Consider the following 84,670-nt stretch of genomic DNA (forward strand, 5'->3'; position numbering starts at 1 on the left):
TGATGGCCGGCTCCGCGGCGCCGACGCGGGCGACGAGGAGGAGCGAGCCGACTCCGGCGAGGACGGCGGCGATGATGTACACCGCGATGCGCACGCGTCCGGCCTTGATGCCGTTGGCGACCGCGCTCTCCTCGTTGCCGCCGACCGCCTGCACGTGCAGGCCGAAGCGGGTGCGGAACATGACGACCCAGGCGACGACTCCGATGACCGCGGCCAGGATGATCGGGTAGCCGATGATCCCGATCGAGCCGGTGGTGAGGCGGAGCAGCTCGGGGCTGCCGACCGTGATCGGCTTGCCGTCGGAGACGATCAGCGCGAGACCGGTCGCCACCGAGAGCGTGCCCAGTGTCGCGATGAAGTCGGTGACCTTGCCCTTCGCGATCAGGAAGCCGTTGATCACTCCGATCAGCCCCGCGAAGAGCAGGGCCGCGAGCGCCGAGAGCCAGAAGCCCCAGCCGGCGCTCCAGCCGATGCCGAAGCCGACCGCTCCGACAGTCATCGTCGCCGAGATCGAGAGGTCGATGCCGCCGGTGGTGATGACGAAGGACTGGCCGATCGAGAGGATGACCAGGATCGCGGCGGCGACGAGCATCGCCTTGATGTTGCCGAGGCTGAGGAACGTCGGCGTCGCGATCGAGAACACGATCACCAGGGCGACGAGCCCGATCGGTGCGGCGTTCTCGGCCCAGAAGCTGAGCTGACGGAGGTTCGCCAGCAGCGGGGAGGCGCTGGCCGGGGGTCGGGCGGTGACTGAGGTCATGGTCGCTTCCTGGGTTGCCATGGGCGGGAGGTCCTACTTGCTGGGGACGAGCGCGGCGAGCGGGTTGTCGAACTCCTCGAACGGCTGGGGGAAGGCACCGAGGGCCTGCTCCGCGGTCTCGGAGGTCACGAGCGCGGTGGGCGACTCGATCTCGGCGGGGATCTCCTCGCCGGCGCCGACGGCCTCGCACGCCTGCACGCCGAGCCGGCCGATCGCGTAGGGGTACTGGGCGACGGTGGCGGTGAGGCCGCCGTCCTTCACCGACTGCAGCGCGTCCTCGTTGCCGTCGACGCTGACCACCTGGACGGAGCCGGTGAGGCCCGCGTTCTCGACGGCCTTGACGATGCCGAGGCCCATGTCGTCGTTCGCGGCGAAGAACGCTTTCACGTCGGGGTTCGCGGCGAGGATGTCGGTCGCCTTGGTCAGCGCGACCTCGCGCTTCCAGTCGGCCGCGGCCTCCTGGACGACGGTGAGGTCGGAGCCGATCGCGGCGGTGAAGCCGTCGACGCGGGCGGCGCTGGTGACGTCTCCCGAGACTCCGCCGATGACGGCGACCTCGGAGCCGGCGGGCAGCTGCTGCAGGAGGAAGTCGCCGGCCTTGCCGCCCGCGGCCTCGTTGTCGGTGCCGATGTAGGTGGTGACGTCGAGGTTCGCGGCCTCGACCGCGTCGGGGTCGAGCGGGCTGTCGATGTTGACGATCGTCTTGCCGGTGGCGGAGGCGAGGGCCTGCACCAGGTTCGTGCCGCTGATCGGGTTGACGATCAGGCAGCCGAAGTCCTGGCCGGCGACCGTGGTGAGCTTGTCGGCCTGCCCGGTGGTGTCGCCGATGTCGGCGGCGGCCTGCACCGAGACGTCCACGGAGTCGTCCTTCGCGGTGTCCTCGATGCCGTTCTCCATCGCCTGGAAGAAGGGGTTGTCGAGGCCCTTGATGACCGCGGCGACCTTGGTCGATCCGGAGCCGCCGGCGGCCGTGTCGCCACCCGAGGCGCAGCCGGTGAGGAGGAGTGCGAGGGCGCCGACCGGTGCGAGAACCGGGAGGAGGCGGCGTGCTGTGCGGTTCATCGTCATCCTTGAGGATCAGTGGCACCACTGCGTGCCGGTGTGTGAAAACTACCGGGGCTTTCGCGTTACCGCAATACGAAAGTCGGGGAACTTCAGGTTTCCCGTCGGCAGGCATGTACGCTGACCGTGACAAGAGGGGGAGCGATGACGGGGTACTCCACCGGCGAGGCCGGTTCGCACGTGGCCGACGTCCTCGCGCTGTTCCGCGAGCAGGGCGAGGTCTCGCGCAACGCGGTGATGGAGCAGACGGGGCTCTCCCGCTCCACCGTCAACCAGCGCCTCGCGACCCTCGTGGAGCTCGGCCTGATCGCCCCCACCACCGGAGGCGAGTCGACCGGCGGGCGCCCCTCGAGCATGTTCGCGATGAACCTGGTCGGCACGGTGTTCCTCACCGCCGACGTCGGGGCGAGCGGATTCGTCGCCGCCGCCTGCGACCTGCGCGGCACCCCCCTCCGACACGAGAGCGGCGTCGTCGACGTCTGGGAGGGACCGGACGCCGTGCTCTCGCTGGTGCTCGCCGCGTTCGAGCGGCTGCAGCAGGGCGACGCGGTCGCCGGCATCGGCGTCGGAGTCCCGGGGCCGGTCGAGTTCGCCGCCGGGCGCGTGCGCAATCCGCCGATCATGACCGGCTGGGACGACTTCGACATCGCCGGCTACTTCGCCCAGCCCTACGAGGGCGTGCAGGTCGTCATCGAGAACGACGCGAACGCCCGCGCCCTCGCCGAGTCGCGCCACCACGGCTCCGACAACCTGATCAGCCTGAAGCTCGGCACCGGCATCGGCTCGGGCCTCGTCTTCAACGGAGCGACGATCCGCGGAGCCGTCGGCGCGGCCGGCGACATCGGCCACACCCGCGCGGTCACGGGCACGGTCGACGCGGATCCGCTGCCCTGCCGCTGCGGCAACGCCGGCTGCGTGGAGGCATACGCGAGCGGCTGGGCCCTCGTCCGCGACCTCTCGGCCGACGACCCCTCGATCAAGCACGTCGCCGACGTCACGGCCCGCGTGCTCCGCGGCGACATGCGCGCCACCCAGGCGGTGCGCCAGGCCGGCCGCGTCCTCGGCGAGGCGGTCGCCGACCTCGTCAACATCCTCAACCCGCGGACCATCGTGATCTCGGGCCAGCTCGGCGACTGCGGCGAGGTGCTGATGTCGGGCCTGCGCGAGCGCGTCTACCTGCGCACCCACCCGCTCGCCACGCGGCACCTGACCATCCACACATCGGACCTGGGCGAGCTGGCCGGCGTGATCGGCCTCGCACTGACGACCGCCGACCAGGTCTTCAGCCGTGAGCGCTTCGACCGCGAGGCGAGCGCCGAGAGCCCCCGCGCGGCAGCCGCCGCGAGCTGAACGGGAGCGCCCTGCCGCGCCCGGCAGCGGCGGGACCGGCGTGAGCGACCCCCTCCGCCCCGCGCACTGTTACGCCCGGCGACGAAGGGTTACGCCGGGCGACGCGGGCCGGGACGGGCGGGCCCGCGGTGCTCCATCATCGTGTCCGGGACGACGCGGAGAGGCCGCGGCCGCCCGACCCGTCCGAAGGAACGCGATGATCCGGCTCGAGCAGCTCAGCAAGTCTTACGGTCCGGCGACCGTGCTCGACCGCCTCGACTTCTCGGTCGCGACCGGCGAGATCTTCGCCGTCGTCGGCCCGAGCGGTGCGGGCAAGAGCACGCTCGCCGCCTGCGTGAACCTCCTCGAGCGGCCCACCTCGGGCACGGTCGTCGTCAACGGGGAGGCGCTCTCGCAGCTCTCGGAGGAGCGGCTGCGCGTCGCCCGCCGCCGCATCGGCACCGTCTTCCAGTCCGACGGACTCTTCAGCCGCCGCACGGCCGAGCAGAACGTGGCCCTGCCGCTGGAGTACCTCGGCGTCACCGCCGCCGAGACGAAGCGGCGCGTCGCGGAGCTGCTCGAGCGCGTCGGCCTCTCGGACCGCGCGCGCTACTACCCGCACCAGCTCTCCGGCGGTCAGCGCCAGCGCGTCGGCATCGCCCGCGCTCTCGCCCTCCGCCCCTCGGTGCTGCTCTCGGACGAGGCCACCTCGGGCCTCGACCCCGCCTCGACCACCGCGATCACCACGCTCCTGAAGGAGCTGCGCGACGACCTGGGCCTCTCGATCCTCTTCATCACCCACGAGATGGAGACGGTGCGCCAGGTGGCCGACTCCGTCGCCCGCCTCGACCACGGCCGCATCGTGGAGTCGGGCCGTCTCGTCGACCTGCTGCGCGACCCCGCGTCCCCGCTCGGCCTCGCCCTCAACCCGGTGCGCCCCTCCGTCGCGCCCGGCCCGGGTCTGGGCGAATGGGTGGTGGGCTACTCCCGCTCCGGAGTGCCGACCGACTGGGTCACCCGGCTCGCGGAGGCGGTCGGCCCGGTCGCGCTGCTCGGCGCGGCGATCGAGACGGTGGACGGGCAGGCGGTCGGCCACGCGACGATCGGGCTCGGCCCGGTCGACGAGGCGCGGCTCACCCGTGCGGCGGCCGAGCTCGGCCTGTCGGTCCGGCCCGCCGGCGTGCGCGTCCTCGCCGAGGAGGTGGCGGCGTGATCCTCCACCTCGACAACAAGGTCCCGCTCGAGCAGATCCCCGCGCTGGTGCTGCCGGCGCTCGGCGAGACGCTGATCATGGTCGGCATCGTCATGGCGATCGTGGTGCTGGTCGGCGTGCCGCTGGGCGCTCTCGTGCACAACCTCGCTCCGGGCGGGCTGGCCGAGAACCGGGCCGCCCACCAGGTGCTCAGCGCCGTCATCAGCGTCGGCCGCTCGCTGCCGTTCCTCATCCTGATGGCGTCGATCATGCCGTTCACGCGCCTGATCACCGGCACCAACATCGGGATCGCGGCCGCCGTCGTGCCGATGTCGATCGCGGGGATCGCCTTCTTCACCCGGATCGTCGAGAACGCGCTGCGCAGCGTGCCGCTCTCGCTCACCCGCGTCGCCCGCGCCTCCGGAGCGTCGCGGCTGCAGGTGGTGCGGACCGCCCAGCTGAGCGAGGCGGTGCCGCAGATCATCGGCGGCCTGACGATCAACACGATCGCGATGATCGAGTACTCGGCGATCGCCGGCACGATCGGCGCCGGCGGCATCGGCTACGTCGCGGTGACCTACGGCTACCAGCGCTTCGACACCACCGTCATGCTCGCCACCATCGTGATCCTGGTCGCCACCGTCGCGACCGTGCAGCTCACCGGCGACGCCCTCGTCCGCGCGACCACGCCCGGCGCCTCCCGCTCGCGGCGAGCGCCGCGGGTCGCGGCCGCCGTCTAGAACCACCACTCCTCCTCCTGCGCCCTCGGGCGCCCCTCCCGCGCGCCCGCGCACCCCCTCTTCGAAAGGCACCGCCATGTCCACTCCCGACGACCTCGGATTCGATCTCAAGAAGAAGCGCCACTGGCCCTGGATCGCCGGAGCGGCCGTCGTCGTGGTCGGCGTCGCCTCCGCGATCGCCGTCCCGCTCCTCTCCCCCGCCGTCTCGGCCAACGAGCAGGAGGGAGCGACGCTCTACGTCGCGACCGCCGAGGGCAACGCCTCCGAGCAGGCCCTGGTCGACTTCGTCGCGAAGGAGGTGGCGCCGCGCTACGGCATCACCGTCGCCTTCAAGGGGCTCTCGGACAGCAACACCATCAACCGCGCGGTGAGCGAGGGCGAGGTCGCGGCCACGGTCTACCAGCACAAGCTCTGGCTGGGACAGGTGCTCGAGGCCAACCCCGACTTCGAGGAGGAGGCGGCCACCCCCGTCTTCCGCTGGGGCTTCGGGCTCTGGAGCGACAAGTACTCCGACGTCTCCCAGATCCCTGACGGCGGCACGGTCTCGCTCTACTCCGACCCCGCCAACGAGGCGCAGGGCCTCTGGCTGCTGCAGAACGCCGGCCTGATCACGCTGAAGCCGGGCACGGAGCCGGGCACCGCGACCCAGGACGACATCGCCGAGAACCCGAAGAACCTGCAGTTCACCCTGCTCGACTTCGCCGCCCAGTCGCGCGCGCTGCCGGACCTCGACGCGGCCGTCGGCTACACCGAGTACTACCTCGCCGCCGGCATCCCGATCGAGCAGCAGATCTTCGCCCCGCAGGCCCCCGACGACTTCGCCGGGCAGCTCACCATCGGCTCGAAGTACCGCGACACCGAGAACGTGAAGAAGCTCGTCCAGGCCTTCCAGGACCCGGCCGTGCAGGAGTTCCTCGCCACGGACGAGACGGTGAAGGGGATCCTGCTGCCGATCGACGGCTGAACAGGGCCGGAGCGACGGGGTCGCCTGAGGAGTCGCGCGCGGCTTCTCGGGCGACTCGGCGTCTGCGGACGTAGCGTGGGCTCATGAACACGTTCACTCTCCACAACGGTGTCGAGATCCCCGCCCTCGGACTCGGCGTCTTCCAGACTCCGCCCGACGAGACCCGCGCCGCCGTCGCCGCCGCGCTCGACGCGGGGTACCGGCACATCGACACGGCGGCGGCCTACGGCAACGAGCGCGAGGTGGGCGAGGCGATCGCCGGCCGCGACGACGTCTTCCTCGAGACGAAGGTGTGGATCAGCGACTACGGCTACGACGAGACGCTGCACGCCTTCGACAAGAGCGCGGGCAAGCTCGGCGTCGAGCGGATCGACCTGCTGATCCTGCACCAGGCCCTGCCCGAGGCCTTCGACCGCACCCTCGACGCCTACCGGGCGCTCGAGCGGCTGCTCGCCGACGGGAGGGTGCGGGCGATCGGCGTGAGCAACTTCATGGTCGAGCACCTCACCCGCCTGCTCGCCGAGACCGACGTCGTCCCCGCGGTGAACCAGCTCGAGGTTCACCCGTACTTCCAGCAGCGGCGGGTCGAGCGCTTCGGCTGCGAGAACGACATCCTCACCCAGGCCTGGTCGCCGATCGGCGGCATCACCGCCTACCGCGACTCCCCGCGCCGCAGCTTCGACGACCCGGTGCTCCTCGAGCTCGGCGCCAAGTACGGGAAGACGGCCGCGCAGGTGATGCTGCGCTGGCACCTGCAGGAGGGCCGCCAGGTCATCCCGAAGTCGACCCGCCCCGAGCGCATCGCCGAGAACATCGACGTGTTCGACTTCGCGCTCTCCGGCTCGGAGCTCGCCCGGATCGACGCCCTCGAGGCCGGCGTGCGCGGCGGACCGGAGCCCGAGGCCGTGACGCTGGAGGCGTACGGCCGCGACATCCCCGAGGCGTGAGGAAGGCGCCCGCGACGGGAACACCGGAGCCGTCGCGGGCGTTGCCCTCACCATGAGCGTTCCCCTCTCCATCCTCGACCTCGCCCCCATCGCCCCCGGTGAGACCGCTCGCGACAGCTTCGCCGCCTCCGTCGCCCTGGCCCAGGAGGCCGAGCGGAACGGCTACCGCCGCGTCTGGTACGCCGAGCACCACAACATGGCGAGCATCGCCTCCAGCGCGACCTCGGTGCTCATCGCGCACGTCGCCTCGCAGACCTCCACGATCCGCCTCGGCTCCGGCGGCGTCATGCTGCCGAACCACTCCCCGCTCACCATCGCCGAGCAGTTCGGCACCCTCGAGACGCTGCACCCGGGACGGATCGACCTCGGACTCGGCCGCGCCCCCGGCAGCGACCAGGCGACCTTCCGCGCGCTCCGCCGCGACCCCGACTCCTCCGAGCGCTTCCCGCAGGACGTGCTGGAGCTGCAGGCGTTCCTCGCCGGCGAGTCCCGCATCCCCGGAGTGAGCGCGACGCCCGGTGCCGGCACCCGCGTCCCCCTCTACATCCTCGGCTCCTCGCTCTTCGGCGCGCAGCTCGCGGCCGCGCTGGGCCTGCCGTACGCGTTCGCCTCGCACTTCGCTCCGGACGCGCTGCACCAGGCCGTCGCGGAGTACCGCCGCGGCTTCCGCCCCTCCGAGCAGCTCGACGCGCCCTACGTGATCGCCGGGATGAACGCCATCGCCTCCGACACCGAGGAGGACGCGCAGGAGCAGTTCGCGCAGATGAAGCGCGCCCGCCTGATGATGCTGCTGCGCCAGAGCGGGCAGATCCCCGTCGGCCAGACCTTCGACGACGAGGAGCTCGACGCCCTGCTCAGCGCGCCGATCGGCGCCCACGTCGCGAGCATGACCACCTACACCGGTGTCGGCACCGGCGACCAGGTGGCCGACTACACCGCCGACTTCGCCCGCTCCGCCGACGCCGACGAGGTCATCGTCGCCCACGCGTCGCTGCAGACGGAGGCGCGCCTGCGCTCGGTCGCGCTCCTCGCGCAGTCGAACGCGCGCGTCGCCGTCTGACGGGCGGCCCAGTCCGTCGACGCCGCCGCACGGGCCCCGTGCGCGACCGGGGCCGCGCATCGGCGGGCGTGCGGCGCGCATCGGCGGACTCCTGTGAAAGTGAGCCTCTAACGGGGGCCACCTCACAGGGAGTAACCCCGGGAGGAGCGCGTCCGCGGTGCCAGGCTGAGGCCTGTGTCGACGATGACAGGCAAGCGGCGTGAGCCCGGGGACGGCCCTGCGCGGTCGGCGGCCCTGCTGCTGCGGGTCTGCGCGGGCGACCGGACCGCCTTCCGGCAGCTCTACTCGCTCACCGCGGGCCGGGTCGTCTCCGTCGCGGACGCCGTGCTCGACGACCGCGCCGCCGCCGAGGAGGTCGCGCAGGAGGTCTACCTCGAGCTCTGGCGCACCGCGCGCTCGCTCGACCCGGGCCGTCCCGTGCTCGCCTTCCTGGCCCAGGTCGCGCACCGCCGTGCCGTGGACCGCGCCCGGGCGGACCGGTCGGCGCGGCGCCGGGAGCTGCAGTACACGGTCCTCGACCGGCCGCGCGATCACGAGTGGGAGCGCTCGGACGTCCGGTTGGCCCTGGCGCCCGCGGCCGGCGCGATCCGGCAGCTCGCCGCCATCCACCACGACGTCCTCTACCTCGCCTACGTCCGCGGGTACAGCCACTCCGAGATCGCGGAGGAGCTGTCGATCCCGCTCGGCACCGTCAAGACCCGGCTGCGCGACACCCTCATCCGCCTGCACACCCACCTGCAGTCCGCCGGGCCGACGGACCCGGACGGCGGACCGGGACGGCGCATCCGGCACTGACCGGTGGCGCGGACGCCTCTGCGCCACCGGGGTCGCACGCTTCAGGACCGTGTCCGGCCCGCTCAGCCCGCCTGCGTCGCGCCCGAGACCGCGAGCCCGACGATCACCGTCAGCACCGTCGTCCACAGCGCGATCGCGACGCCCTGCCAGAGCAGGATCCGCCCGCGGCCGACTCCGGCGCCCGCCAGCATCACCGCGGTGAAGTGGGTCGGGAGCAGCAGCGGCCCCAGCAGGCTCACGCCCGGGACGCCGTAACGGGTGAAGGCCCGCTGGAACTTCTCGCGCCGCGGAGTCGTCCGCTTCGCCTCCGAGCGGCCCGTGATCGCCGAGCGGACGCCGGTGCCCAGCAGCACGAGCAGCGCCACGCAGACGAAGTTGCCGATCGCCCCCGCAAGCCCGGCGACGACCGGGTGGATGCCGCCGATGATCCCGATGCTCGCCGCTCCCTCGCCCTCGATGAAGGGGACGGCCCCGGCCGCGGCGACGACGAGGGGCTGCACGAGCTCGGGAACGCGGCCGATCAGGTCCTGGAATCCGAGGATCGCGTCGCTGATGATCGTCATGGTCGTGCCTTCCGGTACGTGGCCCCGGCTCTCGGGACTCCTCCATCCGACCGTGTCCGCGCCCGCTTCGGCAGTGCCGCCGGGTCACCGCGTCCCGGGAGGATCGACGGCCCGAGGGGTGACAAGTGTCATGGTCGTAGCCTGGGCCGCATGGTGAACTCGACCGAGGCGGATCCGCCCGTGCGCGCGGGCCGCGGCGTCGCCGTGACCTGGTGGTACACGCTCGCGTCGGCCGCCTCCTTCGTGGTGATCGTCCTGGCCGTCTGGTCCGTGGCGGTGCTGAGCGCCGAGGCCGAGGAGTGGCGGAAGGGCGCCTACTTCCTGGGTGCGGCCGCCTGGGTCGCGGTGTTCTCGTCGACCGCGCTCGCGTACCGGCGCGCCGACCGCGAGGGCCCGGTGCGCCTCCGGGCCGCGCCGACCCTGGTCTTCTGCCTCGGAGTGGCGGCCGCGGCACTCACCGGCACGGCCGCCGGGAGCCTCGCGCTCGGGCTCTCGCTCGCCGCGACCCTGGTCGCCGTGCTGCCCTGGCAGAGCGGGGTGCGGCTCCGGGTGATGGTGCTCTGCACGATCGTCCTCGCGGTCGCGGCGGTGCTCGAGCAGACGCGAGCGGCGCCGGACGCGTCGGCCGCGCTCTCGACCCTCCTGCTGTTCGCGACGCTGCTGCCCCTGACGGTCGTCAGCGCGCTGTGGTGGTGGGACATCGTCCGCGAGCTCGACCGGGCGCGCGCCGCCGAGGGCCGGCTCGCCGCCGCGCAGGAGCGCCTGCTGCTCGCCGGCGACGTGCACGACCTCCAGGGCCACCACCTCCAGGTGATCGCGCTGCAGCTCGAGCTCGCCGAGCGCCTCCTCGGCAGCGACCCGGAGGCCGCTCTCGAGCAGCTGCGCGCCGCCCAGCGCTCGGTCGACGGCGCCCGCACCGGCACCCGCGAGCTGGCGACGCGCTTCCGCAGCGTCCCGCTCGTCGACGAGCTGGCCAACGCCGCCGACCTGCTCCGCTCGGCCGGGCTCCGCGTCGAGCTCGAGGTCGACCCGGCGGCGGCTCACGCGCCGGCCGAGACGCTCGGGCCGGTGGTCCGCGAGACGACGACGAACATCCTCAAGCACGGCGGCGGCTCCAGCGCGCGGCTGCGGCTCGCGCGGGAGCAGGACGAGTGGCGGTTCGAGGCGGTGAACGACCTGGCACCGGACGCGGAGGAGGCGGACGGGACCGGCTCGGGCGTCCTCGGCATGGCGGAGCGGGTCGAGCGGGCAGGGGGGACGCTGCGCGCCGGGGCGGTCCGCCGCTCCTTCGAGCTGGACGCGCGCCTGCCGGTGGGGAGCGACTCGTGATCCGGGTGCTGATCGCCGACGACGAGGACATGATCCGCACGGCTCTGGCCGCGCTCCTCCGCCTCGAGGAGGACCTCGAGATCGTGGGCGAGTGCCGCGACGGCGAGCAGGCGGTCGCGGAGGCGCTGCGCCTGCAGCCCGACGTGTGCCTGTTCGACGTCGAGATGCCCGGGCTCGACGGGATCGAGGCGGCGGAGCGGCTGCGCCGGGTCTCCGCGACGCGGGTCGTGGTCGTCACCCGGCACGCGCGGCCGGGGGTCCTGCGGCGAGCGCTCGGAGCGGGCGTCAGCGGCTTCCTGCCGAAGTCGCGCCGGGTCGAGGACGTCGCCGAGGTGATCCGCCAGGTCGCGAGCGGACGCCGCTACGTCGATCCGGAGATCGCCGCCGACGCCCTGGCGAGCACGCGCAGCCCGCTGACCGACCGCGAGCTCGACGTGCTCAGCGCCGGCTCCCGCGGCGAGACGATCGGCGAGATCGGCGCGGCGCTGCACCTCTCCTCCGGCACCGTGCGCAACCACGTCTCGTCGATCCTCCGCAAGCTCGACGTCGACACCCGCCAGCGCGCGGTGATCGAGGCCCGCGAGCGCGGCTGGATCTGAGCGCACGGCGCCGCAACGGCAGCCACTACGCAGGCGTCGTCGCACTCGCGCTCGAGTGCGACGACTTCCGCGTTCTCGCGAGCGGTGCCCGTCAGGCCGTCGGCGTCCAGATCCGCATCGTCGACGGCCCGCGGTTCGCCCAGCGGTGGTACGGCCGGAACTCCGCCTCGAAGCGGCGCCCCTCCTCCACCGGCACGGAGCCGTAGGGCCAGCCGGGAGCCGCCTCCCGCGCCACGAGGGACACGCGCGCTCCCTCCGCCGTCACGACCGGCGGCACCGAGGCGTCGACCGCGATGTGCTCGGTGTCCAGGCCCTCGGGCAGGTCGAGCGACTCGATCGCCAGCACGAACGGCCCGCGCTCGAGGGCGACCTGGCCGCGCACCGCGTCGATCCGGGTGTGCGGGGCGACGAAGCGGGCCGTCATCGGCAGCGAGAGCCGCACGGTGTCGCCGGCGGAGAACGCCCGGCGGACGGTGACGGTCGGCGTCGAGACCGGCTCGCCGTCGAGAAGCGCCGAGCCCCGCGCGAACGGCGGGACCCGCAGCGTCAGCGCGAACTCCGCGTCCTCGAGGATCCGCACGACGATCTCGCCGTCTGCCGGGTACTCCGTCTCGACGCGCAGCGCGACGCCTCCGGTGCGCACCTCGTACGCGCCGTACTGGTGGAGCTGCACCCCGTCGTCGGTGGCGGTCGCGAAGCCGAGCTCGACGCTCGCGAGGGTGCGGGCGGTGTTGGTCGGGCAGCACGAGACCCAGAACCAGGGCGCGCGGAGGCTGGACTGCGCGCGGTCGGTCTCGCGCGACTCGTCCGGAGCCACTCCGTCGACGCGCTGCTGCAGCGTGTTCGTGTAGAAGAAGGCGCGGCCGTCCTCGCGGGTCGCGGGGAGCACCGCGTTCAGCAGCGTCCGCTCCATCAGGTCCGCGTAGCGGGGCTCGTTCGAGCCGAGCAGCAGCCGCCAGCTGAGCATCGTGGAGCCGATCGCCGCGCAGGTCTCCGCGTAGGCGCGGTCCGGCGGCAGCTCGTAGTCGGCGCCGAACGCCTCGTCCTGGTGGTGCGAGCCCATCCCGCCCGTGACGTAGGTGCGTCGCTCGACGGTCGCCTCCCACTGGCGGCGGACCGCCTCCTCCAGCTCGGCGTCGCCGGTCTCGACCGCGACATCGAGAGCCCCGGAGGCGAGGTAGAGGGCCCGCACCGCGTGGCCGCGCAGCACCTCCGCGTCGCGCACGGGCACGTCGTCCTGGAAGTACTCGGCGCCGAACGCGATCGGCTTCAGCGTCCCCGTCCCGCGCCGCTCCACGAAGAGGCGGGCCAGCTCGAGGTAGCGCTCCTCCCCCGTCGCCCGCGCCAGCTCGGCGAGCGCCGGCTCGATCTCGGGGTGGCCGCACACGGCGACCCTCCCCTCGGGCCCGAACTCGCGGTGCACGTGGTCGGCGAGGCGCCGGGCGACCTGCGGCAGGAGGTCGTCGTGCCCGGTGCGGAGCCGCGCCACGGCGGCCTGGATCAGGTGCCCGAAGCTGTACAGCTCGTGGCCCCACTCCAGGTCGGAGTAGCGCGCGCGCTGGCCGGGCCGGCCGAAGCTCGTGTGCAGGTACCCGTCCGGGTCCTGGGCGGAGGCGACCCGCGCGACGAGGTCGTCGTACCGCTCCTGCAGCCCGGCGTCGTCGCTCCGGCCGAGCTCCCACGCCATGGCCTCGAGGAGCTTGTAGACCTCGGAGTCCACGAACTCGATGCCCGCGTGCGCGTCGCCGCTCTCGGCGGACGAGATCGAGCCGTCGGCAGCGCGGTCGAAGTTGCCGGCCCAGCCGACGCGCTCGATCCACGAGCGGCAGTGCTCGATGACGGCGGAGGAGTTGAGGTCCTGGTAGTGCTTCCAGAAGCCGCCGGTGAGGCGGATCTCGTCCTGGCGGAGCGGCCGGAGCGCGCTCCGCGAGGGGGCGACCGGGCCGCCGAGGGCGGTGGCGGTGGGGGCGGTGAGGGTCACGGTGTCTCCTTGGAGGGACGGGTCAGTCCTTGACGGCGCCGGCGGTGACTCCCGCCGAGACGTACCGCTGGGCGACGACGAGGAGGACGGCGGCCGGGAGCGAGGCGACCACGGCGGTCGCCATGATCGAGTTCCACTCCTGGTTGTTGTTGCCGATGTACTTGTAGATGCCGAGGGTGATCGGCTGGAGCTTCCCGCCGCTGTCGAGCGTCGAGGCGAAGATGAAGTCCGACCAGGCCCAGAGGAACGCGAACAGCGAGACGGTGACGACGGAGTTGCGGCTGATCGGCATGATCACCGAGGTGAAGGTGCGCCAGGCGCTCGCTCCGTCCATCCGGGCCGCCTGGGTGAGCTCGTCGGGGATCCCCGACATGAAGGCCGTGAAGATCAGCACGCCGAACGGCACCGCGATGGTGGAGTCGGCCACGATCAGGCCCGGGATCGAGTTGAGCAGTCCCAGGTTGAGGTAGATGGCGTAGAAGCCCATCGCCATGATGATCGCCGGGATCATCTGCGCGATCAGCAGCACGAACGAGAGGGCCTGCCCGCCGCGGGGCCGCAGCTTCGCCAGCGAGTAGGCGGCGGGAGCGGCGATCGCCACGGTCAGCAGCACCGTGCCGAGGCCGACGACGAGGCTGGTGCCCAGGTAGGGCAGCTGCTCGCTCAGCACCGCCTGGTAGCCGGTGAACGTGGGAGAGAACGGGAACCAGTCCGGCGGATCCTTCCGCATCGAGCCGGTCGGAGTGAGGGAGACGTTGATCATCCAGTAGACGGGGAACAGCATGACCGCCGTGAGGGCGATCCCGACCACCGTCAGGTACCAGGGGCGGCGCGCGGTCACGAGTCGGCCTGCTTCCGCTGGACGCGGATGTACACGAGACCGAAGACGAGGGCCAGGATGATCAGCAGGTTGCCGACGGCCGCGGCCGGTCCGAAGTCGGGCAGCATCGAGCCGAAGCCGAGCTGGTAGGTCCAGGTGGCGAGCGTGGTCGAGGAGTCGGCGGGGCCGCCCTTCGTCATGATCCAGATGATGTCGAACACCTTCAGCGTGTAGACGAGGCCGAGCAGGATCGTGATCGCCGACACCGGCCGCAGCAGCGGCAGCGTGATCCGCCAGAACTGCTGGGCGCCGGTCGCGCCGTCGAGCGAGGCCGCCTCGTAGAGGTCCTGCGAGATGTTCTGCAGGCCGGAGTAGAGGATCACCAGGTTGAACGGGATGCCGATCCAGATGTTCGCGATCAGGACCGCGATCAGCGAGGTGGTCGGCGAGGTGAGCCAGTTGATCTGGCCGATCCCGAACGACTCCAGGAACGCGTTCACGATGCCGGAGTCGCTGTTGAGCATCCACGACCAGGTCGAGGCCGAGACGATCAGCGGCAGGAGCCACGGCACCAGGAACAGTGCCCGGAGCGTGCTCGCGAGCGGGAAGCGGCGGTAGAAGAACACGGCGAGCGCCAGCCCCAGCGTGAACTGGAAGAGGAGCGAGACGCCAGTGAAGACCGCCGTGTGCAGCAGCGCCGGGCCGAAGGTCGCGTCCTGGAACACCTGGACGTAGTTGTCGAACCAGACGAAGGGCGCGTTCCCCTGCACGAACGAGCGGACCGTGTAGTCCTTCAGGCTCAGCTCGAGGTTGCGGTAGAGCGGGAACGCGTAGAAGACGAGCAGGTAGGCGACGAGCGGGGCGAGGAACGCCCACGCGACCAGGCGGCCGCCTTCGGGGCGCCGGCGGCGCCGACGGCTCTCGGCGGCCGGGGCGGGCGGGGCCGGCGGCTCGGTGCCGCGCCGCAGGAGGCGGGCGGTCTCGGTGGCAGTGGTCATGGTCTCTCCCGTCCCTCCGGCCGGTGCGCGGAGCACCGGCCGGGGGGACCTCGTTCGGGGAGCGGGAGCCCCCGGTCGTCCTACTTCGTGGCGGATTCGGCGGCCGACTGGGCGGCCTTCAGGGCGTCCTCGGGAGACTGCGAGCCGCTGAGCACGGTCTGCACCGCGCCCCACAGCTGCTCCGAGATCTTCGGGTACTTCGTGCCGAGGTCGTCCGAGGTGCGGCCCTTCGCGGCCTGCACGGCGGTGACCCACGGCTCGAGGTCGGCGTTGCCGGCGACCTGCTCCTGCTGCGCCTCGGCCGTCGGCGCGATGTACGAGAGCGTGTTGTCGGTCGTGACCAGGCTGCTCGTCGAGGTCAGGCACTCGGCGATCTTCTTCGAGGTCTCGTAGCGCGCCGTGTCCGACTGCACCGGGAGGGTGAGGAACTCGCCTCCGGTCGGTGCGGGGGCCGCTCCGCCGTCCTTCGACGGGATGGTCAGGACGCCGTAGTCGATGCCCGAGGCCTTCGCGTTGGCCAGCTGCCAGGTGCCGTTCTCGCCGAACGCGTACTCGCCGGTCTCGAACTCCTGCCAGCTCGTGGTCTGCGTGTTGCCGATCACGGAGTTGGGCGCGTAGCCCTTCTCGAGCCAGTCGCTCCAGAGCGAGACGGCGTCGACCGCGGCGGGCGAGTCGAGGTCGGTCAGCTCGGCGCCGGAGCCCCAGAACCACGGCAGGAACTGGAAGGTCCCCTCCTCCGTGCCGATGCCGGAGAACGTGATGCCCTTGCCGCCGGAGGCGGTGACCTTCTCGAGCGCGTCGGTCAGCCCGGCCCAGTCGGTGATGGAGGCGGCGTCCACGCCGGCCTTCTCGAGCACGGCCTTGTTGTAGTACAGCGCGAGCGTGTTGGCGCCGATCGGCACGCCGAAGGTGTCGCTGCCGGTCTGGCCGGCCGCGAGGATGTTCGCGTCGATCCCCTCGGTGGAGAGCCCGGACTCGGCGGTCGTGGTCAGGATGCCCGACTCCGCGAGCGTCGAGACGACGGGGTTGTCGACGAGCAGGAGGTCGGGCGAGTTGCCCTGCTGACCGGCGAGCAGCGCCTTGTTGGTCAGGTCGGTGGTGTCGTAGCCGGTGCGCTCGACGGTGACGCCGGCCTCGGTCCCGCAGGAGTCGATGAGCTTCGCCCAGTCGGACGACTCGTCGAACTGGGGGTACGGGTCCCAGAACGTGTAGCTGCCTCCCGCGGCGGAGCCGGAGTCTCCCCCGGAGCCGCTCGCGCAGCCGGTCAGTGCGGCGGCGGCCGTTCCCAGCAGGACGGCGGCGGCGAGGCCCCGAGCGTGCTTCCTCGTCTTCACGGATGATCCCTTCGTCGTTGACGGATTCCTCGGCAGTCGTCCCGATCGTCTGCGCCGGGCCGAAACTACTTTCTGTCGGGTAAACCTAGGCAGGGGCGGTCAGCGCGTCAAGAGATGCGACCTTTTCGGTCTTTTCGGTTTTTCACCGGAGTCGTGCGAGGATCGACGCGGCGGCCCGCCGGGCCCGGAACGGAGGCGCGGTGCCACCACGCAAGCCCACCGGCACCATCACGCTCACCGACGTGGCGGCCGCCGCCGGCGTCTCGATCGCCACCGCCTCCAAGGCGCTCAACGGCCGCGACCAGGTGCGCGCCGAGACCCGCCAGCGCGTGCTGGACGCCGCCGAGGCCCTCTCCTTCACCCCGAACCCGTTCGCGCAGGCCCTCAACTCCCGGCGCACGGGCACCATCGGGATGCTCACCAACGATCTCGACAACCGCTTCGTGCTCCCCGTGCTGCTCGGCGCCGAGGACGCGTTCGGCGCCGGATCGACGTCGGTGCTCCTCTGCGACGCCCGCGGCGACTCGATCCGCGAGCAGCACCACATCAAGAACCTGCTCGCCAAGCGCGTCGACGGGATCGTGGTGCTCGGCCGGACGACGAACCCGCGCCCCTCGATCACCCGCACCATCCCGGTGCCGGTCGTCTACGCCTACGCGCCCTCGGAGGATCCGCGCGACTCCTCCTTCACGCCCGACAACGTGCAGGCCGGCGTCCTCGCCGCCCGCCACCTGATCGAGCGCGGACGGACCAGGATCGCCCTCGTCAACGGCGAGCCGAGCTACACCGCCGCGCACGACCGCGCCCGGGGCGTCGAGCAGGCGCTGACGGAGGCGGGGCTGCCGCTGGTCGGCGGCGGCGTCCTCTTCGGGCAGTGGTCCGAGAGCTGGGGCCGCCAGTGCGCCGAGACGCTGCTGCGCGCGCATCCGGACCTCGACGCGATCATCTGCGCGAGCGACCAGATCGCCCGCGGCACCCTCGACCACCTGCGCGAGACCGGCCGGCGGGTGCCGCAGGACGTGGCCGTCGTCGGCTTCGACAACTGGGACCTCCTCGTCGAGGCCGCCCGCCCGCCGCTCTCGAGCATCGACATGATGCTCGACACGCTCGGCCGCGCCGCCGCGGAGGAGCTCTCGAACGCGATCCACGGACGTCCGACCGCGGGGGTGCAGGCCATGCCCGTCCGCCTCGTGCCGCGGGAGTCCTCCGGCTGACGCCCCCGCCCTCCGCGAGAACGCGGATGTCGTCGCACTCGAGCTCCGGAACGACGACTCCTGCGTTCTCGCGACCTGCCGATCGGGGCTCGCGGAATCGGATGTTGACGCCGCGCTCTCGGATGTGTACTTTCCAGTTATACGAATAACCGAGACCACGAGGAGGTGGGTCATGGCCGGACGGACGGCGACGATGAGGCAGGTCGCGGAGCGTGCCGGTGTCTCCCAGGCCACCGTGTCCCTCGTGCTCAACAACGCTCCCGGCAACCGCGTCACCGAGGCCACCCGAGCCCGCGTGATGGAGGCGGTCGAGGATCTCGGCTACCGCACCAACGCCTTCGCGAAGTCGCTCCGCAGCGGGCAGTCGGGCATGATCGGCTTCGTCTCGGACGAGGTCGCCAGCTCCCCCTTCGCCGGCCGCCTGCTGAAGGGCGCGCAGATGCGGGCCTGGGAGAGCGGCCACATCATCCTCAGCGTCGACACTTTCGGCGAGCGCGCCCTCGAGGAGTCGGCGATCGACATGATGCTGTCGTACCGCGTGCTCGGCGTCATCTACGCCTCGATGTACCACCGCGTCGTCGAGGTGCCGGAGGCGCTGGGCGACGTGCCCACCGTGGTCGTGAACGCGCAGTCCGCCGGCGGGCGCTTCTCGAGCGTCTTCCCGGACGAGGAGGAGGGCGGGTACACCGCCACCCGCCAGCTGACCGGCGCCGGCCACCGCCGCATCGCCTACATCGACATCCAGCCCGCCGACAGCGACCTCCCCGCGGGTGTCGGACGGCGGGCGGGCTACCGCCGCGCCCTCGAGGAGGCGGGCCTCACCGTGGACCCCCGCCTCGTCCGGCACGGCTCCGGCGGCACCGTCGAGGACGGCCTCGCCCTCACCGCGGAGCTCCTCGACGAGGCCGATCCCCCCACCGCGATCTTCTGCGGCAACGACCGCACCGCCTGGGGCGCCTACCGGGCTCTCGAGGCGCGCGGCCTCCGCGTGCCCGAGGACTGCTCCATCGTCGGCTTCGACGACCAGGAGACCCTCGCCTCCTACCTCGACCCCGGCCTCACGACCGTCGCGCTCCCCCACGAGCGCATGGCCCGCGACGCCGTCTCCCTCCTCCTCGCGGAACCGCGCGAGGAGCCCCGACCCCATCCCATCCATTGCTCACCGGTCCTCCGCGGATCGGTGACGAGTGCAGAGGTGCGCGCATGACGACGATGAAGTCCGCCCCCGGGATCCCCCGGCCACGGCGCCTCCTGAGCCCGAGGCAGCGCCTCGGCTCCGCTGCGAGACGCGCCCTGCGCTCCTGGCAGTTATACGTACTACTGACCCCGGCGCTCGTCTTCGTGGCGCTGTTCAAGTACTGGCCGATGTACGGCGCCCAGATCGCCTTCCGCGACTACAACCCGTCGCTCGGCTTCTCGGGCAGCCCGTGGGTGGGCCTGGACAACTTCACCCGCTTCGTCTCGTCGTTCCAGTTCGGGCGCCTGATCGAGAACACCCTGACGGTGAACGCCCTGGGGCTGCTCATCGCCTTCCCGGTGCCGATCGTGCTCGCGCTGATCGTCAACCAGCTGCAGAGCGAGCGGTTCAAGAAGTTCACGCAGACGGTGCTCTACTCGCCGTCCTTCATCTCGGTCGTCGTGGTCGTGGGCATGATCCACCTGCTCTTCTCGCCGCGGTCCGGGATCGTGAACAGCGCGATCGTCGCCCTCGGGGGAGAGCCGGTGTTCTTCATGGGCTCGCCGGACTGGTTCCGGCCCCTCTACATCGGCTCCGACATCTGGCAGAACGCCGGATTCTCGATGATCGTCTACCTCGCCGCCCTCACCGCGATCGACCCGGCTCTGCACGAGGCCGCCCGCGTCGACGGAGCGAGCAAGTGGCAGCGGATCCGCCACATCGACATCCCGGGCATCCTGCCGGTGATCACGATCCTGTTCATCCTGGCGATCGGCAATCTCTTCAACCTCGGATTCGAGAAGGTCCTGCTCATGCAGACCGACCTCAACCTCCCGACCTCCGAGGTGATCCAGACCTACGTCTACAAGGCGGGGCTGCAGCAGGCGCAGTTCAGCTACTCGGCCGCCATCGGCCTCTTCAACTCCCTGATCAACCTCGTCCTGCTGGCGACCTTCAACCAGGTCGCCCGCCGTGCGGGCCAATCGAGCCTCTGGTGACGACGCCATGACACAGACCATCAACCCCGACCGCGCCCTCCGCGAGCCGTCGGCACCGACTCCCCCTCGCCGCACCGCCCCGGCGAAGCGCACCGGACGGTACGCGGACCCCGTGTTCAACACGATCGCGATCGCCGTCCTGCTCCTGGCGATCGTCGCGATCGTCTACCCGATGTACTTCATCGTGATCGCCTCGTTCAGCGAGCCGTCGCAGATCCTCAACGGGAACGTCTGGCTGTGGCCGGCCGGCTTCACCCTCGAGGGCTACGGGCGGATCTTCTCGGACGGCGCGATCTGGCAGGGCTTCGGCAACTCGGTCCTGTACACGGTCGTCGGCACCGCGATCAGCGTCAGCACGATCCTCTGCGCGGCCTACGCCCTGTCGAGGAAGGACCTCTACGGGCGGACCGTCTTCCTCCTGATCTTCATCCTCACGATGTTCATCGACGGAGGCCTGATCGCCCGCTACCTGGTGGTGCGCGACCTCGGGATGCTGGACACGATCTGGGCCGTGGTCCTGCCCGGCGCGGTCGGCGTCTGGAACCTGATCATCGCCCGCGCCTTCTTCGAGAACAACGTGCCGGGCGAGCTGCGCGACGCCGCTCAGATGGACGGCGCGAGCGACTTCCGCTTCTTCTTCAGCATCGTCCTGCCGCTGTCGAAGCCGCTGATCTTCCTCATGATCATGATCCACCTCGTGGCCAACTGGAACGCCTTCTTCGACGCCCTGATCTACCTCGACGACGAGAGCAAGTACCCGCTCCAGCTGGTGCTGCGCAACGTCCTGATCCAGTCCGAGGTCACCTCCGCAGGCGGCTCCGGAGCGATGGACTCCTACGCCGCCGCCCAGCGCCTGGGCGAGCTGATCAAGTACGGAATGATCGTCGTCTCGACGATCCCCCTCTTGATCGTCCTGCCCTTCATGCAGAAGCACTTCACCAAGGGCGCCCTTCTCGGCGCCGTGAAGAGCTGACCCTCCACCCCTCCCGCACCACCCTTTCGACAAGAGGAACACGAACGATGAGACACCGCAGTTTCTTCACCACCACCGCACTCGCCCTCTCCGGCGGACTGCTCCTGGCCGGCTGCACGACCGGCGGCGGGAACGACCCCGTCCAGGACCGCTCGAGCGAGGTCGGCTTCAACGAGACCGGCCTGCCGATCGTCGACGACACGCTGTCGCTGACCTTCGGCGGCACCAAGTCCGCCCTGTCCCCCGACTACTCCTCGATGCAGCTCGTGCAGCAGTGGGAGGAGGACACCAACATCTCGATCGACTGGAAGAACCTCCCCGAGCAGGTCTACGCCGAGAAGAAGAACCTCCTCCTCGCCAGCGACGACGTGCCGAACGTGCTGTTCAACTCGGGCCTCACCGACGCCGAGATCGTGCAGTACGGCGAGAACGGCACGCTCCTGCCCCTCGAGGACCTGATCGAGGAGCACGCGCCGACCCTCTCCGCGATCCTCGAGGACCGGCCCGACATCCGCGCCGCGCTCACCGCCTCGGACGGCCACATCTACACGCTGCCGTCGGTCGAGGAGCTCGGGATCCTCCAGTACCCGAACTTCCTCTTCATCAACACCGCCTGGCTCGACGCGCTCGGCCTCCCGATGCCGACGACGATCGAGGAGTACCGGGCCGCGCTCGAGGCCTTCAGGACCGGCGACCCCAACGGCAACGGCAAGGCCGACGAGATCCCGCTGTCCTTCCGCACCGACTCCTTCTGCGGCAACCCGCACGACCTGATCGCGGCGCTCGGCGGGCAGCCGGAGAACAACGACCACCGCATCGTGGTCGACGGGAAGGTGCAGTTCACGGCCGACACCGACGGCTACAAGCAGGGCGTCGAGGCGCTCTCCGACTGGTACGCCGACGGGCTCATCGACCCCGAGTCGTTCTCGCAGGACGACGTCGCCTTCCTCTCCAAGGGCAAGGCCGACACCCCGGTCCTCGGCTCCTTCTTCTGGTGGGAGGCGAAGGAGATGGTCGGCGAGGACCGCCTCGGCGACTACGCGATCCTCGGCGTGCTCGAGGGCGTCGACGGCGAGAAGCGCGCCAGCGTCACCAGCAACCAGGAGATCAACCGCGGCGCGATGGCGATCACCCGCTCCAACGAGTACCCCGCCGCCACGATGCGCTGGGCCGACCGCCTCTTCGACCCCGAGATGAGCGCCCAGAGCAGCTGGGGACCCCTCGGCGTGACCCTCCAGAAGGACGAGGCCACCGGCCTCCTCGTGCAGATCCCCGCCGCCGCCGGCGAGGCCGAGGGCGAGCGCCGCCAGAAGGTCGCCCCGGGCGGCCCGAAGATCACCACCGAGAAGGACTTCGAGACCGTCGTGGCCCCCGAGCCGCGCGCGAAGGAGCGCCAGGACCTGGTGAACGAGTACTACCTCCCCTACAAGGCGAACGACGCCTACCCGCCGGTGATGCTCTCGAACGACGAGCTCGACCGCGTCTCGTACGCGCTGACCGACATCAACACCCTGGTGAAGGAGAAGTTCGCCGCCTGGATCGTCAACGGCACCGTCGACAGCGAGTGGGACTCCTACGTCTCGCAGCTGGAGTCGATGGGCGCCTCCGACGTGACCGCGACGTACCAGCAGGCCTACGACCGCTTCCAGAACGGCGGCGAGTAGTCCCCGGGGCGCGGGCGGCAGCCGCCCGCGCCCCTCGTCCGGCCGCACCGAACCCCTCTCCTCAGGAGCCCTTGTGACCATCACCACGACGACCGACGCCTGGCGTCCGTCCGCCCACTTCACCGCCCGATCCACCTGGCTGAACGACCCGAACGGGCTCCTCTTCCACAACGGCACCTACCACCTGTTCTTCCAGAACAACCCGACCGGCAGCACCTGGGGCAACATGTCCTGGGGCCACGCGACCTCGACCGATCTGGTGTCGTGGAGCGAGCAGCCCGTCGCGATCCCCGTCCTCGACGGCGAGATGGCCTTCTCCGGCAGCGCCGTCGCCGACGTCCGCAACACGGCGGGCTTCGCCGGCCCCGGCGAGACGGCCCTCGTCGCGGTCTACACGGCCGCCCGCGACGCCCTCCCGGACGGCACCGGAGCCTCGCAGGCCCAGGCGCTCGCCTACAGCGTCGACGACGGCGCCACCTGGACCCGGTACGCGGGCAACCCCGTCCTCGACATCGGCTCCGCGGAGTTCCGCGATCCGAAGGTCTTCTGGTTCGGCGGGGACGACGGCCACTGGGTGATGGTCGCCGTCGAGGCGGTCGACCGCCGCGTCGCGGTCTACACCTCGCCCGACCTGATCGCGTGGACCCGGCGCTCCCACTTCGGCCCCGCCCATGCCACGGGCGGCGTCTGGGAGTGCCCGGACCTCTTCCCGCTGCGCGTGCGCGGCACCGACGAGGTCCGCTGGATGATGATCGTGAGCCTCAACCCGGGCGGCATCGCCGGCGGCTCCGGCAGCCAGTACTTCCTCGGCGACTTCGACGGAGCCGAGTTCACCGCCGACCGGATCAGCGCGTCCGAGGACCCCGCCGACTACGACTGGCTCGACTACGGCCGGGACTACTACGCGGCCGTCTCCTTCAACGACGCTCCCGAGGGCCGCCGCCTCACCATCGCGTGGGCCAGCAACTGGGACTACGCGAACGAGACGCCCACCGGCCCGTGGCGCTCGTCCATGTCGCTCGTGCGCGAGCTCGACCTCGTCCGCGGGGCCGACGGCCGTCTCCGCCTCGCGCAGCGGGCGGTCCTGCCGACCGGGCCGGCGTCCCGCGACGTCCGCGTCTTCGACGTCGACGTGTCCCGCCTCCCGGGCGACCGCACCGAGCTGCGCCTGCTCACCGGCACGACCGACGACGAAGTGGTGCTCACGGTCGACGGCGACGAGGGAGTGCTGACCTGCGACCGCACGCGCAGCGGCGCGGTGGACTTCGCGGCGTCCTTCCCCTCGGTCGACTGGGCTCCGCTGCCCGCGCCGGACGAGTCGGGGCGGATCCCGGTCCGCATCGTCGTCGACGCCTCGGTGGTCGAGGTGTTCCTCGGCGGGGGTCTCAGCACCCTCACCCAGCTCGTCTTCCCGTCGGCGCCGTTCACGACGCTGCAGGTCCGCGCGGCGGCGGAGTGAGCGGGCCCGGCGCGGGCTCCGGCAGCGGCGCCGGCTCGGACTCCGGCTCTCTCGTCCTCGTCGTCGGCGAGACCGTCGTCGACGTCGTCGAGCGGGACGGGAGCCGGTCGGAGCACGTCGGCGGCTCGCCCGCGACCGTCGCCGTCGCCCTCTCCCGGCTCGGCCGCTCCGTCCGCTTCGCCACCGCCCTGGGCGACGACGAGCGCGGACGCCGGGCCCGGGCGCACCTGGAGGAGTCCGGAGTCGCGGTGTCGGCGCCCGCGCGCGGCACCACGTCGACCGCGGCGGCGGTCATCGGCGCCGACGGGTCGGCCCGGTACGAGTTCGACCTCAGCTGGGACCCGGACCGCATCGATCCCGACGGAGCCGCGCACCTCCACACCGGGTCGATCGCCGCCTTCCTGCATCCCGGCGCGGACGCGGTCGCGGACCTGCTCGACCGTCTGCCGCCCACGACCTCCGTCAGCCTCGACCCCAACATCCGGCCCGAGGTGCTCCCTGCGCGCGCTGAGGTCCACCGCGTCCTCGAGCGGCTCCTCCGGCGCTGCGATCTGGTGAAGCTGAGCGACGAGGACGCCGAGTGGCTCCACCCCGGCGACTCCGTCGACGCCGTCCTCGACCGCCTCCTGGCCGCCGGCCCCGCGTTGGCGGTCGTCACGCGCGGCGGCGAGGGCATGGTCCTCGCGTCCCGCCGGGCCCGGGTCGTCGTCCCCGCCTGCCGCATCGCTGTCGCGGACACCATCGGCGCCGGCGACACGGCGATGGCCGGGCTGATCGACGCCCTCCTCGACAGCGGGACCACCGCTCTCGACGAGGACGCCCTCCTCGCGGCGGGCCGGTGGGCGGCCCGGGCGGCGGGAGTCACCGCCTCCCGCATCGGCGCGGACCCGCCCCTCCGAGCCGAGCTGGCCGGGGTCTGACGGCCGGGCGGAGCGGACCCCGGCACCGAGCGGACGCCCGCGTTCCGAGCAGAGCGGTCGCGCACTCCTCGCATGCCGCCTTCCGCCCCGAGGCACTGCCCCTACCGCGATGTCCCGGCGATCGGAGCGGCGTCTCGACGCACGAGCGGGCCCGACGGCACCGGGATGCTCCCGTGTCAGGAGCAGTGCGTGCTCACCCGGACGCGCACCCGCCTCCCTCCCAGACACCGCCCCGCATCCGGGACGCCGCCTGCTCAGCGGTGTCCCGACGCTCGGAGCGGCGTCTCGACGCACGAGCGGGCCTGCGCGCATCGGCGAGGACACCCGAGAGACGGGCGGAGCGCGATCGTGGGCGCAGACGTGCGCCGGACCCCTCGGGAGTCCGGCGCACGGCCTGGCGGTGATCAGCTGCCGGTGATCAGCCGAGATCAGCTGCCGGTGCGCTCACCGCGGCGTCGGAGGGTGAGGAGCATCAGACCGCCGCCGACCAGGGCGAGCAGGCCCAGCACTCCGGCGGTCGCCGTCGCTGCGGCGTCCACTCCGGTCGAGGCGAGAGCCGGACCGCGGGGACCGTTCGACCCGGACACGGGAAGGACCGCGGCGTGGGAGGGCGCCGGTCGCGGCGCTGTGATCGCGGTCGGAGTGGGCGAGGCCGTGGGCGTCGCGGTCGGCGGGGTGGTGGGGGTCCCCGTCGGCGTGGTGGTGGGAGTCGCCGTCGGCGTGGTCGTCGGCGTGACCGTCGGAGCCACGGTGGGCGCGATCGTCGGGGTCACCGTCGGAGTGATGGTGGGGGTCACCGTCGGAGTGACGGTGGGAGTCACGGTCGGCGTGACAGTGGGCGTGACCGTCGGAGCCACGGTGGGCACGACGGTCGGCGTGACGGTCGGAGTCACGGTCGGCGTCACGGTCGGAGTCACGGTCGGAGTCACGGTCGGAGTCACGGTCGGCGTGACGGTGGGGGTCACCGTCGGAGTCACGGTCGGCGTGATGGTCGGGGTCACCGTCGGAGTGACCGTGGGCGTCACCGTCGGAGTGACCGTGGGCGTCACGGTCGGAGTGACCGTCGGGGTCACGGTGGGCGTGACCGTCGGGGTCACGGTCGGCGTGACCGTCGGAGTCACGGTCGGCGTCACGGTGGGCGTGACCGTCGGCGTCACGGTCGGCGTCACGGTCGGCGTGACCGTCGGGGTCACGGTCGGCGTCATGGTCGGCGTGACCGTCGGCGTCACGGTCGGCGTGACCGTCGGCGTCACGGTCGGCGTGACCGTCGGCGTCACGGTCGGCGTGACCGTCGGCGTCACGGTCGGCGTGATGGTCGGCGTAGCCGTCGGCGACGGTCCGCCGTCGGAGGGCTCGCAGCCCGGCTCGGTGAAGTCGTTGGAGTCGAGCGTCACCGCTCCCGAGCGGGCCAGTGCGCGGCCCTCGACGGAGACGCCCGTCGTCACCGTGATCGAGGCCGACGCGAGCACGGAGCCCACGAAGTCCGAGTCGGTGCCGAGCGTCGCGGAGCTGCCGATCTGCCAGTAGACGTTGCAGGCCTGCGCTCCGTTGATCAGGGCCACCGTGCTCGACGAGGCCGTCGTCAGCGTCGACGCGGCGCGGATCACGAAGACCGCCTCGTTGACGCCCTCGGCGTCGAGCGTGAGCGTCCCCGTCACTCCGACCGGTCCGGCCGCGGTGTAGACCCCGGGCTTCAGCGTGCTGCCGCCGATCTCGGCGTCGATCTGCGCGGTCGTCGCCTGCGAGGCGAGCTGTCCGTAGGCGGTGCCCACGTCGGCCTGGGCCTGAGCCGCCTCCGCGTCTCCGCGGTGGATCACTCCGTCCGTCCGCCCGGGCGGGAACCCGGTGACGGCGGTCAGCGGGCTGACCCCGACGTTCTGGTCGAGGACGCTCGACCCCGTGTTCGTCACGGTCGACGCGGCCAGGACCGAGTAGTCCTCCGCCGTGCCGAGGTCGGGAGCAGTGGCCGCCTGCGCCGAAACGCCGGCGAAGAGCGCGGCGCCGACGACGGCGAGGACGACACCCGTCCCGATCGCCCCTCTTCTGCGGTTCTGCCGATGACGGCGGAGCGAGGTGCGAGAGGACACGTGCGGCATGAGGCCAGCGATCTGCCCACGTCAGCGTGAGCTCAATAACCCGAGGTGGGAGGCTCGAACCGTAGGTCGCGCTCCTCGCCCGCGTCTACGCCGCGACCCTGGCGGGGGGCAGGATCCGCCGACGGCGTCCCCCGACCCGGGACATGCCCGCCACCGGAGTCCTCGCGCCGGTGACGGCGGACCCGGCCGGCGGAGCGAATCAGCGGTGACGCCCGCGGCACCCGAACCGGTCGGAGTGCTGTGCGTCCCGGGAGCCCTCAGCCGAGAGCCGCCACCCGCTCGATCACGCCCTCGCCCAGCCGGGCGACGTACCCCTCCGGATCCGGCCCGGCCGGCGCCAGCTGCACGTGGTCGATCCCCAGCGCCGCGTACTCCTCCATCGCGCGGACGAAGCCGTCGGGGTCGCCGATCGGATCGCCGCCCCCGGTGATGGTCTTCGTGATCGTCGCGTAGTCGCGCCCGAGGTCGTCGCAGTGCCGCTTCAGCACGTCGAGCTTGTGCGCCACGTCGTCCGCGCCGGTGCCGAACAGGTTGCAGGCGTCGCCGTACTGCGCGACCAGCCGCAGCGTCTTCCTCTCTCCGCCGCCGCCGATGAGGATGGGCGGGCCGGGCTGCTGGATCGGCGCCGGGTGGTTCAGCGTCTCGGCGAGCCGGTAGTGCGTCCCCTCGAACGGCCCGTCGTCGTCGCTCCACATCTGACGGCAGATCCGCAGCGTCTCCTCCAACCGCTCGAACCGCTCCTTCAGCGGCGGGTACGGCACGCCGAGCCCGAGGTGCTCGCGCTCGTACCAGGCGGCGCCGATGCCGAGCATCGCGCGCCCGCCGGAGAGCACGTCGAGGGTGGTGACGATCTTCGCGAGCAGTCCCGGATGGCGGTAGGTCACGCCGGTGACGAGGAGCCCCAGCCGCATCCGCTCCGTCCGGCCGGCGACGAAGCCGAGCGAGGTGTATCCCTCGAGCATCGGATCCTCGCTCGTCGCGAAGTGCTCCATCTGGAAGTAGTGGTCCATCAGCGTGAACCAGGCGCAGCCGACGTCCTCGGCCGTCCGCGCGGTCGCTCCGAGGATCGGCGCGATCTGCGCACTCCCCCCGGGCAGAGTGAAGTTCATGAAGTGAATGCCGAGCTGCACGCGCGTCTCCTGTCGTCCCGGGATGTCCAGGAGCCAGTGTGCGCCGAGCCACCGCTCAACACGCCGACGCGCCCGCCTCTGAGCGGCGTCTCATCCGTTCCGCGGCGTCTCGGCCGATCGCACCCGCCGAGGCGCGGCCGCGCTCACTCGCAGACGCGGAAGCGGTTCCGGTCGAACCCGACGACGTCGCCGACGGCGAGCTGGCGCCCGCGGCGCAGATCCACCTCGCCGTTGACGGTCACCATCCCCTCGGCGACCGCCTCCTTGGCCTCGCCGCCCGAGAGGATCCCCGCGAACTTGAGGAACTGGCCCAGGCGGATCGACCCGCCGCCCAGCGGGACGTCGACGGGCTCGGGGACGGCAGCGGCACCTGTCACGTCAGACCGCCGGGATGTCGGCGAAGCGCGAGAAGTGGCCGTGGAAGCCCACGGTCACCGTGCGGGTCGGGCCGTTGCGGTGCTTGGCGACGATGAGGTCGGCCTCGCCCGCGCGCGGGTTGTCCTTCTCGTAGGCACTCTCGCGGTGCAGGAGGATCACCATGTCGGCGTCCTGCTCGATCGAGCCGGACTCGCGGAGGTCCGAGATGGCGGGGAGCTTGTCGGCGCGCTGCTCGGGGCCTCGGTTCAGCTGCGAGAGCGCGATGACCGGCACCTGCAACTCCTTCGCGAGGAGCTTGAGGGCACGCGAGAACTCCGAGACCTCCTGCTGGCGGCTCTCGACCTTCTTGCCGGAGGTCATCAGCTGCAGGTAGTCGATGACGACCATCTTGAGCCCGACCCGCTGCTTGAGCCGGCGGCACTTCGCCCGGATCTCGACGAGGGTCATGTTGGGCGAGTCGTCGATGTAGAGCGGCGCGTCATTGATCCGGCCGCGGGTGGAGGCGATGGTCGTCCAGTCGCGCTGGTCGACCGTGCCCTTGCGCATGTGCTGCAGCGGCACGGACGCCTCGGCCGAGAGGAGGCGCATCGCGATCTCGCTGCGCCCCATCTCGAGGGAGAAGAAGATCGTGGCCATGTTGTGCTTGATCGCGGCGGCGCGGGCGAAGTCGAGCGCCAGCGTCGACTTTCCGAGCGCGGGGCGCGCGGCGACGATGATCATCTGCCCGGCGTGGAAGCCGTTGGTCAGGTCGTCGAGGTCGGCGAAGCCGGTGGGGACGCCGGTGAAGCTGCCGTCCTTGTGAGCGGCCGCCTCGATCTCGTCGATCGCGACGGTCACCGCGTCGGTCAGCGGGACGTAGTCCTCCGCCGTCTCGGAGCCGGTGACGTTGTAGATCTCGGCCTGCGCCGTGTTGACCAGGTCGAGCACCTCGCCCTCGCCCTGGTAGCCCATCTGCGCGATGCGGGTGCCCGCCTCGACGAGGCGGCGCAGCAGAGCGCGCTCGGCGACGATGGAGGCGTAGTACCCGGCGTTGGCCGCGGTGGGGACCATCGAGGTGAGCGTGTGCAGGTAGTCGGCGCCGCCGGCCCGCTGCAGCTCCCCCTGCTTCGTGAGCTCGTCGGTGACCGCGATGACGTCGGTCGGCTCGCCGTGCGAGTAGAGGGCGAGGATCGCGTCGAAGACGATCTCGTGCTTGGGGATGTAGAAGTCGGTGCCCTTGACGCTCTCGACGACGTCGGCGACCGCGTCCTTCGAGAGCAGCATGCCGCCCAGCGCCGACTGCTCGGCGAGGAGGTCGTGCGGAGGGGTCCGCTCGTTCCCGCGCGACTCGCCACGGTCTCCGCGACCGTCCCGTCCGTCCGAGCCGGGTACCGCCAGGTGCGCGATCGTCATGCCTTCGCCTCCTCCTGTCGGGTGCTGCGCGTCCGGTCGAGCCGGTGCCGGGATCCGGTCTACCAGCGACCTCCGACAGCGGCGCACGGGCGCCTGCCCGCACCCCTCGCGGGGCGCTGCGCCACCCTACGGACCGCCGCCCGCGGCACGCAAACCGCCCTGTGGAGAGAGCTGTGCAGAACCGAGGGGAAACGCCGGGCCCACTGTGGGCAACGTGTGGACAACCCTGTGGGATCAGCGGCCCTCAGCAAGTTTTTTCCGGCTTTTGACCAGGCATTTCCTGCTTTCCACAGGTGTGTGGGGAAAAGAGTCTCAAGACCACAGTGAAGGTTGGTCCCGCCGGAGGGTGTATGTGGATGGAGCTGTGGAGAACGGGAACGACGAAGGGCGGTGCGAGGGGACTCGGAAGTCCCGTCGCACCGCCCTCCGCGGCGTTCTCGCGGCCTTACTTGGCCGCGACCACCTGCAGCTTCACAGTGGCCTGGATGTCGTCGCGCAGACGCACCACGGCCTCGTGCTCGCCGACGTGCTTGATCGCGTTCGAGATGACGATCTTGCGCTTGTCGAGCTCGCCGAATCCGGCCGCCGCCACCGCGTTCGCGATGTCGGAGGTCTTCACCGAGCCGAACAGGCGGCCGTCCTTGCCGGCCTTGACCGTCAGCTTCACGCGGTTGGCCTCGAGGACCTGCTTGGTGTGCTGGGCCTCTTCGATGGTCTTGTGCTCACGGGCGGCTCGCGCCGACTTGATCTGCTCGACCTGCTTCTCGCCACCGCGGGTCCACGCGACGCCGAAGCCCTGCGGGATGAGGTAGTTGCGGGCGAACCCGTTCTTCACGTCGACGACGTCGCCGGCCGAGCCGAGTCCGTCGACCTCGTGGGTCAGGATGACCTTGGACATACCGTTACCTACCTTCCGCTGCCGGCGTAGGGCAGGAGCGCCATCTCGCGGGCGTTCTTGACGGCACGGGCGATGAGGCGCTGCTCCTGAACGGAGACGCCGGTGATACGACGGGCGCGGATCTTCCCGCGCTCCGAGATGAACTTGCGGAGGGTCGCGACGTCCTTGTAGTCGATGACACCCACGCGGACCGACTTCGCGGGGGCCGCGTTCTTCGCGCCCTTGCCGCGGATCGGCTTGCGGCGGTCGCCGCTGCTCTTTCCAGCCATAGTGGTTTCCTTAGATTCTGGTTCGCCCCTGCCCCGCCGCGAGCGATCGCGGTGCGGGGGAGGCGTGATTCAGGTGAGGAGAGCGTCCGAGCCGAGGCTCAGAACGGCGTCTCGTCGTTGTAGCTGCCCGGCGTGCTCCACACGTCGCCACCGGCGGGAGCGCTCGGCGCCCACGGCTCCTCGGCCTGACCGCCACGGTTGCCGCCGGCGTTGCCGGAGCCCCCCTGACCGCCGCCGCCGAAGCCGCCCTGGCCGCCGCCGATCTGACCGCCGTTGCCCTGGCCGCCACCGGCCTGGCCGCGTCCGCCTCCACCGGAGGCGCGCGTGACCTGCGCGGTCGCGTAGCGCAGCGAGGGCCCGATCTCGTCGATCTCGAGCTCGATGCTGGTGCGCTTCTCGCCTTCCTTCGTCTCGTAGGAGCGCTGCTTCAGGCGGCCGGTCGCGATGACGCGGCTGCCCTTGGTCAGCGTTCCTGCGACGTTCTCGGCGAACTCGCGCCAGACGGAGGCGCGGAGGAACAGCGCTTCGCCGTCCTTCCAGTCGTTCGCCTGACGGTCGAAGGTGCGCGGCGTGGAGGCGATGGTGAAGTTCGCGACCGCGAGCCCGCCCTGCGTGTAGCGCAGCTCGGGGTCGGCGGTGAGGTTCCCCACCACGGTGATGATCGTCTCGCCGGCCATGAGCGCTACGCCTTGGGAGCGGCCGAGGCCTTGGCGGCCTTGCGGGCGGCCTTCTCGTCGGCGAGCTTCGCGGCGGCCGCGACCTGGGCGATGCCCTCTTCGGCCCGCAGCACCTTGGTGCGCATGACGGCCTCGGACAGCTTCAGCTGACGGTCGAGCTCGTTCGCTGCGGCGGAGGTCGACGTGAAGTCGACGACGGCGTAGATGCCCTCGGACTTCTTGTTGATCTCGTACGCCAGACGACGGCGGCCCCAGACGTCGACCTTGTCGATGGATCCACCATCGGTGCGGATGACGTTGAGGAACTTGTCGAGACTCGGAGCGACGGTGCGCTCATCGATCTCGGGGTCCAGGATGACCATGATCTCGTACTGATGCGTCACTAACCCACCTCCTTCGGACTGAACGGCCACGGTATTTCCGTGACAGGAGGGTATGTAGCATCTGCCCACTCCCGCGGACGCGAGTGCGTCTGGTCGTGGACAACCTGTACAGACTACAACAGGACCGCCGCGACGCGCCGGACGGATCCGCTCGAGGCGCACCACCCCGGGTGCAGGGCGAGGCGGGCACGGGGCCCCGCTCAGCGCCTCAGCGCGACGCCCACCACTCGCGGAGCCGCTGCGTCGCGACCTCCTCGCCGAGCGGACCCTCCTCCAGCCGCAGTTCCAGCAGGAACCGGTACGCCTGCCCGACCTCGGGGCCCGGGGCGAGGCCGAGGATCTCCATGATCCGCGTGCCGTCGAGGTCGGGGCGCTTGGAGGCGAGCTCCTCCTTCTCGGCGAGCTCCGCGATGCGCGTCTCGAGGTCGTCGTAAGCGTGCGCGAGCCGGTCGGCCTTGCGGCGGTTGCGCGTGGTCACGTCGGCGCGGGTGAGGATGTGCAGCCGCTCGAGCAGAGGCCCGGCGTCGGTCACGTAGCGGCGCACCGCGGAATCGGTCCACGCGCCGTCCGTGTACCCGAAGAAGCGCAGGTGCAGCTCGATGAGGCGGGCCACGTCCTTCGTCGTCTGGTTGTCGAACTTGAGCGCGCGCATCCGCTTGATCGCGAGCTTGGAGCCGACCAGGTCGTGGTGGTGGAAGCTCACCGCTCCGCCCGGCTCGAGCCGCCGCGTGGCCGGCTTCCCGATGTCGTGCAGGAGGGCGGCGAGCCGCAGCACGACGTCGGGCGCGGCTCCGGGGTGCCGCGACTCCTCCAGCGCGATCGCCTGCTCCAGCACGGTGAGGCTGTGGGTGTAGACGTCCTTGTGGTGGTGGTGCTCGTCCTGCTCCAGGCGCAGCGCGGGCAGCTCCGGGAGGAAGCGACCGGCCAGACCGGTGTCGACGAGCAGCTCCAGGCCGGCACGGGGCGAGGCGGTCGCGAGGAGCTTCCGCAGCTCCTCCTGCACGCGCTCCGCCGAGACGTCGTCGATCCGGCCGGCGAGCTCGGCCATCGCCCACTCGACCTCGTCGGTGGTGCGGAAGCCGAGCTGCGAGGTGAAGCGCGCGCCGCGGAGCATCCGGAGCGGATCGTCGCCGAAGGAGAGGTCGGCGGGGGAGGGGGTGCGCAGTCGGCCGGCGAGCAGGTCCTCCACTCCTCCCGAGGGATCGACGAGGACGACCTCCGGGAGCCGCAGCGCCATCGCGTTGACCGTGAAGTCGCGCCGCACCAGGTCGCCCTCGAGCGAGTCGCCGAACTCGACCTCGGGCTTGCGGCTCACCCCGTCGTAGCTGTCGCTGCGGTAGGTCGTGATCTCGACCGTCTCGCCGGCCACGCGAGCGCCGATCGTGCCGAAGGCCCGGCCGATGTCCCAGTGCGCCTCGGCGATCGGAGCGACGATCCGCACGATGTCGTCGGGGCGCGCGGAGGTGGTGAAGTCGAGGTCGTGCACGCCGTGGCCGAGGAAGGCGTCGCGGACCGGGCCGCCGACCAGCGCGAGCTCGTGGCCCTGGGCCGCGAAGGCCTCCGCCAGCCGCGTCACCGTGGGCGTCCCCGCGAGCGCGCGGAGGGTCTCGAGAGCGGTCTGGACGCTGTGCATTCGCACGATCCTAGTGGCGGGGGGTGTCCCGGCAGCGGGTGACCGTGCCAGGGGGTTACGGGGGGAACCGCCTGCACAGAGGACGCACCGCCTGCCCCGAGGAGGGCTGCCCGTAGAATCACCCGCATGGAGGCCGAGTGAGTCCGATGCATCGGCGCGACCCCTCCCTCCGCTCCCGCCGCTCGCGGGCGGCCCTCCTCCTGCTCCGCTCGGCAGGTGCTGCCGCCCTCGCGCTCGGCCTGACCGGCGTGGCCTCCCCCGCCCTCGCGACCCCGGTCGCCGCCGCGACGGCGACCTCGACGCCCGCTCCCGGCACCGTCACCACGACCGCCGGGGCCGGCAGCGACGGCGTCCTGCGGCCCGGCCAGGACCTCGAGCTCTCGATCGCCGTGCGCAACGGCACCACCGAGGCGATCGACAGCGCCGACGTGACGGTCGCCCTCTCCTACGCCACCCTCGACACCCGCGCGGAGCTGCACGACTGGCTCGACGCCGAGGCCGACAACGACACCGACCCGGTCCGTGCGACCGCCCAGCTGCGCCTGCTGCCCTCCAGCACCGCCGAGGCCGGCCTCACCGTGCCGGTCGACCAGATCCCCTTCTCCAACGACCGGACCGCGCTCGGCACCCACGCCGTCCTCGTCACGGTCACCGGTCCGGGTGGTGTCGTCTCGACCGCTCGCACCGCCGTCGAGCTGACCGACGACGCGGCGGCCCCGGAGCGCGAGACCGGCGTCAGCGTCCTCGTCCCGCTCACCGTCCCGGACACGGCCGACGGCCTGCTCTCGGCCGAGGCCCTCGCCGACTACACCGACGGCACGGGGACCCTCACCCGGCAGCTCGACGCGGTCGCGGGGAAGGGCGTCACGATCGGGGTCGACCCGCGCATCCTCGCCTCGATCCGGATCCTCGGCAGCGCCGCTCCGGAGTCGGCCCTCGACTGGCTCGACCGGCTGCAGTCCGTGCCGAACGAGCGCTTCGCCCTGCCGTACGCCGACGCCGACGTCTCGGCCCAGGCGCAGGCCGGGCTCTCCGCCCTCCTCTCTCCCACCTCCTTCGAGTACGCGATCGACGACACCCGCTTCGCCGCGGTCCCCGGCACCGCCAGCCCGGCGCCCACGGTCGCCGTCGACTCCGACCAGCCGGCCGAGGACCTGCCGGCGCGTCCGAGCACCGAGTCGCTGCTCGCCTCCGACTGGAGCACCTCCCTCGGCAGCGTCGCGTGGCCCGACGAGGGCACCCTCCGGGGGTCGGACCTCGACGTCTACGCGGCCAGCGGAGTGAACCGCACGGTCGTCCCCTCCTCCGGTCTCCTGCTGCCGGAGGAGGTGACCACCACCTCGCGCGCCACCGTCGGCGACTCGGACCTGGTCGTGGCCGACTCGCGCCTCACCGAGGCGTTCGACGCGGCCGCCACCGCCACCGACGACACCGAGTGGCGCGCCCGCATGTCCGAGATCGCGACCGATCTCGCCGAGGTGCAGGAGGAGGGGACCGCGCCGGACGTCGTGCTCACCCTCGGCCGCGGCTCGGCGATCGGCGCCGCGCGCCTCTCCGAGACCCTCGACGCGATCGAGTCGCTGCCCTGGGCCCGCGGAGTCGCCCTCTCCACCGCCCTCGCCGTCCCCGCGACCGAGGGCGCGAGCGTCGTCGACTCGCCGGAGTCGGAGTCGCGGCTCGACCGGGTGCGCGACGTGCTCGACGCCGGCTCCGAGGTCGAGGCGTTCTCCTCCGTGCTGCAGGAACCGGAGCTGCTCTCGGGCAAGAGCCGCAACGACGTGCTGGCGCTGCTCTCCGTGACCTGGCGCGGAGACGGCAGCGGCTGGGGCGACGCCGTCGGCGCGGCCATGACCGAGGCCGACCGGACGCTCTCGCTGGTGTCGATCGACGCGACCGGCAGCATCCTGCAGGTCTCCCGCGACTCGAGCATCCCCGTGTACGTCCGCAACGAGCTCCCCTGGCCGATCGCCGTCCGCATCCAGGCCTCGACCTCGAACGCCGTCCTCGACATCGACGAGGAGGCGATCGAGACCACCGAGATCGACGCCCGCTCGCAGGGCCGCGTCCTCATCCCCGTGAAGGCCCGGGTCGGCAACGGCGAGACGAGCCTCGGCCTGCAGCTGACCTCGGCGCAGGGCGTCCCCATCGGCACCCCCACGGGCATGACGACCAGCGTCCGCGCCGACTGGGAGACCGTCGGCACCCTGGTCATCGGGATCGCGCTCGTCGTCGTCTTCGGAGCCGGTATCCTCCGCAATATCCGCCGTCGCCGTCGAGGCGACACCCCTGAGGACGAGGAGGACCCGAACGCCGTGCTCGAGGTCCAGCCCGATCTCGACGACCAGCGATCGGACCCGCGTGGCTAGCTTCTCCCTCGGACGCGCGAGCGCCGTCCTCGCCTCCGGCACGATGGTCTCGCGGATCCTCGGCTTCGTCATGTCGATCGTCATGGCGAACACGATCGGAGCCGCGGTCGCGCCGGGCGCGGACGCCTTCACGACGGCGAACCTGCTCCCCAACACGATCTACTCGATCATCGCGGGCGGCGCTCTGAACGCCGTCCTCGTCCCGCAGATCGTGCGGGCGGGCCTCGACGCCGACGGCGGCCGCGGCTACATCAACCGCCTGCTGACCCTGGCGCTCGGCCTGCTCCTGGTGACCACGATCGCCGCCACGGTCCTCGCTCCCCTGCTCGTGCGCCTCTACGCGCCCGGCTACGGACCGGAGCAGTACCAGCTGGCCGTCGCCTTCGCGTTCTGGTGCCTGCCGCAGGTCTTCTTCTACGGCCTCTTCACGATCCTCGGCGAGGTGCTCAACGCCCGCGGCTCGTTCGGCCCCTTCACCTGGGCGCCCGTGCTGAACAACGTCGTGGTGATCGCCGGGCTCGTCGCCTTCATGGTGCTGTTCGGCGCCGATCCGGAGGGGAACCGTCCGGTCGACTCGTGGTCCCCGGCGATGGTCACCCTCCTCGGCGGGAGCGCGACGCTGGGCATCGTCGTCCAGTCGCTGTTCCTGATGCTCTTCTGGCGGAGGGTCGGCCTCAGCTACCGCCCCGACTTCCGCTTCCGGGGCGTCGGTCTCGGCACGGCCGGGCGGATGTCGCTGTGGTCCTTCGCCACGGTGCTGCTGACCATCGTCGCCGGCATCGTCGAGAGCCAGGTCTCCTCCACCGCGTCCGGGGAGGGGCCCTCGGCCGCGGCGCTGCAGAAGGCGTGGCTGATCTTCATGCTGCCCCACTCGGTCATCGCGATCTCGATCGCCATGGCGTACTTCACCAAGATGAGCGGCCACACCGCGCGGGGGGAGATGAAGGAGTTCCGCTCGGACGTCTCCACCTCGCTCCGCCTGGTGCTGATGATGCTCGTCTTCGCCGCCGCCGCGATCGTCGTGGTCGCAGTGCCGTTCGGCTCCGTCTTCACCGACTCGTTCGCGGACGCGCAGGCCATCGGAGCGATCGCCGTGGCGTACGTGATCGCCCTGCCGCTGTTCTCCTCGATCGCCATCATGCAGCGCGCGTTCTACGCCCTGAGCGACGGAGCGCGGCCGTTCCTGTTCACCCTGGTGCAGGTCGTCGTGGCGGTCGCCGGGTACCTGATCGTGCTCCGGCTCCCCGCCGACCGCACCGCCGTCGGCATAGCCGCTGCGACCTCGCTCGGCATCTGCGTGCAGGCCCTCGTGGCGGCCCTCCTCCTGCGCCGCCGGCTCGGCGGCCGCGGAGGCAGGCGGATCCTCGTCAGGCTCGCGCAGTTCGTCCTCGCCGCGGTGCCCTCCGCCGCCGCCGGCTACGGCGTCCTGGTCGCCCTCGGCGGCACGCGCGCGGGCGGTTTCGCCGTCTCGAACTACGTGGAGCCGCTGCTCTCGATGGCCGCGATCGGCACCGTGATGGCGCTCGTCTACTTCGCGGTCCTCTGGTTCCTCCGGGTGCCAGAGCTGCGCGCCGTCCTCGCTCCGGTGCTCCGGCGACTGGGCCGCTGATGCTGCTCCGGTAAAAGCCTGGTCAGATCGCATTTCCTGGGCTGCTGCATCGAGCGGCGCGTGGCACGGCCGGCGCTCCCGGGCCCGCGGAATAGTGCCCGCCTAGGATGTGTTGTAGCCCACGGAGCCGCGGAACGATTCGAGCGACCGGCTCCGGGTGCTCGGCTCCCGCCCCACCCGTCACCGCTCGTACAGACCCCGAGGAGTTGCCGTGCGCGACATCGTCATCATCGGATCCGGCCCCGCCGGCTGGACCGCCGCCATCTACGCGGCGCGCGCCGAGCTGCACCCGGTGGTCGTGGCCTCGTCGGTCGAGATCGGCGGCGACCTGATGAACACGACGGACGTCGAGAACTTCCCCGGCTTCCCCGACGGCGTCCTCGGCCCCGAGCTGATGACCTCGATGCAGGCGCAGGCCGAGAAGTTCGGCGCGGAGACCTTCTACGACGACGTCACCTCCCTCGATCTCGAGGGCGAGGTCAAGACCGTCCACCTCGGCTCCGGCGAGAGCATCGAGGCGAAGACCGTCGTCGTCGCGACCGGATCCGCTTACCGCAAGCTGGGCCTCCACGACGAGGACCGCCTGTCGGGACACGGTGTCTCGTGGTGTGCCACCTGCGACGGCTTCTTCTTCAAGGGCAAGACCATCGCCGTCGTCGGCGGGGGCGACTCCGCCATGGAGGAGGCGACCTTCCTCACCAAGCACGCCGCGAAGGTCTACGTGATCCACCGCAAGGACTCGCTCCGCGCCTCGAAGGTCATGCAGAAGCGCGCCTTCGACAACGACAGGATCGAGTTCATCTGGAACGCCGAGGTCACCGGCATCACCGGCGAGAACCACGTCGACGGCGTGAAGCTGCGCGACACGGTCGACGGCACCGAGTCCCACCTCGACCTCGACGGCCTGTTCATCGCGATCGGCAACGACCCACGCACGCACGTCGTGCACGGCAAGCTCGACCTCACCACCGAGGGCACAATCTCGGTGGTCGGCCGCTCCTCCCAGACCTCCGTTCCCGGCGTCTTCGCCGCGGGCGACGTGATCGACCCGACCTACCGTCAGGCCGTCACCGCCGCGGCATCCGGAACGGTCGCCGCCCTCGACGCGGAGCACTACCTCGCTTCGCTCGCCGATGGCACCGCCCACACCGAAGGCTCACCCCGGGCCGAGCTCATCACCCGCTGACCGTCCGGTCATCGCACATCGGAGCCGGCAGCCCGCCGACTCGTGAAGGAGAGAACACCATGTCCACCGCGAAGAGCGTCACCGACGCATCGTTCCAGTCCGACGTCCTCGACTCCGAGAAGACCGTCCTGGTCGACTTCTGGGCCGAGTGGTGCGGCCCCTGCCGCATGGTCGCACCGATCCTCGACCAGATCTCAGCCGAGCACGGCGACAAGATCGAGATCGTCAAGCTGAACGTCGACGAGAACCCGCAGACCGCTGCGAAGTACCAGATCACGTCGATCCCGGCGATGAAGGTCTACCAGAAGGGCGAGGTCGTGAAGACCGTCATCGGCGCCAAGCCGAAGCCGGCCCTCGAGGCCGACCTGGCCGCGTTCCTCTGAGTTCGCACCCCTGACCGCCCTCTGCGGTCTCCGAGAGCCCCTGTCTCGTCGTGACGGGGGCTCTCCTCGTTCCCGGGGCTGTTTCACGTGAAACAGCCCCGCTGAGACGCAGGCCACGCTCCCTGCGGTGGCGCCCGACCGCCCCGCCGCAGCACAGGACCGGCCGGTACTGTGGATCCACCCGGCTCCGGCCGGAGAGACACTGTCCACCGAGCGAAGCGGAACCATCGTGACCAACCGCGGCACCAACCTCGACCCCTGGTACAACTCCTACGCGGAGCGCACGGCCGGTCTGGCCGCCAGCGAGGTCCGAGCCCTGTTCGCCGTCGCGTCACGCCCCGAAGTGGTCTCGCTCGCCGGCGGCATGCCGTTCGTGTCCGCGCTCCCCCAGGACCTGGTGACCGGCGCCATCGAGACGGTGATGCGGGAGCAGGGGCCCGTCGCGCTGCAGTACGGGTCGGGCCAGGGCGTCCCCGTCCTGCGCGAGCAGATCCTCGACGTCATGGCCCTCGAGGGCATCTCCGCCAGCGCGGACGACATCGTGGTCACCACGGGCTCTCAGCACGCCCTGGAGCTCGTCTCCAAGCTCTTCCTGGACCCGGGGGACGTCGTCCTCTCCGAGGGCCCCAGCTACGTCACGGCGATGGTCATCTTCCGGTCGTACCAGGCCGAGGTCGAGCACGTCCCGATGGACGAGCACGGGCTCATCCCCGCCGCCCTCCGCGAGCACATCGCCCGCGTCCGCGCCGCCGGCAAGACGATCAAGTTCCTGTACACGATCCCCACCTTCCACAACCCCGCGGGCGTGACCCTCAGCTGGGAGCGCCGCGTCGAGATCCTCGAGATCTGCAAGTCCGAGGGGATCCTCGTGCTCGAGGACAACCCGTACGGCCTCCTCTACTTCGAGGACGTCCCGCCGAAGGCGATGCGCTCGCTGGAGGAGGACGGAGTGATCTATCTCGGCACGTTCTCGAAGACGCTCGCTCCCGGCTTCCGGGTGGGCTGGGCTCTCGCTCCGCACGCGATCCGCGAGCGGCTGATCCTCGCCAACGAGGCGGCCGTCCTCAGCCCGTCGTCCTTCAGCCAGCTGGTCATCTCGAAGTACCTCGAGACGGCCGACTGGCGCGGACAGATCGACACCTTCCGGGGCGTCTACCGCGAGCGGAAGGAAGCGATGCTGAAGGGCCTGCAGACTCATCTGCCCGGCCTCAGCTGGACGAACCCGAACGGCGGCTTCTACGTCTGGGTCACGCTGCCCGAGGAGCTCGACTCCAAGGCGATGCTGCCGCGCGCGGTGAAGGAGCTCGTCGCGTACACGCCGGGCACTGCGTTCTACGGCAACGGAGACGGACGTCAGAACATCCGCCTCTCGTTCTGCTACCCGACGCCGGAGCGCATCGGCGACGGCATCCGCCGCCTCGCCACGGTCATCAACGGAGAGCTCGATCTGCTGTCGACCTTCGCGGGCACGGGCCGGCTGACCAGCGCCGACGCGAGCAAGCGCGACGCCGTCCTTCCGCCGAACGTCTCCTGACACCGCTCCTTCGATAAGAAAGCCCTGGTCATGACCGATTTCTCTGTGCTCGACCGTACTCTCGACATCGTCGTCATCAGCGGTGGCATCAGCCACGAGCGCGACGTCTCCCTGCGGTCGGGTCGTCGCGTGGCGGACCGTTTGTCCGCCATGGGCCACCGCGTCTCCCTGCACGAACCGGACGCCGGCCTCCTCTCGACGCTGCTGCAGAAGCGTCCCGACGTCGTCTGGCCCGCGGTGCACGGAGCGAGCGGCGAGGACGGTGCACTCCTCGGGCTCCTCGAGGCCGCGGGCTTCGCCTACGTCGGCTCGCAGACGGACGCGGCGCGCCTGGCCTGGTTCAAGCCGACCGCGAAGACGCTCGTCGCTCGCGCCGGCTTCTCGACCCCGCGCTCCGTCACCCTCCCCCGCGAGACCTTCCGCGAGCTCGGAGCCGCCGGAATCCTGGAGCAGGTCGAAGCGCACCTGCCCGGCTCCCTCGTGGTGAAGCCCGCTCAGGGCGGTTCGGCCCAGGGCGTCAGCATCGTGACGGACTCGGCGCAGCTCCCGCGAGCGATGGTGGAGGCGTACACCTACGGCGACGTCGTGCTCATCGAACAGCAGATCCATGGGATCGAGGTCTCCGTCGGTGTTCTCGACCTCGGTGACGGTCCTTTCGCCCTGCCGCCTGTCGAGATCGCACCCGTCGCGGGCCAGTACACCTTCGAGGCGCGCTACAACGCGGGGGAGACGCACTTCTACACGCCGGCCCGGATCTCGCCGGAGATCACGGAGGAAGTGTCCCGCGTGGCCGTCGCGATCCACGAGCTGCTGGGGCTCCGCCATCTGTCGCGCCTCGACTTCATCATCGACGAGGCCGGACTCCCCTGGTTCTTCGACGCGAACGTCCTTCCCGGAATGACCGAAACCTCACTCGTTCCTCAGGCCATCGAGGCATCCGGCCGCTACCTCGGCGACGTCTACTCCACCCTCGCGAAGCTCGCAGCCTCCTGACTCAATACCGTTTCACGTGAAACGGTCGTCCGCTGCGCATACGCTCCTGATCACGTGGCTGCTGAGTTCTGAACGAGTGCTCGAATCCATGCCAGACGAGTAATTGCGTCGCGGCCGATCAGGACCCTCTATCGCCGCCTTCTCCCTACAATGCGGGTCGAGTAGCCGCTCAATAACGGGTCCACGTCTTCATCAGCAGACCAGTAGTGGCAACCCGGGGAAGAACCCGAGGCCGCGTATCGACTCCCACCAACATTAGACATCTGTCGCCGCGCCGGTCGATTATCCGCAGATCAGCGTGGTATATCCCGCCCCCGCCGCCACCTTTTCACCAGGCTTACGGGCATCCATCGCCACCTGGTCCTCGTCGTCATGCTCGTCGAGTAGACGCATTGCCGCGTATCGAGACCCGGCCACCCCCAGTGGGTACCTGGTGAGCGTTGCCTGGAGCGATGTATCCACGCCCACTGTCTGGCCATATCCGCAGACCTAGCGGTGAGGAGCAGTTGTGCGTCGAATCGAGGCTCACCACGATTGCCGCCCGCGCCATCTCTGCAGAGACACAACATGGTCGATCGACGTTGATAGACACCAGCCAGCCGTCGCCATGCTGGTCGAGTAGCCACAATGCAACGTATCGAGACCCACGGCCCGAAGGGACCCCTATCGCTTGGTTCTCCGACCTCAACTCCGCGTCGGGGGGTGGTGCCTGAATTTCGTTGGTCAGGCGAGCGATCTCGTTCGAACACTGCGGTCGAAGTCCGTCGCACGATGATCCGCACGTGCGCCCAAGGTTCTCGGCAGGGGCGTCTCACGTGAAACGCTTCCGCAGCCGTTGAGCAGCTTCAATCGGAGAAGTTGCGTCCTGTGGAGCGAGTCAAGCCGACTAGGGCCTCCTGATTGACCAGACGAGGTCGTGGCTCTTCAAGGGCCAGGCCGCCCTAGAGCGCACCGTTTCACGTGAAACGGCCCTTCATTGAGTCTTTCAGTGCTCTCTGGGCGCGACCGCCGGCGGGGTCCTCCGTCAGACATCGGCGAACCCACTCATCACATCGGCGTCGATCCGCGAAAATGGAGTGTACTGCATTTCGTCTTACTTGCCCGCCCGCCAGCCAATGCTTGGAGGCCCAGGAGGCGCTCCTTCCGAGGGACATGCGATGCACGGTCAGCCAAGGGAGTCCTCATCTCAGCGGCGGATGGACGGCTGTTTCACGTGAAACATTGCTCCCGCCAACTATCGGCGATGAGGGCGTCGCCCCTGGCAGAGGAGAGCCGCACCGAGTACGACCAGTCCAAGTGCCAGTCCTGCGCCCGCCAGCGAGCCACTGAACGCGACTGGAACTATGGAGACCGACGATGTCTGAACTCCGCCAATCCTCGATCCGGCACTTCACGCCTACGCGACCGCCATATAGTCGCATCGTGAGCTGCTCTATCCAGAGATCAATGCCACAGAAACCTGGCGATCATCACCGATGGACAACACCCGCCGTATTCGCGACCAGACACGGAGTCAGCAGCGCCCCGCAGAACCTGGGGCCACTTCATCAGACTGTACCGGTCAGAAGGGCTTATCAATCAGAGAGAGGACGACAACCGAGAATACTCCGCCCACAAGGCAACTCGTAGATCGCCTCAAGCGTAATGATCTCTGCGATCACGGTACTGACGAGGGGAGGGGACACAGCCAGATCGGCGATACTGCCGAGAACACAGCGAGCGCGCGCCCTCGCAAGCCGCAGGGCTGATCGGTGGCGGCCGCTAGGCCGACCCTCTACGGAGCGAGCGACACCTCGGTCGGCTCCCCGATCTCAGCGAGGATGCGGTTCAGGTCCTGGATGGTGGCGAAGTCGATGACCATCTGGCCCTTACGTGCGCCCAGGGTGACCTTGACGCGCGTGTTCAACCGGTCGCCGAGGTGATCCGCGATCGACGAGAGGTGTCCGGAGTGCCCGCCCTGCTCCTCCACCACGGGACGCACGGTCGTCCGCGGCGCCTTCATCTGCGCGGCGGCAGCCTCGGCGGCACGGACGGACAGGTCCTCGTTGACGATCTTGTCGGCCAGGCGGCGCATCATCTCGACGTCGTCGAGGGACAGAACCGCACGCGCGTGTCCTGCGGTCAGGACGCCGGCAGCGACGCGGGCCTGCACATCGGCCGGGAGCCGCAGGAGACGGAGCGTGTTCGAGATCTGCGGCCGCGAACGTCCGAGCCGCGTCGCCAGGGCCTCCTGGGTGATCCCGAAGTCGCTGAGGAGCTGCTGGTAGGCGGACGCCTCCTCGAGCGGGTTGAGGTCGGCGCGGTGCAGGTTCTCCAGCAGCGCGTCGCGGAGCATGTTCTCGTCGGCCGTGTCCTTGACGACCGCGGGGATGGTGGTCAGTCCCGCGGCCTTCGAGGCGCGGAACCGGCGCTCACCCATGACGAGCTCGTACTTCGCTCCGCCGCGAGCCGTCACGGGCCGGACGACGATCGGCTGCAGCACTCCGAACTCGCGGATGCTGTGGACGAGTTCCGCGAGGTCGTCCTCGTCGAACACCGACCGCGGCTGCGCCGTGTTGGGGGTGATGTCGGCCAGGGGGAGTCGCGCCAAGCGCGCTCCAGGGACCTCGAGGAGCTCCTCGGCACGGGCCGAATCGCCGACCTGATCAGGGAAGAAGACGTCGACAGGCCGGGAGCGCGACTCGTCGCTGGTCGGGATGAGCGAGCCGATCCCCCGGCCGAGTCCCGTGCGCTTGGTCGCCATCAGCGTGCCTCTCCTTCGTATGCCGTCTCGGGTGTCTTCCGGGCTCCGCGTCGTGCGATCTCCGCGGCCGCCTCCAGATACGCCAGCGAACCGGACGACTGCGGGTCGTAGCTGATCACGCTCTGTCCGTAGCTCGGCGCCTCCGAGATCCTCACGTTGCGCGGGATCACCGCCCGCAGCACCTCCTTCGGGAAGTGCTCTCGGACATCCGCTGCCACCTGCTGGGAGAGGTTCGTGCGGCCGTCGTACATCGTCAGGAGGATCGTCGAGACACCGAGGTTCGGATTGAGGTGCCGCTCGATCAAGTCGATGTTCTTGAGCAGCTGGCTGAGCCCCTCGAGCGCGTAGTACTCGCACTGGATCGGGATGAGCACCTCGCGAGCGGCGACGAACGCGTTGATGGTCAGCAGACCGAGCGACGGCGGGCAGTCGATGAAGACGTAGTCGAACGGCTCGTCCATGGTGTCGAGCATGCGGTCGAGCGCGCGGCGGAGACGCTGCTCGCGTGCGACGAGCGAGACCAGCTCGATCTCAGCGCCGGCCAGGTGGATGGTCGCCGGCACACCGTAGAGCGAGGCGAACTCCGGGCTCTTCTGCACGACGTCCGCGAGGGGAGTGTCGTTGACGATCACGTCGTACACGCTGGCCGTCTCGGCGCGGTGCTCGATGCCCAGGGCCGTCGACGCGTTCCCCTGCGGATCGAGGTCGATGACGAGCACCTTCGCCTCACCGCGGGCGAGCCCGGCGGCGAGGTTGACGGTCGTCGTCGTCTTGCCGACGCCGCCCTTCTGATTCGAGATCGTGATGACGCGCGTCGACTCGGGCTTGGGCAGCGGCTGGGCGTTCAGCAGTGCGCGCCGACGGGTCATGTCCGCGATCTCCCGGGCCAGGGGAGTCGAGGAATCGAAGCCTCCGGTCAGACCGGCGGAATCGGTTTGTTTCACGTGAAACCTTCGCTCAGCGAGTGGGACGGACATCAGCACCGAGGAGTCGACGGACGAGGAGTCGGGGGCTCACTGCGGCGTCGTGGCGATCAACCCACTGTAGCCCGGACGACCCTCGTCACCTCGGAGAGCACGCCGTCGCCGAGCACGACGACCTCGGGCGGGGAGAGCCGGAAACGACGGATCTGCTTGGCCGCAGCCTCGATCTCCTTCTCGGCGTTGATGCCCTTCAGCAGGACCAGCTCGCCTCCGGGCCGCAGCAGCGGCGCGGTCAGCGGGATCAGCTTCGAGAGGGCGCTGACCGCCCGAGCGGTCACCTGGTCGAAAGGCTCCGGGAGCTGCACCTCTTCGGCACGGGCGCGAAGAACTGAGACATTCTCGAGTGCGAGTCCGTCGACCTGCTCCTGAAGCCAGACGACGCGACGCTCCATCGGCTCGATGAGCACGAAGCGGACGTCGGGCCGCACGATGGCCAGGACGAGCCCGGGAAGGCCCGCGCCACTGCCGACATCACCCACCAGTCCCGGACGCAGGAGAGGGGCCACCAGGGCGCTGTTGAGCACGTGCCGCGTCCAGAGACGGGGGAGCTCCAAGGGCCCGATCAGGCCGCGCTCCTCACCCTGGTCGGCGAGAGCCTCCGTGAAGCGCCGCAGGAGGGGCAGGCGGTCGCCGGCGATCGCCGCAGCGGCTGCGGGCTCGGCCTCGAGGGTCGACTCCACGCCGCTCAGCCGCGGGTGATGACGGTGTGGCGCTCGCGCGCCTCGCCACGCGACTCCGACACGAAGCCGCGCTCGCCCACCATGTCGTGGACCAGCTTGCGCTCGTACGACGACATGGGCGGGAGCGAGGCCGACGTCGCGCCGTCCTCGATCCGCTCGATCGCGCGGTCGACCAGCTGGGCCAGCTCCGCCTCGCGGGCGTCGCGGGAGCCGCCGATGTCGAGGATGAGGCGGGAGAACGCGCCGGTCTTCGTCTGGACCGCCAGTCGCGTCAGCTCCTGCAGCGCCTGGACGGCGTCGGGACGGGAGAGGACCCGGAGGTTCGTGTCGCCGGAGGCGGTGACCGAGAGGTAGGCGCGGCCGTTGCGGACCTCGATGTCGATGTCGCCGTCGAGATCGCAGATGTCGAGGAACTCCTCGATGTAGTCGGCGGCGACGTCCCCCTCGTCCTCGAGCTGAGAGAGCGTGGACTCGGGCGCCTCGTCGACGGCGGACGCGTCCACGTCCACGGGTGCGGACGCGTCGTCGGTGATGGTCTGCATCGGATCGGTCATGGCGGCTCTACTTCTTTCCGGCTTGCTTCTTGGAGCGGTTCTTGCTCACGGGCTGCGTGCGCTGCACGGCCTTCTTCTCGACGAGGGTGACGTCGCCGGCGGCCGTGGTCTCCTCGACCAGCTTGCCCTTGCGGCGCAGGCGCTCCTCGCGGGCCTTGGCTGCCTCGCTGCCCGGGGTCGGCATGTTCCGGATGACGATGAACTGCTGGATCATCGTCCAGATGTTCGAGGTCAGCCAGTAGAACATCACGCCGAGGGGGAAGGCGAAGCCCGAGAAGGCGAAGACGAGGGGGAGGATGTAGAGCAGGATCCGCTGCTGCTTGAACGTCGGCGAGGCCTTCGCCTCGGGCGACATGTTCTTCGACACGATCTGCAGCTGCGTGATGAACTGCGACGCGGTCATCAGGACGACCATGATCACCGCGATGATGATGACCGGCTCCTGGCCGCCCTCGGCGAGTGCGCCCTGGATCGACTGGTGCAGCGGTGCGACGCCGAAGAGGTTCGCCTCGCCGAACTGGCGGGCGAGCGTCTCGTCGAGCGGGCCCACGCCCTTCTGGCTGTGCTGCGCCGCGTTCAGCACCGAGAACAGGCTGAAGAAGATCGGCATCTGGATCAGCAGGGGCAGGCAGGAGGCGAGCGGGTTGGTGCCCGTCTTCTTGTAGAGCTCCATGGTCTCGCGGGACATCGCCTCGCGGGACAGCTGGTCGCGCTTGCCCTTGTACTTGTCCTGGATCTTCTTGAGCTGGGGCGCGACCTCGAGCATCCGGCGCTGGCTCTTGATCTGCTTGACGAAGATCGGGATGAGCGCGGCGCGGATGACGATGACCAGGCCGACGATCGAGAGGACCCAGGTGATTCCCGCGGCCGCCTCCATGCCGGTGAAGGTCAGCAGCTGGTGGAAGGCGACGAGGAGCAGCTCGACCACCCACTTGAGGGGCCAGAGGATCGTGCCGAGGAGGTCCATGGAGTGGGGTCAGTCCTTTCGAGGGCCCACGACGAACCCGGCTCGCGTCACGGCGAAGCGGGTCCGGCCGGAAGCCGGTCGGTGCAGGGGGATCGAGGTCGGGACGTCGTCGATGCCGCCTGCCGCCCACGGGTGGCAGCGGAGCAGACGGCGGGCCGCGAGGACGGAGCCGAGGACGAGCCCGTGGAGCTGGACCGCCTGGAGCGCGTACGCGGAGCACGAGGGGTAGTAACGGCAGACGTCCCCGTAGAGAGGGGACACGACCGCCCGGTAGACGATCAGGAGCAGGACGCCGATGTTCCGCGGCAGCAGGAGGATCGCCCACCCGAGCCGGGCGAGCGGTGCCTCGCGGCGGGGGATCACGGCGGTCACGAGGACGCCCCGCTCTTCCGCGCGGCTCGCGCCATCGCGGACCACACCTCGGAGCGCAGCTCCGACCAGGGGGCGTCGGCGCTGCCGGGCAGCGCGCGGACGACGACCTGGGTGCCGGGGTCGATCTCGGGGACGAGCTCGAACGCCACGGCCTTGAGCCGGCGGCGGACGGTGTTGCGCGTCACCGCGGTGCCGACCGTCTTGGCGACGATGAACCCGAACCGCGCCGGATCGCCCGCGGAGGACCGGCGGACATACGTGACGGTGTGCGGTCCTGTGGACCGCACACCGCGACGGACGACTGTCCGGTACTCGCCTCCGTGGACGATGCGATTGGCTCTGGCCAGCACCGCTGGTCGGTACCGCTCGCTGCTAGGCGGAGAGCTCGGTGCGCCCCTTGGCGCGGCGCGCGCTGAGGATGCCGCGGCCGGCACGGGTGCGCATGCGCAGACGGAAGCCGTGCACCTTGGCGCGACGACGGTTGTTCGGCTGGAAGGTTCGCTTGCTCATAATCAGATCTCCACGTACGTGTTCCGCGGCGCGAACCGGCACCACCCGCTCGGGCGGAGACTCGGATCCTCCGGGAAGAAGGGGTGCCCGGCTGCGGAATCCGCTCGGCCTGCGAGGGCCGCACGGACGACACCGGGCAGGCGTCAACTGATTTAAACTACGGCCTGTTCCGTCACCGGTCAAATGTGGACGGCGCGAAACCTCGATCATGCACACGGGACACGGGGTTCCGCGCATTGACACGCGGGTGTCGCTGTGGTGGATTTGTCTCCCGTCGGCTCCGTTCGTTACGGTGTTGAGCCGCAGTTATCCACAGGTGGGATCCGCGTCCTCCCGCGCCCGCACAGGCATCGCTCGAGGCCGGTGGACAACCCTGTGGAGAGAGCGGCACTCGAGACCCGGCTCCGCGCCCGGTCCGCGACGCCCCTGCAGCGGGCGGAGACGGGTCCGGCGGAGACGGCGATCCCGCAGCGACTTCACAGCGACAGCACCCAGGACCGGAGACAGATGGCAGACGACACGTCGATGGTCGACGCGTGGAACGTGATCCTCGGCGCACTGTCCCAGGACGAGCGGATCACCGCTCCCCTCTACGGGTTCGTCTCGCTCGTGGAGCCCAAGGGCATCATGGCGGGCACCTTCTACCTGGAGGTCCCGAACGAGTTCACCCGCGGGATGCTCGAGCAGCGCGTGCGCGTGCCCCTGCTCAGCGCGATCGGGACGCTCGACGACTCCTTCGGCGTCACGACGTTCGCCTTCGTGGTGAACCCCGACATCGAGCACGAGCCCCTCAGCTCCCCGTCGTCGCAGGAGTCGATGAACCCGTTCGAGCCGATCACCGCCTCCTCGGCGACGGTCGCGCCGACCCGCGGGGTCGAGGAGCTGCGGACCGTGCCGGCGACCGACACCCGGCTGAACCCGAAGTACAGCTTCGACAACTTCGTCATCGGAGGCTCCAACCGGTTCGCGCACGCCGCGGCCGTCGCGGTCGCCGAGGCTCCCGCCAAGGCCTACAACCCGCTCTTCGTCTACGGCGACTCCGGGCTCGGCAAGACGCACCTCCTCCACGCCATCGGCCACTACGCGATGAGCCTCTACCCGGGGATCCGCGTGCGGTACGTCTCGAGCGAGGAGTTCACGAACGACTTCATCAACTCGATCGCGAACAACCGGGGCAACGCCTTCCACGGCCGCTACCGCAACGTCGACATCCTCCTGATCGACGACATCCAGTTCCTGCAGGGGAAGGCGGAGACGCAGGAGGCGTTCTTCCACACCTTCAACCAGCTGCACGACCACAACAAGCAGGTCGTGATCACGTCCGATCTGCCGCCGAAGGCCCTGACGGGCTTCGAGGACCGGATGCGCTCGCGCTTCGAGTGGGGCCTCATCACCGATGTGCAGGCTCCCGACCTCGAGACCCGCATCGCGATCCTCCGCAAGAAGGCGGTCAGCGAGAAGCTGCTCGTGCCCGACGACATCCTCGAGTTCATGGCGTCGAAGGTGTCGAGCAACATCCGCGAGCTCGAGGGGACGCTCATCCGCGTCACCGCGTTCGCGAGCCTGAACCGGACGCCGGTCGACATGTCGCTCGTGCAGACCGTGCTGAAGGACCTGATCACGCTCGACGAGGACAACGTCATCTCGCCGGTCGACATCATCAACCACACCGCGGACTACTTCAAGCTCACGGTCGACGACCTCTACGGCTCGTCGCGCTCGCAGGCCGTCGCCACCGCGCGCCAGATCGCCATGTACCTGTGCCGGGAGCTGACGAACCTCTCGCTGCCCAAGATCGGCCAGCTGTTCGGCAACCGCGACCACACCACGGTCATGTACGCGAACAAGAAGATCTCGGAGCTCATGAAGGAGCGCCGCAGCATCTACAACCAGGTCACCGAGCTGACCACCCGCATCAAGACGAACCGCTAGCCCGCAGTCGTACGGCCCCCGGGACCACCTGTCCCGGGTGGCGTGCCCCGGGGTCCATCGGCGTCCGTGCGCGGTGGTCGGGTAGTCGCTCCCCTTTCCTCGTGTGAGGGGAGGGAGCGACGGGGATCGCGGCACGAGCAGCAGGACGTCGGTGTCGGCGCGCGTCGAGATCAGGCGAAGGCGCTGGCGGGGGTCTCGATACGGCTCGCTGGGGCTACTCGACCAGCATGAACCGCACGTGCTCAAGGGGTCCGGGTGAGCGGCTGAGCGGCTGGCGTGCGATCGGACGGTGTCGATCCGCCGTGCGACGGCCAGGAGAGCAGCGCAGGGGAGAGGGAGCGCGCATCGTCTTCCGCGCCGCTCGGACGGCGCGAGCCGCGTTCGACGGTCTCCGTCGTGACCCGGAGAAGTCGTCGACGGACTCCTCGACCCACCGCGCGCGCCTCGGACACGCCGCCTCGCGCGCCCCGGAGGGCCGATTTCCACAGTGTGAGGAACCTGTGGATAACTGTGGACAACCGCCTCGGGACTGTGCGCCGGGAGAGCCCGCCTGTGGAGGGCGACCGGTCGGCCCGGATCGCTCCACAGGGCGTCCACGGGCCCGCTCACACTCCCTCCACAGGGGCGGGTCCCTCCGATCCCACCCAGGAGTAGGGGTCCGAAGCGTTTTCCACAGTTTCCACACGTGTTAACACTGTTAACGCAGTTCTCTCTTTAATGAAGCCTCGACCGGCAACCTCTCCACAGCGGCTCGGGAGTGCTCGGCGGTCCACCCCCTTCCGAGCTCGTCGAGCCCGGCGGGTACGATGGGCGACGGTCTTCGTCCGCGACTCGTCAGGGGTGTACTCGTGAGGTTCCAAGCCAACCGCGATGTCTTCAGCGAGGCGGTGTCCTTCGCGGTCAAGCTGCTTCCGCAGCGCACGACCCTGCCGATCCTCTCCGGAGTCCTCATCGAGGCGACCTCCGAGGGTCTGACGCTGTCCTCCTTCGACTACGAGGTGTCCGCGCAGACGCAGATCGCGGCCGACGTGGAGGAGACGGGCACCGTGCTCGTCTCGGGCCGTCTGCTCGCCGACATCGCGAACCGCCTCCCCAACGCTCCCGTGCGCATCGCCACGGAGGAGTCGCGCGTCTCGGTCTCGGCCGGCTCGGCGCACTTCACGCTCCTGCAGATGCCCGTGGAGGAGTACCCGAGCATCCCCGAGATCGATGCCTCCACCGGCCTCGTCCCGGCCGACGCCTTCGCGGCCGCCGTCTCGCAGGTGGCGGTCGCCGCCTCCCGCGACGACGTGACCCCCGTCATCACCGGCGTGCAGCTCGAGATCACCGAGAACACGATCGGCCTCGTCGCGACGGACCGCTACCGCGTCGCCGTCCGCGAGATCGACTGGGACAACGGGGACAACCCCGCGCCCACCCAGCCGCTCACCGCCCTCGTGCCCGCGCGCACGCTGCAGGAGGTCGGAAAGACCTTCGGCCACTCCGGCACCGTCTCCGTCGCGATCACCAACCGCGACGAGCGCGAGCTGATCGCCTTCACCGCGGACCGCAAGACCGTCACCTCGCTGCTGATCAAGGGCAACTTCCCGCCCGTGAAGCGCCTCTTCCCCGCCTCCGTCGAGAACTACGCGGTCATGTCGACCAGCGACCTCATCGAGGCCACCCGACGCGTCTCGCTCGTGCTCGAGCGCGAGGCGGCCCTCCGCTTCAGCTTCAGCAGCGACGGCCTCACCCTCGAGGCCATCGGCTCGGAGCAGGCGCAGGCGTCCGAGAGCATCGACGCGATCGTGACCGGCGACGACGTGGTCGTCTCGCTCAAGCCGCAGTTCCTGCTCGACGGCCTCGCCGCCGTCCACTCGGAGTTCGTGCGCATCGCGTTCACGAAGACCGAGAACCCCAACAAGCCCGGCCCCGTCCTGATCACCGCGCAGACCTCGCGGGAGCAGCCCGGCAGCGACAGCTACCGCTACCTGCTCCAGCCCAACCTGCTGCTGCGCTGACCACTCCCCGGATCGCAGAGCCGCGACCGCCCCGCTCCCGACGAGCGCCCGCCCGCCGGACAACGAATCCAGGAAGGTTCACCATGCACATCGGACTCGTCGGCCTCGGCAAGATGGGCGACAACATGCGCTCCCGCCTCCGCTCCAAGGGGCTCGAGGTCACCGGCTACGACCGCAATCCCGACGTCTCGGACGCGGCCTCTCTCGACGAGATGATCGCCGCACTCCCCTCGCCCCGCATCGTCTGGGTGATGGTGCCGGCCGGCGAGATCACCGACGCGGTCGTCAAGGACCTGTCGGAGAAGCTCAGCGAGGGCGACCTCGTCATCGACGGCGGCAACTCCCGCTTCACCGAGGACTTCAAGCACGACGCGCTGCTGAAGCCCAAGGGCATCCACTACATCGACGCGGGCGTCTCGGGCGGCGTCTGGGGACTCCAGAACGGCTACGGCCTGATGGTCGGCGGCCCGAAGGAGCTCGTCGAGTACGCCATGCCCGTCTTCGACGCGCTGCGCCCGGAGGGCCCCCGCGAGGAGGGCTTCGTCCACGTCGGCGAGGTCGGCGCCGGCCACTACGCGAAGATGGTCCACAACGGCATCGAGTACGCCCTGATGCAGGCGTTCGCCGAGGGCTACGAGCTGCTCGAGACCCGCAGCGACATCATCAAGGACGTCACCGGCACCTTCAAGGCCTGGCAGCGCGGCACGGTCGTGCGGTCCTGGCTGCTCGAGCTCCTCGTCCGCGCCCTCGAGCAGGACCCGGACTTCAAGAACATCGAGGGCTACGTGCAGGACTCGGGCGAGGGCCGCTGGACCATCGAGGAGGCCATCAACAACGCCGTCCCGGTGCCCACGATCAGCGCCTCGATCTTCGCCCGCTTCGTCTCCCGCCAGGAGGACTCCCCCGCGATGAAGGCCGTCGCAGCGCTCCGCAACCAGTTCGGCGGGCACTCCGTCAAGGCCGTCGACTGAGTCGGCTGGTGAGGACTGCCTCCGGCAGTCCTCACGGCGGTCGGCTTCCCGAGGGGGGCGCGTTCCGCAGGGCCGGTGACGGACGGCGGACTGCGGCCCGCCGCCCCCGTGAGGCAGGGATGCTCTCACGGAGGCGGCGGGCCTCCGGCCGCCTCCACCTCGCTACGAACGTCGGGCGGCGGGCCTTCGGCCGCCTTCACGGGCGGGGACGGGGCGCCGCCGATCATGGTGAGCGAGTAGTGGCCCGGAGGGGCGTATCGGGATCCGCGTCCCGGACGGTTCCGCCGCCGTGCCGGTCGAGTAGCCCGCAGGGGTGTGTCGAGACCGGGGGCGAAGGCCTGGCCGACCGTGGGACAGCGGGCCGCAGGCGCCGGAGCGGGTGGATCGGCCGAGCGAGACGGGCCAGGAGCCCGCAGGGGTGCAGTGAAGGCCCGCGACGACGGGTGGAGGAGAGGAGCGCGACGTGCAGGTGACGCAGCTGGCGCTCAGCGACTTCCGGAACTACGAGTCGGTCGACGTCGAGCTCGTGCCCGGACCGAACCTCTTCGTCGGCCGCAACGGCCAGGGCAAGACGAACCTCGTCGAATCTCTCGGCTACCTCTCCACCCTGGGCTCGCACCGCGTGTCGAGCGACCAGGCGCTCATCCGCGCCGGCCGGGACAGTGCCGTGGTGCGCGCCCGCCTCCGCAACGGCGAGCGCGACCTGCTGGCCGAGGTGCAGATCAACCGCTCCTCCCCCAACCGCGCGCAGATCAACCGCGGCGGGATCAAGCCGCGCGAGCTCCCCCGCTTCTTCTCCAGCGTCCTCTTCGCGCCGGAGGACCTCCTCCTCATCCGCGGCGATCCGTCGGCCCGCCGCCGCTTCGTCGACCAGCTGGTGATCCTCCGCTCCCCGCGGATGAGCGCCGTCCAGGCCGACTACGAGCGGGTGCTGCGCCAGCGCAACTCGCTGCTCAAGTCCGCACGGGCGAGCGGCGTCCGCGACCCCTCGAAGCTCGGCACCCTCGACATCTGGGACGAGCGCCTGATCGCGCTCGGGACCGAGATCATGCAGTCGCGCCTCACCCTGGTGGAGGAGCTGAGCGGACCCGTGCGCGCCGCGTACGAGGCGGTCGCCGGTGCCGACCAGCGTCCGGTGCTCCGCTCCCGCCTGAGCATCGAGGGCGCGGTCGACGACGACGGCGAGCCCGTGGAGCAGCCGGGCGCCGCGTCACCGGCGGCGGGCGAGGGACTGGCGGAGGCGTTCGCGTCCGCCCTGGCCGGGGTGCGCCGCCGCGAGCTCGACCGAGGCGTCTCCCTCGTCGGCCCGCACCGCGACGACGTGCAGTTCGAGCTGAACGCGCTGCCGGCCAAGGGCTACGCCAGCCACGGCGAGAGCTGGTCGTTCGCGCTGGCGCTGAAGCTGGGCGCCGCGGAGCTGCTCCGGCGCGACTCCCCCATGGGCGATCCGGTGCTGATGCTCGACGACGTCTTCGCCGAGCTGGACGCGCGCCGGCGCGAGCGGCTCGCCTCGGTGGTCGCCGACTACGAGCAGGTCCTGATCACCGCGGCCGTCTTCGACGACGTCCCGGAGGCGCTGGCCGCGCACACCGTGCGGATCGAGGCCGGCCGGATCGTCGGCACGGGCGCCGACGCCGCGCCGATGGCCGTGCCGGAGCCGATCGCACCCGACTCCGCCTCGTCCGATCCGGTGTCCTCCGACTCCCCTCCTCCCGGTCCCGAGTCCTCCCACTCCTCTTCTCCCGATCCGGTCTCGTCCGACTCCCCTTCTCCTGGTGTCGTCTCCTCCGCCGCGGCGTCCTCCTCGGAGCCCGCGTCCCCAGCGCCGGCGTCCACAGATCCCGCGTCCCCGGAGCCGCCCGCCCCGTCGGAGCCGTCCGATGGCTGACTCCCCCCGCCGCGGAGCCCCCGCCCCCGACTCCGAGGCCGCCCGCGTCTACCGGCACCTCAAGGAGGTGTTCGGCGCCGACGGCCCGCGCCGCATCCGGAAGACCGTCGAGCGCGCCGAGCCCAAGGGCGACGCGATCCCGTTCGGCAAGGGCCGCGACCCGCACGACCTCGGCGACGTCCTCGACTCCCTCACCGTGAAGCTCGGCTGGACGGCACCGCTGGCGCAGGGCGACCTGATGTCGTCGTGGACGGCGATCGCCGGCGAGGAGACCGCGAAGCACTCGACTCCGGTGGGCGTCGTCGACGGCGTGCTGACGGTCGCGTGCGAGTCCACGGCGTGGTCGACGCAGCTCCGGTTGATGCGGATCGAGATCATGAACCACATCGCGGTGAACTTCCCCGACGCCGGCATCGCGTCGATCCGTTTCCAGGGCCCGGACGTCCCGAACTGGAAAAAGGGTCCCAGGTCGATTCCAGGGCGTGGTCCGCGCGACACCTACGGCTGAGGACGCATTTTCGGTCGACCGCCGATCTTTCGCGCCTCAGATCGCCGTCCAGCGCTTCGGATCGACCCGGCACGCGGTAGAATGGAGGGCCGCCGAACCGCAGTGACGCCGCCGCGCGGGCGATCTCCAGATCACCGTGCGCGTCGCGACGGACCGTCAGAGGAGAACTCCACAGCTATGACTCACGAGCCGAACGACTCCACGTCACCCGCAGCGAACGACCTGGACGCGAACGGCTCAGCAGCCCCCTCCGCTCCGCACGAGAGCATGTCGACCAAGTCGTCCGGCGACTACGGCGCGAACCAGATCCAGGTCCTCGAGGGCCTCGAGGCGGTCCGCAAGCGCCCCGGCATGTACATCGGATCCACGGGTCCGCGCGGTCTGCACCACCTGGTCTACGAGATCGTCGACAACGCCGTCGACGAGGCGCTCGCGGGCTACTGCGACAACATCGAGATCCTGATGCGCGCCGACGGTGGCGTCACCGTCTCCGACAACGGCCGCGGCATCCCGGTCGACATGCACCCGACCGAGGGCATCTCCACGGTCGAGCTGGTCCTCACCGTGCTGCACGCCGGCGGCAAGTTCGGCGGCGGCGGCTACGCGGTCTCCGGCGGCCTGCACGGCGTCGGCTCCTCCGTGGTCAACGCGCTGTCGACGCGCCTCGACGTCGAGGTCAAGCGCCAGGGCGCCGTGTACCGGATGAGCTTCACCGACGGAGTGCCGGACGCCCCGCTCGAGAAGGGCGAGGCCAGCGACGAGACCGGCACGACGATCACCTTCTGGCCCAACGCCGGCATCTTCGAGACGGTCGAGTTCGACTACGAGACCCTGCGCGCGCGCTTCCAGCAGATGGCGTTCCTCAACAAGGGCCTGCGCATCGCGCTGACCGACCAGAACGAGGTCGAGTTCGAGGGGGAGGGCGAGAACGAGACCGAGGGCGACCGGACCGACGTCTTCCACTACGAGAAGGGCCTCGTCGACTACGTCGAGTACATCAACTCGCTGAAGAAGTCGGACCTCGTGCACTCCGAGATCATCGACTTCGAGTCCGAGGACACCGAGCGCCGCATCTCGCTCGAGGTCGCGATGCAGTGGACCACGGCCTACACCGAGAGCGTCCACACCTACGCGAACACCATCAACACCCACGAGGGCGGCACCCACGAGGAGGGCTTCCGCGCCGCGCTGACCACTCTGGTCAACCGCTACGCGCGCGCGAACAACCTGCTCAAGGAGAAGGACGAGAACCTCTCGGGCGACGACATCCGCGAGGGCCTCACCGCCGTCGTGTCGATCAAGCTCGGCGAGCCGCAGTTCGAGGGCCAGACCAAGACGAAGCTCGGCAACACCGAGGCGAAGGCGTTCGTGCAGCGCGTGGCCGGCGAGCAGCTGGCCGACTGGTTCGACCGCAACCCGTCCCAGGCCAAGGACATCATCCGCAAGGCGATCCAGGCGGCCTCGGCCCGCATGGCGGCGCGGAAGGCGCGCGAGACCGCCCGCCGCAAGGGCCTGCTCGAGGGCGGCGGCATGCCGGGCAAGCTCAAGGACTGCCAGTCCAAGGACCCGTCGATCTCCGAGATCTTCATCGTCGAGGGCGACTCGGCGGGAGGATCCGCGGTGCAGGGCCGCAATCCCGAGACGCAGGCGATCCTCCCCCTCCGCGGCAAGATCCTCAACGTCGAGAAGGCGCGGCTCGACCGCGCTCTCGGCAACAACGAGGTCCAGGCGATGATCACGGCGTTCGGCGCCGGCATCGGCGAGGACTTCAACCCCGACAAGGCGCGGTACCACAAGATCATCCTGATGGCCGACGCCGACGTCGACGGCCAGCACATCACGACGCTGCTGCTGACGCTCCTCTTCCGCTACATGCGCCCGCTGATCGACCTCGGCTACGTCTACCTCGCGCAGCCGCCGCTGTACCGCCTCAAGTGGTCGAACTCCCCGCACGAGTACGTCTACAGCGACCGCGAGCGCGACGCCCTGATCGCGCACGGCTCGGCGACCAACAAGCGCATGCCCAAGGAGAACGGCATCCAGCGCTACAAGGGCCTCGGCGAGATGGACTACAAGGAGCTGTGGGAGACCACGATGGACCCCGCCACGCGGACCCTCCTCCAGGTCACGCTCGACGACGCGGCCGCGGCCGACGAGATCTTCTCCACCCTCATGGGAGAGGACGTCGAGTCCCGCCGCTCCTTCATCCAGAAGAATGCGAAGGACGTCCGTTTCCTCGACATCTAGCTGTCGAGGAAGCGGACGTCCTGCGAGAGGCGGCGGCCGGGCGGTCCAGTGGACCGCCCTCGCGAGCATCTCGAACACGTGACGGCGGCCCTCGATGGGCCGCATCCTCGACCAGAACGCGACAGAGGCCCTCACCGGCCCGCACACCGACGACACACCTGACACCCAGCGCGACCGCCGCCCCCGCTCCTCCGGGGCACGGACCCACCTGAGAGACCAGAGACCATGGCAGAAGAACCCACCACCCCCACCGGCCCGGACGAGAGCGATGACATCGTCACCGAGACCGGTGTGGTGATCCACGGTCACGACAAGATCGAGCCGGTCGACCTGCAGCTCGAGATGCAGCGCTCCTACCTCGACTACGCGATGAGCGTCATCGTCGGGCGAGCCCTGCCGGAGGTGCGCGACGGCCTGAAGCCCGTGCACCGCCGCGTGATCTACGCCATGTACGACGGCGGCTACCGCCCCGACAAGGCGTTCTCGAAGTGCTCGCGCGTCGTCGGCGACGTGATGGGCCAGTTCCACCCGCACGGCGACTCCGCGATCTACGACGCGCTGGTCCGTCTGGTGCAGCCGTGGAGCCTCCGCTACCCGCTCGCGCTCGGGCAGGGCAACTTCGGCTCCCCCGGCAACGACGGCGCGGCCGCCCCCCGGTACACCGAGACCAAGATGGCGCCGCTCGCGCTCGAGATGGTCCGCGACATCGACAAGAACACCGTCGACTTCCAGGACAACTACGACGGCCGCACGCGCGAGCCGGCGATCCTGCCGGCCCGGTTCCCGAACCTGCTCGTCAACGGCTCCGTCGGCATCGCGGTCGGCATGGCGACCAACATCCCGCCGCACAACCTGCGCGAGGTCGCCGCCGGCGCCAAGTGGGCGCTCGAGAACCCGGACGCGACGCGCGAGGAGCTCCTCGAGGCGCTGCTGCAGCGGATCAAGGGACCCGACTTCCCCACCGGTGCGCAGATCCTCGGCGTCCGCGGCATCCAGGACGCGTACCGCACCGGCCGCGGCTCGATCACGATGCGCGCCGTCGTCTCCATCGAGGAGATCCAGGGCCGCACCTGCCTCGTCGTCACCGAGCTGCCGTACCAGGTGAACCCGGACAACCTGGCGATCAAGATCGCCGAGCTGGTCAAGGACGGGCGCGTCTCGGGCATCGCCGACATCCGCGACGAGACCTCCGGTCGCACCGGCCAGCGCCTCGTCGTCGTCCTCAAGCGCGACGCCGTGGCGAAGGTGGTGCTGAACAACCTCTACAAGCACACGCCGCTGCAGGAGAACTTCGGCGCGAACATGCTCGCGATCGTCGACGGCATCCCGCGCACGCTCTCGCTCGACGGCTTCATCCGCGCGTGGGTCGACCACCAGGTCGAGGTCATCGTGCGCCGCACCCAGTACCTCCTCGACGAGGCGGAGGCGCGGATCCACATCCTGCGCGGCTACCTCAAGGCGCTCGACGCGCTCGACGAGGTCATCGCCCTCATCCGCCGCTCCCCCACCGTGGAGGAGGCGCGCGACGGCCTGATGGAGCTGCTCGACATCGACGAGGTGCAGTCCCGCGCCATCCTCGACATGCAGCTGCGCCGCCTCGCGGCCCTCGAGCGCCAGAAGATCATCGACGAGCACGACCGGATCCAGGCCGAGATCGAGGACTACAAGTCGATCCTCGCGAGCCCGGAGCGCCAGCGCACGATCATCTCGGACGAGCTCGACGAGATCGTCGACCGCTTCGGCGACGACCGCCGCACCGAGATCCTCTTCGGGTTCGACGGCGACATGAGCGTCGAGGACCTGATCCCCGAGGAGGAGATGGTCGTCACCGTCACCCGCGGCGGCTACCTCAAGCGCACTCGGAGCGACTCCTACCGGGCGCAGCACCGCGGCGGCCGCGGCGTGCGCGGCGCGCAGCTGAAGGCCGACGACATCGTCGAGCACTTCTTCGTCACCACCACGCACCACTGGCTCCTGTTCTTCACGAACACCGGCCGCGTGTACCGCGCCAAGACCTACGAGCTGCAGGAGGCCGGCCGCGACGCCAAGGGCCAGCACATCGCGAACCTGCTCGCGCTCGAGCCGGGGGAGCAGATCGCGCAGATCCTCGACATCCGCGACTACGAGGCGGCCCGCTACCTCGTGCTCGCCACGCGCGACGGCCTCGTGAAGAAGACGGCCCTCTCGGAGTACGACACGAACCGCTCCGGCGGCATCATCGCGATCAAGCTGCGCGACGGCGACGAGCTCGTCTCGGCGCTCCTGGTCGAGGAGGACAGCGACGTGCTGCTGGTCTCCCGCAAGGGCATGTCGATCCGCTTCACCGCGTCCGACGAGGCGCTGCGTCCGATGGGCCGCTCCACCTCCGGAGTCCGCGGCATGTCGTTCCGCGGGGAGGACCGCCTCCTCGATGCCAACGTCGTCAGCGACGAGGGCTTCGTCTTCGTGGTCACCGAGGGCGGCTACGCCAAGCGCACCGCGGTCGACCAGTACCGCCTCCAGGGACGCGGCGGGCTCGGCATCAAGGTGGCCAAGCTCGAGGAGAAGCGCGGCGACCTCGTGGGCGCCATCATCACCGGAGAGGACGACGAGGTGCTCGTCGTGCTCGCCAGCGGCAAGGTGGTACGCTCTGCGGTGGCCGAGGTACCGGCCAAGGGTCGCGACACCATGGGAGTCGTCTTCGCACGATTCGCTGAGGACGACCGCATCATCGCACTCGCCAAGAACACCGAACGCAATCTCGACGCCCAGGACGAGGATCCCGACGCCGCGGCGCCGGCCGAGTCCGCTCCGGTGTCGGAGGAGGATGGGTCCGTAGATGAGTAGCACCGTCGCCGAGAAGCTCGCCAGGAAGTCCGCGAAGAGCCCGGCGGCGAAGCAGGTCCGCCTGAAGCTCGTCTACGTCGACTTCTGGTCGGCCGTGAAGCTCTCGTTCCTGCTGGGCCTGACGCTCGCGATCATCACGATCGTCGTCGTCTACCTGGTCTACACGGTCCTGGCCCAGACGGGCGTGTTCGACGAGGTCAACGGCCTCGTGCAGGACATCGCCGGCGCCGAGGCGTTCGACCTCAACACGATCATCTCGCTGCCGCAGGTCATGGGCTTCGCGATCGTCGTCGCGGTGCTGAACACCATCGTCACCACCGCGCTCGGCGCGATCGTGGCGCTGCTGTACAACCTCAGCGTCAAGATCACCGGCGGCCTCCTGGTGGGCTTCACCAACCAGTAGGGCGCACGGTCCGGCCGATTGGGATTCCTGCTCGATGTCGGGTAGAGTCTCCTCTGGCCATTCCGGGGGTATAGCTCAGGCGGTTAGAGCGCTTCACTGATAATGAAGAGGTCCCAGGTTCAAGTCCTGGTACCCCCACCCGGTCCGAACGGCCCGTCACCTCGCGGTGGCGGGCCGTTCGACTCTCGGAGTCGGATCGCCCCGTCTCCGGCCCGGGGCCTTAGCTCAGTTGGTAGAGCGCCTGCTTTGCAAGCAGGATGTCAGGAGTTCGAATCTCCTAGGCTCCACACTTCCTCCCCTCTCGCGGGTGCTTCCCCTTCGCCGGCCCTTCTGGTCCACCGGCCCACATCCGGGGTGGTCCCGCGCGTCGGCACTCCCGTCGGCGTGAACGCCGGCGGGCTCTCCTGTCGCCGACCGTGCGGTCGTGCGATCGAGGTCGCCGCTCGGACGGCCGAGCCGTCCCGCTCAGCGGTCCACGCAGGCGAGGCCCAGGAACTGCTGGACCGAGAGGGTCTCGGACGTGCCGTCGCGGATGTCGCCGACGATGATCTCACCGACGGAGAGCGTGTCGAACTGCTCGGCCGTGAAGACGACCGGGCGGGCGAGCACGGAGCGGTCGGTCGCGTAGGCGCCCAGCGCGAGGTCGACGCCGAGCGGGAACCGCTCGATCACCGTGTCGGCCGGCCAGACCGTGGATCCGGAGAGGTCGGTCGCGCCCAGCTGCGTGACCGGTGACGGGGAGACCCAGCGGGTGACCCTCCGCAGCCCGTCGCCGATGGTCAGGGGGGCGGAGTCGGAGGCGGCGAGGTCGAGGCCGTCGACGGACCCCGAGCACACGACGACGACGCCGAGGACCTCGCCCCGCTCGCCGCCCCGTCCGAGCCCGACCGCGGCCGTGGTCACCGGCTCCTCGGAGGCGCATCCCGAGAGCGCGAGGGCGCCGAGCAGAACGACGGTGCTCGCGAGCGCAGCGCGACGGTGCATCGGTCCTCCCGCGGCCACCCTACGCGGGCAGGGCGAGGGCCAGAGCGGCGAGAGCCTGCGGAAGGGAGGGAGCGCCCTCCGCCCGGAAGACCACCTCTCCGGCCGTATCGCGCACGACGACGGTGGGGGTCGAGCGGACACCGGCGGCCTCGGCCTCGACGGGGTGGAAGGCCACGTCGCGCTCGCGGATCTCGGCGGCGGGGACGAGCTCCGCGGCCCGCTCCAGCACCGAGCGCGCGGCATGGCAGGCGCCGCAGAAGGCGGAGGTGTAGAGCTCGACGATCACGACGAAGGGAACGCCGGGGCGCGGCCGGGGATTCCCGGGCACCGTCAGCGGAGGAGCCAGGCCTCGTTCATGGTCAGGGCCGCGTCGACGAGCTCGACGCGCTCCAGCTCCTCGACGTCGCTCAGGGGGAACCAGGCGGCGGCGTCCGTGGAGCCGTCCACCTCGTGCGTGAGCTCGCCGCCCACGATGCGGGCGCGGTAGACGACGCGGATGGCGTGCAGGGGGCCGGCCTCGGGATCGCTGCGCCGGTGCGCGGGGATCACGTGCGAGTCCACGCCGATGAGGGCCTCGAGCTCGGCGCGGTAGCCCGTCTCCTCGAAGATCTCGCGGACCGCGGCGTCGGCGGGCGACTCGCCCTCGTCGATCCCGCCGCCCGGAAGCGTCCAGGCCGACCACGGGCCCTGGCTCCAGTGCGCGAGCAGCATCCGCTCGCCGTCGATGATCACGCCGTACGCGGCGACCCGGATGTCCACCGCAGAAGCCTAACCCGGGCATGCGACGGGGCCGGACCCCCTGAGGGGCCCGGCTCCAGCGACGAGAACGTCAGGAAGCGGTCGAGGCCGCGTTCTGCGCGGCGCTCTGCGGCTCGTCCTCGGCGACCCACAGCTCGTCGTCCGCGCGGAACGTCTGCCAGACGGCGTAGCCGATGCCGCCGACCGCGACCAGCGCGGCGCCGATCGCGAAGACCGTGCCGACCTTGCTCTTCTTCTTCGGGGGAGTGGTGAGCTCCTCCCAGCGCGCCTTCGAGATCTCGGCGAGCTTCGCGCGGTTCTTCGAGTCCTTGGCGGCCTCGAAGGCGGCGGCGGCCGTGCCACCGACAGCGGCGAAGGTCGGGACGACCTTGTGCTTGTAGGCGTTGCGGGCCGAGGAGTACGTACCCTCGACGGCCGAGACGCCGTTGTCGTAGACCGGCTTGACGCGCGAGTCGTACGTGTCCTTGACGAAGGGGACGAGCTCCTTCTTGGCGTACTTCGACGCGTGGCGGCGGCTCTTCTCGAGCACGGAGGCCGCGTGCGCCAGCACCTCCTGCTGCTCGCCCCAGACCGCCTCGGCGTTCTTGCGAAGACGCTTGAGGTCCTTCTTGTGCTTACGTGACAGACCCATGTTGGTCCTCCATCGGCTACGAGCAGCGAACGCCTCAATACTGCCACTCATCGATCGGCGTCCGCATCGCGCACCCAGCGCATTGACACCGGGCGTTGCAGGGGCCTACAGACGCGCTGTGCGAGAATCCGAGCATGCCTTTGCACACCGCAGTCGCGACGTTCCACACCAACAAGGGCGACATCGTCGTCAACCTCTACGGGAACCACGCTCCCAAGACGGTCCGCAACTTCGTCGGTCTCGCGACCGGCGACATCGAGTGGACCCACCCCGCCACGGGTGCGAAGACGAAGGAGCCGCTCTACAACGGCACCGTCTTCCACCGCATCATCCCCGACTTCATGCTCCAGGGCGGCGACCCGCTCGGTCAGGGCATCGGCGGCCCGGGGTACCAGTTCGACGACGAGATCAACTCGGAGCTCGACTTCACCCAGCCCTACATCCTCGCGATGGCGAACGCCGGCAAGCAGGCGGGCCGCGGCACCAACGGCTCGCAGTTCTTCATCACCGTGGCGCCGACCACCTGGCTCCAGGGCAAGCACACCATCTTCGGCGCCGTCGCCGACGAGGAGTCGAAGAAGCTCGTGCAGTCGCTCTCGGCTGTTCCCACCGACGGCCGTGACAAGCCGCTCGAGGACGTCGTGATCGAGAGCGTCGAGATCACCGAGGTCTGATCGCCTCATCCACCACTCATTCGAGGGCCGGGTCCGTCAGGGCCCGGCCCTCGTTCTCCCCGGAGGCACGTCCGTGACCCAGGTCCCGCCGAGCAGCACCTACTCCTGCTACCGACACCCCGACCGGCAGAGCTTCGTGCGCTGCCAGCGGTGCGGCCGCACCATCTGCGGCGAGTGCCAGACGCCGGCTCCGGTCGGCGTGATCTGCCCGGACGACATGGCGCAGCAGCGCGCCACCGCACCGCGCACCCGCGGTCCCCTCCTCTCCCGCGTGCGGGCCATGACCCGTGCCGACCAGCCGACGGTGACCTACGCGATCATCGCGCTCTGCATCGTGCTGTGGATCGTCGAGATCCTTCCCTTCGTCGGCGGGCCGGCGGTCAACGCGCTCCTGTACGCCCCCGCCTACACGCTCCCCGGCTTCGGCGCCGGCTTCGAGCCGTGGCGGATGCTCACCTCGGTGTTCCTCCACAGCACGTCGCTCTTCATCGTCATCCCGTTCCACCTGGTGCTGAACATGTACACGCTGTGGGTGTTCGGCATGGTGCTCGAGCGCATGCTGGGCCGCGGGCGCTACCTCACCCTCTTCCTCCTGAGCGGTTTCGCCGGATCGGTGGGCGTCCTGCTCCTCGCGAACCCGTTGACCCCGGTGATCGGCGCCTCCGGTGCGATATTCGGGCTGATGGGCGCGTACCTGGTGATCCTCCGGCACCTGGGCGGTCAGGCGTCGCAGCTGCTGGTGCTGGTCGGACTGAACCTCGTCATCGGCTTCCTGCCCGGGATGAACGTGGCGTGGCAGGCGCACGTCGGCGGTCTGGTGGCGGGCGCGCTCATCGGGCTGGTCTTCACGAAGACGCGGCAGCGCGCCCAGCGGCGCACGCAGAACCTCCTCGTCGGGCTCATCGGAGTCGGACTGGTCGCGATCACCGCGGGCGCCTACGTCCTCGGCTGATCCCTCCCCCTCCCGCAGCGGCGGGTCCGGCAGTGCCTCGCGCACTCCCGGGCCCGCCGCTTCGTCGTTCCCGTGGCGACCGTCTCCGCCGCTGTCCACAGGTGCTCTCAACAGGTGGGGAGGAAGTTATCCACAGAGTTGTTAACACTGGGGAGAACGTCCCGGGTGTCCTCCTCGGGAGGACGATCCGGGGACGGCGGCGCGTCCGAGGACCGGCGGACTGGTGCCGATCGGGGCCCTCCTCGCCTCGAGCAGGTCAGCGCGGAGGGGACCGCGGAGTTCTCCACAGGAGATTCCACAGCTGGGGATAATTACAGCGGTGTAGTTCTCCGGCGGACGGCCACCAGGGCCGTCGCCTCACGGTCGTCGTCGCGGTGCAGCGAGGTGGCGAACCCGGCCGCCTGGAACGCGGAGGCACTCGCCGCCGCCTGATCCGCGCCGACCTCGATCACGACGACGCCGTGGGGTGCGAGCCACGCTCCCGCCTCCTGAGCGATGCGGCGGTGGAGGGTGAGCCCGTCCGACCCGCCGTCGAGCGTGAGCATCGGCTCGTGCACCCGGGCCTCCGGCGGCATGAGCGCGATCGCCGCGGTGGGGACGTAGGGGGCGTTGACGACGACGACGTCGATCCGCCCGCGCTCACCCCCGGGAAGCGCGTCGAAGAGGTCGCCCTCGTGGACGTCGGCGCGGCCTGCGAGCGTGCGGCGCGCGCAGGCGACGGCGGCGGGGGAGAGGTCGGCCGCGAGTAGGCGGACGTCCGGCCGCTCCTCCGCGATCGACCGGGCGAGGGCGCCGGATCCGCAGCAGAGGTCGAGCACCACGGCGCCGCCCGGGAGGACCTCCAGGGCGCAGTCGACCAGCCACTCGGTGCGCACGCGGGGCACGAAGACGCCGGGTGCGACGGGGACGCGCAGGCCGCGGAAGGCGACCCAGCCGAGGATCTGCTCGAGGGGCTCGCCCGTCTCGCGGCGGCGGAGCAGCAGCTCGAGGTCGGAGGAGGAGCCGGCGGCCTCCTCGAGCAGGCCCGCCTCCTCCTCGGCGAAGACGCAGCCGGCGGCGCGCAGACGCTCCACCGACGACGAACGCCCCGTCGGCGGACCGGACGGGGCGTCGTTCACGACTGGGGGAGCTCAGCGCCAGCGCGTCGTCATCAGGAAGCCGATGAACGCGATGCCGAAGCCGATCAGGATGTTGAGGTTGCCGAGATCGGGGATCGGCAGGGTGCCCTGGCTCACGTAGAAGACGATGATCCAGGCGAGTCCGAGCAGCATGAAGCCGAACATCACCGGCTTGAACCAGACCGGATTCGGTGCGTTCTCGCCGGTCCGGGCCTCGTCGCGCTCGGGCTTCGGGCTCTTCGTCGCTCGTGCCATGCCGACCACTGTACCGGGCGGAGGCTCCGGGCCGGGAGCGCCGGGGCTGCGCGGGTGCTGTGCGGACTCGCGGAGCGGCCGGTGCGGGCGCTCGAGTGATCCCATCGGGCCTCCTCAGGCGGCCATTCTGGAGGGCTCTCCACAGGTCCGGATCGTGCGCCACAGCCGGTCACGGCTCGCGCCTAGACTCGTCGCATGACCGCCCAGAACCCCGACGGGGCGGCTCTGCGGCCGCGAGCGAAGCGACGGAGGGCCCGCCCGGTCCGACGACTCTCGTTCTTCGGAGTCGTCGGCGAGCTCCTGATGACCGCCGGCGTCCTGGTCCTGCTCTTCCTGGCCTGGCAGCTCTGGTGGAACGACGCGGTGATCGCCGGCCGGCAGACGACGCAGGCCGCGGAGCTCCGCGAGACCTGGAGCGACTCCTCTCCGGCACCGCAGCCGACCGAGGCCGCCCCGGCGGAGCCGGTCGTCGCGTCGGTCGCCGCCCTCGACACCTCCTTCGGCAACCTCTACATCCCGCGCTACGGCGAGGGGTGGGTGCGCACGATCGCCGAGGGCATCGACGCCGAGAACGTGCTCGACGAGGGGAGCATCGGCCACTACCCCGGGACGCAGATGCCCGGCCAGGCCGGCAACTTCGCGCTCGCCGCGCACCGCAGCGCGTACGGCGGAGGCATGCACCTGATCGACGAGCTCCAGCTCGGCGACCCGATCTACATCGAGACGGCGGACGGCTGGTACACCTACCGCTTCCGCAATCTCGAGTACGTCCAGCCCTCCGACGTCCAGGTGATCGACCCGGTTCCGTGGACTCCGGACGCGGCTCCGACCGATCGCCTGATCACGCTGACGAGCTGCAACCCGCTCTACTCGACGGCCGAGCGGATCATCGCGTACGGCGTCTTCGACTCGTTCCAGCCGCGGTCCGCGGGCGCCCCCGCCGAGATCGCCGCCTCGCTGGCTCAGGAGGGCTGACCGTGTACGCAGCGCTGTGGCGGCTCCTGCCCGGGCCGTGGTGGGTCCGGCTCCTGATCGTCCTCGTCCTCGTCGCGGCGGTCCTGGTCGCGCTCGACGAGTGGGTGTTCCCCTGGGTGCAGTCGCTCGTGCTCGACCGGAACGTGACCGTCGGCTCGTGACCGGCGGCGCGGCCCCGCGGATCCTGGTCGTCGACCACCACGACAGCTTCGTCTTCACGCTCGTCTCGTATCTCCGCGAGCTCGGTGCCGAGGTCGACGTGGTCGAGTTCGACGACCTCGGGACGACGGCGCTCCTGGCTCTCGCGGAGGAGGCGGACGGAGTCCTGGTCTCACCCGGACCGGGCCGCCCCGAGGACGTCCCCGCGTCGACGGCGCTCGTGCAGCGGGCGGAGGCGACCGGGCGGCCGCTGCTCGGCGTCTGCCTCGGCCACCAGGTGCTCGCCCACGCTCTCGGCGCCCGCGTCACGGAGGCGCCGGAGCTGCTGCACGGCCGGACGTCCGCGGTCCTCCACGACGGAGATCCGCTCTTCGACGGCCTGCCCTCCGGATTCGCCGCGATGCGGTACCACTCGCTCGCGGTCGACGGCGAGAGCCTTCCCGAGGAGCTGCGGGTGACGGCGCGGACACCGGAGGGAGTGGTCATGGCCGTCCGGCACCGGAGTGCTCCGCTCGTGGGCGTGCAGTTCCATCCGGAGTCGGTCCTCACCGAGGGCGGGCGGCGCCTTCTCGAGAACTGGCTGCGCGAGGTGAGGCCGGGCGGAGCGTCCGTATCGGCCGACGACACGCCCGGACTCTCGATCCCGGCTCGATGAGGCGGAATTCGCCGGGCTTATCGGGCTCGTTATCGAGTCGAGAGCATTGAGAATGATCAGCGACCACCGTCCCCCGAACGGGGATGCCGCCCTGAGTGCGTTCTCACGTAGAAATCCGCCATCTGACGGCTAAATGACGGCGGGCGGAGGAGAACGACGCGACAGGGTATGAGCGTGACCTTGTCCACCCCCTTGCGGACCCCCCGATCAGGTGGCGGGATTTGACGGGCTCCCGGCGGAGGATGCGGCCCCTTTTCCCTGCATAATCAGAGGGCGTCGACAGGGGGTCGGCGCCACAAGAGAAGTCCGGGGGGACCAGATGGTCGCATCGATCTCCTGGGCTTTCTCGGGAATCCGAGAGCTCGAGAATCTCGGACCGCGCATCGTCGTCAAACCCGGCACCGTTCCGAGCATCACCGGTTCGGGATTCGGCACCGCCGATCTGAGCGTCGTGCTGATGACGGTCTCGCCGCTGCGCGTCCTCCGCGGGACGTGGCCGGCCGACGACACCTCCTTCCTCACTTTCAGCTTCCTCATCGACGGCTTCGTGCGCATGGTCGCCCCGGACCGAACGGTGCTGCTGCGTCCGGGCTCGATCTCCTACCAGCAGGGGACGACGACGTTCACGACCGAGTCGACGACTCCGGCCACGATCCTCCACCTCTCGCTGCGCGCCGACGAGATGCGCCGCTACGGCTTCGACACGTCGGCCTCGGTCTACGCGCTCGATCCCGACGCCCGGTCCACCCGCGCCGCATACGCCTTCACGACCGCCTTCGCCCTCGCGGCGGAGTCCGGGACGGGGCTGCCCGGTGAGGGCGAGGTCACCGGCTTCGCCCATGTGGTCAAGCAGCTCCTCACCAGCGCGTTCCTCGCGGCGGCGAGCTCGCAGCCCGGCACCACGAGCGTCCGGGCCGCCACGCTCGGGCGCGCGCGCACGGTCATCGACCGGACGCACCGCACGCCGCGCTGCACCCCGGAGGCGGTGGCCGACGCGGTCAACGTGTCCACCCGCTCCCTCCAGCGGCTCTTCGAGGACGCGGGCACCACGGTCGCGAGCGAGATCGAGCGCTCCCGGGTCGCCAGCGCCGTGGAGCTCCTGCGCCGCCGCCCGCGGGAGGTCCCGCTCGAGGCGATCGCCGCCGCGTCCGGATTCTCCTCGGCGGACCACCTCCGCCGTGCGCTCAAGCGCCGCGAGGGGCTCACCCCGAGCGACATCCGCGGCCGGATCGCACGCCCCGCCGACGGATCGGCAGGCGGCGAGGTCGTGCGGCTCCAGCCCCCGCTCGCCGACGCGCGCCGGGCGTAGCCGTTCACCTCGGGGCTGTCGGCCTCGCGGAGCATCGACCCGACGAGCAACGTCCGGACGAGCCCTTCTCGGCGCGCAGAGCAGCGGCCCGGCCTCCACCGAGCGCCGTCGGCCGACGCCGCAGCCGCAGCGGGCCGCAGGCCGGGTCAGCCCGCGCAGTATCCGAGCTGGACGGTCGATCCCTGCGGGACGTCGCCCGGAGCCAGGGACTGGGTCGTGATGGGCGGGTTCGCCCGGGTCGCGTCGCAGGTCTCGTCCGGGACCTCGACCCCCACGAGCTGCAGCTTCTCGGAGGCGAGGGTGGCCAGCGCGCTGCTGAGGGACGTCCCGACGAGGTCGGGGAGCGTGACCTGGCCGGAGGAGACGGTGAGGTCGACCGGCGTGCCCGGGGCGACCTGCTGTCCCGCTCCGGGGGAGGCGGAGAGCACGACGTCGCCCGGGACGGTCGGCGAGTTCTCGCGGGTCTGGGAGCCCTCGACGAAGCCGACGGCGGTGAGCGCGTCGATGGCCTCGGCGAGGCTCTGCCCGACGGTGTCCGGCACGGCGACGGGCTGCGGACCCTGGGACACGACGATGCGGATGACCGTCTCGGGCGCGACGATCGTGCCCGAGCCCGGATCCGTGCGGATCACCTCGCCCTCGGGGACGGTCGAGCTGTACTCCGCGACCTGGCTCGGCACGAGGTCGAGCTCGGTCAGGGTCGACTGGGCGCTGTCGTAGGTGGTCTCGGTGAGGGTGGGGACCTCGCGCGACTGCGACGGGAGGGTCGACGCGGGCTGGAGCGTCAGCACCCAGATCACGAGTGCGGCGACGATCACGGCCAGCACGACGATCGAGGACCAGATCCAGAGGACCGGCGGGCGGCGCTGGGTGCGGACGATCGAGTTGTCCTCGGCCAGCTGGCGGAGGGCGAGCTCGGAGTCGTTGACTCCACCCTGGCTGCGGGCCGCGAAGAGCGAGGTGGTCAGCTCGTCGATCGGGCGGTGGTCGGGGAGGCGTCCGGCGGCGGCGTCGCGCAGGTCGTCGCGGAACTCCGCAGCTCCCTGGAAGCGCTCGTAGCGGTCCTTCGACAGCGCGCGGGCGACGACCGCGTCGAGCGCCGGCGTGACGGCCGGGTTGATGGAGCTCGGCGCCGGCGGCGTCTCGCTGACGTGCTGGTAGGCGACGGCCACCGGGGTGTCGCCGCGGAAGGGCGCACGGCCGGTGAGGAGCTCGAAGAGCACGATGCCGGCGGAGTAGAGGTCGCTGCGGGCGTCGACCTGCTCGCCCTTCGCCTGCTCGGGGGAGAAGTAGGCGGCGGTGCCGAGGATCGCCGTGGTCTGAGCGACCGTGGCGGCGGAGTCGGAGACGGCGCGGGCGATCCCGAAGTCCATCACCTTCACCTGGCCCGACGGGGTCAGCATGATGTTGCCGGGCTTGATGTCGCGGTGGACGACACCGGCGCGGTGCGAGTACTCGAGGGCGGTGAGGATGCCCTCCGTGATGCGGACGGCCTCGTCCACGTCGAGGGGGCCCTCGGCGATCAGGTCCTTGAGGAGGCGGCCCTCGATGTGCTCCATGACGATGAAGGGCCGGCGCGACTCGGCGCCGTTGTCGTCGAGCGAGACCTCCTCGCCCGCATCGAAGACCCGGACGATCGTGGGGTGCGACATGCGCGATGCGGACTGCGCCTCCTGGCGGAACCGCAGGCGGAAGGCGGAGTCGGAGGAGAGGGAGAGCTTCAGCTCCTTGATGGCGACGGTGCGGCCGAGCCGGGTGTCGGTGCCGAGGTACACCTCGGACATCCCGCCGCGGCCGAGCCGGGGCCCGACCTGGTACCGTCCCGCGATCAGGCGACCCTCATCCGTCACGCGCACGCTCCCGCCCTGTACTTCCGTGTGGTGCGGCCCCGAGGAGCCACGGCAAGTGTACCTATGGGCCCCTGGTGTTCCGGGCGGGGGCGCGACGCGACGGCCGCGAGGCGCCGGGCCGGAGCGGTGCCCCGGCCCGGCGCGCCGCCGCTACTCGGAGGGGGTGGGCGTCGAGGTGGCCTTCGAGGTGGGCGTCGGCGCCGGGGTCGGAGCCGGTTCCTCGACGGTGACGGAGAGGGTGGGCGAGGCCGCCGACTCCGACTCGCCGCAGAGCACGGTGTACGTGACGTCGATCGTGCCGGCCGTGGTGCCGGCCTGGATCGTCGCGGTCGTCGAGTTCGACGGGTTGGTGCTCGTCACGTTCGCGCCCTCACCGGTCGCGGTCACCCGGTAACCCCTCACGGAGGTTCCGCTCGGGCACTGGTTGTAGTTGCTCCAGGTGACGTTGAACGTCGCGCCCGCCTCGACGCTGGAGGCGGCGGGGGTGACGGTCGGCACGGCGGTCGGTGCGTCCGGGGTCGCGACCTCGGTGAAGACGGAGACCTCGATGGTCGTGCCCTTCACCACGTTCGCGGTGGGGTTCACGTCCTCGACGAGTCCGACCTGCTCGGCGGTGGGGGCGCTCGGGCCGTCCGCCCGGCGGACGCCCATGCCCAGGGCCTCGAGCTCGGTCTCGACGTCGTCGAAGGAGCGCCCGACGTAGTCGGCCTTGTCGATGACGACCGTGTTGGAGGTCGGCGTCGGCGTGGGGCTCGGAGTCTCGGACGGCGTCGGCGAGGGGGCCGTGCTGGTCGTCGCGGTGGGGGAGGCGGCCGGGTCGCTGCTCCCGCCGGTCGTCAGGGCGAAGATGGTGCCCGCGATGACGACGGCGAGGATCACGATGAGGGCGATCAGCGGCCAGGTCCAGGGGCTGCGCCTGCGCGGCTCCTCGGCCGGCTCGAGCGGCTCCTCGATCGGCACGAACGGAGCGGCGGCCGCGGCCGCGGGCGCCCCGGAGGGCAGCACCGTGGTCGCCTGCGTCGCGCCCTGGTTGGAGGGGAGGACCGTGGTCGCCTGCGTCGCGGGAAGGTCGCTGAGGACCGCGGGGACGGCCAGCGCCGCTCCGCGCACGTCGCCCGAGCGCAGCGCCTGGGCCGCCCGCGCGAGGTGCGCGGCGGTGGCGGGGCGGTCGGCCGGCTTCTTGGCGATGCAGGAGTAGACGAGGTTGCGCACCGGCTCCGCGACCGTGACCGGCAGCTCCGGCGGGGTGTCGTTGATCTGCGCCATCGCGATGGCGACCTGCGACTCGCCCGTGAAGGGGCGGCGCCCGGCCAGGCACTCGTACGCGACGATGCCCAGCGAGTAGATGTCGGTGGCGGGGGAGGCGGGCTGGCCGCTCGCCTGCTCCGGGGACAGGTACTGGACCGTGCCCATGACCTGGCCGGTCGCCGTCAGCGGGACCTGGTCGGCGATGCGCGCGATGCCGAAGTCGGTGATCTTGACGCGGCCGTCCGGCGTGATGAGCAGGTTGCCCGGCTTCACATCGCGGTGCACGAGGCCCGCGGCGTGCGCGGCGTGCAGGGCGAGCGCGGTCTGCGCGACGATGTCGAGGACCTTGTCGGTCGAGAGGACGCGCTCGCGCTCGAGGACGGTCGAGAGCGCCTCGCCGGGGACGAGCTCCATGACCAGGTAGGCCGAGCCGTCCTCCTCGCCGTAGTCGTAGACGTTGGCGATGCCCTCGTGGTTGACCAGCGCCGCGTGGCGGGCCTCGGCGCGGAAGCGCTCGAGGAAGCCGGGGTCGCCGAGGTACTCGTCCTTCAGGATCTTGATCGCGATGGTGCGGCCGATGACGAGATCGGTCGCCTGCCACACCTCTCCCATGCCGCCGATGGCGATCCGGGACTGCAGCTCGTAGCGTCCCCCGAAGGTGAGGCCTGTCGTGGGTCTCATTTGTTCAGCACCGCCTCTAGTACCTGTTGTCCGATGGGTGCGGCGATCAGGTTGCCGTACCCGGTCTGGCCGAGCCCTCCACCGTTCTCCACGAGCACGGTGATGGCGTACTGCGGGTCGTCCGCAGGCGCGAAGCCGGTGAACCAGAGGGTGTACGGGTCGTCCCCGCCGTTCTCGGCGGTACCGGTCTTACCGGCCACAGTGACGCCCCCTATTGTTGCATTCGTCGCCGCGCCGCCCTGGACGCTGGCGACCATCATCGCCTTGACGGCGTCCGCGGTCTGCGTGCTCACCGCCCGGCCGAGCGACTTCTCCTGGAACTGCTGCAGCACGCTGAGGTCCTGCGAGCGGATCGAGTCGACCAGGTTCGGCTGCATCACCTCGCCGCCGTTCGCGATCGCCGCGGAGACCATGGCGATCTGCAGCGGCGTCGCGCGCACCTCGTACTGCCCGAAGGCGGTGAGGGCCGTCTGGGCGTCGTCCGTCTTCGTCGGGTAGGTGCTCGCCTCGACCGACATCGGGATCTCGAGCTCGGTGTCGAAGCCGAACTTCTCGGCCTGCGAGCGGATCGCGTCCGCTCCCAGCTGCACGCCCATCTCGGCCATCGGGACGTTGCAGGAGAGCGAGACGGCGGTGGCCAGCGTGACCGTCTCTCCGGAGCCGCAGAGACCGCCTCCGGAGTTGATCACCTGCGACGAGGAGCCGGGCAGCGTGTAGGACTCGACGTTGGGGAAGCTCGAGTCGGCCGTGAAGCGGCCGGACTCGAGGGCGGCCGAGGCCACGACGAGCTTGAAGACGGAGCCGGGCGGGTTGAGCGAGCCGCCGATCGCACGGTTCACGAGGGGCTCGGAGGAGTCGTCGTTCAGCGCCCGGTAGGCGGCGAGGACGTCGTCGGTGTCGTGGGAGGCCAGCGCGGTGGGATCGAAGGTGGGCTTCGAGACCATCGCGAGGATGCGTCCGGTGGCCGGCTCCGTCACGACGACGGCTCCCGTGTAGTCGCCGAGCGCGTCGAAGGCGGCCTGCTGGGCGACCGGGTCGATCGAGAGCTCGACCGACGCTCCCTTCGGGTCCTGGCCCGTGACGAGGTTGTTGATCTCGTCGAAGAACTGCGAGTTCGAGGTGCCCGAGAGGTAGTCGTTGAGCGTGCGCTCGATGCCGGTGGTGCCCTGGTTCAGGGTGAAGTAGCCGGTCACGGCGGAGTAGAGCGGGCCGTTCGCGTACTGCCGCTGGAACTTGTAGAGGTCGTCCGACGGCGTCGAGGAGGCGATCGGCTGACCGCCGGCGAGGATCGCACCGCGCTCGGTCGAGAAGCTCTCGTAGAGGGTCCGCGTGTTGCGGCCGTCCTCGTCGAGGGAGTCGGCCTGGATCACCTGGATGGTGGTGGTGGAGAGGAAGAGGGCCACGAACATCGTCAGCACGACGAGGCTCACCCGTTTGAGTTCTCGGTTCATCGACGGATCACACCACCAGACGAGGCTGACTGCGGACTGTGTCGGACAGGCGCAGCAGCACCGCCACGATCATCCAGTTCGCCACGAGGGAGGAGCCGCCGGCGGCGAGGAACGGCGTGGTCAGGCCGGTCAGCGGGATGACGCGGGTGACGCCTCCGATGACGATGAAGCACTGCAGGGCGATCACGAACGAGAGGCCGACTCCCAGGAGGCGCCCGAAGTCGTCCTGCCCGGCGAAGCCGATGCGGAACCCGCGCGAGACCAGCAGGAGGTAGAGGCCGAAGATCGCGAAGAGCCCGGCGAGGCCCAGCTCCTCGCCGAGGCTGGCGATGATGTAGTCGGACTGCGGGACCGGCGTGAGATCCGGCATCCCCTGGCCGAGGCCCGTGCCGAGCAGCCCGCCGTGCGCGAGGCCGAAGAGGCCCTGCACGAGCTGGTAGCTGCCGCCCGGATCCGCCCCGTAGCGCTCGGCGCTGAAGGGCTCGAGCCAGTTGGCGAAGCGGTTGCCCACGTAGTCGAGCGTCTGGCTCGCCAGCAGCGCGCCGCCGAGGAACAGGCCGACGCCGATGAGGACCCAGCTGGTTCGGCCGGTCGCGACGTAGAGCATGACCAGGAACAGGCCGAAGTAGAGCAGAGCCGTCCCCAGGTCGCGCTGGAAGACGATGACGCCCATCGTGACCGCCCAGACCACCAGGATCGGGCCGAGGTCGCGCAGGCGCGGGAAGCGCATCCCGAGGACGGTGCGGCCCACCATCGAGAGGGAGTCGCGGTTGCGCACGAGGTAGCCGGCGAAGAAGACCGCGAGGGCGATCTTGGCGATCTCGCCGGGCTGGAAGCTCGCCACGTCGCCGATCCCGATCCACACACGCGCGCCGCTGACCTCGCGGCCGATGAAGGGCAGGAGCGGCAGCAGGAGCAGCACGATCGCCGCGAACCCGGCGACGTAGGTGTAGCGGAACAGCACGCGGTGGTTGCGGATGACCAGCAACACCACGATCGCCGCCACGACGGCCAGGGCGCTCCAGAAGATCTGCCGCACCGCCACCGACTCCCAGCCGGTCGCGCCGTCGGCGATGTCGATCCGGTAGATCTCGGCGACGCCCAGGCCGTTCAGCACGGTGGCGATCGGGAGGAGGAAGGGGTCGGCCGCCGGGGCCGCGAAGCGCAGCACGACGTGCACGGCGAGCACGAGCGCCGAGAGGCCGGCGCCCAGCGAGACCAGCGTGGTGTCGATCGAGCCGAGGGCGCCGAGCTGCACGAGCACGATCGCGCCGGCATCGATGAGGCACGCGCCGATCAGGAGCAGGAGCTCGAGATTGCGCAGCTTCTGGCGGAAGAAGCCCTGCCGCTCGGGGGCGGGGCGGGCGGTGGCCGTGGCGGCGTCCGTCATGGTGCTCCGTTCGCGTCCGTGAGGCGCTCGACGATGTCGACCGCGCCGGCGTAGGAGTCGGCGCTGATCGTCTGCTCCAGCTGCTCGACGTCGTAGGCGCGGAGGGAGTCGAGCGGGATTCCCGTGTCCTCCTTCACCTCCGAGAGCGAGAGCGGGCCGACCGACTGCTGGATGCCCTGGTAGATGATCACGGTGTCCCCGTCGGTGCCGACGTAGAAGCGCGACTGCGTCCAGTCGTAGGCGAAGAGGATCCCGAGGAATCCGATGATGAGCACGAGGGACAGGCCGACGAGCCAGGTGATGCGGCGGCGCAGGTGCCGGCGGCGGTCCTCCTCGATCAGCTCGTCGAGGTAGTCCTCGGACGCGGGCTCGAAGTGGGTGGGGCCCTGCGCGGCGGGAGCGCGGGTGTGCAGGCGGAGGCCGGGGATCCGGACGCGGTTCTGCGAGTCGTCGGTGCTGAAGGGCGTGGGCGCGGCGGCGGATCCGACGACCACCGGCTCCTCCACGGGGGCGAGGATGCGCGCGGTGTCGCCCGCCCCGGGGATGTCGAGGACGACGACGGTGACGTTGTCCGGGGCGCCGTGCGAGAGGCTGTCGCGGATCAGGCGGTCGGCCACCTGCTGGGCGGTCTCGTCGCGGCTGAGCTCCTTGAGGATCTCGTCGTGCGGGACGACGCCGGAGAGGCCGTCGGAGCAGATCAGCCAGCGGTCGTGCGGCTCGGTCTCGAGCGTGAGCGTGTCGATCTCGGGGTTGGTGTGCACGTCGCCGAGGACCCGCATCAGGACGGAGCGGCGCGGATGCGTCATCGCCTCCTCCTCCGTGATGCGGCCGGAGTCGACGAGGCGCTGCACGAAGGTGTGGTCGGTCGTGACCTGCTCGAGCCGGCCGTCGCGGAGGACGTAGATGCGGGAGTCGCCGATGTGCGCGATCGCCACCGACTCGCCGACGCGGGCGATCGCGCTGACGGTGGTGCCCATGCCGGTGAGCTCGGGGTGGTCGACCACGGCGTCGGCCAGCAGGGTGTTGGCCGCCAGCAGGGTGCGCTTGAGCTCGTCCTCGGCCTCGTAGGTGGAGGCGTAGACGCGGTCCGCCTCCGCGATGCGCTTGATCGCGATGGAGGAGGCGACGTCGCCGCCCGCATGGCCGCCCATGCCGTCGGCGACGACGAAGAGCTGCCGGCCCGCGTAGCCGGAGTCCTGGTTGTTGGAGCGGATCCTGCCGACGTGCGAGACGGCGGCGCTCTCGCGCACCGCGCCGTGGCCGGAGCCGCTCTCCGGAGTGGGGGCCACGCGCTACGACCGCCGCAGTTCGAAGGTGGTGGTGCCGACCTTCACGGGCGTGTCCAGCGGCACCTTGGTGGGCGCGCCGACGCGGCGGCCGTCGAGGAAGGTGCCGTTGGTGGAGTCGAGGTCCTGGATCATCCACTCGTCGTTCCAGAGGAGAAGGCGCGCGTGGTGGGTCGAGGTGTAGTCGTCGCGGATGACCAGCGTCGACTCCGCGGAGCGGCCGATCGTCAGCGGGTCGCCGGTCAGCTCGAGCTCGGTGCCCCGCTTGGGGCCCGAGGTGATCACGAGGCGCTGCGCCGTGTGGACGGTGGCAGCGCCTCCCTGCTCGGCGCGCTCGGCGGCGGCCTCGCGGCTCCTCCGGGCCGAGGGGGCCGACGGGGAGGCGGGCTGCGCGGGCGCGGGAGCCGCGGCGGCCGCGGCGACCACGGGCTGGGCGGCCGTCACGAACGGGGCCTCGGGGGACGCGGCCTGCGTGCCGGGCGGCAGCTTGCGCACGCGCTGCCCGAAAAGGTCGGAGCGCAGCGCGTAGACGATGCCGAACACGAAGAACCACAGCAGCGCGAGGAACGCGATGCGCAGGAGGAAGAGAGTGAGCTCGCTCATAGCCGGTCGTCCCAGAATCCCTCGGAGCCGCGTCCGGCTGCCCTGCCGGACGACGGGCGGTCGGTGCGTGCGGGCGCGGAGCCCTGCACGACGCGGTAGACGATCGAGGTGCGCCCGATCGTGATGGTCTGCTCGGGGGCCAGGGGCGCCTGCGTGACGGGCCGGCCGTCGAGCTTGGAGCCGTTCGTGGACCCGAGGTCGTGCACCTGGGCGCGGGAGCCGTCCCAGAGGATCTCGACGTGCTTGCGGGACGTGCCCGAGTCGTCGACGGTGATGTCGGCGTCGCTGCCGCGGCCGATGACGGTGCGCGCCTTCGTGATCGGGTGGCGCCGGCCGTCGATGTCGAGGACGGGCGTGTAGGCGACGGTGCCCTTCACGCTGCGGGAGTCGACCTCGACCATGCCGTCGCTGAGCGCCGGATCGACGGCGAGGGAGATGTCGATCGGGCCGGGGAAGCGGAAGCCCTGCTTGGTGGCGTGCTCGGTGGCGACCGTGGTGAGCTCGTCGATCAGCGTGGCGCCGAGGCGCTGCATCCGGTCGAGGTCGGTCGCGGACATCCGCAGGACCAGGCTGTTGGGGACGAGGATGCGGTCGCGGCTGACCACGGCGGCGGAGGTGTCGAGCTCCCGGCGGAGGGCGGAGGCGAGCTCGACCGGCTGCAGACCCGACTTGAAGGTCCGCGCGAACGCGCCGTTGACGACGCGCTCGAGTCCCTTCTCGAAGTTGTCCAGTATGCCCACAGTCTTCCGATCTTCCGGTTCTTCGCCTTCTCGGCGGTCGCGCACGGATCGAGATGTCTGCGCGCCCGTCGCCGCTTCCTCTTCTTGGTCTGCGCCGCGCACGGCTACGGGCATGTTACTGGGATGGTCTGGATGCGCGATCCTCCGCAGTGGTTTCGCGGCCGGAGTGCCGTGTGCGCGCTCTCACCGGGGCGGCTCGGCGGCGGCTCCCGGGGGAGCGGCGGCCCGGGACGGTGAGTGCCGGTTCGGCTCGGGGGCCGGGGGATGCTACGATTTCTCGTCGGCGCTTCGGTGCCGCTGGTGAGCGCGAGTGGCGGAATAGGCAGACGCGCACGGTTCAGGTCCGTGTGCCCGAAAGGGCGTGGGGGTTCAACTCCCCCCTCGCGCACCAGAGTTCACGAGAACCGGAGTTCGAGAGAACCAGGTTCGAGAGAACCAGAGGAGAAGCCCCCGATCGGATGTCCGGTCGGGGGCTTCTTCCGTTCCCGGGTGCGGTGCGCCGCGGGGCGGGCTCCTGTCGTGTCGTTCTCGCGGACGGCGTCCCGCGGAGGGGCGGTGTTCACCGGGAGGTCGGCGGGGCGTCGTCCGGCGCGGGCACGCTCGCGGGGTGATCGCCCTCCGTGCCGACGTGTCCGCCCTCGATCCGCGGGCGCTGCCCGAGCTGCTCCGACGCCTCCGCCGGCACCGGAGCGTGCAGGTGGGGGAGTGCCAGTGGATCGCGGTGCTGCCCGGATCGGGCCCGGTGCTGCTGACGGCCGGCGACCGGCTCGTGCTCGACCTGCTGATCGAGCGGCGTGCGCTGCTCCCCGTGGTGATCGACGCGCTCGAGGCCGAGCTGCGCAGCGGCGGCTTCCGCGAGCGGATCGCGCTGAGCTGGAGCACGCCGGACACGGTGCCCGTGCTGCTGCGCTGACGGCTCGCGGTCAGCGGCGGGTGAGCTCCACGACCGGGATGATGCGGGTGGTGCGCTTCTCGTAGTCGAGGAAGCCGGCGGAGGTGGTCGTGAAGCGGGCCCAGCCGGCGTCGCGCTCCTCCCCGGCGAGAACACGCGCCCGGACGTCGACGGTGCCGTCGTCGGGGGTCTCGATCGCCAGGTCCGGGTGGGCGATCATGTTGTGGAACCAGGCGGGGTGCTTCGGCGCACCGGCGGCGGACGCGGCGAGCAGCCAGACGTCGTCGGAGGGGTGCAGCGCCATCAGCGGAGTCACGCGCTCCTCACCGGAGCGGGCGCCGCGGTGGTGCACCAGCACGAGGCTCCTCCCGAAGCCGCCCGTGGTCACGGTCCCGCCGTTCGCGCGGAACTCCTCGATGATCGTGTCGTTCCAGTCGGCCATGCTCGTCCTCCTCGACGCGGTGCCGGCACTCGAGTGCCGGGGTCAGGCGCGGGCGCCCAGAGCGTCCTCGCGGCTGCTGCTCCCACCCGGCGGCTGTGCGCCCCCGGTGACGGCGGCGGGATCCGCCAGCGCCCGCCGCCAGGGTAGCTCCGCGGCGCCGACGAGTTCCAGCCTCGAGCGCAGGGCCGCGCGCTCGATCCGCACGCCGCGCGCGAGGTCGCTCAGGGCGCGGGCCGAGACGCGGGCGGCGAGGCGCTCGCGGTCGACGGTGAGCAGCGAGCCGAGGAAGCCGCCGAGCACGACCGCGGTGGGGTTGAAGAGGTTGATGTAGGTGGACAGGCCCTCCGAGAGCAGGTCGACCTGGCGGGCGACCTCGCCGAGGACGGCGGGGTCGCGGGAGGTGCCCAGGGCGATGTCGAGCTCGTCCTGGTCGAGGACGCGGGCGCCGAGGACGTCGAGGAGGGAGCGCATCCGGACCTCGGCCTCGAGGCAGCCGCGCCGGCCGCAGCCGCAGAGGCGGCCGTTCGTGGCGACGAGGGTGTGGCCCAGCTCGGCCGCGAACCCCGAGGAGCCCTGGAGCGGGACGCCGCCGATGATGACTCCTCCGCCGATGCCGCCCGCGCCGCCGGTGACGTAGACGACGTCGGCCACGCCGTGCGCGGCTCCGAAGAGGGACTCGCCGATGGCGCCGAGGGTCGCGTCGTTGCCGACGGCGACCGGGAGGTCGAGGGCGCGGCTCAGCTGGGTGGCGAGGTCGACGTCGCGCCAGCCCAGGTGCGGGGCGCGGTGGACGAAGCCGGAGTCGGCCTGGACGAGGCCGGGGACGGCGACGCCCGCGCCGACCAGCGTGCGGAGCGACTCCCGCTCGGAGCGGAAGCCCTCGACGATCCCGGTGACGACGCGGACCACCGTGGCCGGGCTCGCGGGCTTGGGGGTGTCGAAGCGGACGCGGCGCAGCAGCTCGCCGTGCAGCCCGACCAGGCCGACGATGATCGCATCGGTGTCGAGGTGGACGCCCACGGCCGCGAACCGGTCGCCGGGGACGACGGTGGCGCTGGGGCGGCCGATGCGGCCGTCCGGTGCGGTGGTCTCCTCCGCCACCCAGCCGAGCTCGCTCAGCTCGCCGACCAGGTTCGCGACGGCGGAGCGGTTCAGCCCGGTGAGGCGGCCGAGCTCGGCGCGGCTGGTGGGACCGGAGCGGTGCACCAGCGTCGCGAGGCTCGCGAGGTTCGTGCGGCGCAGCAGCGCGTTGCTGGAGGCTCCGACTGCTCCTGCCATGATCGCCTGCCTGTCGCTGGACCCCGACGGGTCTCGGATGCACTCGGGCGCGGCTCCCCCGAGGAGAAGCCGCGCCCGAGAACTGTAGAAGAGAAGGACGAGGAGCGCCGCTGGGCGGAGCCCGGCGTTCGCCTAGCGGCCGCCGGCGCGGCGCTTGTTGAAGATGTCGAACGCCACCGCGAGCAGGAGCACGAAGCCCTTGATCGCCATCTGCCAGGCCGCGTCGACCGAGAGGATGGAGAGGCCCATGTTGAGCACGCCCATCACGAGTCCGCCGATGACGGCTCCGACGACGGTGCCCACGCCTCCCTGGACGGCGGCGCCGCCGATGAAGACCGCGGCGATCGCGTCCAGCTCGTAGTTCTGTCCGGCCGAGGCGACCGCACCGCCGGCGCGGGCGGTGCTGACGATGCCCGCGACTCCGGCCAGTGCGCCCATGTTGACGAAGATGAAGAAGTTGACCCACTTCGTCTTGACGCCGGACATCATCGCGGCGAAGAGGTTGCCGCCCATCGCGTAGATGTGGCGGCCGAAGACCGTCCGGCCGAGCACGAAGCTGTAGGCGAGGATCAGCACGGCGAGCACGATCAGGATGATCGGGGTTCCGCTGTAGCCGGCGAGCAGCCAGGAGAGGGCCATGATCGCGATGACGGCGATGGCCGACTTCGCCACCAGCGAGCCGATGGGCTCGCGGGGCAGCTCGAGGCGGCGGAGGGTCGCACGGCTGCGGAGCTGCTGGGCCACGAGGACGACGCAGACGATCAGGCCGAGGACAAGGGTGAGCGCGTCCCGGCCGGCGATGCCGCCGAGGACGCCCGGCAGCCAGCCGGCGCCGATCGCGGTGAACTCGGTGGGGAGGCCGTTGATCGTTCCGCCGGTGAGGAGGACGAGGGTGAAGCCGCGGAAGATCAGCATGCCCGCGAGGGTCACGATGAACGCCGGTATGCCGACGAAGGCGACCCAGAAGCCCTGCCATGCTCCGACGGCGGCGCCGGTGACGAGGGCGACGACGACGGCCGCCCACCAGGGCAGGCCCCAGTTGTTCATGGCGATCGCCGAGATGGCGCCGACCATCGCCACGACCGAGCCGACCGAGAGGTCGATGTGGCCGGCGATGATGACCATCACCATGCCGATCGCGAGGATCAGCACGTAGGCGTTCTGCTGGATCAGGTTGTTGACGTTGCCGGGCAGGAGCAGGCGCCCGCCGGTCAGCACCTGGAAGAGCAGGATGATGATGGCCAGCGCGGCGAGGATGCCGTACTGCCGGAGGTTGATGTTCAGCCGGCGCGAGCGCTTGGGCGGGGTGGAGGGCGTGTTGGCGGGCGTGTCCGCCGGCGCTGTGGTGGTCGTGGCGCTCATCGGGCCTGTTCCTTTCCGGCGGTCATGTAGTGCATGAGGTGCTCCTGGGTGGCGTCGGCGCGATCGATCTCGCCCGTGATCCGTCCCTCGGAGATGGTGTAGATGCGGTCGGCGAGGCCGATCAGCTCGGGCAGCTCGGACGAGATGACGACGACCGCCTTGCCCTGGGCTGCGAGCTCGTTGATGATCCCGTAGATCTCGTACTTGGCTCCCACGTCGATGCCGCGGGTGGGCTCGTCGAGGATCAGCACGTCGGGACCGGAGAAGATCCACTTCGAGAGGACGACCTTCTGCTGGTTGCCGCCGGAGAGCTTCCCCGTGACGGCCGAGACGGTCGGCGCCTTGATGTTCATCTTCGATCGGTACGAGTCGGCGACCTTGTACTCGCGGTGCTTGTCGATCACGCCGAGCCGGGCCAGGCGCGAGAGCGCGGCGGCCGAGACGTTGACGGTGATGTCGCCGATGAGGTTGAGCCCGTAGCGCTTGCGGTCCTCGGTCGCGTAGGCGAGGCCGTTGCGGATCGCCTCGTCGACGGTGCGGGTCTGGATCTCCTTGCCGTCCTTGTAGACGCGGCCGGAGATGCCGGTGCCGTAGCTCCTCCCGAAGATGCTCATCGCGAGCTCGGTGCGTCCGGCACCCATCAGGCCCGCGAAGCCGACGATCTCGCCGGCGCGGACGGTGAAGGAGGCGTCGTCGACGACCACGCGGTTGATGTCGACCGGGTGGTGGACCGTCCAGTTCTCGACGCGCAGCTTCTCCTCGCCGATCTGCGGGTCGCGCGGCGGGAACATGCTGTTGAGGTCGCGGCCGACCATCGCGCGGATGATCCGGCTCTCGGACGCCTCCTCGCCGGCCATCGGGAAGCTCTCGATGGTGCGGCCGTCGCGGATGATCGTGACGGTGTCCGCGATGGCGCGGATCTCCTTCAGCTTGTGGCTGATGATGATGCAGGTGATGCCCTGCTTGCGGAGCTGGTCGATCAGGCCGAGCAGGTGGTCGCTGTCCTCGTCGTTGAGGGCGGCGGTGGGCTCGTCGAGGATGAGGAGCTTCACCTCCTTGGCGAGGGCCTTGGCGATCTCGACGAGCTGCTGCTTGCCGACGCCCAGCTCGAGGATCTTGGTCGCGGGGCTCTCGGCGAGGCCGACGCGGGCGAGCAGCTTGGCCGCCTCCGCGTTGGTCGCGTTCCAGTTGATGACGCCGCGGGTCGACTTCTCGTTGCCGAGGAAGATGTTCTCGGCGATGGAGAGGTAGGGGCTGAGGGCGAGCTCCTGGTGGATGATCACGATGCCGTCGGCCTCGCTGTCGTTGATCGACCGGTACTGCGCCTCCTCGCCCTCGAACTCGATGGTGCCCTCGAAGCTGCCGTACGGGTACACGCCGGAGAGGACTTTCATCAGGGTCGACTTGCCGGCGCCGTTCTCGCCGCAGATGGCGTGGACCTCGCCGGGCTGGACCGAGAGCGAGACGCCGTCGAGGGCGCGGACGCCGCCGCCGAACTCCTTGACGATGTCGCGCATGATGAGGATGGGACTGGCCAACAGGGCCTCACTTCGTTGGGGGGGGAGTGGTGTGCGGACGGGGAGGCGG

Annotated in this window: 77 protein-coding genes, 3 tRNA genes and 1 pseudogene (1 of these 81 running past the window's edge); 40 read left to right on the forward strand and 41 right to left on the reverse strand. The window is 70.6% G+C overall.

The features are described from left to right. Both C5C49_RS06265 and C5C49_RS06270 read right to left on the reverse strand, forming a co-directional pair. On the reverse strand, positions 1–760 hold the 5' portion of the coding sequence (locus C5C49_RS06265) for an ABC transporter permease (protein ID WP_104222714.1). It extends 221 nt beyond the left edge of the window; only the first 760 of its 981 coding nucleotides appear in the window; the start codon lies at positions 758–760; its stop codon lies beyond the left edge, outside the window. Positions 761–793: 33 nt separating this feature from the next. Beyond that, positions 794–1,822: a substrate-binding domain-containing protein gene (locus C5C49_RS06270; protein ID WP_104345716.1), complete on the reverse strand. Its 1,029-nt coding sequence runs from the start codon at positions 1,820–1,822 to the stop codon at positions 794–796. A gap of 144 nt (positions 1,823–1,966) precedes the next feature. Between C5C49_RS06270 and C5C49_RS06275 the strand changes: the two genes are divergently transcribed. The 7 genes from C5C49_RS06275 (at position 1,967) to C5C49_RS06305 (ending at position 8,849) form a co-directional block, all read left to right on the forward strand. Further along, positions 1,967–3,172 carry an ROK family transcriptional regulator gene (locus tag C5C49_RS06275; RefSeq protein ID WP_104345717.1) on the forward strand — a complete coding sequence of 402 codons (1,206 nt, stop codon included), beginning with the start codon at positions 1,967–1,969 and terminating at the stop codon, positions 3,170–3,172. A gap of 196 nt (positions 3,173–3,368) precedes the next feature. Next, on the forward strand, positions 3,369–4,364 hold the full coding sequence (locus C5C49_RS06280) for a methionine ABC transporter ATP-binding protein (protein ID WP_104256583.1): 996 nt from the start codon (positions 3,369–3,371) through the stop codon (positions 4,362–4,364). Further along, positions 4,361–5,083, forward strand: coding sequence for a methionine ABC transporter permease (locus C5C49_RS06285; protein ID WP_104222708.1), 723 nt, complete (start codon positions 4,361–4,363; stop codon positions 5,081–5,083). Before C5C49_RS06280 ends, C5C49_RS06285 begins: the two co-directional genes overlap by 4 nt. Before the next feature lie 76 nt (positions 5,084–5,159). Next, the gene (locus C5C49_RS06290) at positions 5,160–6,047 is read left to right on the forward strand and encodes a MetQ/NlpA family ABC transporter substrate-binding protein (protein ID WP_104345718.1); all 888 of its coding nucleotides are present in this window, start codon (positions 5,160–5,162) and stop codon (positions 6,045–6,047) included. Between the two features lie 83 nt (positions 6,048–6,130). Continuing rightward, positions 6,131–6,994, forward strand: coding sequence for an aldo/keto reductase (locus C5C49_RS06295; RefSeq protein ID WP_104222706.1), 864 nt, complete (start codon positions 6,131–6,133; stop codon positions 6,992–6,994). Positions 6,995–7,046: 52 nt separating this feature from the next. Beyond that, positions 7,047–8,054: an LLM class flavin-dependent oxidoreductase gene (locus C5C49_RS06300; RefSeq protein ID WP_104297326.1), complete on the forward strand. Its 1,008-nt coding sequence runs from the start codon at positions 7,047–7,049 to the stop codon at positions 8,052–8,054. Between the two features lie 183 nt (positions 8,055–8,237). Beyond that, positions 8,238–8,849 (forward strand): sigma-70 family RNA polymerase sigma factor, encoded by a 612-nt coding sequence (locus tag C5C49_RS06305; protein WP_258068402.1) that lies wholly within the window; start codon positions 8,238–8,240, stop codon positions 8,847–8,849. Between the two features lie 62 nt (positions 8,850–8,911). Here the strand turns inward: C5C49_RS06305 and C5C49_RS06310 are convergent, their stop codons facing one another. After that, a complete protein-coding gene (locus C5C49_RS06310) occupies positions 8,912–9,412 on the reverse strand; it encodes a small multidrug efflux protein (RefSeq protein ID WP_104225805.1) in 501 nt (166 codons plus the stop codon). A 150-nt stretch (positions 9,413–9,562) separates the two neighbouring features. On the opposite strand from C5C49_RS06310, the gene C5C49_RS06315 reads away from it, so the two are divergent. Then, positions 9,563–10,741, forward strand: coding sequence for a sensor histidine kinase (locus C5C49_RS06315; protein ID WP_104345720.1), 1,179 nt, complete (start codon positions 9,563–9,565; stop codon positions 10,739–10,741). Further along, positions 10,738–11,340 carry a response regulator transcription factor gene (locus tag C5C49_RS06320; protein WP_104222701.1) on the forward strand — a complete coding sequence of 201 codons (603 nt, stop codon included), beginning with the start codon at positions 10,738–10,740 and terminating at the stop codon, positions 11,338–11,340. The genes C5C49_RS06315 and C5C49_RS06320 overlap by 4 nt, the downstream gene beginning before the upstream one ends. Before the next feature lie 91 nt (positions 11,341–11,431). Here the strand turns inward: C5C49_RS06320 and C5C49_RS06325 are convergent, their stop codons facing one another. The 4 genes from C5C49_RS06325 to C5C49_RS06340 all read right to left on the reverse strand — a co-directional run bounded on the left by C5C49_RS06325 (position 11,432) and on the right by C5C49_RS06340 (position 16,473). Then, positions 11,432–13,321 carry a glycoside hydrolase family 127 protein gene (locus C5C49_RS06325; protein ID WP_104345721.1) on the reverse strand — a complete coding sequence of 630 codons (1,890 nt, stop codon included), beginning with the start codon at positions 13,319–13,321 and terminating at the stop codon, positions 11,432–11,434. 22 nt (positions 13,322–13,343) lie between these two features. Continuing rightward, complete coding sequence (locus tag C5C49_RS06330) at positions 13,344–14,162, reverse strand: carbohydrate ABC transporter permease (protein ID WP_104222699.1); 819 nt, start codon at positions 14,160–14,162, stop codon at positions 13,344–13,346. Next, complete coding sequence (locus C5C49_RS06335) at positions 14,159–15,139, reverse strand: carbohydrate ABC transporter permease (protein WP_104247032.1); 981 nt, start codon at positions 15,137–15,139, stop codon at positions 14,159–14,161. The genes C5C49_RS06330 and C5C49_RS06335 overlap by 4 nt, the downstream gene beginning before the upstream one ends. 80 nt (positions 15,140–15,219) lie before the next feature. Further along, positions 15,220–16,473, reverse strand: coding sequence for an extracellular solute-binding protein (locus C5C49_RS06340; RefSeq protein WP_104260884.1), 1,254 nt, complete (start codon positions 16,471–16,473; stop codon positions 15,220–15,222). 200 nt (positions 16,474–16,673) lie between these two features. Between C5C49_RS06340 and C5C49_RS06345 the strand changes: the two genes are divergently transcribed. The 7 genes from C5C49_RS06345 (at position 16,674) to C5C49_RS06375 (ending at position 24,878) form a co-directional block, all read left to right on the forward strand. Continuing rightward, entirely contained in the window at positions 16,674–17,687 is a 1,014-nt protein-coding gene (locus C5C49_RS06345; protein ID WP_104225800.1) for a LacI family DNA-binding transcriptional regulator, read from the forward strand. A gap of 172 nt (positions 17,688–17,859) precedes the next feature. Further along, positions 17,860–18,894 carry a LacI family DNA-binding transcriptional regulator gene (locus C5C49_RS06350; protein ID WP_104282809.1) on the forward strand — a complete coding sequence of 345 codons (1,035 nt, stop codon included), beginning with the start codon at positions 17,860–17,862 and terminating at the stop codon, positions 18,892–18,894. After that, on the forward strand, positions 18,891–19,862 hold the full coding sequence (locus tag C5C49_RS06355; protein WP_244229528.1) for a sugar ABC transporter permease: 972 nt from the start codon (positions 18,891–18,893) through the stop codon (positions 19,860–19,862). The genes C5C49_RS06350 and C5C49_RS06355 overlap by 4 nt, the downstream gene beginning before the upstream one ends. A gap of 7 nt (positions 19,863–19,869) precedes the next feature. After that, positions 19,870–20,835: a carbohydrate ABC transporter permease gene (locus C5C49_RS06360; protein WP_104345722.1), complete on the forward strand. Its 966-nt coding sequence runs from the start codon at positions 19,870–19,872 to the stop codon at positions 20,833–20,835. 47 nt (positions 20,836–20,882) lie between these two features. After that, the gene (locus C5C49_RS06365) at positions 20,883–22,499 is read left to right on the forward strand and encodes an ABC transporter substrate-binding protein (protein WP_104288931.1); all 1,617 of its coding nucleotides are present in this window, start codon (positions 20,883–20,885) and stop codon (positions 22,497–22,499) included. Between the two features lie 73 nt (positions 22,500–22,572). After that, positions 22,573–23,958 carry a glycoside hydrolase family 32 protein gene (locus C5C49_RS06370; RefSeq protein ID WP_104315306.1) on the forward strand — a complete coding sequence of 462 codons (1,386 nt, stop codon included), beginning with the start codon at positions 22,573–22,575 and terminating at the stop codon, positions 23,956–23,958. After that, positions 23,955–24,878, forward strand: a complete 924-nt coding sequence (locus C5C49_RS06375; protein WP_104345723.1) for a carbohydrate kinase family protein — start codon at positions 23,955–23,957, stop codon at positions 24,876–24,878. The genes C5C49_RS06370 and C5C49_RS06375 overlap by 4 nt, the downstream gene beginning before the upstream one ends. 428 nt (positions 24,879–25,306) lie before the next feature. Here C5C49_RS06375 and C5C49_RS17315 read toward each other — a convergent pair whose 3' ends face one another. From C5C49_RS17315 to C5C49_RS06420, 9 genes are all read right to left on the reverse strand, one after another. After that, entirely contained in the window at positions 25,307–26,965 is a 1,659-nt protein-coding gene (locus C5C49_RS17315) for an ice-binding family protein (protein ID WP_258068400.1), read from the reverse strand. A 266-nt stretch (positions 26,966–27,231) separates the two neighbouring features. Beyond that, positions 27,232–28,104 (reverse strand): LLM class F420-dependent oxidoreductase, encoded by an 873-nt coding sequence (locus C5C49_RS06385; protein ID WP_244229529.1) that lies wholly within the window; start codon positions 28,102–28,104, stop codon positions 27,232–27,234. Positions 28,105–28,247: 143 nt separating this feature from the next. Continuing rightward, positions 28,248–28,481, reverse strand: coding sequence for an RNA-binding S4 domain-containing protein (locus C5C49_RS06390; protein WP_104247028.1), 234 nt, complete (start codon positions 28,479–28,481; stop codon positions 28,248–28,250). A gap of 1 nt (position 28,482) precedes the next feature. Beyond that, positions 28,483–29,874: a replicative DNA helicase gene (gene dnaB / locus C5C49_RS06395; RefSeq protein ID WP_104225797.1), complete on the reverse strand. Its 1,392-nt coding sequence runs from the start codon at positions 29,872–29,874 to the stop codon at positions 28,483–28,485. Positions 29,875–30,319: 445 nt separating this feature from the next. Beyond that, positions 30,320–30,772: a 50S ribosomal protein L9 gene (gene rplI / locus C5C49_RS06400; RefSeq protein WP_104222692.1), complete on the reverse strand. Its 453-nt coding sequence runs from the start codon at positions 30,770–30,772 to the stop codon at positions 30,320–30,322. Between the two features lie 8 nt (positions 30,773–30,780). Then, positions 30,781–31,041: a 30S ribosomal protein S18 gene (gene rpsR / locus C5C49_RS06405; RefSeq protein ID WP_055784551.1), complete on the reverse strand. Its 261-nt coding sequence runs from the start codon at positions 31,039–31,041 to the stop codon at positions 30,781–30,783. 98 nt (positions 31,042–31,139) lie between these two features. Next, positions 31,140–31,718 (reverse strand): single-stranded DNA-binding protein, encoded by a 579-nt coding sequence (locus C5C49_RS06410; RefSeq protein WP_104222691.1) that lies wholly within the window; start codon positions 31,716–31,718, stop codon positions 31,140–31,142. 5 nt (positions 31,719–31,723) lie between these two features. Continuing rightward, positions 31,724–32,101 (reverse strand): 30S ribosomal protein S6, encoded by a 378-nt coding sequence (gene rpsF, locus C5C49_RS06415; RefSeq protein ID WP_068207796.1) that lies wholly within the window; start codon positions 32,099–32,101, stop codon positions 31,724–31,726. Positions 32,102–32,309: 208 nt separating this feature from the next. Continuing rightward, a complete protein-coding gene (locus tag C5C49_RS06420) occupies positions 32,310–33,734 on the reverse strand; it encodes a CCA tRNA nucleotidyltransferase (RefSeq protein ID WP_104345725.1) in 1,425 nt (474 codons plus the stop codon). 146 nt (positions 33,735–33,880) lie between these two features. On the opposite strand from C5C49_RS06420, the gene C5C49_RS06425 reads away from it, so the two are divergent. The 6 genes from C5C49_RS06425 (at position 33,881) to C5C49_RS06450 (ending at position 41,805) form a co-directional block, all read left to right on the forward strand. Continuing rightward, positions 33,881–36,100 (forward strand): DUF6049 family protein, encoded by a 2,220-nt coding sequence (locus tag C5C49_RS06425; protein WP_104345726.1) that lies wholly within the window; start codon positions 33,881–33,883, stop codon positions 36,098–36,100. After that, a complete protein-coding gene (murJ, locus tag C5C49_RS06430; protein WP_258066660.1) occupies positions 36,093–37,709 on the forward strand; it encodes a murein biosynthesis integral membrane protein MurJ in 1,617 nt (538 codons plus the stop codon). The genes C5C49_RS06425 and murJ overlap by 8 nt, the downstream gene beginning before the upstream one ends. 211 nt (positions 37,710–37,920) lie before the next feature. Continuing rightward, a complete protein-coding gene (gene trxB, locus C5C49_RS06435) occupies positions 37,921–38,895 on the forward strand; it encodes a thioredoxin-disulfide reductase (protein WP_104222688.1) in 975 nt (324 codons plus the stop codon). 59 nt (positions 38,896–38,954) lie between these two features. Continuing rightward, a complete protein-coding gene (gene trxA, locus C5C49_RS06440; RefSeq protein ID WP_104222687.1) occupies positions 38,955–39,278 on the forward strand; it encodes a thioredoxin in 324 nt (107 codons plus the stop codon). A 229-nt stretch (positions 39,279–39,507) separates the two neighbouring features. After that, positions 39,508–40,812 (forward strand): PLP-dependent aminotransferase family protein, encoded by a 1,305-nt coding sequence (locus tag C5C49_RS06445; RefSeq protein WP_104237762.1) that lies wholly within the window; start codon positions 39,508–39,510, stop codon positions 40,810–40,812. 30 nt (positions 40,813–40,842) lie between these two features. Continuing rightward, positions 40,843–41,805 (forward strand): ATP-grasp domain-containing protein, encoded by a 963-nt coding sequence (locus tag C5C49_RS06450; RefSeq protein WP_104345727.1) that lies wholly within the window; start codon positions 40,843–40,845, stop codon positions 41,803–41,805. A gap of 1,774 nt (positions 41,806–43,579) precedes the next feature. Here the strand turns inward: C5C49_RS06450 and C5C49_RS06460 are convergent. The 8 genes from C5C49_RS06460 to rpmH form a co-directional block, all read right to left on the reverse strand. Further along, complete coding sequence (locus C5C49_RS06460; RefSeq protein WP_104247022.1) at positions 43,580–44,548, reverse strand: ParB/RepB/Spo0J family partition protein; 969 nt, start codon at positions 44,546–44,548, stop codon at positions 43,580–43,582. Further along, a complete protein-coding gene (locus C5C49_RS06465) occupies positions 44,548–45,417 on the reverse strand; it encodes a ParA family protein (protein WP_258068403.1) in 870 nt (289 codons plus the stop codon). The genes C5C49_RS06460 and C5C49_RS06465 overlap by 1 nt, the downstream gene beginning before the upstream one ends. 164 nt (positions 45,418–45,581) lie before the next feature. Further along, positions 45,582–46,211: a 16S rRNA (guanine(527)-N(7))-methyltransferase RsmG gene (rsmG, locus tag C5C49_RS06470; protein ID WP_104345729.1), complete on the reverse strand. Its 630-nt coding sequence runs from the start codon at positions 46,209–46,211 to the stop codon at positions 45,582–45,584. Positions 46,212–46,216: 5 nt separating this feature from the next. Further along, entirely contained in the window at positions 46,217–46,765 is a 549-nt protein-coding gene (locus tag C5C49_RS06475; RefSeq protein ID WP_258062514.1) for a R3H domain-containing nucleic acid-binding protein, read from the reverse strand. A gap of 7 nt (positions 46,766–46,772) precedes the next feature. Beyond that, on the reverse strand, positions 46,773–47,732 hold the full coding sequence (yidC, locus tag C5C49_RS06480; RefSeq protein ID WP_104222681.1) for a membrane protein insertase YidC: 960 nt from the start codon (positions 47,730–47,732) through the stop codon (positions 46,773–46,775). Between the two features lie 9 nt (positions 47,733–47,741). After that, positions 47,742–48,095: a membrane protein insertion efficiency factor YidD gene (gene yidD / locus C5C49_RS06485; protein ID WP_258061272.1), complete on the reverse strand. Its 354-nt coding sequence runs from the start codon at positions 48,093–48,095 to the stop codon at positions 47,742–47,744. Between the two features lie 5 nt (positions 48,096–48,100). Further along, positions 48,101–48,454, reverse strand: coding sequence for a ribonuclease P protein component (gene rnpA / locus C5C49_RS06490; RefSeq protein WP_104222680.1), 354 nt, complete (start codon positions 48,452–48,454; stop codon positions 48,101–48,103). Positions 48,455–48,476: 22 nt separating this feature from the next. Continuing rightward, positions 48,477–48,614 carry a 50S ribosomal protein L34 gene (gene rpmH, locus C5C49_RS06495; RefSeq protein WP_055784512.1) on the reverse strand — a complete coding sequence of 46 codons (138 nt, stop codon included), beginning with the start codon at positions 48,612–48,614 and terminating at the stop codon, positions 48,477–48,479. Positions 48,615–49,241: 627 nt separating this feature from the next. Between rpmH and dnaA the strand changes: the two genes are divergently transcribed. The 10 genes and pseudogenes from dnaA to C5C49_RS06545 all read left to right on the forward strand — a co-directional run bounded on the left by dnaA (position 49,242) and on the right by C5C49_RS06545 (position 61,676). Continuing rightward, positions 49,242–50,546, forward strand: coding sequence for a chromosomal replication initiator protein DnaA (dnaA, locus tag C5C49_RS06500; protein ID WP_374952921.1), 1,305 nt, complete (start codon positions 49,242–49,244; stop codon positions 50,544–50,546). A gap of 848 nt (positions 50,547–51,394) precedes the next feature. Beyond that, positions 51,395–52,546 carry a DNA polymerase III subunit beta gene (dnaN, locus tag C5C49_RS06505; RefSeq protein WP_104222678.1) on the forward strand — a complete coding sequence of 384 codons (1,152 nt, stop codon included), beginning with the start codon at positions 51,395–51,397 and terminating at the stop codon, positions 52,544–52,546. Between the two features lie 83 nt (positions 52,547–52,629). Continuing rightward, the gene (gene gnd, locus C5C49_RS06510) at positions 52,630–53,517 is read left to right on the forward strand and encodes a phosphogluconate dehydrogenase (NAD(+)-dependent, decarboxylating) (RefSeq protein ID WP_104222677.1); all 888 of its coding nucleotides are present in this window, start codon (positions 52,630–52,632) and stop codon (positions 53,515–53,517) included. 463 nt (positions 53,518–53,980) lie between these two features. Next, positions 53,981–55,144: pseudogene (gene recF / locus C5C49_RS06515) on the forward strand (DNA replication/repair protein RecF); the annotation flags it as partial. 253 nt (positions 55,145–55,397) lie between these two features. Next, entirely contained in the window at positions 55,398–55,913 is a 516-nt protein-coding gene (locus C5C49_RS06520) for a DUF721 domain-containing protein (RefSeq protein ID WP_104237766.1), read from the forward strand. Between the two features lie 267 nt (positions 55,914–56,180). Continuing rightward, a complete protein-coding gene (gyrB, locus tag C5C49_RS06525) occupies positions 56,181–58,160 on the forward strand; it encodes a DNA topoisomerase (ATP-hydrolyzing) subunit B (protein ID WP_208543372.1) in 1,980 nt (659 codons plus the stop codon). A 225-nt stretch (positions 58,161–58,385) separates the two neighbouring features. After that, positions 58,386–60,986 (forward strand): DNA gyrase subunit A, encoded by a 2,601-nt coding sequence (gene gyrA, locus C5C49_RS06530; RefSeq protein WP_104222674.1) that lies wholly within the window; start codon positions 58,386–58,388, stop codon positions 60,984–60,986. Continuing rightward, the gene (locus C5C49_RS06535; RefSeq protein ID WP_104222673.1) at positions 60,979–61,389 is read left to right on the forward strand and encodes a DUF3566 domain-containing protein; all 411 of its coding nucleotides are present in this window, start codon (positions 60,979–60,981) and stop codon (positions 61,387–61,389) included. Before gyrA ends, C5C49_RS06535 begins: the two co-directional genes overlap by 8 nt. Positions 61,390–61,453: 64 nt before the next feature. Continuing rightward, positions 61,454–61,527, forward strand: a tRNA-Ile gene (locus tag C5C49_RS06540). Positions 61,528–61,603: 76 nt separating this feature from the next. Next, positions 61,604–61,676, forward strand: a tRNA-Ala gene (locus tag C5C49_RS06545). Between the two features lie 178 nt (positions 61,677–61,854). Here the strand turns inward: C5C49_RS06545 and C5C49_RS06550 are convergent. The 4 genes from C5C49_RS06550 to C5C49_RS16920 form a co-directional block, all read right to left on the reverse strand. After that, positions 61,855–62,373, reverse strand: a complete 519-nt coding sequence (locus C5C49_RS06550) for a hypothetical protein (protein WP_104222672.1) — start codon at positions 62,371–62,373, stop codon at positions 61,855–61,857. A 19-nt stretch (positions 62,374–62,392) separates the two neighbouring features. After that, positions 62,393–62,659, reverse strand: coding sequence for a thioredoxin family protein (locus C5C49_RS06555; RefSeq protein ID WP_104266625.1), 267 nt, complete (start codon positions 62,657–62,659; stop codon positions 62,393–62,395). Between the two features lie 44 nt (positions 62,660–62,703). Beyond that, on the reverse strand, positions 62,704–63,132 hold the full coding sequence (locus C5C49_RS06560) for an NUDIX hydrolase (RefSeq protein ID WP_104222671.1): 429 nt from the start codon (positions 63,130–63,132) through the stop codon (positions 62,704–62,706). A gap of 70 nt (positions 63,133–63,202) precedes the next feature. Next, complete coding sequence (locus C5C49_RS16920) at positions 63,203–63,763, reverse strand: hypothetical protein (RefSeq protein WP_104232995.1); 561 nt, start codon at positions 63,761–63,763, stop codon at positions 63,203–63,205. 134 nt (positions 63,764–63,897) lie between these two features. Here C5C49_RS16920 and C5C49_RS06570 point away from each other — a divergent pair, with 134 nt between their 5' ends. Both C5C49_RS06570 and C5C49_RS06575 read left to right on the forward strand, forming a co-directional pair. Beyond that, complete coding sequence (locus C5C49_RS06570) at positions 63,898–64,437, forward strand: peptidylprolyl isomerase (protein ID WP_104222669.1); 540 nt, start codon at positions 63,898–63,900, stop codon at positions 64,435–64,437. A gap of 73 nt (positions 64,438–64,510) precedes the next feature. After that, positions 64,511–65,389 (forward strand): rhomboid family intramembrane serine protease, encoded by an 879-nt coding sequence (locus tag C5C49_RS06575; protein WP_104222668.1) that lies wholly within the window; start codon positions 64,511–64,513, stop codon positions 65,387–65,389. 311 nt (positions 65,390–65,700) lie between these two features. On the opposite strand, the gene C5C49_RS06580 is transcribed toward C5C49_RS06575, so the two are convergent. Together C5C49_RS06580 and C5C49_RS06585 are read right to left on the reverse strand one after the other, a co-directional pair. Beyond that, positions 65,701–66,462: a putative protein N(5)-glutamine methyltransferase gene (locus tag C5C49_RS06580; protein WP_104345730.1), complete on the reverse strand. Its 762-nt coding sequence runs from the start codon at positions 66,460–66,462 to the stop codon at positions 65,701–65,703. 57 nt (positions 66,463–66,519) lie between these two features. Then, positions 66,520–66,762 (reverse strand): cell division protein CrgA, encoded by a 243-nt coding sequence (locus C5C49_RS06585; RefSeq protein ID WP_104222667.1) that lies wholly within the window; start codon positions 66,760–66,762, stop codon positions 66,520–66,522. 195 nt (positions 66,763–66,957) lie between these two features. Here C5C49_RS06585 and C5C49_RS06590 point away from each other — a divergent pair, with 195 nt between their 5' ends. The 4 genes from C5C49_RS06590 (at position 66,958) to C5C49_RS06600 (ending at position 69,860) form a co-directional block, all read left to right on the forward strand. Beyond that, complete coding sequence (locus C5C49_RS06590) at positions 66,958–67,737, forward strand: class E sortase (protein WP_104345731.1); 780 nt, start codon at positions 66,958–66,960, stop codon at positions 67,735–67,737. A 2-nt stretch (positions 67,738–67,739) separates the two neighbouring features. Further along, positions 67,740–67,898, forward strand: a complete 159-nt coding sequence (locus tag C5C49_RS16925) for a hypothetical protein (protein ID WP_167299010.1) — start codon at positions 67,740–67,742, stop codon at positions 67,896–67,898. Then, a complete protein-coding gene (locus C5C49_RS06595) occupies positions 67,895–68,551 on the forward strand; it encodes an aminodeoxychorismate/anthranilate synthase component II (RefSeq protein ID WP_104309312.1) in 657 nt (218 codons plus the stop codon). Before C5C49_RS16925 ends, C5C49_RS06595 begins: the two co-directional genes overlap by 4 nt. A 319-nt stretch (positions 68,552–68,870) precedes the next feature. Further along, positions 68,871–69,860: a helix-turn-helix domain-containing protein gene (locus C5C49_RS06600; RefSeq protein ID WP_104345732.1), complete on the forward strand. Its 990-nt coding sequence runs from the start codon at positions 68,871–68,873 to the stop codon at positions 69,858–69,860. Positions 69,861–70,006: 146 nt separating this feature from the next. Here C5C49_RS06600 and pknB read toward each other — a convergent pair whose 3' ends face one another. From pknB to C5C49_RS06635, 7 genes are all read right to left on the reverse strand, one after another. Continuing rightward, positions 70,007–71,710 carry a Stk1 family PASTA domain-containing Ser/Thr kinase gene (pknB, locus tag C5C49_RS06605; RefSeq protein WP_104222663.1) on the reverse strand — a complete coding sequence of 568 codons (1,704 nt, stop codon included), beginning with the start codon at positions 71,708–71,710 and terminating at the stop codon, positions 70,007–70,009. 150 nt (positions 71,711–71,860) lie between these two features. Next, positions 71,861–73,639 (reverse strand): protein kinase, encoded by a 1,779-nt coding sequence (locus C5C49_RS06610; RefSeq protein ID WP_104345733.1) that lies wholly within the window; start codon positions 73,637–73,639, stop codon positions 71,861–71,863. Continuing rightward, complete coding sequence (locus tag C5C49_RS06615) at positions 73,636–75,090, reverse strand: penicillin-binding protein 2 (protein WP_104232999.1); 1,455 nt, start codon at positions 75,088–75,090, stop codon at positions 73,636–73,638. Before C5C49_RS06615 ends, C5C49_RS06610 begins: the two co-directional genes overlap by 4 nt. Before the next feature lie 7 nt (positions 75,091–75,097). Next, positions 75,098–76,480 (reverse strand): FtsW/RodA/SpoVE family cell cycle protein, encoded by a 1,383-nt coding sequence (locus C5C49_RS06620; RefSeq protein ID WP_104225777.1) that lies wholly within the window; start codon positions 76,478–76,480, stop codon positions 75,098–75,100. Next, positions 76,477–77,769 carry a Stp1/IreP family PP2C-type Ser/Thr phosphatase gene (locus C5C49_RS06625; RefSeq protein ID WP_244229533.1) on the reverse strand — a complete coding sequence of 431 codons (1,293 nt, stop codon included), beginning with the start codon at positions 77,767–77,769 and terminating at the stop codon, positions 76,477–76,479. The genes C5C49_RS06620 and C5C49_RS06625 overlap by 4 nt, the downstream gene beginning before the upstream one ends. A 3-nt stretch (positions 77,770–77,772) precedes the next feature. Next, positions 77,773–78,369, reverse strand: a complete 597-nt coding sequence (locus C5C49_RS06630) for an FHA domain-containing protein (RefSeq protein WP_104274437.1) — start codon at positions 78,367–78,369, stop codon at positions 77,773–77,775. Continuing rightward, complete coding sequence (locus tag C5C49_RS06635; RefSeq protein WP_104225775.1) at positions 78,366–79,109, reverse strand: DUF3662 and FHA domain-containing protein; 744 nt, start codon at positions 79,107–79,109, stop codon at positions 78,366–78,368. The genes C5C49_RS06630 and C5C49_RS06635 overlap by 4 nt, the downstream gene beginning before the upstream one ends. A gap of 304 nt (positions 79,110–79,413) precedes the next feature. Between C5C49_RS06635 and C5C49_RS06640 the strand changes: the two genes are divergently transcribed. Together C5C49_RS06640 and C5C49_RS06645 are read left to right on the forward strand one after the other, a co-directional pair. Continuing rightward, positions 79,414–79,500, forward strand: a tRNA-Leu gene (locus C5C49_RS06640). A gap of 216 nt (positions 79,501–79,716) precedes the next feature. Next, a complete protein-coding gene (locus C5C49_RS06645) occupies positions 79,717–80,022 on the forward strand; it encodes a hypothetical protein (RefSeq protein ID WP_104288513.1) in 306 nt (101 codons plus the stop codon). Between the two features lie 10 nt (positions 80,023–80,032). On the opposite strand, the gene C5C49_RS06650 is transcribed toward C5C49_RS06645, so the two are convergent. The 4 genes from C5C49_RS06650 to mmsA form a co-directional block, all read right to left on the reverse strand. After that, positions 80,033–80,443, reverse strand: coding sequence for a nitroreductase/quinone reductase family protein (locus C5C49_RS06650; protein WP_104345734.1), 411 nt, complete (start codon positions 80,441–80,443; stop codon positions 80,033–80,035). Positions 80,444–80,485: 42 nt separating this feature from the next. After that, a complete protein-coding gene (locus tag C5C49_RS06655; protein ID WP_104222655.1) occupies positions 80,486–81,721 on the reverse strand; it encodes an ROK family transcriptional regulator in 1,236 nt (411 codons plus the stop codon). 132 nt (positions 81,722–81,853) lie between these two features. Further along, positions 81,854–83,083 carry a multiple monosaccharide ABC transporter permease gene (gene mmsB, locus C5C49_RS06660; RefSeq protein WP_104222654.1) on the reverse strand — a complete coding sequence of 410 codons (1,230 nt, stop codon included), beginning with the start codon at positions 83,081–83,083 and terminating at the stop codon, positions 81,854–81,856. Beyond that, positions 83,080–84,600, reverse strand: coding sequence for a multiple monosaccharide ABC transporter ATP-binding protein (mmsA, locus tag C5C49_RS06665; RefSeq protein ID WP_104255654.1), 1,521 nt, complete (start codon positions 84,598–84,600; stop codon positions 83,080–83,082). Before mmsA ends, mmsB begins: the two co-directional genes overlap by 4 nt. Positions 84,601–84,670: the final 70 nt, after the last annotated feature.

Origin of the sequence: Rathayibacter sp. AY1E2, from assembly GCF_002932325.1 — a bacterium.
Classification (GTDB): domain Bacteria; phylum Actinomycetota; class Actinomycetes; order Actinomycetales; family Microbacteriaceae; genus Rathayibacter.

Bases quoted from the DNA above. Each gene is read 5' to 3' on its own strand.
- C5C49_RS06420 (WP_104345725.1), bottom strand. From the start codon at position 33,734: ATGCACAGCGTCCAGACCGCTCTCGAGACCCTCCGCGCGCTCGCGGGG.
- C5C49_RS06335 (WP_104247032.1), bottom strand. From the start codon at position 15,139: ATGACCACTGCCACCGAGACCGCCCGCCTCCTGCGGCGCGGCACCGAG.
- C5C49_RS06630 (WP_104274437.1), bottom strand. From the start codon at position 78,369: ATGAGCGAGCTCACTCTCTTCCTCCTGCGCATCGCGTTCCTCGCGCTG.
- C5C49_RS06360 (WP_104345722.1), top strand. From the start codon at position 19,870: ATGACACAGACCATCAACCCCGACCGCGCCCTCCGCGAGCCGTCGGCA.
- C5C49_RS06270 (WP_104345716.1), bottom strand. From the start codon at position 1,822: ATGAACCGCACAGCACGCCGCCTCCTCCCGGTTCTCGCACCGGTCGGC.
- C5C49_RS06425 (WP_104345726.1), top strand. From the start codon at position 33,881: ATGCATCGGCGCGACCCCTCCCTCCGCTCCCGCCGCTCGCGGGCGGCC.
- rplI (WP_104222692.1), bottom strand. From the start codon at position 30,772: ATGTCCAAGGTCATCCTGACCCACGAGGTCGACGGACTCGGCTCGGCC.
- C5C49_RS06585 (WP_104222667.1), bottom strand. From the start codon at position 66,762: ATGGCACGAGCGACGAAGAGCCCGAAGCCCGAGCGCGACGAGGCCCGG.
- C5C49_RS06650 (WP_104345734.1), bottom strand. From the start codon at position 80,443: ATGGCCGACTGGAACGACACGATCATCGAGGAGTTCCGCGCGAACGGC.
- C5C49_RS06620 (WP_104225777.1), bottom strand. From the start codon at position 76,480: ATGACGGACGCCGCCACGGCCACCGCCCGCCCCGCCCCCGAGCGGCAG.
- C5C49_RS06475 (WP_258062514.1), bottom strand. From the start codon at position 46,765: ATGACCGATCCGATGCAGACCATCACCGACGACGCGTCCGCACCCGTG.
- C5C49_RS06315 (WP_104345720.1), top strand. From the start codon at position 9,563: ATGGTGAACTCGACCGAGGCGGATCCGCCCGTGCGCGCGGGCCGCGGC.
- C5C49_RS06355 (WP_244229528.1), top strand. From the start codon at position 18,891: ATGACGACGATGAAGTCCGCCCCCGGGATCCCCCGGCCACGGCGCCTC.
- dnaA (WP_374952921.1), top strand. From the start codon at position 49,242: ATGGCGGGCACCTTCTACCTGGAGGTCCCGAACGAGTTCACCCGCGGG.
- dnaB (WP_104225797.1), bottom strand. From the start codon at position 29,874: ATGACGATCGCGCACCTGGCGGTACCCGGCTCGGACGGACGGGACGGT.
- C5C49_RS06310 (WP_104225805.1), bottom strand. From the start codon at position 9,412: ATGACGATCATCAGCGACGCGATCCTCGGATTCCAGGACCTGATCGGC.
- gyrB (WP_208543372.1), top strand. From the start codon at position 56,181: ATGTCGACCAAGTCGTCCGGCGACTACGGCGCGAACCAGATCCAGGTC.
- C5C49_RS06300 (WP_104297326.1), top strand. From the start codon at position 7,047: ATGAGCGTTCCCCTCTCCATCCTCGACCTCGCCCCCATCGCCCCCGGT.
- C5C49_RS06465 (WP_258068403.1), bottom strand. From the start codon at position 45,417: ATGACCCGTCGGCGCGCACTGCTGAACGCCCAGCCGCTGCCCAAGCCC.
- C5C49_RS06610 (WP_104345733.1), bottom strand. From the start codon at position 73,639: ATGAGACCCACGACAGGCCTCACCTTCGGGGGACGCTACGAGCTGCAG.
- C5C49_RS06520 (WP_104237766.1), top strand. From the start codon at position 55,398: ATGGCTGACTCCCCCCGCCGCGGAGCCCCCGCCCCCGACTCCGAGGCC.
- trxA (WP_104222687.1), top strand. From the start codon at position 38,955: ATGTCCACCGCGAAGAGCGTCACCGACGCATCGTTCCAGTCCGACGTC.
- mmsA (WP_104255654.1), bottom strand. From the start codon at position 84,600: ATGCGCGACATCGTCAAGGAGTTCGGCGGCGGCGTCCGCGCCCTCGAC.
- C5C49_RS06570 (WP_104222669.1), top strand. From the start codon at position 63,898: ATGCCTTTGCACACCGCAGTCGCGACGTTCCACACCAACAAGGGCGAC.
- C5C49_RS06535 (WP_104222673.1), top strand. From the start codon at position 60,979: ATGAGTAGCACCGTCGCCGAGAAGCTCGCCAGGAAGTCCGCGAAGAGC.
- C5C49_RS06295 (WP_104222706.1), top strand. From the start codon at position 6,131: ATGAACACGTTCACTCTCCACAACGGTGTCGAGATCCCCGCCCTCGGA.
- C5C49_RS06410 (WP_104222691.1), bottom strand. From the start codon at position 31,718: ATGGCCGGCGAGACGATCATCACCGTGGTGGGGAACCTCACCGCCGAC.
- gyrA (WP_104222674.1), top strand. From the start codon at position 58,386: ATGGCAGAAGAACCCACCACCCCCACCGGCCCGGACGAGAGCGATGAC.
- C5C49_RS06280 (WP_104256583.1), top strand. From the start codon at position 3,369: ATGATCCGGCTCGAGCAGCTCAGCAAGTCTTACGGTCCGGCGACCGTG.
- C5C49_RS06460 (WP_104247022.1), bottom strand. From the start codon at position 44,548: ATGGCGACCAAGCGCACGGGACTCGGCCGGGGGATCGGCTCGCTCATC.
- C5C49_RS06275 (WP_104345717.1), top strand. From the start codon at position 1,967: ATGACGGGGTACTCCACCGGCGAGGCCGGTTCGCACGTGGCCGACGTC.
- mmsB (WP_104222654.1), bottom strand. From the start codon at position 83,083: ATGAGCGCCACGACCACCACAGCGCCGGCGGACACGCCCGCCAACACG.
- C5C49_RS06590 (WP_104345731.1), top strand. From the start codon at position 66,958: ATGACCGCCCAGAACCCCGACGGGGCGGCTCTGCGGCCGCGAGCGAAG.
- C5C49_RS16920 (WP_104232995.1), bottom strand. From the start codon at position 63,763: ATGGGTCTGTCACGTAAGCACAAGAAGGACCTCAAGCGTCTTCGCAAG.
- yidC (WP_104222681.1), bottom strand. From the start codon at position 47,732: ATGGACCTCCTCGGCACGATCCTCTGGCCCCTCAAGTGGGTGGTCGAG.
- rpmH (WP_055784512.1), bottom strand. From the start codon at position 48,614: ATGAGCAAGCGAACCTTCCAGCCGAACAACCGTCGTCGCGCCAAGGTG.
- C5C49_RS06305 (WP_258068402.1), top strand. From the start codon at position 8,238: ATGACAGGCAAGCGGCGTGAGCCCGGGGACGGCCCTGCGCGGTCGGCG.
- C5C49_RS06615 (WP_104232999.1), bottom strand. From the start codon at position 75,090: ATGAACCGAGAACTCAAACGGGTGAGCCTCGTCGTGCTGACGATGTTC.
- rpsR (WP_055784551.1), bottom strand. From the start codon at position 31,041: ATGGCTGGAAAGAGCAGCGGCGACCGCCGCAAGCCGATCCGCGGCAAG.
- gnd (WP_104222677.1), top strand. From the start codon at position 52,630: ATGCACATCGGACTCGTCGGCCTCGGCAAGATGGGCGACAACATGCGC.
- C5C49_RS06655 (WP_104222655.1), bottom strand. From the start codon at position 81,721: ATGGCAGGAGCAGTCGGAGCCTCCAGCAACGCGCTGCTGCGCCGCACG.
- C5C49_RS06365 (WP_104288931.1), top strand. From the start codon at position 20,883: ATGAGACACCGCAGTTTCTTCACCACCACCGCACTCGCCCTCTCCGGC.
- C5C49_RS06290 (WP_104345718.1), top strand. From the start codon at position 5,160: ATGTCCACTCCCGACGACCTCGGATTCGATCTCAAGAAGAAGCGCCAC.
- C5C49_RS06550 (WP_104222672.1), bottom strand. From the start codon at position 62,373: ATGCACCGTCGCGCTGCGCTCGCGAGCACCGTCGTTCTGCTCGGCGCC.
- C5C49_RS06600 (WP_104345732.1), top strand. From the start codon at position 68,871: ATGGTCGCATCGATCTCCTGGGCTTTCTCGGGAATCCGAGAGCTCGAG.
- C5C49_RS06350 (WP_104282809.1), top strand. From the start codon at position 17,860: ATGGCCGGACGGACGGCGACGATGAGGCAGGTCGCGGAGCGTGCCGGT.
- C5C49_RS06450 (WP_104345727.1), top strand. From the start codon at position 40,843: ATGACCGATTTCTCTGTGCTCGACCGTACTCTCGACATCGTCGTCATC.